Origin of the sequence: Acuticoccus mangrovi (assembly GCF_016411865.1) — a bacterium.
Taxonomy (GTDB): Bacteria; Pseudomonadota; Alphaproteobacteria; order Rhizobiales; family Amorphaceae; genus Acuticoccus; species Acuticoccus mangrovi.
On sequence record NZ_JAEKJA010000010.1, the window covers coordinates 1 to 111742 of the forward strand.

Below are 111742 nucleotides of genomic sequence, written 5' to 3' on the forward strand. Positions count from 1 at the left end.
GCTCTCGAGCCCAAGATCCTGTTGTTCGACGAGCCCACCTCGGCCCTCGATCCGGAGCTCGTCAACGAGGTGCTGAAGGTCATCCGCGCGCTCGCCGACGAAGGCCGCACGATGATCATCGTCACCCACGAGATGCGCTTCGCGCGCGACGTGTGCGACCGGATCCTGTTCCTGGAGAAGGGCCACATCGTCGACAGCGGACCGCCCTCGCACATTTTCGGCACGACCACGAACTCCCGCACGCGCGCCTTCGTCGGCGAGTATCTGAACTCCGCGACCACCTGACCCCGCAGCGTCGTATCGGATCGCCCATGCCCAACCAATATCATTGGAATTTCGACGTCATCTGGGAATATCGCGAGGTCTTCCTGCGCGGCATCGTGATGACGCTGGAGCTCGCCGCCGTCACCATCGTCCTCGGGATGGTGCTCGGCTTTCTGCTCGCACTCCTGCGCGGCTCCCGCATCCGCGCCCTGACCTTGCCGGTGGGCGCCTTCATCGAGCTCGTGCGGGCGGTGCCGCCGCTCGTGCTCATCGTGTGGATGTATTATTGCTTGCCCATCCTCACCGGTCTCGCGCTCAGCGCCTTTCAGACCGCCGTGGTGGCGCTCGCCCTCTATAGCGCGGCCTTCTTCGCCGAGATCTTCCGCGCCGGGCTGCAGTCCATCGAGATCGGCCACATCGAGGCGGCCTATTCCGTGGGCATGACGCGGATGCAGGCGATGCGGCGGATCATCGGGCCGCTGGCGTTTCAGCGGGTGTTCCCGCCGCTCGTCAGCCAGTGCGTCCTCGTGGTGAAGAACACCTCGCTCGCAGGCTACATCGCCGTGGCCGAAACCCTCTACCAGGGGCAGCAGATCTCCATCCAGACCTTCCGTCCCCTCGAGGTTCTCACGGTGGTGGCGCTGCTCTTCATCGTTATCATCGTTCCCTTGACCGTGATCGCTCGCGTGTTCGAGGCGGCTTACCAGCGGAAATATTTCCGATGATGTCTTCCTCCAAAGTCCTCGTCGTCGGGGCCGGGGTGGTGGGGGCGATGACCGCCCTCGCGCTGCAGGAGCGCGGCTATGCGGTCACCCTCGTCGATCGCAACACGCCGGGCAACGGCTGCTCCTTCGGCAATGCCGGCAATGTGAGCCCCGGCGGGGTCGTGCCCTACGCGATGCCCGGCACCTTGCTCGACGTGCCGCGCTGGGTGCTCGACCGCACCGGACCGCTCGCGATCCGCGCCGGCCACCTGCCGCGCCTCACGCCGTGGCTGGTGGGCTGGCTGAAGGCGAGCCAGCCGTCCAACGCCTTCGCCGTGTCACGGGCGATGCACGCGATGCACGCCCACACCTTCGACGACTATCTGCCGCTGCTCGCCGAGATCGGGGAGCCCGATCTCATCAAGCGCACCGGCCAGCTCTACGTGTCGCGCCGTCCCAACGGTGCGCAGGGCGATGCGCTCGTGGCGCGGATGCGCGAGGCGGCCGACGTGCACGTGGAGCCGCTGGCCGGACCGCAGATCCGCGAGGTCGAGCCGGCGGTCTCGCCCAAATTCGTCAGCGGGCTCTATTTGCCCGGCAACGGCAATTGCGCCAACCCGCATCGCCTCGTCACCGTCTTGGCGGAGGCGTTCGCGCGGCGCGGCGGCACGGTGCTGCAGGGTGAGGTCACCGGGTTCGAGATGGGTCCGAGCGGGCCGAGCGCGGCGCGGCTCGCCGACGGGGGGCAGGTGCCGTTCGACCATCTGGTCGCCGCCGCCGGGGCCTGGTCGCGCAAGCTCGTTCAGATGCTCGGCGTCGATGCACCGCTCGAGGCGGAGCGGGGCTACCACGTCACGCTGCCCGATCCGGGCGTCATGCCGAAGCGGCCGGTGACGGATCGCGATCGCGCCTTCGCCACCGCGCCGATGGAGCTCGGCCTGCGCATCGCCGGCACCGCCGAGTTCGCCGAGGTCGATGCCACTCCGGACTGGCGCCGGGCGGAGATCCTCCTGAAGCATGGTGCCGACCTCTATCCGGGGCTGAAGACCGAGGGTCACACCCGCTGGATGGGGCCGCGCCCGTCGATGCCCGACGGCTTGCCCGTGGTCGACCGCTCGCCCCATCACGCCAACGTGGTGTTCGTGTTCGGCAACGGCCATTTCGGACTGACCGCGGCGCCGATGATGGGTCGCCTCGCGGCCGAGCTCGTGTCCGGCACGACGCCGTCGGTCGACATCGCGCCCTATCGGATCACCCGCTTCGGCGGCGGCACGCGGCGGGCCGCCTGACCGACGATGGCGGATGCGATCCATGCGGAGGTGGCCGTCGTCGGCGGTGGCCTGATCGGCTCCGCCGCCGCCTACGGGCTCGCCCGGCGCGGCGTGAAGACGGTGCTTCTCGACGGGGACGATGCCGACATCCGCTCCGCTCGGGCGAATTTTGGCCTCGTCTGGGTGCAGGGCAAGGGCATGGACATGCCCGCCTACCAGCGCCTCACCCGTCTCAGCAGCAACCGTTGGCCGGAGTTCGCCGCCCGTCTTGCCGAGGAGAGCGGCATCGGCTTCGACTATCGCCGTGACGGGGGGCTGACGGTCGCCCTCGGCGAGGCCGAATTCGCCGAACGCTCGGCCTATGTGGAGCGACTGCGCACCCAGTTCGGCACGAACGACTACGACACCGAAATGGTCGAGCGCACCGCGCTGGAGCGCTTGCTGCCGGAGGTGACGCTGGGCCCCGAGGTGGTGGGGGCGAGCTATTGCTGGCGCGACGGCCATCTCAACCCGCTGGCGCTTCTGCGGGCGTTGCAGGTGGCGTTTCTGCGCTTCGGTGGGCGCCTGGAACGGCGGGCCCGCGTCGAGGCGATTTCGCGCGAGGGCGGCACGTTCCTCGCTCGCACGGCGCGGGGGGAGGTGCGCTCGGACCGGCTTCTCGTCGCGGCGGGCTCGAAATCCGCGGCGATCGCGCGAGAGGTCGGCATCGACGTTCCGGTGCGGCCCCAGCGGGGGCAGGTGATGATCACCGAGCGCATGCCGCCGATGCTGCCGCTGCCCATCACCGGGGTGCGACAGACCGGGGAGGGGACCTACCTCGTCGGCGGTACGCAGGAGGAGGTGGGGTTCGACACCTCCACCCGCGTCGCCGACGCGGCGAACATGGCCGACCGGGCGGTGCGCGTTCTGCCGGCCCTCGAGAACGTGAACCTCGTGCGCCATTGGGCGGGACTGCGCGTGATGACCCCCGACAGCTACCCGATCTACGAAGAGTCCCAGACGATGCCCGGTGCGTTCGTGGCGCTGTGCCACTCCGGCGCCACCTTGTGCGCGGCCCACGCCGAGGCGCTGGCCGAGACCATGGCGACCGGTGCAATCGCTCCCGACATCGCCGGCTTCGACCACAGGCGCTTCGATGTTTGAGCCGATCGACGACGGGGCGGCGGGGCACGTCACGGTCACCCTCGACGGGGTGGCGGTGACGGCGGACGCGCGAGAGAGCGTCGCCGCGCTTCTCCTGCGCACGCCGCCGCACCTTGCCCGCCCGCCGATGGCCGGGGGCACCGCCCACGCGCCGTTCTGCCAGATGGGGGCGTGTTTCGAATGTCTGGCGCGGGTGGACGGCATCAGGGTGCGCACCTGTCTCGTTCCGGTGCGGGAGGGGATGGTGATCGAGCGCGGCGGGCCGGAGGCGCAATCATGACGTTCGACGTTGCGATCGTGGGGGCGGGGCCGGCCGGCCTGTCGGCCGCGGTGGTGCTCGCCGAGGCGAAGCTCTCGGTGGTGGTGTTCGACGAGCAGGAAGCGCCCGGTGGCCAGATCTGGCGGGCCATCGAGGCCCGCACGGCGGACGGCTCGGCCGGATCGATGGGGGCCGACTACGCCGCGGGCGCCGATCTCGTGCGGCGCTTCCGGGCGTGCGGTGCCGAATTCCGGGGTGGCTCGGGGGTGTGGCAGATCGAGGAGGGGTTCGATCTCTACGTCTCGCGGGGCGCCCACAGCGAGATCGTCGCGGCGCGGGCGGTGCTCCTCGCCGTGGGCGCGCAGGAGCGGCCGACCCCGTTTCCGGGCTGGACCTTGCCGGGCGTCGTCACGGTGGGAGCGGCGCAGACCCTGTTGAAATCGGCGCGCCAGGTGCCTTCCGGGCCCCTCGTGGTGGCCGGCTCGGGTCCGTTGCCGCTCCTCTATATGAACCAGCTCCTCGCCGCCGGCCGGCCGATCGCGGCCTGGCTCGACACCACGCCGCCGATCTCGGCGGAGGCCATGTCCCGGCTTCCCGCCGCGCTCGGGGGGTGGCGGGACCTCATGAAGGGATTCAGTTGGCTGAGGCGTTTGTCGGGGGCCGGGGTGCGGCGGGTGCGCGGGGTCACGAGCCTTCGCGCCGAGGGCGAAGAGCGGCTTCGGCGCGTCGCCTATACCACCCGCGGCGGGGACACCGGCGTGGTGGAGGCGGGGCAGCTCGCGGTTCATGAAGGGGTGATCCCGGCGGTGCAGATGCCGCTCGGGCTCGGTTGCGACGTGACGTGGCGTGCCGATCAGCGGGCGTTCGTGCCCCGATGCGACGACGGCGGGGCCACCTCGGTGCCCGGCCTTTACGTGGCGGGCGACGGAGGCGGGATCGTCGGAGCTCGGGCGGCGTGCCTGCAAGGTGCCGCGGCGGGACGGGCCATCGCGCATCGTCTGGGCGTTTCCGTGGCCGAGGATCCGGCCGACGCCGGCCGCCTTGCGCGGGCGTTGGCGCCGCGAGCGTTTCTCGACGCCCTCTTTCCGGCGCCACGTTCTGTGCCGCCCGACGAGACCATCGTGTGCCGTTGCGAGGAGGTGACCGTGCGGCAGGTGCGGATCGCCGCCGCGACGGCGGAAGCCGGGCCGAACCAGGTGAAGACCTTCACCCGATGCGGGATGGGCCCCTGCCAGGGGCGGCAATGTGGCTTGACGCTCTCGGCGATCGTCGCCGAGGCGCGGGGAGCCGACGTCGGTGAGGTCGGGCTTTCGACGGTGCGTCCGCCGTTCCGGCCGGTGACGCTCGGCGAGGTGGCGGCGCTGACGCGGCGCGCCTGACACCGCAACCCGCTCGGAGGGCGAACCCGCGCCACCGCCGGCTCGAACCGCCGCGTCGTCGCGGATGACAGGGTTTTGGATTGTTGTTCTTTGTTCCGGCTCGGCGGCCTTCGATGCACGATCGTCGCGACTTCCAGCGCACCCGAGATCAACCAAAACCTAGAAAAACTCAATATAAGATAACGGATTAAGCGGAATCTTGCAGCGCAGCGAATCTGCCTTGAATTGCACAAAGGGTATTATAAAGTGCGATTTATCCGGAAACGGGCCGGCCTCGCCCCCGCCTGACCCAAAGGGAGATCGCCATCTCTACGCCGCCGAGGATTGCCGTCGTAGGCTCGCGCGCCATGCCGGCCGATCATTGTCGGGCCGCTGCGGCCCTCTTGGGTGGCCTGCGGGCCGGTGGCGTTCGGGCGAAGAGTGACCGCATCGCCTCGGAGCTCGACGACAGCCTCGTCAAAGGCTCCCGCGAGTTCGTCACCGCCGACGGCCGTCCGGCGCCCAACGGGGTCCATTGGCTGGAGCGCGTCGAGGGCGATGTGTGGACCGGCGGGGACGACCAGCCGGGCGCCGATATGCTGGTGGTCGAGGTCGCCCCCGGGGCGACGCCGCCCCGCGACGCCCTGGTGATCGAGGCTGCCGACATCCCCATCGCCACGGACGAGCACGGGCGGTCGCGCCTCGCGGGTTCGGTCGCCGGCGTGCCTGATGCGGAGATCGATACGGGCGACAAGAAGACCGGCGGGCGCCGGCTCAGCATCGGCGTGGTCGGCGAAGCCCCGCATCTTCGCTACATCAATCCCATCGTGATCGCGACGCTCGCCGACGCCGTCGACCGGGCGGGCGCCGTTTTGGACCTGCGCATCATTTCCTCGGCCGAGGCCGCCGGTGGGCTGCCTCGAGGGCTCGACGGGCTCGTGTTGCCGGGGGGCTCCGACATGTCCCAGGTCGAGCCTCAAATTCGAGTCGCCCAGGAGGCCTGGGAGCGGGATCTGCCGACCCTCGGGCTGTGCCTCGGGATGCAGGACATGGCGCTCGCCGCCATGCGTCGCGGGGGATGGGCGCAAGCGGTGCTCGAGGAGATCCACGGCCCGGGCGAGCAGCGCGGCTTCGTGCGCATGCGCACCCCGGACGGCGGCTTCCGCCAGCGACGCGGCGACGCGCTCCTGACGCCGGAGGCCGGCACCGGCCTCGCCGCGATCCTCGGTGGTGAGACGCGGGTGCGCATGCATCACAACTACAACCTCGCCCCCGATGCGCGTGAACCCATGGAAGCCGGCGGCTTCCGCGTCGTCGCTGTGCACGAGACGGGGGTCGCCGACGCCGCCGAAGATCCCACCCGGCGCTTCCATGTCGGCTTGCAGGGCCATCCCGAAACGGGGGCCTGCCCCCGCCTTCCGCGTCTGTGGGACGCCTTCATCGCCGCTGCGCTCGATTGAGCGCGGCGCCACGCCCTTCGTCTTCTCCCGCCAGGCCGGCTCGCCGCCGGGCAAGCCCCCAGAAAGGACCTCGATGACCGTCTTCAAGCCCCTCTGTGCCATGGCGCTCGCCACCGCCATCTTCACCCTTCCCGCCGCCGCCGACGAGCTGAGCGACAAGGCGAAGTCCGGTGCCGCGCTCGCCGTCGGAACGGCCAACGAGGCGCCGTTCTCATCGATCGGCCCGGACGGTGCGCTGAAGGGTTCCGACATCGTGCTGCTCAACGCGGTGCTCGACGCGATGGGTGTCAGCGGCACCGAGGGCGTGCTGACCGAGTTCGGCGCGCTGATCCCGGGCCTCAAGGCGAACCGCTTCGACATCATCGCCGCGGGCCTCTACATCAGCCCTGATCGCTGCAAGCAGGTGGCCTTCGCCGAGCCGATCTTCGCCATCGGCAACACCTTCATCGTGCCGGCGGGCAACCCGAAGAACCTCCACTCCTACGCCGACCTCGAGGCCGATCCGTCGCTGAAGGCGGGCCACACCATGGGTTCGCGCCTGCGCGGTGAGGCACTCGAGATGGGCGTGCCGGAAAGCCAGCTGGTGGCGCTGCCGGACGGTCCGGCGCTGATCGCGGCGGTGAAGTCCGGCCGGGTCGACGCCGCGCTCTATCCCGCCCTGTCGGCCCAGACCCTGATCGACGCCTCCAAGGACACCGCCATCGAGCGTGCCGATCCGTTCGAGACGCCGGTGATCAACGGCAAGCCCCGCGTGAGCTATGGGAGCTTCGCTTTCCGTCCCGAGGACAAAGAGTTCCTGACCACCTTCAACGCCGAGCTGAAGAAGATCCTCGCCTCGCCGGAATATCTCGAGATGGTGCGCCCCTTCGGCCTCACCGCAGCGGAGCTTCCCGGCAAGGTCACCACCGCCGAACTCTGCGGCGGCTGATCCGCTCGTCCGCGCCGCTGCGTCGCCGCTCCCCGCAACGGGGGCGGCACCCATCCGGGAGTGCGGCGCGGGCTGAAATCCGGCGGAGGCTCGCGCCTGCGCCGACCCACCGAGACACGATCGACGGGGCCGGATGGACACGATCTGGAATTATCGCTGGTTGCTGCTGCAGGGTCTCGGTGTGACCGTGCAGGTGACGGTTCTTGCCGGACTGTTGGCGCTGGCGCTGGGCATCGCGACGGGGCTCGCCCGGCGCGGACCGCCGCTGATCGCCTGGCCGGTGCACATTTATGTCGAGGTGTTTCGCGGCACCTCGGCGCTGGTTCAGCTCTTCGTCTTGTTCTTCGTCCTGCCGGGGATGGGCTTGCGGCTCGACCCGATGACCTGCGGTGTGGTGGGGCTCGGCCTCTGCTACGGCGCCTATTGCTCCGAGGTGGTGCGCGGCGCGCTGAACAATTTTCCCCGCGCCCAGCGCGAAGCGGCGGTGGCACTGAACCTGACGGGGACACAGACCCTCACCCGCGTGGTCCTGCCGCAAGCGCTTCTGGTGATGCTGCCACAGCTCGGCAACCTGATGGTGGAGTTGTTGAAGGCGAGCTCGCTCGTCTCGCTGATCACCCTCGCCGACCTCACCTTCCAGGCGCGCAGCATCATGCGGCTGACCTTGCACACGGTCGAGGCGATGTCGGTGCTCCTGGTCGCCTATTTCGTGTTGGCGCAGCTCATCAGCTTCGGCGCCCGGGCGCTCGAGGCGCGGCTCGGCGGGGCCTGGCGCGGCCGGACGGAGGAGCGCTGAGCCATGGAGTTCTCGTTCGCCTTCGCCCTCGAGATCCTGCCCAAGCTCCTGCGTGGCGCGGTGGTGACCATCGAGGCGACGCTCGTCGGCTTTCTCCTCGCGATCCTCGTCGGGGCGGGGTTGACGGCGCTGCGCCGCGGAACGCCCCGTCTGGTGTCGGGGGTCACGCGCTGGGTGATGGAGTTCCTGCGCTCCACGCCGCTCCTGGTGAAGGCGTATTTCCTCTATTTCGCGCTGCCCGATTTCGGGCTGACGATGGCCCCCTTCGTCGCCGGTGTCGTGGCGCTGGGGCTCCACCACGGGGCCTTCGCATCGGAAATCATGCGGGCTGGGCTCGACAGCGTGCCGCGCAGCCAGCGCGAGGCCGCCATCGCCCTCAACCTGCCCGAAGGCGCCTGGCGCACCCGTATTCTGATCCCCCAGGCGGCGCGACCGGTGCTGCCGGGGTTCGGCAACCTCTTCATCTCCATGCTCAAGGACACGCCCGTGCTCTATTCCATTTCCCTCGCGGAGATGATGTTCGTGGCCAATGAGATCGGTTCGCTCCAGTTCCGCTACAACGAAGCCTATATCGTCGTCGCACTCATCTACCTGGTGTTCAGCCTGTTGGGCGCCGTCGGTGTGCGCCTGTTGGAGCGTCGCATGACGCTGCCGGGGAGCCGGCCGTGAGCGCAACCGCCACCGACGCGCCCGCGGTCCGCTTCGCCGCCGCCTGCAAGAGCTTCGGCGACACGCGGGTGCTCGATCGGTTCGACCTCGACATCCCCCGCGGTGAGAAGACGGTGATCATCGGGCCCAGCGGGTCGGGCAAGTCGACGTTGCTGCGCATCCTGATGACGCTCGAAGGGATCGAATCCGGCCGGGTGGAGATCTGCGGCGAGACGTTGACCGACCGGTTCGACGGCGTCGAGCGTGCCCCGCGCGGTCGTGGCCGGCTGCGCAAGATCCGCGGCCACGTCGGCATGGTGTTCCAGCAGTTCAATCTTTTTCCGCACATGAGTGCGCTCGAGAACGTCGCCTGCGGGCCGCGCCTCTCGCTGCGTCGTTCGCGGGTCGAGGCGGAGGCGGAGGCCGAAGCGTTGCTGCGCCGGGTCGGGCTCGGCGACAAGCTGGGCTCCTACCCGCTGCAGCTCTCCGGCGGGCAGCAGCAGCGTGTCGCCATCGCCCGCGCCATGGCCCTGCGGCCGGAAGTGATGCTGTTCGACGAGGTGACCTCGGCGCTCGACCCCGAGCTGATCGGCGAGGTGCTCGCGGTGATGCGCGAGCTCGCGTCGGAAACCTCACTGACGATGCTGGTGGTCACCCACCAGATGGGTGTCGCACGGGCGCTCGCCGATCGGGTCTGTTTCCTCGAGAACGGCCGCCTCGTCGAGCAGGGGCCGCCCGAACAGGTGCTGGACGCGCCCGAGAACCCGCGCACCCGCGAATTCCTGCACGCCCTGAACCTCGCCTGAGCTTGTCGGTGCGGGGGCCGAAGCCCCCCGCGTCAGTAGCCGCGGGTGCGGTCGACGAGGGCGGGAATCTCGCCGGTTTCGAAATAGTGGCGCACGTTGCCCGCGGCGATGGCGGCGGCGCTCGCCTTGTGGGTCGGCGCCGAGATGTGGGGCAGCACCGTCACCGAGGGATGGCGCCAGAGCGGATCGTCGGCCGGCAGGGGCTCGACTGCGAAGACGTCGAGCACGGCATGGCCGAGCCGCCCGTCGCTCAGCCGCTCGGCGAGGGCGGCGACGTCCACCACCGGACCACGGCCGAAATTGATGAGCCCGGCGCCCTTGGGCAGCTTGTCCAGCGCTTCGGCGCCGAGAAGGCCGCGGGTCTCGGGCGTCAGGGGCAGAAGGCTGACGGCGATCTCGGCCCGGGACAGGATTTCCGCAAGGCCCTCGGGCCCGTGGAAGGTCTCGACGCCCTCCATCTCCGTCGGGGTGCGGGTCCAGCCCATCACCGGGAAATCCTGGGCGAGGAGGGCGCGGGCGGCGGCACGGCCGAGATGGCCGAGGCCGAGGATGGCGATCGGGCGCTCCTGTGCGAGGCGCATCGGGCGGGGCGACCACTCGACCCGGGCCTGGGCCGCGGCATAGTGGGGCATGTCGCGGTGGAGATAGAGGGTCCAGGCGAGCACCGCCTCGGCCATGCTCAGGGCGAGCTGCGGGTCGACGAGGCGCACCACCTTGAGGCTTTCGGGCAGCTCGGCGACGATCCGCTCCACCCCGGCCCAGAGGCTCTGCACCCATTCGAGGGCCGGCAGCTCGGCGAGTTCCGCCGGCTCCGGGTTGGCGACGACGGCGACGCGGGCGGCGGCCCGCTCGGCCGCGGTCGTCTCGGCGAAGGGGACGATGCGCGCTTCGGGCAAGGCGGTGCGCAGGGCCGCGAGCCACTCCGGCGTGACCTCGCGCGCGACGAAGGGGATGACGGGCACAGTCGCGGTCACGATACGGAACTCCGTTGGATGGGATTGGGGTTCGCCCCGGTGGCGGGACGGTTCGGCGAGGGGGGCGAGACCGTGATGGCCCACCCACCCGGTAGGAGGCTCTCGACGGCTCTGGCGGTGCGGGCGCCGTCGAGGCCATGGCCGTGCCGGGTGCGGGGAAGGGTGGGCATCACGGTCTCTTGTGGTGTGCCGAGCGGGATCAGGCCCGCGGCATCATTTCGAGAACGACGTCGGCGTAGATCCGGGCGGAGGCCTCGAACTCGTCGATGGGCACGAACTCGTCCGGCTTGTGGGCGACGCCGATGGAGCCTGGGCCGATGACGATCCCCTGCGCGCCGAGGGTGCGGAAGTGGACGAGGTCGCAGGCGCCCGAGAAGCCGAGGGGGGCGTCGTCCTCGCCCGCGCCGTGGCGGCGCCCGGCGGCGCGGCCGGCGGCGACGAGAGGGTGATCGGGCAGGGTTTCGGCCGCACCGCCCGTGGTGGGCGCGAAGCGGACGATCTCGGCCTCGACGCCGAGCTCCTCGCGGGCGGCGACGAGCAGGGCTTCGATCTCCGCCGTCGCCGACGCCTCGTCCTCGCCGGGGATCATGCGGCGGTCGAGCATCAGCTCCATCTGGTCGGGCACCATGTTGTCGGCGAGGCCGGCGTTGGCGCGCGTGACGGTCAGGCTGCCGCCGCCCACCAAGGGATGGGGCGGCCGGGCGGCGATCTCCTCGCCGAGCGCCTCGATGCGGGGCAGGAGCCGGGCGGTCTGGAAGATGGCGTTGACGCCGAGTTGGGGCGAGGCGGAATGGGCCGCCGTCCCCTTCACCCGCACGATCGGCCGCAAGCTGCCCTTGTGGGCGATGATGGTGCGGTTCGACGTCGGCTCGCCGATGATGGCGAGGTCGATCTTGGGCGCTTGCTCGGCGAGGCGGCGGGCGCCGGCGCTTCCGACCTCCTCGTCCGCCACGAAGACGCCGAGGAGGGTCCCGCTCCAGGCTTCGCGCTGGGCGGCGAGCAGGCGCAGTGCCTCGAGCATCGCCGCGAGCGGGCCTTTGGCGTCGCAGGCGCCGCGGGCGAAGAGCTTGCCGTCGGCTTCCGCGAGCGTGAGCGGCGGACGGCTCCAGCCTTCACCGACGGGAACCACGTCCATGTGGGTGTTGAAGGCGAAGACCGGCCCGGGCCCGTTCTCGAGCCGCGCCGCCACGTTGACGCGGTCGGGGAGGCCATGGGCCTCGAACCGATCCAGCGTGACGGTGAAGCCGACGGCTTCGAGCTGGGCGGCGATGAATTCGGCGCAGGGCGCTTCGCGCCCCGGCGGGTTCTGGGTGTCGAAGGCCGTGAGGGTGGTGAGGTCCGCGATCATGCGGTCCAGGTTGGGGCGAAGATTGTCGCCAGCGTGCATTTTCTTACGACCTTTATACGATTCTTAGTCAGCCGAGCTGCTTGCAGGCATCGACGATCCCCTGCATCGCGCGGCGCAGGACGTCGGTATCCACGGCATAGGCGAGGCGCAGATAGGGGGAGGTGCCGAAGGCCGCACCCGGGATCAGGCCCACACCCGAAGCATCGAGGATCCAGGCGGCGACGTCGCCGTCGGTTTTGATCACGTCGCTGTCGGGCCGCTTACGACCGATGAGGCCGGAGCAGTCGATGTAGGCGTAGAAGGCGCCCTGGGGCCGGCCACAGGCGAGGCCGGGGGCGCGCTCGATGGCCTCGAGCACGATGTGGCGGCGCTCGTCCAGCGTCGTCAGCCACTCGTCCATGAAGTCCCGCTCTTCGCGCAGCGCCGCCACGGCGGCGGCCTGGCTGATGGAGCTGGCATTGGTGGAGCTCTGGCTCTGCAGCGTCTCCATGGCCTTGATCAGCGGGGCCGGGCCGGCGGCGTAGCCGAGCCGCCAACCGGTCATCGAGAACGCCTTGGACACGCCGTTGATCACCACGCAGCGCGATTTCAGCGCGGGCTCGACCTCAGGCATGGTGGCGAAGGGCAGGCCGTCGTAGCGGATGTGCTCGTAGATGTCGTCGCAGAGCACGAGCACGTCGGGGTAGGGCGCGAGGACGCGGGCGAGGGCGCTCAGCTCCTCGGCGGTCAGGATCGCGCCGGTGGGATTGTTGGGCGAGTTCAGCACCAGCCAGCGGCTCTTCGGGGTGAGGGCGGCGGCGAGCCGCTCGGGCGTCGGCTTCCAGTCCGAGGCGGCGTCGCAGGGCAGGATCACCGGCTCGCCGTCGGCAAGGCGCGCCATGTCGGGATAGCTGACCCAGTGCGGGGCCGGGATGATGACTTCGTCGCCGGGGCTGACCGTCGCCATCAGCGCGTCGAGGATGAGCGGTTTGGCGCCGGGGCCGGCGATGATCTCGTCCAGCGTGTAGTCGAGGCCGTTCTCGTTGTGCAGCTTGTCGCGGATCGCCTCGCGCAGGACCTGAGTGCCGGCGACGGAGGTGTACTTCGTCTCGCCCCTTTCGATCGCATCATGGGCGGCACGGCGAACGTGGACGGGCGTATCGAAGTCGAGCTCCCCTTCGCCGAGATTGATCACCTCGCGCGCCTCGGCGGCGAGACGGCGCAGGCGTTGGGAAATCTCCGCCGTCGGTGAAGGCCGCAGCCGGCTCATCCGCGGTGCGAGGCGGAGCCTGGGGTGGTCGAGCATCGAGCATCCTCTGTTTAGGAATGCACTTAATCGATCAAAATATGCAATGTAAAGCGAAGCCCGTCCCGGACGGGCGGTCTGGGGCGCCTTTGCGAGGGGGCGATCGGGTCGCGGCGTTCCCTCAGCCGCGGGCGGCGGAGGGCGGGGGGCTCGCCGACCAGGGGTCCCCGGCCGTCGGCTGCGGGGTGCGGCTCGCCACCTCGTGCAGGCCGGCGTCGAGCGCCTTCGACAGGTGCCGGCGCAGCAGCGCTTCGGCCTCGTCCATGTCCTGGCTGTAGAGCGCGTCCATCACCGCCATGTGCTCCTTCATCCAGGCCACGGTGCGGGCGGTGTCGCGGTAGCCTTGATATTCGAGCGGGCGGCGCAGTCGGTTCTGCTGCTGGATCGCCTGGGTGAAGAAGGCGTTGCCGGAGAAGCCGACCAGCGTCTCGTGGAAGTTGGCGTCGAGCTCGAAGAGCTCCCAGCCCTGCACCTGCATGTTTTCGCCCTGCTCGAGCAGCCACAGATGGCGCCGCCGCATCCGGTCGAGCGCCAGAAGGTCCACCCGGAAGTCCGCGAGGCGTAGGGCGGCGGGCTCCAGGGTGAGGCGGAAATTGTAGCTGTCGCGCAGTGCGTCGCCGCTGTCGAGGGCGGGCATGAAGGTCCAGCCGTGGCCGCGATTCTTCGACACGACCCCTTCGTCGGCCATGCGCGACAGGGTCTTGATCAGCACCGCCCGGTTCACCCCATAGCGCTCCAGGAGAGCCGATTGGGTGACCGAGGCCGGGATGAGACCCTCCACCCGCTCCCGGATCAGGCGCATGTAGAGATCGTCCTCCTGGGTGGCGGGCACGGCGAGGCGTGTGGTCTTCAGCTCGGCCCAACCCTTGCGCAGCGAGAAGCCGTGATTGGGGCGCGCCTCGACCACGCCCTTCTCGGCGAGCAGCAGCAGGGCGGCGCGCACCGGCGTGCGCGAGACGCCGAATTCGCTCGCGAGCGCGATCTCGGCGAGGCGGTCGCCGGGGTCCATGCGTCGGTCGCGCACGATGTCGAGGATCTGATTGGAGAGCTGGTGACGAACCTTGTCGCCCACGCCGCCGGCGCGCGCCTTGCCCGTTGTCATCCTCCGATCCTTCCCTTCATCCGCCCCGCTCCAACCATCCGCCGACCCGCCGCCGAGGGAACGCACCGTCGCCGATTATGCACTTTTTATTTCTTGTCTAGCGGTGAATGCGCGCCGGCGCGATACGCCGGTCACGCGAAATTCCCTCGCCATGACGCGGGCCAAGGCCGGTCCAAGCGCGGGTTTGCCGTGCCGCAGCAGGTCGCCTTGCATTGCACAAATAAAGACCTAAAGTGCAATCAAGTATCGGCCTCTGCGCCGAAACTGCGACCCGACCCAGCCAGGAGCACCCCTTTCGTGGCCCAGACCGACCTCGCCGACATCATGCGCGCCGTTCCCCAAGGCGCCGAGAGCGCCTTCCCCAAAGCCGAATACGACGCCCGCATCGCCGCTCTGCGCGCGTCCATGGCGGCGCGCGGGATGGATCTCATGATCACCTCGGGCCCGGAGAACATCTTCTATCTCAGCGGCCAGCAGACCCCCGGCTACTATACCTTCCAGGCTCTGTGCGTGCCGATCGAGGGTGATCCGTTCCTGGTCTGCCGTGGTCTCGAGGCGATGAATGCCCGCCTCAACAGCTTCATCGGCGACATCACCGGCTACGCCGACGACGTCTCCCCCGCCGAGGCGCTCGCCGGGGCGCTGAAGGCGCGCGGCTGGATGGGCAAGAAGGTCGGTCTCGACAAGTCGGCCTGGTTCCTCACCGTCAACCTCTACGCCACCCTCGCCGACGCGCTGGGCGACACGCTCGACGCCTCGGGCATGGTGGAGCCGCTGCGCCGGGTGAAGTCGCCGCTCGAGATCGAGCAGCTGAAGGCCGCCGCCGCCGCCAACGACGCCGGCATGAAGGCCGGCCTCGAAGCGACCCGCGCCGGCTCTACCGAGAACGACGTCGCCGCGGCCATCATGCAGGCCTCCATCGCGGCGGGCTCGGAATATGTGGGCATGGCGCCGTTCGTGACCTCGGGCCCGCGCTCAGGCATCCCGCACACCACCTGGCGCCGGCGCAAGCTGATCCCGGGCGACGTCGCCGTGCTCGAGACCTCCGCCTGCTACAACCGTTACCACGCCGCGCTCTTCCGTACCGTCTTCATCGGCGACGTGCCGGCCGACGCGCCGGGCATGTTCGACGTGTGCATGACGGGCCTCGACGCCGCCGTGTCCAAGCTCGCCCCCGGCAACACCTGCGCCGACGTCCACAACGCGGTGCAGAAGGTGATCGACGACGCGGGTCAGACCGAGGGCTACCGCAAGCGCACCGGCTACTCGATGGGCATCTCCTTCGCGCCGGACTGGGGCGAGGGCAACATCCTCAGCCTCTTCCGTGGCATCGACGTGCCGCTCGAGGCCGGCATGGCCTTCCACGTGCCGATCACGCTGCGCTCCTACAACCGTTTCACCGTCGCCGTTTCCGAGACGGTGCTGGTGACGGAGAACGGCGGCGTGCCGCTGTCGACCCTGCCGCGCGATCTCGTGGTCGCCTGATCCGATGCGTCCCAACCGTCCGCCCGAGCCCGATCACGCTCTCGCCGCCCGCCTGTTCGACATCCTCGCGAAAGAGACGGCCGACGTGGCCGGTGTCACCCGTGAGGCCTTCGGGCGGGGCGAGCAGTTCGCCCACGATCTCGTCGCCGAGACCGGCCGCGAGATCGGGTTGGAGGTGTCGACCGACGCCGGCGGCAACCTCTATCTGCGGCTGCCCGGTACGGGCGGGACGGGACGCATGATCCTCGCGGGCTCGCATCTCGACAGCGTGCCCATGGGGGGCAACTTCGACGGGGCGGCGGGGGTGCTCGCACCGCTCGCCGTCGCCGCGGGCTGGAAGAAGGCGGGCTTCGCGCTCGCCGACGACCTCGTGGTGGTGGCCCTGCGCGCCGAGGAGAGCAACTGGTTCCCGGTCTCCTATCCCGGCTCCAAGATGGCGCTCGGCCTCCTGCCGCCCGAAACCCTGGAGCTGAAGCGCTCCGACACCGGACGCACCCTGCGCGACCACATGGCCGAGCTCGGCTTCGATCCCGATGTGATCGCCGCCGGCACGCCCCAGGTGGACAAGAGCCGCATCCGCGCCTTCGTGGAGCTCCACATCGAGCAGGGGCCGACCCTCATCGGCGCGGACCTGCCGGCGGCGGTGGTCACCGGCATCCGCGGCTCGATCCGCTATCGCGAGGCCCGGGTCTTCGGAACCTACGCCCATTCGGGCGCCACCCCGCGGGCGTTCCGCACCGACGCGGTGATCGGCGCGGCCGACCTCGTGATGCGCCTCCAGGCCGACTGGCTGCGCCTCGAGGCGGAGGGGCGTGACCTCACCTTCACCGCCGGACAGTTCTTCACCGATCCCGCCCAGCACGCCTTTTCCAAGATCGCCGGCGAAGTGTTCGTTTCGCTCGATCTGCGTTCCAACGACCCGGCGCTTCTCGAAGAGCTGGGCCCGCTGCTCGAAGAGCGCTTCGCCGAGGTCGAGGCCGCCCACGGGGTGCGGATCGATCCCGGCCCGCGCACCGGCTCGACACCGGCGCTGATGGATCCGGAGCTGCGCGAAGCGTTCGGTTCGGCCATGGAGGATCTCGACCTGCCGCGCTTCGAGATGGCGAGCGGCGCCGGCCACGATGCGGCGACCTTCGCCGGCGCCGGGGTGCCCTCGGTCATGCTCTTCGTGCGCAACGCCAACGGCAGCCACAACCCGGACGAGGCGATGGAGATGGACGACTTCGAGTGCGCCACCCGGCTTCTCGCCGACGGTCTGGCGCGCATCCGATGAGCGGAACGACGCTCGATCTCGACCTCACCGGCCGGGCGGCTCTCGTCACCGCCGGCTCGGACGGGCTCGGGCTCGCCTGCGCGCGGCGCCTTGCCGAGGCGGGGGTGAAGGTGGCGATCTGCGGCCGCGATCCGGCGAAGCTCGAGGCGGCCGAGGCGAGCCTACGCGCCGCCGGTGCCCCCGATGCGCTCGCGCTCTGCGCCGATCTTACCGATGCGGCGGCGGTGGAGGGTCTCGTTCCGGCCGTCACCGAACGTTTCGGCGCCCTCGACATCCTGGTCGTGAACTCCGGCCACATCGCCTATGGCGGACTGCGCACCCTGACCGACGCGCAGTGGCACGAGGCGTTCAACCTCCTTCTGATGAGCGCCGTGCGCCTCTCCCGCGCCGCCATCCCGGCGATGCAGGCCACCGGCGGCGGGGACATGGTGTTCCTGACCTCCGCGACGCTGCAGCAGGCGGCGCCGCACCTGTTGCTCTCCTCGGTGTTCCGGCTGGGGGTCGCGAGCCTTGCGAAGTCGCTCTCCCACGACCTCGCCCCCGACGGCATCCGGGTGAACACCGTCGCGCCCGGCTATTTCGACACCGGCCGCGTGCGCGCGCGCATCGACGAGAAGGTGGCGACGGGCCTTTCCCGCCCCGAGGCCGCACTGGAGGTCGCCGGCGAGGCGCCCATGGGCCGCATCGGCGAGGCGGACGAACTCGCCGAGGTGGTGGCTTTCGTCATCGGCGGTCGGGCGCGCTTCCTCAACGGCGCCAGCATCACCATCGACGGCGCCAAGGGCCGCACGGTCCTTTGAGCGCCACGCCGCCCGTCCCCAAAGGCCTCCGACCATGACCACCGCCCGTCTGCGCCTCCTCGCCGCCGATCTCGACTACCCCGATGACCTCGCCCTTCACACCGCCGCCTCCGGCCGGGTGCCGGCGCTCGCGGCGCGCTATCTGGAGATCCGACGCGAGGACGGGTTCCACGGCGTCGGCGAGGTGCGCGCCAACGTCGCCTATCTCACCGGCCTCGACGAGGCGACCGCCACCGCCGCCATCGGTATCCTGTGCGAGCGGGTCGACTGGAGCGTTCCGGCCGAGGATCTTCTCGCCGCCTTCGACGCGGTCGCCGACGGGGCGCCGGCCACCGCCCGCGCGGTGGTGGAAAGCGCCATTCTCGACGGGCTCGCCCGCATGCGCGGCGTTCCGGTCGCGGCGCTTCTGGGGGGCGATTTCGTGCCGGCGCTCTCCTCCAACCAGTGCCTCTTCTGGGGGCCGCAGGAGCGCTTCGAGACTCTGGCGCGGCGCTATCTCGACGAGGGTTTTCGCGAGATCAAGGTGCGCATCGCCATCGCCGATTTCGATCAGGACCTCGCTCGCCTGCGCCGATTGCGCGAGATTTGCGGGCCGAAGGTGCATGTGGCGGCCGACGCCAACGCGTCCTGGGGGGCGGAGGAGGCGGCGCGCAAGCTCGGCGCCCTCGCCGAGTTCGACCTCGCCTACGTGGAGCAGCCCACGACGAAGGGCGATTGGGTCGCCTTCGATCATGTTCTCGCCCGCGCCCCGATGCCCCTGATGCTCGACGAGAACCTCGCGACGGCGGACGATCTCGAGCGGTTGCTCGATCGCGCGGGACGAGGGTCGGGGCCGATGGGCCATCTGAAGATCGCCAAGATGGGCTCGCCCCGGGCGGTGACCGACGCGGCGCGGCGACTGAAGGCGGCGGGCATCGGCGTGATGATCGGCCAGATGAACGAAGGCGCGATGGCGACGGCCATCACCGCCCATTGCGCCATGGCCGCGCGCCCCGATCACGCCGAGCTCTATGGCTGCTACGGCCTTCTGAACGACCCGGCCGCGGGGCTCGCCTACCGTGACGGGGCCCTGATCGCCCCCGAGGGGCCGGGCCTCGCGCTCACCTTCGACGCCGGGGCCTGCCGCGAGCTCTGGTCGCGCGAGGTTGCCGCTCCGACGGGGTGAGCCGCGAAGCCGACACATCGCTCGGCCCGTTTGCGAGACGCGGGCGGGCGATGCGGTGCGCTGCCCTTCACGATCGAAGATGATCGTTCGGAGGGGCGAAGAAAGTTCATGCTGCAATGCAGCATTTCCCGTCGACAGACGATCATCGAACCCGCCCCCGAGCGGCCTCGGCCCGCCTCGACCCGCCGCCTCCAAGGTGCTGCCTCCGGGTGCCGCAAGCCCTCGCGACAATAGCGGAGCAGTCGCTTGCGCCGCGAGGCTCGGGGATGGCCGATGCCTAAGAATGAGGCGAATTCAGAGGCATCCTGCACCCAGATTCAGCGTTGGCGCTAAATTGTTGTTTTTTGCTCCAAAAAAGCAATCTCTGCCTGGACAAGCCCATTCTCGTCTTCTTTACTGATCGGGCGAGGCGGCGCGCCGCCTTACCCGCAACCCGGGTTTTAGTTCCCGAAACAGAGCGCTCGACGGAGGGCCAGTCCCATGCAAAGCAATCGCGGCAACCGCCTGGTCGCCCTTCTGGTCGGCGCCGCCGCCTCGGCGCTCGTCGCCGGCGCGGCGACCGCGCAGGACGCCTGCACCGAAATGCAGGTGTTCCTGTCGATCTCGCCCGCTCACCGCGACAACGTGATGTCCTACATCGCGCCGAAGCTGAAGGAGGAGATGGGCGTCACGCTCGTCGCCGAAGAGATCGGCTCGGCCAACATGGTGGAGCGCCTGTCGGCCCAGATGCCGAACCCGCGCGTCACCATCGCCCAGTGGGACGTGCCGATCGGCGTGTCGGCTTGCGCCGACGGCATGTGCGCGCCGATCGACCTGTCGAAGGCGCCGAACGCCGGCAAGCTGTTCGACTGGGCCTACACCAAGGACGGTGACGACGTGGTCGTGCTCGCCACCAACGTGCTCGGCGTCGGCCTCCTCTACAACGAGGAAGCGCTGAAGGAGGCGGGTATCGAGCCGCCGACCTCCTGGACCGATCTCGCCGATCCGAGCTTCGCCGGCCGCATCTCGATCACCGCGCCGGCTTCGACCTGGGGGACGGCTCAGCTCGTCAAATGGGCGCAGATGGGCGGCGGCGGCGTCGACAACATCGACCCCGGCTTCGAGTTCGCCGAGTCGCTGATGGACAACATGCACACCGTCCACACCTGGTCGTCGGAGATGTCGAACCTGATGCAGCTCGGCGAGGTCTGGCTGTCGACCACCGGCTCGAACATGGGCGCCGCGCTGCGCGCCAAGGGTCTGCCGGTGCGCTGGGTCCTGCCGGAGGAGGGCAGCCCCGTCGCCGCCGGTGGCCTGAGCTTCGTGAAGGGCGCACCCTGCACCGAAGCTGCCTACCGCTATCTCGACCTCTACTACTCCGACGAGTTCCAGCTGCTGCGCGTGAAGGACGGCGGCCTCGCAAGCCCGTCGCCCACCGCCTGGGACAAGATCCCCGACGAGACCAAGGCCGACATGGACCTGACGTCGAAGGAGTTCGACAAGCTCGAGGCGCTGGACTGGAAGGCGATCAACGCCGTGCGCCCCGAGTGGATCGAGCGCTGGAACCGCGAAATCCGCTGACCGGACCCTGCTGCGCCACCGCGGGACCGGTTCGCCGGTCCCGCGGTTTTTGCCGTGGCGGAGGATTGTTCGGGCAGGCCCTCCGCCGGCGATGCTCCGTGGGAGCGCGCCTCGACCGAGGCCCGCTCCCGCCCGGCGCGATCCCATGCGCCGCTTCTGCGTGCCGGTCCCCCGGCGCCGCCCCATCGCTTCCCGCGCGAGGTTCGCGCCGCGCGACCGACGAAACGGATTCTTTTGCCTATGCCTGATCCCAGCGCCGACCCGGAGCTCATCCTACGTTTGGAAGGCGTCTCCAAGACCTTCCAGAACCAGAGGGTGCTCGACGCGCTCGACCTGGAGATCGCCCGCGGCGAGTTCCTGACCCTGCTGGGTCCCTCGGGCTGCGGGAAGTCGACCACGCTGAACATCGTCGCGGGTCTTTTGAGCCCCGACGGCGGGCGCATGACCTTGCGCGGGCGTGCTGCCGACCGCCTGCCGCCACGCAAGCGCCGCCTCGGTATGGTGTTCCAGTCCTGGGCGCTGTTCCCGCACATGACGGTGTTCGACAACATCGCCTATGGGCTGAAGATGCAGGGCTCGCCCTCCGCCGCCGTGGTGAAGACCAAGGTGGACGAGATGCTCGAGCTCGTGCGTCTGCCGGGGGCGGAGGGCAAGTTCCCCTCGCAGCTCTCGGGCGGCATGCAGCAGCGCGTCGCGCTCGCCCGCGCGCTCGTCACCGGGCCCGACCTCCTGCTCCTCGACGAACCGCTCTCGAACCTCGACGCCGCGCTGCGCAAGGAGATGCAGGTCGAGATCAAGCGCATCCACGAGACGCTGAAGGTCTCGACCCTCCTCGTCACCCACTCCCAGGAGGAGGCGTTGGTGATGTCGGACCGCATCGCGGTGATGCGTGGCGGCAAGATCGAGCGGATCGCACCGCCCGCGGAGATCTACGCCGATCCGCGCAGCTCCTTCGTGTGCACCTTCGTGGGCGACGCCAACGTGATGCTCGGCCGTGTCGAGGCGCTGGACGCGGGCGTTGCGCGCATCGTGCTGCCGACGGGCTTGTCGCTGTCGGCGACGGCGCGGCCGGAATGGACCATCGGCGGGGAGGCGGCCTTCGCGATCCGCCCCGAGTCCTTCGCCGTGCGCCCGGGGCCGGTGGAGGCGGAGCACGTCTGGTCCGCCACGGTCACGGACCGCATCTTCAAGGGTGGCACCGTGACCTACGAACTCGCCGCGGAGGGAGCTCCGCACCTGACGGCCCTCGCCCTGCCGCGGGCCGGCGGCCGGCTCTTCGAACGGGGCGAGAGCGTCGCCCTCGCCTTCGGGCGGCAGGACGTCATTCCGCTCGCCGACGGTGAGATGGCCGGCGCCGCCGTCCGGCCCTTGACGGAGACGGTGTGATGGACGGGACGTCCGGGCTGCGCCGGGTGGCGCCGCTTCTCTTCATCGCTCCGGTGATCGTGCTGATGGCGGCGTTCTTCGCGCTGCCGGTGGCGGATCTGTTGTCGATGAGCTTCCAGGCGAAGCATCCCGAGGCGGGCGCCGGCGGCTTCTCGCTGGTCAACTACGCCAAGATCCTGGGCGACCTGTGGTACTGGCAGATGCTCGGCAACTCGCTGGCGCTCGGGTTCTGCGCGACGCTGACGAGCCTTGCTATCGGCTATGCCGTCGCCTGGCGCCTCACCCATTGTGGCGGCTGGGAGCGCACCCTGATCGCGCTCGCCTGCCTTCTGCCGATCTTCGTCAACGTGATCGTCGGCATCCTCGGCTGGTACATTCTGATGCTGCCGTTCGGGGTGATCCAGCAGGCGCTCGACGCGCTGGGCCTCATCCATGGTCCGTTGCGCTGGCTGCGCAGCTTCTGGGCGCTCGTCGGTGTGCTGACCTACGAGCACGTGCCCTTCGCGGTCTTGATCCTCGCCGCGAGCCTTCAGAACGTGCCGGCGGACAAGATCGCCGCGGCGCGGATCCTCGGTGCTTCGGGACCGCGGATCCTGTGGACGGTGCTTCTGCCGCTGTCGATGCCCGGCATCGTGGCGAGCTCGATCCTCGTGTTCTCGCTGTCGGTCTCCTCCTACCTGGTGCCGATCCTGATCACCGGGCCGCGAGGGCAGTTCATCCCGATCTCGATCTACAGCTACGCCGCGGAGCTGTTGGACTGGAACATGGCCGGCGCGCTCGCCTTCATCCTCCTCGTGGTGGTGGTGGTGCTCACCTACCTCTTCATCGCGCTGTCCAACCGCCTGACTCGCCGCGGCGAATGGAGCATGGTCTGATGATCTTGCGTGTTTTCGTCTACATCGTCGTGGCGCTGATGGTGGCGCCGATCATCGTCACCTTGCCGGTGGCGCTCACCTCGGCCGGCATCATCCGCTTTCCGCCCCAGGGGCTGTCGCTCCAGTGGTTCATCGGGATTTTTCAGGATCAGCTCCTGATGGCCGCGGCCTGGCGCAGCTTCCTCCTCGCGACCCTCGCGGCGGGGGCGGCGGTGGTGATCTCGATCCCCTGCGCCTTCGCCATCGAGCGCAGCCGCATGCCGGGCCGCACCGCCATGGAAACCCTGATCACGAGCCCGCGGACGATCCCCCAGATCGTGCTCGCCCTCGGCCTCCTGATCTGGTTCGAAACGCTCGGCATGGCGGAGACCTTCTTCGGGCTCGTGCTCGCCCACCTCGTCGTGTCGGTGCCGTTCGCCTTCCGCACGGTTCTCGTGTCGGTGTCGGGCCTCGATCGGCGGCTCGAATGGTCGAGTGCGATCCTCGGCGCGGGGCCGCTGCAGACCTTCTTTCGCGTCACCGCGCCCCAGATCAAGACGGGTGTCATCGCCGCCTTCATCTTCACCTTCATCCTCAGCTTCAACAACGTGACGCTGGCGCTGTTCCTCTCGGGGATCGGTGAGCGGACACTGCCCGTCGAAATGTTCCAGCGCATGTATGTGGGGGGGATGACGCCGGTGATCCCGGCCGCCGCCTTCGTGCTCGCGGTGGTCGGGGCGGTGCTCTTCGTGGTGCTCGACCGAACCATCGGGGTTTTCCGCTATCTCGCCGGCGGGGAGTGAGCGCGATGTCTCATTCGGCCGACGTGGCGCCGACCCCTGAGCGGGCCATCGTCTCGGTTGGGGTGTTGACGGCCTCGCTGCCACTCGCCCAGAGCTTCCAGCATGCCTCTTCCGGTCTCATCGACCGGCTCGAGGAGGTGGTGGTCAAGGTGGGTCTCGCCGACGGAACCGTCGGTTGGGGCGAGGTGCGGGGCAACGCGCCCTACGTCACCGGGGAAACCCAGTCGCGCATCGTCGCGGCCCTTTCGGACGTGCACGCGCCCGCGGTCGTCGCCACCCGCCCGACGACGCCCACCGCGCTCAACCGGCTCCTGGCGGGACTCGCCATGGGCAACTCCTCGGCCCGGGCCGCGGTCTCGATCGCGGCCGAAGATGCTTGGGCGCGCCAGGCGGGGCTTCCCCTCCAGGCGATGCTCGGCGCCGGCGACGTCAAGACCGTCCGGGTGCACGGCACCATCCCCTTCTGTGCCCCCGACGAGGCCGCCCGCCGCGCCGAGCGCTATCTCGACATCGGCATTAGGCGGATCAAGCAGCGCGTCGGCCTCTCCTTCGAAGAGGACGTCGCCCGCATGCGTGCGATCGGTGACGTGCTGAAGAACCATCCGGCCGGCCCCGAGGCCGAGATCGCCGCCGACGCCAACCAGGCCTGGAACGCCAAGGAGGCGCTCCGGCGCATCGCGACGTTCGAGAGGCTGGGCCTCGCTTTCCTGGAGCAGCCGGTGCGCGCCGCCGACATTCGCGGCTTGAAGGAGGTGCGCGACGGCGCCGGCATCCCGATCATCGCCGACGAGAGCGTCGGGACTCCCGGGACGCTGATGCAGGTGATCGAGGCGGGAGCCGCCGACGGCTTCCACTTCAAGCTCGTGAAGGCCGGCGGCCCGCGCCAGCTGATGGGCATGGTGGCGATCGCCGAGGCGGCGGGTCTCGGCTACATGATGGGCCAGATGGACGAGGGCCAGCTCGCCACCGCGGCGGCCCTCCACTGCGCCGCCGCCTCCAACCCCTTTTCCTGCGAGCTCTGGGGGTTCCAGCGCGTCGGCTCACAGCCCTTCTCGGGGCTCGAGTTCGTCGATGGGACGATCCGCCTGCCGGACGGCCCCGGTCTCGGCATCACCATCGACGAGGACGGCCTCACCCCCGTCGCCCATTTCGGGACTCCCTTCGCATGACCTTGTCCGCCCCTGCCGCGTCTGCCCCTGCCACGTCCGCCCCTGCCACGTCCGCCCCTGCCGCGTCCGGCGACGTCGAGATCGTCTGGCTCGTCGACCTCGATCCGCCGAGCGAGATCGGCGGCGGCCGCGCCTTCTACCCGGCTCGCCCCGGCGCCCCCGAGCCTGACGAGAAGAAGGTGCTCGGCCGGCTCGACGCCGTCCTGTCGGCGATCCGCGAGGGGGCCGACGGGGCCGCCACCGTCACCCTCCACACGAGCCCGCGCTACCGCGACACCTTCCTGCGCGAGCCCTACCGCTCCGTCTGGGACGATTATCGCGCCGCCGGGGCGGCCCTCGCTCTCCATCCGCACGAGGACCGTGTCGACGGCACCAACCTCTATGACGACGGCGCGCACCTCGCCGAGCTGATTCCGGGCTTCGTCGCCCGGGCGCGGGAGGCGGGCATCACCTTCGAGGCGTTCCGCTCCGGCTTCTTCGCCTTCCACCCGGACCTGCCGCGCCTTCTCGCCGAAGCGGGGGTTGCGCTCGATCTCTCGGCCGGGCCCGGTCAGCACGACGCCTCGCGCAACATCGACTGGCCCGTCGCGAGCGAGGCGGAGGACTATTTCGCCCCCACGCCCTTGCGCGAGATCCCCATCGGCTGGAGCGGGGAGGGGACGGACCTCGCCCGCGACTATCTCTTCAACGAGCGCGCCGGCCCCGACGACCTCCGCCGCACCTGGGACGCCGTGGTGCGCCGGGCGGCGGACGGCACCGGGCCGCGCCGGGTGAACTTCCTCACCCACGCCTATGGCCTCGCCCACCCGGTGTGGCGGCCCCAGGCGCTCGATTTCATCGCCTACGCCGGCGCCAATGGCGGGCGTGTCGTGCGTGTGCAGGACCTCGTCCCGACCGCCGCTTCAACCCAAGGACACCGTCAATGAACGTCGCCGGTCTCGATCTGTCGGCCATCCAGCGCGAGCTCTTCTTCGAAGAGAGCGAATACGACGCGCGCCTTTCGGCCATCCGCGAGGGCATGGCCGCGCGCGGCATCGACACGCTGGTGCTCGCGGGACCGGAGAACATCCTCTACGTCACCGGCTACCAGACCTTCGGCTTCCACAACTACCAGCTCTGCGTGATCCCGGCGAAGGGCAAGCCCTTCCTGGTGCTGCGCTTCATGGAGAGCGTGCTCGCCGCCCGCTACGCCTGGACCGACGAGGTGGTGCCCTGGGACGACACTCAGGATCCGACCGAGGTGACCATCACGGCGTTGCGTGAGCGGGGTCTTGCCGAGGGTGTGATCGGGATCGAGGAAAAGGCCTATTTCCTGCGCGTCACCGACTGGAAGAAGCTCGCTGCAAGCCTGCCGAACCTCATCGACGGCTCGGGCGTTGTCGAGCCGGTGCGGGCCTCCAAATCCCCCCGCGAGCTCGAGTTCATGCGCGAGAGCTGCCGCCTCACCGACCTCGGGATGACCGCCGCCCTCGACGAGATCGCCGTCGGCCGCACCGACAACGACGTCGCCGCCGCCGCCTTCGACGCGATGACCCGCGCGGGTGCCGAATATCTCCAGCGCGACCCGATCGTGTGCACCGGCGCCCGCTCGGGCCTGCCCCACGCCTGCTACATGCGCGAGACGCTGAAGCCCGGCGACGCGGTGCTGATCGAGCTTTCGGGCGTCTATCACCGCTACTACGCTCCGATGATGCGCGGCGCCGTGGTGGGCCCGCCCTCCGATCAGATCCGCCGCATGGCCGACGTGATCATCGAGACCCTCGAGGCGGCGATGGCGAAGATCCGCCCCGGCGCGACGTCGGCCGAGGTGGACGCGGCCGCGCGCGAGGTGATCAACCGCGCCGGCATGTGGGAGAACTACCGCAAGCGCGCCGGCTACTCGGTGGGGCTCGGCATGTCCACCTGGGTGGAGGGCGGCATCGCTTCCCTCAAGGAGGACGACCCCACCGTCCTGAAGCCCGGCATGTGCTTCCACCTGCCGATGGCGCTGCGCGACTACGGCAAGGCGGGCCTCGGCTTTTCCGAGACCATCGTCGTCACCGAGACCGGGTGTGAGCCCCTCGGCACCGTCCCGCGCGAGCTTCGGATCGCCTGATGCCCGCGACGGCGTCGCCCGATATCCTGGAAACGGACGTTCTCGTCGTCGGTGCGGGGCTCGCAGGGCTGCGCGCCGCCATCGCCGCCCGCGAGGCGGGGGCACGGGTCGTGCTGATCTCGAAGGGCAAGATCGGCAAGTCGGGTGCGTCGGCGATGACCACGGCCGGCTACGCGGCGGTGTTGCCGGAGGGCGTCGACGACAGCATCGCTCGCCACGCCGCCGACACCTTTCGCGGTGGCGCCGAGGTGGCCGATCCCGAGATGGTCGAGGTTCTCTGCGCCGGTGCGGCGGAGGAGGTCACGTTTCTGGAGTCCCTCGGCGCCGTCTTCGAAGGCGACCCCGTGCCCGGCGCCGCCAACGATGCCGGTGATCCACAGCGGGTGCCGCACCGGCACCTGTCGCCGTCGGGGGATCACTCGCGCTCCCGTGTGATCGTGCCGCCCAACCACATCGGCACCGATCTCACCCTTCCGCTCGCGGCACGGGTCGGAGCGCTCGGCGTCGAAGGCCGCGAATTCCTGATGGCGACGGCCTTGCTCCAGGATGGCGAAGGCCGGGTGCTCGGCGCCCGCTGTGTGGCCCTGCGCGAAGACGCGCGCCCGGTGGAGATCCGGGCCGGCGCCACCATTCTCGCCGCCGGCGGGGCGGGGCGGCTCTTTCCGCTGACCTCGAACCCCAACGACGTGACCGGCGACGCCTACGCCCTCGCCGCCCGCGCCGGCGCCCGGCTCAGGGACATGGAGTTCATTCAGTTCTACCCCTGGCGCTGCATCGATCCGTTCGACCGGGCGCGCGTCGCGGTGCAACCCTCGACCTTTTCCCTGGGGGGCAAGCTCTACAACGCCGAGGGCGAGCGCTTCATGCTCACCTTCAACCCGGAAGGGGCCGAGGCCGGAACGCGGGACCTCTGCGCCCGCGGCATCTTCCTGGAGATTCAGGCCGGCCGCGGGGTCGCCTGCAAGGGCGGGCAGGGCGTGCGGCTCGACCTTTCCGATCTCGATGCGGAGACCTTTGCCCGCTCCAACCCGAAGATCGCCCGCCACTGTGCCCGGGTCGGCATCGACCATCGCACATATTCCTTCGTGGTGACGCCCGAGGCTCATTTCTGGATGGGTGGCCTCGCGACCGACGCCGTCGGCGCGACGACGCTCGAGGGTCTCTGGGCCGCAGGAGAGGCCGCCGGCGGTATCCACGGCGCCAACCGGTTGAACTCCAACGCGCTCCCCGATGCGCTGGTGTTCGGCGCCCGGGCGGGCGCCGAGGCCGCGGCCTATGCCGCACGCCACCACCCCGGTGCGCCGGCCCCGGCGGTGCCCGCCACCGGCGAGCCCTTCGCCGACGGCGAGCTCGCCGCCCGGCTGCGCGAGCTGCAGACCCTCGCCTGGGACGCTCTCGGCATCGTGCGCCACGGCAACCGCATGGCCCCGGCGCTCGCCCGGGCCGAGGAGATCGCGGCCGACGTCACCGCCCGCCCCGTCGCCCCGACCACGGCCCGCGCTCACCACGAGCTCGGCTTCCTCGCCGAGACGGCGCGCCTGTCGCTCGCGAGCGCCCTCTTCCGGCAGGAGAGCCGGGGGGCTCATTTCCGCGAGGACTTCCCGAAGCCCTCGGCCCAATGGCGTGGCACCGTGATGCTCGATCCCGGCGCGCCCCCGCACTTCATTCCGGCCCAGGGAGGCCTGTCCGATGTCGCCTGACGCCCCCGCCCTTTCCGATCTGCCGCCGCTCGCCGTCAAGGCGGCGGCCGAGGTCTCGGCCCGGGCCGAGGCGCTGATCGCCTTCCTCGGAACGCTGGTCGACCACGACAGCCCCACCGAGGACCGTGCCCTGACCGAATTGGTGGGTGACCTATTGGCCGCGAAGGCCGAGGCGCTGGGCGCCGAGACCTCCCGCGATCCGCAGGACCGCTTCGCCGACAACCGCATCGCCCGCTGGCGCGGCGGGGCGGCGCCCGACACGCCGAAAGTGCTCTTGGTGGGCCATTTCGACACCGTCTATGCCGCCGGCGCGACGGCCCAGCGTCCCTTCACCAATCGCGACGGCATCATCACGGGGCCGGGCTGCTACGACATGAAGGGCGGGCTCGCCATCGGCCTCTTCGCCATCGAAGCCCTGGCCGCCGCAGCCGGCGGCCGTCCGCCGCTCGACATCACCTTCATCTTCAACAGTGACGAGGAGATCGGTTCGCCCGCCTCGCGCGAGGTGATCTTGCGGGAGGCGGCCGATCACGACCTCGCCTTGGTGCTGGAACCCGGCCGTCCCGGCCCGGCGCTGACCATGACGCGCAAGGGCGTCGGCATCTTCGAGCTCGAGGTCGAAGGGCGGGAGGCCCATGCCGGTGCCGAACCGGAGAAGGGGCTCAACGCCATCGTCGAATTGGCCCGCAAGACGCTGGAGATCGCGGCGCTGAACGATCTCGCCGCCGGCACCTCGGTGACACCCGGCGTGGTCGAGGGCGGCACCAAGCCTTACGTCGTGCCGGGCCGGGCCCGTCTCTCGATCGACACCCGCGTCCCCAACGCCGCCGAGCAGGCCCGCGTGGAAGCGGGTCTTGCCGCCGCCGCGGCGGAGGGGTTCGCCCCCGGCGTGACGGCGAAGTTGAGCGGCCGCTTCCACCGTCCGCCGATGGAATGCTCCGACGCGGCGCGGGCGTTCCTGGAGGTCTACCGCCGGACCGCCTCGGCCCTCGGCTACGAGATCGGTGCGGCCGAGAGCGGCGGCGCCTCCGACGGGAACCTCACCGCGGCAGCCGGAGTGCCGACGCTCGACGGCCTCGGCGCCCAAGGCGGTCGCGCCCACAGCGACGAGGAATATGTCGAGACCCCCAGCCTCGAGATGAAGGCGCAGGCCCTCGCGGGGTTCCTGGCGATGCTGGCTTCTCCACCCTCGGCCGTCTGAGCCGAGCCCGTCTTCTCGATCGCTCCCGCTCGCGGCGCCGGGCGCCCCCTGTGCGCATGACCTTGCCGGCGTGATGGCCCGCCGCGTTCGCCCATGGGGCGACGGCGAGGGTTGACGTCCGTCAAACGCGGCGGCCCGGCGCGACGTATGGCTGAAGCCTTCCTTGAGGGCGATCAGATGGCGCACAAGCGGATTCTGTTTCATTCGCCGGCCCGCGAGAAGATCCTGCGCGGGGCGACCCAGCTCGCCGATGCGGTGCGCGTGACGCTCGGCCCACGCTCCAAGTCGGTGCTGATCGAGAGGAAGTGGGGCGCGCCGATCGTCTGCAACGACGGTGTGACGATCGCCAAGGAGGTCGAGCTCAAGGACCCGGAGGAGAATCTCGGCGCGCGCATGCTGCGGCAGGCGGCGGAGAAGGCCGGCGAGATGGTGGGCGACGGCACCAGCACCTCCACCGTCCTCACCCATGCGATCTTCGCTGACGGGGTGTGCAACGTGGTGGCCGGCGCCAGCGCCATCGACATCAAGCGCGGGCTCGACCGTGCCACGCGACGGGCGGTCGAAGCGCTCCAGGTGCTGTCGCGTCCGGTGCGCACGCGCCGCGAGAAGGCGCAAGTCGCCACCATCTCGGCGCACAACGATCCGACGATCGGCGAGCTCGTCGCCGACGCGATGAAGAAGGTGGGGGGACGAGGGCGTCGTCTCGACGGAGGAATCGAAGACCACCGAAACCGTCCTCGAAGTGGTCGAGGGCATGCGGTTCGACCGCGGCTTCCTGTCGCGCTACTTCGTGACCGACCCGGAGCAGATGGAAGCGGTGCTCGAAGACGCCGTGGTGCTGGTGTCGGATCAGAAGATCGGCAATCTCCAGGATCTCCTGCCGCTGCTCGAAGAGGTGGCGAAGCTCGACCGGCCCCTCCTGCTGATCGCGGAGGACGTCGAGGGCGAGGCGCTCGCGACGCTGATCGTCAACCAGCTGCGCAGCGCGCTGCGGTGCTGCGCCGTGAAGGCGCCGGGCTTCGGCGATCGCCGCACGGCGATGCTGCAGGACATCGCCATCCTGACGGGCGGCGAGGTGGTCTCCAAGGAGCTCGGCACCAAGCTCGATCAGGCGCGCGTCGACCAGCTCGGCCGGGCGCAGCGCGCCGTGGTCGACAAGGACACCACCACCATCGTCGGTGGCGGCGGCGACCGCACGCTGATCGACGCGCGCACCGCCGAGATCCGCCGCGAGATCGAGACGTCGACGAGCGACTACGATCGTGAGAAGCTGCAGGAGCGGTTGGCCAAGCTCGCCGGCGGGGTCGCCGTGATCAGGGTCGGAGCGCCTTCCGAATCGGAGATGAAGGCGCGGAAGGAAGCGCTCGACGATGCGATCAGCGCCACCAAGGCGGCGGTCGCCGAGGGCATCGTTCCGGGCGGTGGCCTGGCGCTGCTGCGCTCTGTCGCGGCGCTCGCCGACGAGGAGGACAAGTGCGAGGGCGACGAGCGCACCGGCGTCCAGATCCTGAGGCGGGCGCTCGAGGCACCGACGCGCCAGATCGCCGAGAACTCGGCGAGTGACGGCGGGGTGGTGGTCGCTCGGATGCTGGAGGGCAAGGCGAGCGAAGGCTTCGATGCCGGCCGCAAGGTCTATGTCGACCTGATCGAGGCGGGGATCGTGGATCCGACCAAGGTCGTTCGCATCGCGCTCGAGAACGCCGTCTCGGTTGCCAGCGTCCTGCTGCTCACCGAGGCGACCATGACGGAGATACCGGAGGAGTCGACGCCGCGGGCCACCGAGCCCGAACTACAACTATAGCGCCCCAATGACCGGTTGAAGCGCCGGCATGCGAGAATGGCGCAGGAGACCGCCGATGCCCTACGCGACCAACAACGAGCTGCCGCCGTCGGTGCGGCAACACCTTCCACCCCACGCGCAGGACATCTATCGCGCGGCGTTCAACCACGCCTTCGACGTGCGGCTCCGCGAACCGGGAGGCGAAGAGCGGGCGCACCGCGTCGCCTGGGCCGCCGTTAAGCGCTCCTACGTCAAGAGCGGCGAAGCCTGGGTGCAACGCTGATGAGTGAGGACACACCGCCTCCTGACAACGGATTCTTCGGCGCGCTGCGCACGGCGCAGCTGTCGGCGATGGACGAGTGGCGTGGCGCCCAGGCCCGCGCGCTGGACCTCTTCGGCTTCGGCGCTCGCGAGTGCCGCTACGAGGTGGTCGCATCGGGCCCCGGCTGGCGCCTGCGGCGCTATCCCGGAAAGGGGGGCGGGGCTCCGCTCCTGATGGTCCCGGCGCCGATCAAGCGGCCCTACATCTGGGATCTCGCGCCGAGCGTCAGCGCCGTGCGCTTCTGCCGCGACCGCGGCTTCGGCGTCCACCTCATCGAGTGGCTGCCGCCCGAGAAGGGCGACGGGAGCGCCGGCATCGGGGCCTATGCGCACGCGATCATCGAGGCGGGGGAGACGATCGCCGCGGCGCGTGCGGGGAGGAAGCCGTTCGTCCTCGGCCACTCGCTCGGAGGCACCATCGCGGCCATCGCCGCGAGCCTGCGGCCCGAGCTCGCGCAGGGTCTCGTGCTCCTCGGCGCGCCGCTCAGCTTCGGGCGCGGCTCGAGCCGGTTCCGCGATCTCGTGGTCGCGAACGGGCACGGCACGCCCGAGAACGGCACCGTCGCGGGCACCCAGCTGTCGCAGTCCTGCGCGCTCATCTCGCCCGGCACCTTCGTGTGGTCGCGCTGGGTCGACGGCTTCCTCAGCCTCGGCGACCCGGCCGCGATGGACACCCACGTGCGCATCGAGCGCTGGGCGCTCGACGAGGTGCCGCTGCCGGGCCGCCTGGTGCATCAGATCGTCGAGTGGCTCTACCGCGAGAACCGCTACCAGGAGGGCACGCTCGAGCTCGACGGCCGGACGCTCGGGCCGACGGACCTGCGCGTTCCCGTCCTCGGCGTCGTCAACGATGCCGACGAGATCGGCCCGCGCGCGTCCGTCGAGCCCTTCTTCATCCGGATGGACGGCGTCGACACCAGGATCATCGAGCAGCCGGTGGAGATCGGCGTCGGGCTGCAGCATCTCGGCGTCCTCGCGGGTCGCCGGGCGCACGCCGAGACGTGGCCGAAGATCGCCGACTGGATCGCGGCGCACGCTTGACCCGGCCGGCCGCGCGCGATGGGGCGAGCCTCATCGGGGGCACGGCGGGGCGGCATCGGGCCCCTCCGGCACCGGCGCTGCCGACATCCGCCTCGGTGAGGTGGCGGACGTGGTCCTGAGCGCCGGCATCTTGATGTACCGTCGGCGAGATCGCGGCGTCGAGGTGCTCCTCGTCCACCCCGGCGGACCCTATTGGCGGCGCAAGGACGAGGGCGCCTGGTCGATCCCCAAAGGGCTGCCGGAGACGGGCGAAGAGACCGCGGTCGCGGCACGGCGGGAGTTCGAGGAGGAGATCGGCCAGCCCGCCGCCGGGGCGCTCCATTCGCTCGGCACGGTGCGCCAGGCGGGCGGCAAGGTCGTGGAGGCCTTCGCCGTGGCCGGCGACCTCGCGGTGGACGAGATCGCCGGGGGCGGCACCGTCGCCATCGAGTGGCCGCCGCGGAGCGGTGAGGTCCGCTCCTTCCCGGAGGTCGACCGCGCGGCATGGTTCGCGCTCTCAGAGGCGCGCAACAAGCTCCTCGCCGGCCAACGCCCGTTCCTCGATCGCCTAGAGGCGTACCTCAGAGGCTGAGCGCACCCGGCCGCGCCGATATTTCGGCGCAGGGGCCGGCGGAGCCGGGGCCGAAGCGGCGTCGGAGGATCATCCGATCTTGCGATTGATACTTCGCAAATCGTCCTGCGGCCGTCTGCGCCACCATTCCGGCCAAAGTGGCACATCCCCTCAGGAGGACCCATGCTCTTCGCAGACCGCCGGGAGGCCGGGCGCCGGCTCGCCGCGGCGCTCGCCCCATATGAGGGGACGGACACAGTCGTCCTCGCCTTGCCGCGGGGCGGTGTGCCGGTCGCCTACGAAGTCGCCCGAGCGCTCCACCTGCCGCTCGACATCATGCTGGTGCGCAAGCTCGGTGTTCCGGGCCACGAAGAGTTCGCCATGGGGGCGATCGCCGATGGTTGCGTCCAGGTGCTCAATCAGGACGTCGTCGACAGCCTCAGGATCCCGGCGAGCGCGGTCGAGGCGGTCGCGGTGCGCGAGCGCGCCGAGCTCGCCCGGCGCAACAAGCTCTACCGCGCCGGTGCCACCGCGCCGAACCTCGCCGATAAGACCGCCATTCTGGTGGACGACGGCATGGCGACGGGCGCCGACATGCGGGCCGCCGTCGAGGCGGCGCACGCCCAGCATGCCGCGCGCGTCGTCGCCGCCGCCCCCGTCGCCTCCCACGAGGCGCTCACACTGCTGCGGGCGATCGCCGACGAGGTGGTCACGCTCGCGGTACCCGAACCGTTCATCGGCGTTGGTCTCCACTACGATGAGTTCGGCCAGACCCCCGATGCCGATGTGAAGCGGCTCCTTGAGGACGCTCGCGTTCCGCCAACCTGAGGAGCCCAATCGCACGGAGGACGCCCAAATGCACATGCCGGAACGATTGATCGAAGAGATTCGGAGCGAGGCGATCCCGCTCGCCGGGTCGGACGCCGCCTTCGATCGCATCCTCGCCCTCGCCGCCGACGCGAGATTCGTGCTCATCGGCGAGGCGACCCACGGGACGCGCGAGTTCTACGCGATGCGCGCCGAGCTCACCAAGCGCCTCATCACCGAGCACGGCTTTGCCGCCGTCGCCGCCGAAGCCGACTGGCCAGACGCCTACCGCGTCAACCGCTACGTGCGGGGCGAGCCGACGATCGGTGATGCCGACGATGCTCTGCGCGACTTCGAGCGCTTTCCGAACTGGATGTGGCGCAACAAGGTGGTGCGCGACTTCGCGGACTGGCTGCGTCGGCACAACGACGCGATCGCCGAGCCGAGCCGCAAGGCCGGGTTCTACGGCCTCGACCTCTACAGCCTCGAAGCCTCGATCGCGGCGGTGGTCGCCTACCTCGACAAGGTCGACCCGGTGGCGGCCAAGCTCGCCCGCGCCCACTACGGCTGCTTCGACCATCACCATGCGCGCAACCCGCAGCAGTACGGCTACGCGACGATGCTCGGCGTGTCGCCGAGCTGCGAGCGGGAGGTGCTCGCGGAGCTCGTCGCGCTGCGTCGCAATCGGTTCGAGTACATCACCCGCGACGGCTTCGCGGCCGGCGAGGAGTTCTACTGCGCCGAGCAGAACGCCACCGTGGTGTGGAACGCGGAGCAGTACTATCGCACCATGTTCGAAGGGCGCGTCTCGTCCTGGAACCTGCGCGACAATCACATGGTGAGCACGCTCTACGGCCTCGCCGACCACCTCCACCTGCAACGGGGCGAGGCGCCGAAGATCGTCGTGTGGGCGCACAATTCCCACGTGGGCGATGCGCGGGCCACCGAGATGGGCGAGCGCGGGGAGTGCAATATCGGCTCGCTGATCCGCGAGGCGCATGGGCGCAACGCGGTGCTCGTCGGCTTTTCGACCCACCACGGGAGCGTGCGGGCGGCGAGCGAGTGGGACGGGGCGGGGGAGGTGAAGTCGGTCCGCCCGGCGATCGCGGGAAGCTACGAGCAGCTCTTCCACGCGGTCGGTCTGTCGGACTTTCTGATCGTCCTGCGCGACAACGACACGCTCCACCGGCATCTCGACCTCTCGCGCCTCCAGCGGGCGATCGGGGTTCTCTACCTGCCCGAGACGGAGCGCCAGAGCCACTATTTCTTCGCTCAGCTTCCCGACCAGTTCGACGCCCTCGTCCACATCGACGAGACCAGCGCGCTCGACCCGCTGCCGCGGGCTCCGTCCCGCCAGCCGAACGAGGTCTACGAAACCTATCCGACGGGTCTCTAGCCGGTTCGGGCGGCAATCCGAGGGAGGCGGATGTGGACATGGACAGAAGGAGGGCGGTCGCGATCGAGGCCGGCGGCGTGGTGCTGGAGGGGGTGCTGGAGATGCCGGCGCGGGCGAGCGGCATCGTGGTCTTCGCCCACGGCAGCGGCTCCAGTCGGCACAGCCCGCGCAACCAATTGGTGGCGCAGGTGCTGCGCGAGCACGGCATGGGCACGCTCCTCGTCGACCTGCTGTCGCCGGACGAGGAGGAGATCGACCGCCGGACGCGCGAGCTGCGCTTCGACATCCCGCTGCTCGCCTCCCGCCTCGAGGGGATCGGCACGTGGGTGCGCGCCAACGTTGACGGGGACGGGGCGATCCCGCTCGGCTATTTCGGGGCGAGCACGGGTGCGGCCGCGGCTCTCATTGCGGCGGCTGACCAGGGCGACGCGGTCGCCGCGGTGGTCTCGCGCGGCGGGCGGCCGGACCTTGCAGGCGATGCGCTCGGAAGGGTGACGGCGCCGACCCTGTTGATCGTCGGAGGGGACGACGTCGACGTCCTCGCGCTCAATCGCAAGGCGCTCGAGCGGCTGGCGGGGACGTCCCGCCTGCTCGTCGTCCCCGGCGCCACCCACCTCTTCGAGGAGCCGGGCACGCTCGAGGTCGCCGCCGCCGTCGCGGCCGGCTGGTTCGCCGAGGCGTTCGGCCGGCGCCGCGACGCCGCGTGAGCCGGGCGCCGTCGCCTACTGGGCGGCGGGGGCGAAGGCGCCGGTCTTCGCGTCCTGCGCCGGAGCGGGCTTCAGGGCCTTCTTGTATTCCACCAGTACGGAGGCATCGAGCGTCTCGTGGACGAGAAGCTCGTCGGCGGCGCGGTGGAGGAGCTCGCTGTTGCGGCGCAGGATCTCCAGCGTCCGATGGTAGACGTCGTCGATGATCGACCGCACCGCCTCGTCGAGCCGCTCCGACGTCCGCTCGCTGTAGCCGCGGTCGAAGCTCGGCAGGTTGTCCTCGCCGAGGAAGTTGGGACGCTCGCGGTCGTAGCTGACGTTGCCGAGGTCCTCCACCATGCCGTAGCGCGCGGCCATCGAGCGGGCGATGTCGGTGGCCTTCACCAGATCGTCGGCCGCCCCGGTCGAGAGCTGGCCGAAGATCAGCTCCTCCGCGGCGCGTCCGCCCATGAGGACGGCGATCTTGTTCTCGAGCTCGCCGCGGGTCATCAGGAAGCGGTCCTCGGTCGGCCGCTGGATGGTGTAGCCGAGGGCGCCGATGCCGTGCGGGATGATCGAGACCTTGTGCACCTCGTCGACCCCCGGCAGCGCCATCGCGACCAGCGCGTGCCCCATCTCGTGGTAGGCGACGACCTTGCGCTCGCGCGGATTGAGGATGCGGTTGCGCTTCTCGAGCCCCGCCACGATGCGCTCCACGGCGCGGGTGAAATCCTCCAGGCCGACCGCCGAGGCGCGCCGGCGGGTGGCGAGGAGCGCCGCCTCGTTGACGAGGTTCGCAAGGTCCGCCCCGCTGAAGCCGGTGGTGAGGGCGGCGACCTCGTCCACCTTCACGTCGCCCGCGAGCACGATCTTCTTCAGATGCACGTTGAGGATCTGGATACGGCCGGCGCGGTCGGGCCGGTCGACGAGAATCTGCCGGTCGAAGCGGCCGGCGCGCAGCAGCGCCGGGTCGAGGACTTCCGGCCGGTTGGTGGCGGCGAGGAGGACGACGCCGACGCTCGGGTCGAACCCGTCGAGCTCGGACAGGAGCTGGTTGAGCGTCTGCTCGCGCTCGTCGTGGCTGCCGGTGAGCTGGGAGGCGCCGCGGGCGCGGCCGAGCGCGTCCAGTTCGTCGATGAAGATGATGGCGGGCGCCTTCTCCCGCGCCTGCTCGAAGAGGTCGCGCACCCGCGCCGCGCCGACGCCCACGAACATCTCCACGAACTCCGAACCGGAGATCGAGAAGAACGGCACCGCCGCTTCGCCGGCGACGGCTCGGGCGAGCAGCGTCTTGCCCGTGCCCGGCGGGCCGACGAGGAGGATGCCTTTCGGGATGTGCGCGCCGAGCCGGCCATACTCCTTCGGCGCCTTGAGGAACTCGATGATCTCCTTCAGCTCGTCCTTCGCCTCGTCGACGCCCGCGACGTCGTCGAAAGCGACCTTCGTGTCGGTCTCCATGTAGATCCGTGCGCGGCTCTTGCCGACCGACATCAGTCCGCCCATGCCGCCGTTCGCGGCCATCCGGCGGATGAGCAGGATCCAGATCCCGAAGAAGAGCAGCGTCGGCAGCACCCACGACAGGACCGTCGTCAGCAGCGTGTTCTCGGCCTGGCCGGAGAAGGTGATGCCCGACTTGCGAAGCTGCTCGGCGATCGCGGGATCGACCCGGGTCGTCACGAACGAGGTCTTGCCGTCGCGTGGCGAGACGTAGGTGCCGCGGATCGTCTGCGGGCTGACGACGACGTCCTTGATCGCGCCGCCGCCGAGCTCGGTCTCGAACTCGCTGTAGGGGATCGGCTCGACGGTCCGGTACTGGGTCCACAGATCGCGCAGGAACACGATCCCGAGCATCGCGATGACGATATACCAGAAGTGAATCTGGTTGTGGCGCTGCAGCATGGTGCCGACCTCGTCGCCATTGGAGGGAGAACAAGCCTATCTGGCCCGCGGCGAGCGAGGGGGTCTGGCATTGCGCTAGGCCCCCCTCGCTCGCCGCGGGTGTTGTTGCGACGCGTCGAGGCGGTGGGTGCCGGTCGGACCTACTGCCCCGAAAAGAGCGTCTCGATTTCCGTTATAGGCCAGTTTGTCAGGTCGCGGTCCAGTTCCGCGACGACGCATCCGCGAACCGTCTCCGACAGATGGTGGCGCAGGCGGCCGAGCATGCGCGGCGGGGCGACGACGACGACCCGGGTTTGGATGATCTCGGGGGCGAGGTGATCGAGCATCTCGGCGATCTGCGCCGAGAACGCGTCCTCGGCGTCCTCGTGGAGGTCGCGCGCTTCGAACGCCCCGCGGCGCGACCGCGACCCCTTGTCGAAATGGCCGGGTCGCTCGGTACCTTTCTCGTGCGTCGGCGGATTGTCGAGGTTGAGAACCTGCTGGGTCTTGAGGCTCGGGGATGGTACGTCCCCTTCGTTGACGAGGAGCAGCGCCTTGCTTCCGTCTGCGACGACAACGATGTCGCCGTGGCGCAGGTGGACGTCTATCTTTGTCATGGATGAGTTCCTTGTCCTCCAACGCGCGACGGTGGACCCCGCTGCCATGACGCCGTTTGACGAAAGTCATCTCCGCCCTGCGCCGCCAGGGTCCGGAGCGCCGATTTGACGAAGCGCAAGGGACGACGGCCCCACCTCCTTCAAGGACTGCGCGAGGACCGGCACCGGCGTGCACGCTCTCGCGCCGACGCCCTCGCGCGCCTTTGACAACGGGACGCTTCATGGACGGAAACGACTTCCGCAGACCGTGCCTGTCCGTCCGCCACCACATCCCGGGCCGTACCCGCTTCAACGTGGCGGGCTGGCCGGACGACACGGCGCTCGACCGGGCGGCGGACGTCCTGCCGGCGCACGGGATGAGGCTCGGGTCGGCGAACCCGCGGACGGGGTCGCTCCTCGTCCTGCATCGACGTTCCGATGCGCCCGCCGCGATCAAGGCGCTGCTCGAAGACCTCTTCGGCGAGGAGGGGGCACCCGGCGCGACGGGCTCCGACGGCGTCCGGCAGTTCGGCGGGTGCGAGAGCGTCGTTGCGCTCGGCGTCGGCGCGACGCTGGCCGCCGTCGGCAGCGCCACCGGCGGCCTCAGCGAGGCGGAGGTCGAGCGGCGCCTCGCGCGCACCGGCGCCAATGCGCTGCCCCCGTCGCGCGGTCGCTCGCGCGGCGAGATCCTGACGCAGCAGTTCGCGACGATCCCGGTCGCGCTGCTCGCCGGCTCCGCCGTCCTCTCCCTCCTCACCGGCGGCATCCTCGACGCGGTGGTCACGCTCGGCGTCGTGGTGCTCAACGCCGGCATCGGCTTCTCGTCGGAGAATGCGACGGAAGGACTGATCCGGCGGATGTCGCGCCCGGTGGAGCACGACGCCCTCGTCGTGCGCAATGGGGTCTCCCGTCGCTGTTCGGCGCGCGGCATCGTGCGGGGCGACATCGTTCTTCTCGCGCCCGGTGCCTTCGTGCCGGCCGATGCGCGGGTCATCGAGGCGCGCGACCTCTCGGTGGACGAATCCGCCCTCACCGGGGAGAGCCTGCCCACCGTCAAGTCGCCCGGGGCGCTCGCCGCCGGCGATGTCCCGCTCGCCGAGCGCACCAACATCGTGCATGCCGGTACGGTCGTCACCGGCGGGGACGGGCGGGCGGTCGTCGTCGGGACCGGGCGGAACACCGAGATCGCCCGCATCCGCGAGATGATCGGCGCGGCGAAGCCGCCGAAGCCGCATATCGAGCAGAAGCTCGGCGCGCTGACCACCCAGCTCACGCTCGGCTCCGTCGCCATCTGCGGGCTGGTGCTCGGCGTGGGCCTCCTGCGCCGGGAGCCGACTTCGGGGCTCCTGAAGGCGGTGGTGGCCCTCGCCGTCTCCGCCATTCCCGAAGGCCTGCCGGCGGTGGCGACGTCCGTCCTCGCCCTCGGCGCGCGGTCGATGGAGCGGGAGGGCGCGTTCGTGCGCGCGCTGCCGGCGGTCGAGGCGATCGGCTCCGTCGACACGATCTGCCTCGACAAGACCGGAACGCTCACCGAGAACCGGATGGCCGTCGTCACCGCGTGGACGGCGGGGCGGTCCTGGAGCGGAGAGGGGGGACGCTGGGCCGCGAGCGACGACGCCGAGCTCATGGCGCTCGCCGAGGCGGTCTCGCTCTGCAACGAGGCGAGCCTCACCCACGGAACGGGCTCCTCCACCGAGACGGCGCTCCTGCGCTTCGCCGACGCCGTCGGGGTCGATCATCACAAGATGCGCGACGTCGCCCCGCTGACGGCCTCGCGTAACCGCAACCACCTGCGCCGCTGGATGGCGACCGAGCATCGCCGGGCGGGGGAGGCGGAGGTCGCCGTGAAGGGGGCGCCCGACGAGATTTTGGCGCTCTCGGCCACCGAGTTCACCGCTTCGGGCTCGGGGCGGCTCGACGACGTCCGGCGGCACGAGATCCTCACCCTCAACGACGGAATGGCGCGGCGGGGGCTGCGCGTGCTCGGCGTTGCCCGCCGACGCGGCGTGATGGGGGAGGGCGCGCTCGACGATCTCGAATTCCTCGGCCTCGTCGCGCTCGCCGACCCGATCCGCGCCGAAGCGCGCGAGGCGGTCGACGTCTTCCACCATGCGGGCGTGCGCACGGTGATGATCACCGGGGATCAGCCGGCGACGGCGCTCGCCGTCGCCGAGGCTCTGAACCTCTCGCGCACCGGCGTCCTCAAGGTCGTGGAGGGGTCCGAGATCGTCGGCCTCGACGATGCGGCGCTCGGCGAGCTCGCCCTCGCCACCTCGGTGTTCGCCCGCGTCACGCCGGGGGACAAGCTGCGCATCGTGCGGGCGCTGCAGGGCGCCGGCCGATCCGTCGCGATGATCGGCGACGGGGTCAACGACGGGCCGGCGCTGCGCGCGGCGGCGGTGGGCGTCGCGATGGGGGCCGCGAGCACCGACGTCGCCCGCGAGGTGGCCGACATCGTCGTCACCGACAACCTGACCGGGCTCGCGCGCGCCATCGCCCGCGGCCGCACCGCCGAGGACAACGTGCGCGCGGCGATCCGCTATCTCGTCTCCACCAACCTCTCCGAGCTTCTGGTGATGCTGGTGGAATCGCTGCATGGGCGCGGCGAGATGGAGACGCCGCTGGAGCTCCTGTGGCTGAACCTTGCCACCGACGTGATGCCCTCGCTCGGCCTGGCGCTCGCCGAGCCGCGCGGCGACGTGATGCTGCGGCCGCCGCGCCCGACCTCCGCGGGCCTCTTCGACACCGGCGAGGTCGGCGAGGTCGCCCTCGACGCGGCCGGCCTCGCGACCTCCGCCCTCGCGGCGCACTTCACGATGCTGGCGCGCGCCGGCATCGGGCCGCGCGTGCGCACGGCGACGTTCCTCACCCTCGCCTTGGGGCAGATCGTCCACGGGCTCGTTCTGCGCGATCGGTCGCGCACGGGCGGCGCCGCGGCGCGGCTGTCGGAGCGCCGGCTGGAGGCGATGCTCGCCGCGGCCGCCGGCGTTCTCGCGGTGCCGTTCGTCGTGCCGGGTCTCGGACGGGTGCTCGGGATCGGGCGCCTCACCGGCGGCGAGCTCGCCCTGTCGCTCGGGCTTACGGCGACGGCGTTCGCGGTTGCCGAGGCGCGTCACTCCCGGGCTCGGCCGGAGCGGACGCCGTCTTCATCAACGCAAGCGTCGCCGCCTGCCCGAATATCGTGAGGGCGGGGCCGAAAGCGCGGCCGCGCGCGAGCTGCACGAGGCCGGCCGCGACGAGGCCCGCGAAGGTCGTGCCCGACAGATCGGCCCGGCCGGCGGTGACGCGGGTGATGAAGCGATCCGCCTCGGCGAGCCGCGCCTTGGCGGTGCCGATGGGGTCGACCGGTGCCGCCGGCTCGTCGGGCAGAAGCTCCAGGAGGCCCGCCTCGGAGAGTTCGGCGAGAACGTGCTCGAGCGGCCCGTCGTGGTGGAGGATGAGGCTTCCGGTGCGCGCCCGCACGTCGACGCCGCGCACCGCCGGGATCGCCGCAGCGTCGGCCGCGATCACGTCGAGATCGTCCTTCGCGGGCACGGGGGCGGCCAGCGAGATCCGCGCACGTCCGCCGACGGCGTGACGCAGCCGGCCGCGCGCCGGATCAGGCCGCGGCTGCCGCACCACGCGCCTCGCTCTCGCCCGGCGCATGCGCCGAAGGCTCCTCCGAGGAGTCGGCCGCCGCCTTCTCCTCGCTCATCTCGAACACCACTTCGGCGACGAGATCCTCGACCTCTTCGCCCACCTTCGCCGCGGCGAGGCGTGCGGCGGCGTAGCCGTCGATCCCGGCCCGCAGCGCGGACTTCGCGGCAGGCCGCGTCGCCCGCCATATCGACGGACCGAACAACGTCGCGCCGACGCCCACCGCGACGCCGATCCCGAGGAGCATGCCTCCTCGAACGAGGTTTGACGCCATCTGTCAGTCTCCCACCTGTCGTTTGGGTCGGCTCGGAGCCGCACTCCTCGTTTCGTTTCGACCGGCATCGCACCGTCCGCTCGGCCGACGCATGGCGCGACCGGCGAGGATCGGCAACCCCGCGCGGGTCGTCCCGCCGCCCGCTAGGCCGACGCCATCTGGGCCCGCACCCACGCGACGATCCGGCTCGCCTCCTGCGCGCCCGCGCTCTGCGCGACCACGCGGCCGCGATGGATCAGGAACAGCGCCGGGATCCCCCTCACGCCGAGCTCGGCGGCGATGCGGGGCTCCTCGTCGGAGTTGAGCTTCAGAAGGCGCACGTCCGGCTCGAGCTCCGTCACGGCGCGCTCGAACATCGGCGCCATCGCCCGGCAGGGGCCGCACCACGGCGCCCAGACGTCGACGAGGATCGGAATGTCGTTGTTGCGGCGATGCCGGTCGAACGCGGCAGCGTCGACCGCGGCGGGATGACCGTCGAACAGCGGGCGGTGGCACGCCCCGCAACGTGCCGCGCTCATCGGCCGGTCGACGGGCACGCGGTTGGTCTTGGTGCAATGCGGGCAGACGATCTGTCGGGTCGCTCGTGTGGCAGCGGTCATGGCTCAGGCGATATCCTCGAGCTTGCGGATACCGAGACGGTCGAGGCCGAGCCGCTTCCTCTCGGGGGATCCGACGCGAACGGTCGTCTCACGGGCGACGCCGGCCCAGTCTACACGCCCAGGGTCCCCAGAACAGCGGACATAGTGCGGCATGATCACCGTATCGTGACGATTGTCGCACCAGCGCGGAACTCTCTACCCCCATCGTGAAACGCTTCGCCGCATCGCCTATGAAGGATGATCCGTGGGCCTCCGAGGCGGGTTGACGAACGTCAATCGGGCGAGGGGGCGAGACCGCAATCTCTTGCGGTAAGAAAGGGTGGGAGGCCTCGATGGCTCGAATCAAGACAATTCTCGTGCTGGTCGCTCAGGGGGAGGAGGGGGGCGAACTCCTCTCCGAGGCGGCTGCACTCGCCGTGGCGCGCGAGGCGCACCTCGTGGCGCTGACGGTCGGCCTGGAGCCGACGCCGGCCTATTCCGGCCTCCCCGACATCCCGATGGACGGCTACTTCATGGACCTCGAAACGGTCCGCCAGGAGCTCAAGGACACCGTGGCGTGGATGAACGAGCGCCTCGCTCCCACCGGCGCCTCCTTCGAGGTTCGCGGGATCATCGCAACGGCGGGGGCGGCCGGCGTCGCCGTCGCCCGCCAGGCCCGCTATGCGGACCTCGTGATCCTGCCGCGGGCCGACAGTGACGGAAATTGGCACCAGCTCGTCGACGCGGCACTGTTCGAGAGCGGCCGGCCGGTGATCCTGTGGCCGCGCGGGGCGTCGCTGGACAAGATCGGCGCCCGGGTTCTGATCGCGTGGGATGCGGGCGCGGAGGCGGCGCGCGCCGTCGGCGGCGGCCTCGACATCATCGCGGGAGCGGAGGACGTGCGCGTCGTCACGATCGACCCGCGCGTCGGAGCGGACAGCCATGGCGAGGAGCCCGGCGCCGACCTTGCGACGATGCTCGCCCGCCACGGCCTGCCGGTGACGGTGGACGCCATCCCGCGGGAGAACCGCTCGGTGGCCGAAGCGATCCTCCATCACGCGAAGGGCATGGGTGCCGACGTCATCGTCGCCGGCGCCTACGGCCATTCGCGCCTCGGCGAGATCATCCTCGGCGGTCCGACGCGAGATCTGATGGACGCGACCGACCGACCCCTCCTGATGGCCCACTAGAGAGCGGCGACCGTTCGCCGAGCGCCATGCGCTCGGCGGGGCTCGACGCGGCGGCCGCTCAGGCCGTCGCGCGCAGGTCCGTGGCCTTCTTCTCGCTCTCCGCGGCCGCGACCGCCTTCTTGACCGCAATGAAGCTGTCGGGGGTGACGGAGATGGAATCGATCCCTTCGCCGACCAGGAAGGCGGCGAACTCGGGATGGTCGCTCGGCGCCTGGCCGCACAGGCCGACGACGGCGCCGGCCGCGTGCGCCTCGCGGATCACGGTGGAGATCATCCACTTCACCGCGGCGTCGTTCTCGTCGAAGAGGTCGGAGAGGATGTCGGAGTCGCGGTCGACGCCGAGGGTGAGCTGGGTGAGGTCGTTCGAGCCGATCGAGAAGCCGTCGAAGCGCTCGGCGAACGCCTTGGCGAGAACGACGTTGGAGGGGATCTCCGCCATGACGAAGACCTCGAGTCCGTCCTCGCCGCGGCGCAGGCCGTGCTCGGCCATCACGGCGAGGACCTTGTCGGCCTCGGCGATCGAGCGGCAGAACGGGATCATCACCGCGACGTTGGTGAAGCCGAGCTCGCGCCGCAGCATGGCGATGGCGCGGCATTCGAGCGCGAACGCCTCGCGATAGGCGTCGGCGGCGTAGCGTGAGGCGCCGCGGAAGCCGAGCATCGGGTTCTCCTCCTTCGGCTCGAACTCCGCGCCGCCGACGAGGCCGGCATATTCGTTGGTCTTGAAGTCGCTGAAGCGGATGAGGCAGCGCTTGGGATGCACCACGGCCGCGATCCGGCCGAGCCCGCGCGCCAGACGCTCGACGAAGTAGTCGCCGCGATCCTCGTAGCCTTCCGTCAGCGCCTCGATCTCGGCGCGGGCGGCGGCGTCGTGGATCGCGTCGAAGCGGACGAGCGCCATCGGATGCACCCGGATCTGGTTCGCGATCACGAACTCCATGCGCGCGAGGCCGACCCCGTCGGCCGGCAGACGCCACCAGCGGAAGGCGGCGCCGGGGTTGGCGAGGTTCACCATCACCTTCGTCTCCGTCTCGGGAAGGTCGGACAGGGTGACCGTCTCGGCCGAGAACGTCGCCGTGCCGTCGTAGACTGACCCGATGTCGCCTTCGGCGCACGAGAGGGTCACCGTCTGGCCGGTGTGGAGGTGCTCGGTCGCGTCGCCCGTGCCGACGATCGCCGGCACCCCGAGCTCGCGGCTCACGATGGCCGCATGGGAGGTGCGCCCGCCGTGGTCGGTGATGATCGCTGCCGCCCGCTTCATCACCGGCACCCAGTCGGGGTCCGTCGTCCGGGTGACGAGGATCGCCCCGTCGACGAACTTGTCCTCGTCGGCGACGTCCTCGATCAGGCACACCTCGCCCGCGACCACGGCGTCGCCGATCGCAAGGCCGGTGAGGAGCGTCGCCCCCTTCTCACCGATGTGGTAGCTGCGCAGCGCCGAGGTGTGCTCCTGCGAGCGCACCGTCTCCGGCCGCGCCTGGACGATGTAGAGCCCGCCGTTGCCGCCGTCCTTCGCCCACTCGATGTCCATCGGGCAGCCATAGTGCTCCTCGATGATCACCGCCCAGCGCGCCAGCGTCAGGATGTCGGCGTCGGAGAGGACGAAGCTCTTCTGCTCGCGCTTCGAGGTCGGCACGGTGCGCGTGCGCTCGGCGCCGGTGCCGTAGATCATCTTGATCGTCTTCGCGCCGCGCCGCTTCTCGATGATCGGCGACAGCGCCGGATCGGCGAGGGCGGGCTTGAAGACGACGAACTCGTCCGGGTCGACCGCCCCCTGCACGACGGTCTCGCCGAGCCCCCATGCGGCGTTGATGACGACGACGCGGTCGAACCCCGATTCGGGGTCGATGGTGAACATCACGCCCGAGCCGCCGATGTCGGTGCGCACCATCAGCTGGACGCCGACCGAGAGGGCCACGGCGAGATGGTCGAAGCCCTTCGCGTCCCGGTAGGCGATCGCGCGGTCGGTGAAGAGGGAGGCGAAGCAGCGCTTGACCGCGTCGAGCAGCGCCTCGGGTCCGGCGATGTTGAGGAAGGTCTCCTGCTGGCCGGCGAAGCTCGCGTCGGCGAGGTCTTCGGCCGTCGCGCTGGAGCGGACCGCAACGGACACGTCGGACCGGCCGACCTTCTGGCAGAGGTCGGCGTAGGCCCCGGTGATCGCCTCGGCGAGGTCGGCCGGCCAGGTGGCGTCGGTGATCGCCCGGCGGATCTCGCGCGCCGCCTCGGGCAGCGAGGTGCGCTCGCGTGCGAGATCGTCGAGGTGCTGGCCGATCGGCGCTTCGAGGCCGTTCGCCGCGATGAAGGCGCGGTAGGCCGAGGCCGACGTCGCGAAGCCCGGCGGCACGGCGATTCCCTTGCTGCCGAGCTCGGCGATCATCTCGCCGAGCGAGGCGTTCTTGCCGCCGACCTCGCCGACGTCGCCGCGGCGCGCCTTCTCAAGCCATATGATCGTGTCGGTGCTCATTCCGGCTCCCCTCGTTTCTTGCGGCAGGACAGGTCGCGCCCACGCTCCATCGTTGCTGACGATCTCGGCGACAGCTTGACGACGGTCAATGATTTAGCAGCGGGACGCGCCGCAGACGTCGGGGGTGCGCGGCTATGCCGCCCGTCCGGGGTGTCGCAGCTCGGGCGTCAGGGGCGGTGGGGCCGGTCTCAGTGGACGGGCGGGCGCCGGTTCTCGGTCGTGGTCATCTCGTTCGGGGGATAGCGGGTGCAGCGGGCTTCGCTGCAGGCGCACAGGCGGCCACGGGCCGCGCCGTCGCCGTCCTCCTCGGCGAGCGCGAGAAGGGTCGCCCGTTTGCGGATCGTGACGGTGTCGGTCCGCCGCAGGGCGATGATGCCGAGGACCTTGAGGCGGGTCATTGCGCGGCTGACCGTCTCGATCGTCAGGCCGAGAAGGTCGCCCATCTCGCCGCGGCTCAGCGGAAGTACGAACGTGTCGTCGCTGTCGGCGGCGCGATTCGAAAAGTCGATGAGGCACGCGGCAACGCGGCCGATCGCCGTGCGACTGCCGATCACCATCAAGAGATTGCTCGTGCGCCTCAGCTCCGATGTCAGCGCCCGCATCATCTGTCGGGCGAGGGTGGGATCATTGTCGAGCAGCCGGTCGAGCGTCGCCCGCGACACGGCCCGCGCCGAAGTCGGGCGCACCGCGACCGCGCTCACGCCGTAGGTCACGTTGTAGCCGATGCCGACGAGTTCGCCCTGGAAGCGGATGCCGTGGATCTGTCGACAGCCGTCGCGCGCGGTCCTGTAGATCACGACCGCGCCACTTTCTATAGTGAATATAGCCGATACGGGATCGCCCTCGTGGAAGAGGTGTTCCTGGCTGTCCCACCGCAGCGTCGACGCAGGCACTGGCCACAACGCTTCGGGCAGTGCAGGGCTTGCGACGGACGTTGCGAACATGTTGGCCTCCTGCGAGGGGTAAGGTTTTTGGCGCTATCATGCATTTGAAGCAGGCCCACGTCGCAACGATTTGTCTGATGCGTGGCAACTTTGTTGCGTACATATGTTATTGGTTAAATATGCTCGGTAGGGAGCAAGATTGCTCAGATGACACCGATCCGGATCATGGTTGTCGATGATGACGCGAGGGTTCGCTCACTGATCCGCCGGTCACTGGAGCCGGAGGGCTTCGAGGTGGACGAGGCGGCCGACGAGTCCGAGCTCGAAGCCCGGTTGATCGCGTGCGACTACGACCTCATCACGCTGGACCTCAATCTGCCCGGCACCGACGGGCTGGAGATCACGCGGCGGCTGCGACGACGGACCGACACGCCGATCATCATGGTGACGGGGAAGGGCGACGTGATCGACCGCATCGTCGGCCTGGAGGTCGGCGCCGACGACTATGTCGCCAAGCCCTTCCATGTGCGCGAGCTTCTGGCGCGGGTGCGGACGGTGCTTCGCCGCGTCTCGCTACGCGCGTCGTCGTCCGCGTCCGACAGCCTCGGCGGCGAGGAGGAGATGGGCTATGTGGTTGCCGGCCTCAAGCTCGTCCCCTCCGCCCGGCTGCTTCTCGATGCCGAGGGCGAGCCGATCGCGCTGACGCGCGGCGAGTTCGACATCCTCGCCGCCTTGATCCGCGCCAACGGCCGCGCGCTGTCGCGCGAGGCGCTGATCGACGCGCGCGGCGACGATGCCGACGCCTTCGACAGGGCGATCGACAGCACCATCGCGAGGCTCCGCAAGAAGCTGCCGCCCGGCACCATCAGCACGGTGCGCGAGGTCGGCTACCGGATCGCCTTTCCGGTGCGACTGATCACTATGGCGACCTAGGGAGCGCCGCCTTCCCATCAGGGTTGGATGGCGATCTTCAGGACTCCGTCCCGCTGGTGGGAGAAGAGGTCGTAGGCGCTTTCGATGTCGTCGAGCGCGTAGCGGTGGGTGACGAGCGGGCGCGTGTCGATCCGGCCGGAGGCGATCACCTCCATCAGGCGGCGCATCCGCTCCTTGCCGCCGGGGCAGAGGGTGGTGCGGATCGTGTGGTCGCCGAGCCCGGCACAGAACGGGGCGAGGGGCAGCGTGAGGTCGCCGGAATAGACGCCGAGCGAAGACAGCGTGCCGCCCGGCCGCAGCACGCGGAGCGCCGCCTCGAAGGTCGGCTGCGTGCCGAGCGCCTCGATGGCGACGTCGACGCCGCGCCCGTCGGTGAGGCGCATGATCTCCTCGACCGGATCGACCGCCTTGAAGTCGACGACGTGGTCGGCACCCATCGCGCGGGCGATCTCCATGCGGGCGGGCACGGTGTCGACGCCGATGATGGTGGTGGCGCCCATCAGCCGCGCTCCGGCGGTGGCGCAGAGGCCGATGGGACCCTGGGCGAACACGGCGACGGTGTCGCCGATCTTCACCGCGCCCGACTCCGCGCCGGAGAAGCCGGTGGACATGATGTCCGGGCACATCAGCACCTGCTCGTCCTCCAGCCCGTCGGGAATCGGGGCGAGGTTCGCCATCGCATCGGGGACGAGGACATATTCGGCCTGCGCGCCGTCGATCGTGTTGCCGAAGCGCCAGCCGCCGAGCGGCTTGAAGCCGTGCTTGGTGCCGGCGCCGTCCTGCGAGTGGCAGCCGCAGAGGCAGGCATTGCTGATGCCCGACGGGGTGATCGCACCGGCGATGACGCGCTGGCCCTCCTCGAAGCCTTCCACCGCCGATCCCAGCTTCTCGATGATGCCGACGGGCTCGTGGCCGATGGTGAGACCCTTGGCGACCGGATATTCGCCCTTGAGGATGTGGACGTCGGTGCCGCAGATGGTCGTGGTGGTGATGCGGACGAGGGCGTCCAGCGGGCCGGGGTCCGGCACCTTCTTCTCGTCGAGCACGATGCGGCCGGGCTCCACGAAGATTGCGGCTTTCATCATCTGCGGCATGAACGGCGTCCCTTGCGGCGCGAGAGTGTCGTGATTGCCAGAATACAGAATACAACCTCGCGGGACGCCGCCATTGAGGGAGATCAATCCCCGGCCGACTTAGGCGGGCGCATCGAGCACGGCGCGCACGGTGCGGGCGAGCTCCTCCTTGGAATAGGGCTTGCGCAGCATCCGGTTGGCCGGGGGGCGCGATGTCCCGTCCTGCGAGATGATGTCCGGATCGGCATATCCGCTCGTGAACAGGACCCGCAGCGTCGGCATGTCATGCCGGGCGAGGCGGGCGAGTTCGAAGCCAGACATGCCGTCACGCATGACGATGTCGGTGAAGAGGAGGTCGACGTGCGGCAGACTCTTCAGGCGTTGCAAGGCTTCCGGCCCGCTGCTCGCGTCGAAGGCGCGATAGCCGAGCTCGGTGAGGCGCGCCATTGCGATGCGTCGCACGCGCGAATCGTCCTCCACGACGAGGATCGTCTCGCCCTTGCCCGCATAGGCGGCGATGTCGAACCGCTCCGACGTGGCGCGCCGGCGAACGTCCTCGGCGCATGGCAGGTAGAGCGTCACCGTGGTGCCGCGCCCGAGGATGCTCTCGATCTCGAGGTGACCGTCGGACTGCTTGGCGAAGCCGTAGACCATCGAGAGGCCGAGCCCGGTCCCCGAGCCCTGGCTCTTGGTGGAAAAGAACGGCTCGAAGGCGTGCTCGAGCACCTCTTCGCTCATTCCGGAACCGTTGTCGGCGACCTGGATCGCGGTGTATTGGCCGAGGTGCACTTCCGGATAGTTCTTCGCGTAGCTCGCATCGAGCGCCGTCTCGAAGACCGAGAAGACGAGCCGGCCGTTCCCGCCCATCGCGTCGCGCGCGTTGATCGCGAGGTTGAGGAGCGCGGTCTGAAGCTGGGCGGCGTCGACCACCGCCTTGCCCGGCTCATCGTGGATGTCGACGATGATCTCGATCCGACCGCCGAGCGTACGCCGCAGCATCGATGCGACGGTGCCGACGAGATCGGCGACGTCGACCTCCTTGGGGTCGAGCGGCTGCTTGCGGCCGAAGGCGAGCAGTTGGGACACGAGCTGACCTCCGAGCTGGGCCGCCTCGCGCGCTTCCTTCAACGCCACCGGGTCGGGGCGGTCCGGCCGCGCCTCGATGAGCTCGAGGTTGCCCGAGATCACCAGGAGGAGGTTGTTGAAGTCGTGCGCGATGCCCCCGGTGAGCTGGCCGATGGCCTCCATCTTCTGTGACTGCCGCAGTTCCTCCTCGATCCGCTGTCGCGCCGAGAGGTCCCGGATGAAGCCGATGAAGACGTGGTGGGTCGCGAGCTTCACCTCGCCGACGGAGAGCTCGATCGGGATCCTGCGGCCGCTCTTGGTCTCGCCTTCGACGATGAGGCCGATGCCGATGATGCGGCGCTCGCCCGTGCGCAGATAGCGTTCCAGATGTCCGCCGTGCGCCTCGCTGTCGCCGGTCGGCATCAGCAGGGAGACGTTGCGGCCGATCACCTCGGCGGCGCTATAGCCGAAGAGCTCTTCGGCCGAGCGGCTGAAGGACTGGATGATACCCTCTTGGTTGATGACGATGAGGCCGTCGGGGGCGGTGTCGAGGATCGCCTTGAGGAGGGCGGCTTGGTGGCGGCCGGCGATCGCGGATCGGTCGGCGAGAGAGCGGGCGATCTGGTGCCGGATCGCGAGCGCCGCGGTGCCCCAGAGGACGGCGAGGGCGGCGCCGCGATAGACGAGCGTTTCGATCGGCCCCGCCGGGGTGGCGATGGGCGACATGGCGTAGCCGATCGCCGAGCAGGCGCTGCTGGCGATCGCCAGGATGATCGTCGCTCGCGGAGATGGTAGCCAGAACGCCATCAGCACCGGGACGACGTAGAGGACGGCGGTCGCATACTGTGCGGGCATTGAGAGATCGACGGCGAGTACCAGCGCATTGGCGATCAGCCCGAGCGCGATGATCAGCACCGATCGCGGCAGCGGGTCGGCATAGTCGACGAGTCGCTGCGACCGATCGAAGAGGTGCGTACGTGCGCTGTGATGATCGCTCTGCGCATTGGCCTTGATGTTCTTCATGAGCTGCCACGATCTGCCAAACCGGTGGCGGATAGGGACGATCCACGCCAAGGTTCGCGGCCGAGCGTTGGCCGCATGGCAGGACCCGGGATCAGGGAACCCTCACCGTACGATCGGCGATGGGTCGCGCTTTGCCGGCCCGGCGTGGGACGGGCGGACCGCCGGCGAGGCGGGGAGCGTCGTCCCCGTGCCGAATGGATCAGGCAGAGCCTTCGATGGAGATCTTCTTCGCCTCCGGCTTCGGCGTCTCCGCCGGCTTCGGGACGGTGATGGTGAGGATCCCCTTCGCCATCGTCGCCTTCACGGCGTCCGAATCGACCCCCTCGGGGAGTTCGATCATCCGTGTGAAGGTCCCATAGGCGCGCTCGGAGAGGAAGCAGTTATCGTCCTGCTTCTCCTCCCGCTCGGTCTTCTTCTCGCCCTTGATGGTGAGGACGTTCTCGTTGACCTCGATCTCGACGTCCTTGTCCTCGAGGCCCGGGAGCTCGGCGGTCATCTCGATCCGACCGTCCTTCTCCACGATGTCCATGAGCGGGACCGCGACTTTCGGCCAGTCGAACGAGACGCCGGGCGAGCCCCGATGGAAGTCGGAGAAGACCCGCTCGACCTCGCGCTGCAGGGACACGAATGGATTGGCGTCGGTGGGAGACGCTTCGGCGTGTTTTCTGAGGAATGGCAAGTTCATGGTCTCATGCCCTTCGCGACGGGCGCACCCCTTTGGTGCAGCCGACGAAGAGCATTACGCGAATGGTGCGTGCACCATTTGCGCATCGTCAAACCGCGCGCCGCCGATCGCGACCGAACGCCGCCCCGGCGATCGTCGCGTCTCGGCGGTCGGGGCGGCAGTTGGGGCGGCGGCCGGTGGGGTCAGTCGAGCTCGGCGGTGCGCTCGCGCCATTCCTCGAGCGACATGCGCGGCATCGAGAAGCGCTCGTTCTGGTGGGAGTAGAGGCTCGCGAACAGGCGGCCGAGGGGCTTGTAACGCTCGATGTCGATGTTGAAGGTCTCGCTGTCGACGAGCCCCTCGCGCACGTGGACGCACACCACCTCGCCCAGAACGATGTTGCGGCGAGGCGAGAATTGCAGCGTCTGCACCTCGCGGCACTCGAGCGCGATGGGGCTCTCCACGATACGGCCCGGCTTGATCATGCTCGACGGGGCGACGCTGAGCTTCGCCGCTTCGATCTCGCTCTCCTCGGCGGGCAGGTCCACCGCGCAGATGTTCATCTGTTCGGCGAGCGCGTCGTCCACGAGGTTGACGACGAACTCGCCGTCGCGGGCGATGTTGACGGCCGTGTCCTTGTGCTCGCCGGCGGCGTTCACCTGCAGCCCGAGCGCCACGATCGCCGGATCCTCCGACAACACGTTGAAGAAGGAGTAGGGGGCGGCGTTGTGGTGGCCGGCTTCCGACAGCGTCACGACGAGCGCGATCGGGCGCGGCACGACGGCGCTCGACAGGAGCTTGTAGCGCTGGCGCGGGGTGAGGTCGGCGAGATCGAAGCGGGTCGTCGCGTCGGCGGGGGTATCGATCATCGCGGGGTCAGGCATAAAGGCTCGTGGGGGTGTCGACGAGGATCGCCTTCAGTGTCGCGTCGTCGCCCTCGCACCAGCCGGCGAGAACGTCGAGAAGGTCGGCGTCGTCGGGCATGATCCCGGCGTGATTGGGGTGCGGCCAGTCGGTGCCCCAGACGAGGCGGGTCGGCGCGGCGGCGATGATCTTCGCGGCCATCGGCGTCACGTCGGGATAGTCCGGCGCGGCGTTGGAGATACGATAGGCACCGGAGATCTTGGCGTAGGCCTCGCCCGCCGCCAGCATGTCGCACAACAGCGAGAAGCCGGGATCGTCGGCGCCGCGCGCGGCCTGAGTGCGGCCGAAATGGTCGATCACGAAGGGGACCGGGAGCGCCGCGAGATCGGCCCTCAGCTCACCGAGGAGCGCCGAATCGACCCAGAGCTGAGCGTGCCAGCCCATCTCCTTCACCCGCTCGGCGAGCGGCATGAGGTTCTCGTAGCCGACGCCGCCGCTGAAGTGGGCGCCCCCCGTCTTCTGCATCAGGTTGATGCGGAAGCCGCGCACCCCGACCTCGTGCATCTGTCGCAGCGCGGCGTCGGAGATCGAGGCGTCGATCACGGCGATGCCGCGCAGCCATCCGGCGGCAATGTCCGAACCATTCGCCTCCTGCAACGCTTCGAGGAGAAGACGATTGTCCGTACCGTAGACGGTGGAGGTGACGAACACGCCCTTGGCGAGACCGAGCCGGTCGAGGAGGGCGCGGTAGTCGGCGAGGGTCGCCTCGGGAGCCATGTGCGTCGCCGTGGCGGCCGGCAGATAGCGATCGAGCGCGCCGAACAGGTGGCAGTGAGAATCCCAGCCCCCCGTCGGAATCGTGGCGCGTGGACGCTTGGAGCTCGTGAGGGGCGGGGCGCAGAGCGGCTTGCCGTGAACGAGGGTGGGGGAGGACGCCGAGGCGGCGCTGGAGGGGTCCATGTGTGGGGCGACCCTGATTTTTGATTGAAGTTATCTGGTTCGAATGTATACAGTCGCATCCTGTGGCGCGCAAGATCGCCGCGCGCCACCAGAACACGCCGCCTAGACCAAGTGGAGGAAACCATGGCGCTCACGACCAAAGCCCTCAAACGGCTGACGACAGCGGTCGGTATCGTTCTCGTCTCGACCGCACCGTTCGCCGCTTCGGCGCAGGAGCGGATCACCATCGGCACCGGCTCCACCGGTGGCGTCTACTACCCGCTCGGTGGTGGCATGGCCGAGATTTTTTCTAAGAACATCGACGGAGTGTCGGCCTCGGCCGAGGTGACGGGCGCGTCGATCGAGAACTCCCGCCGCGTCGGCTCGGGCGAGATGACGCTCGGCATCGGCAACGCCAACACCGTCTATTTCGCCAAGAACGGCGAGAAGCCCTTCCGTAAGGCCTGGCCGCTCGAAGCCGTGGCCGCGCTCTATCCGAGCACGATCCAGATCATCGTGCGCGCCGACTCCGGGATCGACAGCGTCGCCGACCTCGAAGGCAAGCGCGTCGCGGTGGGCCCTCCGGGCGGCTCCACCCGCGTCATGGCCGACGCCGTCTTCGACGGGGCGGGGATCGACGTGCAGCGCGAGTATCTCGACTTCACCGAGGCGACCGAGGCGCTGAAGGACCGCAATCTCGACGCGTCCGTGGTGCTCGCCGGCTTCCCGACGCCGACCGTGATCGACCTCGCCACCACCGCCGACATCAAGGTGCTGTCGCTCGACGAAAAGAACATCGAGCAGACCCACGAGAAGTATCCCTACTACATCGAGGGCGTCATCCCCGCTGGTACCTATGACGGCCAGGATACCGACGTTCACACGATGAACATCTGGAACATTCTCTTCGTCAACGAAGCGACCGACGACGAGCTCGTCTACAAGATGACGAAGGCCATCTTCGATCACATCGACGAGCTGCGGGCGATCCACCCGGCGGCCAACCAGATCACGCCGGAGACGGCGGTCGATACGCCGATCGACCTCGCGCCGGGCGCCGAGCGCTACTATGGCGAGATCGGCGCGCTGCACTGACGCGCTCGATCGCGACGTACCGAGCGGCGGGCCGTTGCCCCGCCGCTCCCGTTCTTTCTGTCACAAAGTGTCAATGAAGTGATGAACGACAGCACCTCGCCTGCTGCGGGGGAGGCCGGCAGCGGCCACCCGCCCATCGAAGATCCCGATTCCGTTTCGGAAAAGCAGATGGGTGGGCGCGGGCCCCTCATCCTGCGCATCATTGTGGGTGTCGGGGTGGTCGCGTTCGCGTTGTTCCACCTCTACACCGCCTACTACGGCCCCTACACCGCGCTGCAGCAGCGCGTCGTCCACGTCTCCGGAATCTGCGCGATCCTGTTCATCGCGGCCGCCGGGGCGAGCGGACTGTGGCGCCGCGCCAGCCTGATTGTCCTCGCCGTTCTGGTGGCGTTGCCGGCCCTCTATATCTGCCTCAACTACCAGGAGATCATCGAGACGGCGGGCATCGTCACCGAGCGTCAGATGTGGCTCGGCGTGATCCTGATCGCCGCGATCTTGGTGGCGACACGCCTCGTCATCGGCTGGCCGCTCGTCATCATCGCCCTCGTCGCGCTCGCCTATGCGGCGTTCGGCAACTACCTCCCGCCCCCGATCGGTCACTCCGGCTACTCGGTGGAGCGCATCGTCTCGCACCTCTTCCTGACGACGGAAGGCGTGCTCGGCACCCCGGTCGGCGCCTCGGCGACCTATATCGCGATCTTCGTGCTCTTCGGGGCGCTGCTCCAGACGACGGGGATGGGCGACATCTTCATCGGCTTCGGCCACGCCCTCACCGGGCGGAAGGCCGGCGGCCCGGCCTACGTGGCGGTGATCTCGTCGGCGCTCTTCGGCTCCATCAATGGCAGCGCCGTCGCCAACGTGGCGAGCACCGGCACCTTCACCATCCCGCTGATGATCCGCACCGGCTACAAGCCGCAGACCGCGGCGGCGATCGAGGCGGCGGCCTCCTCCGGCGGGCAGATCATGCCGCCGATCATGGGGGCGGCCGCCTTCCTCATGGTCTCGTTCACGGGCATTCCCTATGTCGAGATCATCGGCCACGCGCTGTTTCCGGCGCTGCTTTATTTCGGGGCGGTGTTCGCGGCGGTTCAGCTCCACGCGGCGAAGAACCACGTGCGCCCGATCTCCGCGGAAGACGTGCCGGACTTCAAGCACCTCCTGATCACCCGCGGCTACATGCTCCTGCCGGTGCCGATCCTGCTCTACTTCCTGCTCGACGGCTACACGCCCTATCGGGCGGGCTTCTATGCGATCGTCGCCGCGCTCTTCCTGTCGATGTTCTCCAAGGAGTCGCGGCCGACGCCCAAGCGCCTCCTCGCCACCTGCCGCGCCACCGTCATGGGGCTCCTGCCGGTGGCGACGGCGTGCGCCTGCGCCGGCATCGTCATCGGCATGCTCACGCTGACGGGGCTCGGGTTGAAGCTCTCCGGCCTCATCGTCGATGCCAGCGGTGGCTCGCTCTTCATCGCGCTGTGCCTGACGGCGGTGACCTCGATCGTCCTCGGCATGGGCCTGCCGACGGTCGGCGTCTACCTGCTCCTCGCCGTGCTCGTCGCGCCGGCGCTGACGCAGATGGGCGTGCCCCTCATCGCCGCGCACCTCTTCATCTTCTACTACGGGCTCGTCTCGGCGATCACGCCGCCGGTGGCGCTCGCCGCCTACGCCGCGGCGGCGATCGCCAAGTCTCGACCATTGGAGACGTCGGTGGAGGCCTTCCTGATGGGCCTCGCCAAGGTCATCGTGCCGTTCATCTTCGTCTACGGCCCGCAGATCCTGTTGATCGGCGAGCCGGTGGACATCGTGATCGCGATCGTCTCCAGCTTCGTCGGCGTCTACGCGCTGTCGATCGCGACGACGGGGTGGTGGCGCGGGCCGCTCTCCATCTGGCGCCGCGTGATCGTCTGCGCCGGCTCGGTGGCGATGATGATGCCCGGTGTCCTGACCGACCTCATCGCGATCCCGGTGATCGTCCTGCCGCTCGTCCTCCTGCGCGAGGCGGTGCGCGAGCCGGCCTGATCTCAGACACCGCCAGCGCCCGAGCCTCTCGCGAGCTCCTCCGCATCGAGGCTCCGGCGCAGGTCCCCGCCGGCGGTGTCGCTGGTGCCCGATCTCCGGCCCTAGACCGGGGCGGAGATCGGGCACCACGATGCCGCCTCAGGCGGCGACGAAGCCCGAGGATTGCTGCGACCACAGCCGGGCATAGAGGCCGCCGGAGGCGAGAAGGCTCTGGTGGTTGCCTTCCTCCACGATCCTCCCGTTCTCCATGATCACGAGGCGGTCCATCGCGGCGATGGTCGACAGGCGGTGGGCGATGGCGATCACCGTCTTGCCGGCCATCAGGTTGAAGAGCTGCTCCTGGATCGCCGCCTCGACTTCCGAATCGAGCGCCGAGGTCGCCTCGTCTAGGACGAGGATCGGCGCGTCCTTCAGGAGGACGCGGGCGATCGCGATGCGCTGGCGCTGGCCGCCGGAGAGCTTCACGCCGCGCTCGCCGACGTGGGCCTCGTAGCCGCGCCGTCCGCGCCCATCGACGAGACCCTCGATGAAGCTATGCGCCTGCGCCCGCTCGGCGGCGGCGGCGACCTCCGCCAACGTCGCCTCCGGGCGGCCGTAGCGGATGTTGTCGAGCACCGAGCGGTGGAGCAGGGAGGTGTCCTGCGTCACGAGGCCGATCCTCTCGCGCAGGCTCTCCTGGCGGACGGTGGCGATGTCCGTGCCGTCGATCAGGATGCGCCCGCTTTCCACGTCGTGGAGGCGCAGGAGCAGCTGGACGAGGGTCGACTTGCCGGCGCCGGAGCGGCCGACGAGGCCCACCCGCTCGCCGGGGGCGATGGCGAGCGACAGGTCGTCGATCACCGCGCCGCCCTCGTCCTTCGCCCGGCCGTAGTGGAACGACACGCGCTCGAAGGAGATCGCCCCGCGCGGCACGGCGAGGGCCAGCGCGCGCGGCGCGTCGACCACCTCGCGCGGCACCGCGATGGTGTCGATCCCGTCCCGGACGATGCCGATATTTTCGGCGATGCTCGTGGTGATGAACATGATCCAGAACGACATCTGATTGATGCGCAGCGCCAGGGTGAGGCTCGTCGCGACGGTGCCCACCGTCACCTCGCCGACGCTCCAGAGCGAGATGGCGAGCCAGCCGAGGCCGAGCACCATCAGCATGTTCCAGACGCCGATGAGGAGATCGAGCTGGGAGATCGCGCGCATCAGCGGCCACGTCTCGTGCTGCTGCCGCTCGATGCCGTCGCGCGCGAAGGTGTCTTCGCGCGCGGCGTGGCCGAACAGCTTCACCGTGAGGATGTTGGAGTAGCTGTCGACGACGCGGCCCATCAGACTCGAATAGCTCTCCGAGGTGCGCGCCGAGCTCTCCTTGATGCGCGGGACGAACAGGACGAGCAGCGTCAGATAGCCGGCGAGCCAGACGAGCAGCGGCACGGTGAGGCGCAGATCGGAATCGGCGAGGACGACGAGCGTCGTGCCGACGAAGATCAGGGCTTGCCAGATGGCCTCGATCAGCTCGCGCACCGAGCGGCGCACGGCGAGCGCCGTCTGCATCACCTTGTTGGCGATGCGGCCGGCGAAGTCGCTCTGAAAGTAGCCGACGCTCTGGCGCAGCACGTAGCGGTGCGTCTGCCAGCGGATGAGGTTGGTGAAGTTCGGCACCAGCGCCTGGTTGAGGATGCCGATCTCGACGAACGCGAGCAGCGGATCGACGACGAGAAGCAGCACCGCGATGGTGGCGATGAGCAATGCGTTGTCGGCGAAGAAGGTCGCCGGCGTCTCCGCCGCGCCGATCCGGTCGACGACGACGCCGACGAACACGAACGTCATCGCGTTGATCACGGCGAGCAGGCCGGTGGCGACGAGCGCGATCGCGATCGGACGGCGGGCCTGCCCGACATAGTGCGCATAGAACGCGAGAAGTCCCGTCGGCGGCTGGTCGAGCCGCGCCGAGGCGAAGGGGTCGATGATTTTTTCGAAGCGCCGAAACACGGCTTCACTCCACGATGGCCATAGCATGTCTTGAAAGACGCCGGCGCCGTGGAGAGAAGCCTCTGGCCGCGAGGGCCTAGAGGGTCAGATCCATCCGGTCACCGACGATGGCGTCCCACGGACGCATCAGTCGGGTGAAGTTCATGAAACGACCTTTCATGGAGTTGGAGGTTGGTCGGCGCGCCAGTCCATACCAGACACGGCGGCCTCGGTCGACCATGTTTTGCAGGTCGAGCAGGCCGCGGCCGACGGCGACGTCGTGCCACCGGCCGCGGCGCGTGAGCCGAGCGGAAAGAGTGCGCCTACGGGCGGTCTCAGTACTTTGAAACTATATTGATTAATCGATGAATTAATACATGGTTCGCACTCTATTGTCCGGACTTCATGACAAAGCAGTGCGAAAACTGACTGCGGCGGGCGAGTTGCTTATTCTCGATGCAATCGTCGCCGAGAGTTTGCGCTTGTTCATTGGCGCGGGACGCCGTTAGCATTGGGATGGTCAGGCTAACCATAGGACCATTGAGGCGGACCGGGACGGCCATGCGGGCGTCACGGTGCCGAGCCTTGGTCGAGACCGCTGAAAAACGGACGAACCAAAGGGAAAGAGCCCATGTCGAACCGCCATCTGCCCAAGCCGCGCAGCCAGCGCGCGCTCGCGACGGCCACCACAGGCCTCGTCGCGCTCAGCCTCGCGGTCGGGTCCGCCGCCGCCCAGGACACAGTGAAGATCGGTGCCCCCCTCGCGCTCACGGGTGGGCTCGCCGACGAGGGCAAGAAGCAAGCCCTCGTCTACGACATGTGGGAGAAGAAGGTGAACGATGCCGGCGGCATCGAAATCGGTGGCAAGATGTATCCGGTGGAGATCATCGAATACGACTACCAGACCGACGGCCCCCGGGCCGGTCAGCTCGCCGAGCGCCTCATCACCGAGGACGAGGTCAACGTGCTGATGGCCCCGTTCGGCTCCGGCCACACCAAGATCGCCGCCACCGTGGGCCAGCGCTACCGCATCCCCACGCTCGCCTGCGTCGCCTCCTCCGAGTCGGTCTACTCGCAGGGCAACCCCTACCTCTTCGGTACCCTCTCGCCCAACGCCAACATGACGGCGGCGATGGTCGAGTACCTCAAGGAGAACGTCGACGGCCTGTCGAAGGTCGCCGTCTACGGCCGTGACGACGTGTTTCCGAAGTCGATGGCGGCGGCCACCGCCGCGGCCGCCGAGGCGGGCGGCCTCGAGGTCGTCTACAACGAGCTCTATCCCGTCGGCACCATGGATCACGCCGCGGCGATCTCCTCCATCGTCGCCGCCGAGCCCGATTGGGTCTACGCCACCGGTTACACCCAGGACCTCATCCTGATCCGCCGCCAGCTCGCCGACCTCGGCGTCAAGGCGCCGGTGATCACCATGGTGACGGGCCCGGCCTACGTGGAGTTCACCGAGGGTCTCGGCGAGCTCGCCAACGGGGTGACCAGCCAGACCTGGTGGCACCACTCCGTCGCCTACGAGGGGGAGGGCGCCTGGAAGACCACCAAGGCGTTCTACGACGACTTCCTCGCAGCCTCGGGCGGCGAGGATCCGGACTACGTGCACGGCTCCTGCGCCGGCGCGCTGGTGGTGCTCGAGGACGCGCTGAAGCGGGCCGGCTCGCTCGACGGGGAGGCGATCCGCCAGGCGCTCGCCGACACCGACATCACCACGTTCTACGGTCCGATCAACTTCGGTGAGAATGGCATGAACCAGGCGCGCGAGCTGCCCATCATCCAGGTGCAGGACGAGGCGATCGAGGTGCTCTACCCCGCGTCCATCGCGACCGCGGAGCTGGAGCTTCTGTCCGAATAGGGGACGCGCGACCCGGCGCCCGTCGGGTCGCCTCGCCCAGAGCGATGCAGCGCTCCGGCTCGCCCGGAGCGCTGCCCCATTGCCGAACCCTTCCGGCCTCGCCCGGCAAACATGAAGGACCCCGCGTGGACTTTGCCCAGATCCTGGCGAACGGCGTGGTGCTCGGCGCGCTCTACGCGTGCCTTGCCGTCGGCTTCTCCCTCGTGTGGGGCGTGCTCAACGTCATCAACATGCTGCACGGCTCGTTCATCATCCTCGGCGGCTATCTGACCTACTTCGCCTGGCAGATGTTCGGCATCCATCCGCTGATCATGCTGCCGATCGTCGCCGCCTTCCTGTTCGTCGTCGGCTATGCGCTGCAGGCGATCTTCATCAACAAGGTGGTCACGGCCCCGGTGCTCGTCACGCTGACGCTCACCTTCGGCCTCGACATGATCCTCTACAACCTGATGACGGTCTATTTCTCGGCGACGCCGCGGCAGGTGACGCTGGGGCTCGGTTCGATCCAGCTCTTCGGCGTCTACCTGCCGGTGGTGCGCCTCCTCGGCATGGCGCTGGCGCTCCTCCTCACCGGGCTGCTCTACGTCACCTTGCGCGGCTCGCGCATCGGGCGCGCCATCGTGGCGGTGCGCATGGACCGGTCGGCGGCGGCGCTGATGGGCATCCGCGTCAACCGCATCTACGCCATCACCTTCGGCATCGGCGCGCTGATGGCGGGGGCCGCCGGCGCGCTCTTCGCCATGGTGTTCCCGATCACCACCAACCTCTCCGGCGTCTTCCTCGGCAAGGCGTTCGTCGTGTGCGTCATCGGCGGGCTCGGCTCGGTGCCGGGGGCGCTGGTGGGGGGCCTCGCGCTCGGCATCATCGAGAGCTTCTCCGGCGTCCTCCTCGGGCCGCAGCACGCACTCACCGTGGGCTTCCTCGTCATGCTGCTCCTCCTCATCGTGCGGCCCACCGGCCTCGTCGGCGTGAAGGGGTACGAGTGATGCGCGCCGCCAAGGTCCTGCTCTTCGTCGCCTGGATCGCCGTCCTCGCCGCGACGCCCTTCTTCGCCGACAACAACATCGTGCGCACGGCGATCATGCTCGCCATGTACTCGGTGCTCGCCTACTCGTGGAACTTCATCGGCGGCTTCACCGGCTACCCGTCCTTCGCCACCGCCGCCTTCTTCGGCCTCGGCTGCTACGCGGGGGCGATCGTCGAGCACGCGGGGGTGCCGATGGCGCTCGCCTGGATCGCGGCCACGGTCTTCGTCGCGCTGTTCGCCGCGGTGCTCGGCGCCATCGTGCTGCGCCTGCGCGGCCACTACTTCGCCATCGGCTCCATCGCCATCGTCGAAGTGTGCCGGCTCGTCGTCTCGTCGTGGTCGAGCCTCACCGGCGGCGGCAACGGGCTCAACGTGCCGCTCCTCATGTGGCACCCCAACACGGTGGCGATGTTCTTCCTCTACGTGATGCTCGGCCTGCTCGCGATCGTCTTCGCCATCACGGTGTTCGTCGACAACCACCGGCTCGGCTTCGGCCTCAAGTGCATCCGCCAGAACGAGGATGCGGCCGACATGGTGGGGGTCAACACCACGCGCTACAAGGTGATCGCCTTCGTCCTCTCCGCCTTCCTGTGCGGCACGGCGGGGGCGGTCTACGCCTCGTGGGTGGGCTACATCGACCCGACGGATTCCTTCCAAATCCTCCTCACGGTGAAGGTGCCGGTGATGACCCTTCTGGGCGGGGCGGGAACGGTGCTGGGTCCGGCCATCGGCACCGCCGCCTTCGTGGTGCTGGAGGAGTTTTTCTGGGCGAACTTCCTGTCCTGGAACCGGGCGATCCTCGGCCTCATCATCGTGTTCCTGATCTTCTTCCTGCCGGGGGGGCTCCTCAACACCTCCTTCCGCCGCGTGGTGCGCCGCCTCAGGGGCCGGGAGAGCGCGGGGGCGTCGGCATGAGCGACTATCTGCGCCTCGAGAACGTCTCCAAGACGTTCGGCGGCATCCGCGCCGTCAACGACGTCAGCTTTGCTTTGAAGCAGGGCGAGATCGTCGGCCTCATCGGCCCCAACGGGGCGGGCAAGACCACCCTCGTCAACGTCATCACCGGCGTGCACCCGGCCTCCTTGGGGCGGGTGATCTTCCAGGGCGAGGAGGTGACGCGGCAAAAGCCCTTCCAGGCCGCCCGCCGCGGTCTCGCCCGCACCTTCCAGATCGTCCAGCCCTTCCCGGAAATGACCGTTCTCGACAACGTCGCCGCCGGCGCCCTCTTCGGCGGCTCGCCGGAAGGGCTCGCCGAGGCGCGCGAGCACGCCCACAGGCACCTCGCTTTCGTGGGTCTCGACCCGATCGCCGACCAGCCCGCCGCCTCCCTCACTCTGCCCAACCGCAAGCGGCTCGAATTGGCGAAGTCGCTCGCCATGAACCCCAAGGTGCTGATGCTCGACGAGGTCAACGCCGGCCTCAACACCGGCGAGATCGACACCGCGCTCGACCTCATCCGCCGCATCTCCGAGCGCGGCATCACCATCCTCCTCATCGAGCATCTGATGAAGGTCGTGATGAGCGTCTCCCAGCGCCTTCTGGTGCTCCACCACGGAGCGCTGATCGCCGAGGGTGAGCCGCAGAAGGTGGTGAACGACCAGCACGTGGTGGAAGCCTATCTCGGCGAGAAATTCGCCAAGCGGTTGAAGGAGATGGGCCATGCCTGAGCTGTTGAGGATCGCCGGCCTCACCGCCGGCTATGGCGACGTCCAGGTGCTCTGGGGCATCGACCTCGACGTGCGGGAAGGGGAGATCGTCGCGATCGTCGGCTCCAACGGCGCCGGCAAGACGACGCTCCTGCGCACGATCTCCGGTCTCGTCGGCGCGCGCGCCGGCTCCATCCTCTTCGAAGGCCGCGAGATCTCGAAGGCCGGCCCCGACGAGGTCCTCGCCGCGGGCATCGCCCACGTCCCCGAGGGACGGCGCCTCTTCAAGGGATTGTCGGTCAAGGATAATCTCCTCCTCGGCGCCTATCTGCGGCGCGACAAGGCCGAGATCCAGAACGATCTCGACTACGTGTTCGACCTCTTCCCCCGCCTCAAGGAGCGCCACAGCCAGGACGCCACCACCATGTCGGGCGGCGAGCAGCAGATGTGCGCCATCGCGCGGGGCATCATGTCCCGTCCGCGCCTCCTGATGATCGACGAGCTGTCGCTCGGCCTCGCGCCGGCGCTCATCGAGCGCCTGTCGGAGGGCCTCAAGGCGATCAACGGCAACGGCCTCACGATCCTGCTCGTGGAGCAGGACGTGATGACCGCCTTCGAGCTTGCGAGCCGCGCCTTCGTGGTGGAGACCGGCCGCATCGCCAAGGCCGGCGAGACGGTGGTCCTCGCCGACGACCCCGCCATCCGGCAAGCCTATCTCGGCGTTTAATTGAATGGGAAACAGCGGAAACCATTGCCTTAACCGGAAAATTGAATCTACTAATGGAACCACTCGACGACCTCGTCCTCATCACGAGGCGTGCGGGCTCTCGGAATAAGGAGAAGCGTGTGGTCAATCCGTTCGACCTGCCGAACGATGTTGTCGACGAGGCGGTGTACCGGCGCGCGGTGGACCATCTGAGGACCCACGGCGTCGTGCTGCCCCGCTTCGCTGAGCTCGTCTCCCCCGTCGCGGTGGACCCGTCCGTCGATCCGGACGCGGCGGATCCGAGAAATCTCTTCCGCGTGCACTGGTACAACGATCCGGCGACGGTCGCCGGCCGCATGGTGCCGGCGCACGTGGAGCTGCCCAAGGCGCTGACCGGCGTCGACGCCCGCATCCTCGTGATGCTCGGCGAGAACTTCCCGATCATCCACGCCCACAAGGTGCTCGCGGCCTACGCCTGCCTCGCGCCGCGCCTCGCCTCCGGCGCCTTCGATCCGGCGCACCAGCGCGCCGTGTGGCCCTCCACCGGCAACTACTGCCGCGGCGGCGTCGCGATCTCTCGCATCCTCGGCTGCCGCGGCATCGCGGTGCTGCCCGAGGGGATGAGCGCGGAACGCTTCCGGTGGCTCGAAGAGTGGGTCACCGACCCCGCCGACATCATCCGCACCTACGGCTCGGAATCGAACGTCAAGGAGATCTACGACGCGTGCGCGGAGCTGGAGCGCCAGCCCGACACGATGATCTTCAACCAGTTCTCCGAGTTCCCCAACTATCTCGGTCACTACGAGGTGACGGGTCAGGCCGCCGGTGCCCTCTTCGAGGCGTATCGCGAGGAGAACGCCGACCTCAAGCTCGCGGCCTTCGTGGCGGCGACGGGCTCGGCCGGGACGCTCGCCGCCGGCGACCGCCTCAAGGAGGACTACGACGCCAAGATCGCCGTGATGGAGCCGATCGAGTGCCCGACGCTGCTCTACAACGGCTTCGGCGAGCACAACATCCAGGGCATCGGCGACAAGCACGTGCCGCTGATCCACAACGTCACCAACACCGACATCGCCGTGGGTGTGTCGGACGAGGGGACGGACGACCTCTATCTGCTGTTCAACTCCGGCGCCGGCCGCCAATATCTCGCCGAGCGGCGCAAGGTGGACCAGGCGACCATCAAGGGGATCGCCGGTTTCGGCCTTTCCGGCATCGGCAACATGCTCGCCGCCATCAAGGTCGCGAAGCGCCTGAAGCTCGGCCCGGACGACGTGATCGTGACCGTCGCCACCGACTCCGCCGCCCTCTACGAGAGCGAGCGTGACGACCGCCTCAAGACGCGCTTCGGCGGCTCGTTCGACATGGTGGACGCCGGCGAGGCATTCGGCCGCCACATCCTCGGCGGCGATTCCGACCATCTCGTCGAAATGATGACGCGCGATCGCGATCGGATGTTCAATCTCGGCTACTACACGTGGGTGGAGCAGCAGGGGATCTCGGTGGAGGACTTCGAGCGCCGCCGCCCGCAGTCCTTCTGGAGGGGGCTGCGCGAGAAGCTTCCCGGCTTCGACGCGCTCATCGACAAGATCAACCACGACACCGGCCTCAAGCGGGCCGCCTGACGACGAGGAAGGAGAGAGCGTGGCCGTCACGCCCTACGAGACCATTCGCGAACGCACCCGCGCGCGCGACCGCTCGCTCACCGAAAAGGTCATGTCGTTCGAGGAGGCGGCGGCCTTGGTGAAGGACGGCGATCACGTCGCGCTCGGGGGCTGCACCCTGTCGCGCACGCCGATCGCCGCGATCTGGGCGCTGATCCGGGCTGGCCGCAAGGACCTCGTCCTGTCGCGCTCCATCACCTCCAACGAAGGCGATCTCGCCTACGTCTCGGGCCTTTCCTCGCACATCATGACGTCGTGGTTCGCGCAGGGGATCGTCTGGGGTCTCTCCAAGGTGATGCGCGCCTACACCGAATCGGGCCGCGCCGAGTTCGAGGAATGGAGCCACATGGCGATGGGCCTGCGCTACCGCGCCGGCGCCATGGGCGTGCCCTTCATGCCGGCCCGCTCGATGATGGGCTCGAACGTGCTCGACCGCGTCGCCGGCACCAAGGAGATGGACTGCCCCTTCACCGGCGAGCGTCTCCTCCTGTTGCCAGCGCTCAATCCGGACGTCGCCCTCATCCACGTGCAGCGCTGCGACGCCTACGGCAACGCGCAGATCGATGGTCTCCAGTTCATGGACATCGACATCGCGATGGCGGCGAACCGGGTGATCATCACCACCGAGCGGATCGTCTCCAACGACCAGATCCGCCGCGCGCCCGATCAGACCAAGATCCCCTTCTTCACCGTCGACGCGGTGGTGGAGGCACCCTACGGCAGCGCTCCGCACGAGTGCTACGGCGTCTACGAGCCGTTCTTCAACGAGCTCGACGCCTACGCCAAGATCACCGCCACCGAGGGTGAGGAGGGGGTGAGGAAATATCTCGACCGCTGTTTCTACGAGCCCGAGGACTGGGCCGGCTACCTGTCGCATATCGGGGTGGCCGACATTCTTGACGCCGCCAAGCGCGGCAGGAGGGTTTATGACGACTGACCTCGCGACCCCGCCCGCCGACACCAAGCCCTACACGAAGTCGCAGCTCCTCACGATTTCCGCCTCCCGCGTGCTGGAGGACGGGCAGATCGTGTTCGCCGGCATCGGCATCACGCTGCTCGCGGCGACGCTCGCCCAGCGCACCCATGCGCCCGGCCTCACCATCCTCTTCGAGGGCGGCGTCATCGGCCCCTTCATCCAGCCCGGCGAGCTGCCGCCCTCGACCAACGAGCAGCGCTGCACCCGGCGCGCCAACATGCTGGTGCCGATCACCGACGTGCTCCTTCTCCTGCAGCGCGGCTATGTCGACATCGGCTTCATGGGCGGCGCCCAGATCGACCGCTACGGCAACCTCAACTCCTCCTATATCGGCGATCCCGACATGCCGAAGACGCGGCTGCCGGGCACCGGCGGCGGCAACGACATCGCGAGCCTCGCCGAGATCATCGTCGCCACCAAGCACGAGAAGCGCCGCTTCGTGGAGAAGGTCGACTTCGTCACGAGCCCCGGCTTCATCGACGGCGGCGACAGCCGCGCCCGCTGCGGCCTGCCCTATGGCGGGGTGAAGAAGGTGGTGACCGACCTCGCCCTCCTCGGCTTCGATCCCGACACCAAGCTGATGCGCATCGACGCGCTGCAGCCGGGCGTGACGGCGGAGGAGGTGCAGGACAACACCGGCTTCGATCTCGTCATTCCCGACGATGTGCCGATCGCCGAGGCGCCGACCGCCACCGAGCTCGCGATCCTCGAGAACCTCGATCCCGAGCGCCTTTACACGCACTGAACCGAGCCGGCCGGGCGGCGAGCCCACCGGCGCCACCACTGTCGACAGGAAGGACGACCAAGCCATGGTCGAGAACACCCGCTTCGGCGTTGCCATGCGCAACTTCACCCGCGCGCCCGAGGAGCCCAACGCGCAGGAGATCATCGACTACGGCGTTCACATGGAGGAGCTGGGGTTCGATTCGGTGTGGGTGTGGGATCACATCCTGCTCGGCACGGATCCCTACTTCCCGATCCTCGATTCGCTGTCACTGATCACCGCGGTGGCGGCGCGCACCAAGAAGATCAAGGTCGGCACCGGCATTCTGGTGATGCCGCTGCGCAACCCGGTGCTGCTCGCCAAGCAGCTCTCCTCCATCGACCAGATCTCGGGCGGCCGCCTGATGCTCGGCACCGCCGCCGGCTGGTACAAGCGCGAGTTCGACGCCGTCGGCGTGCCCTTCCACCGCCGCGGCAAGATCATGGACCGCAACCTCGACATCCTCACCGAGCTGTGGACCAAGGACCAGGTGACGGGCGAGTGGGACGAGCATGTGCTGCGCCGGGCGGTGATGTATCCCAAGCCCGTGCAGAAGCCGCGGCCGCCGCTCCTCATCGGCGGCTACGTCGAGCCCGTCCTGAAGCGCGCCGGCACCCGTGGCGACGGCTGGCTCACCTACTTCTACCAGCCGGAGGCCTTCACCCGCTCCTGGACCAAGATCCGCAACTATGCAGAGGAGGCCGGCCGCGACCCCGACAGCCTCACGAGCCTCAACCAGCTCGCGATCTATGTCGGCCCGCGCGACAAGGTCGCCGAGCCGATGAACGAGTGGCTGAACTCCGACTGGGACATCTCCTCCGGCTCCGAATCCACCTACGACAGCGCCATCATGGGCACGCCCGAAGAGTGTGCCGAGCAGCTGCGCGCCCACCTCGACACCGGTCTCAAGAAGATCATCTTCGTGCCCTACCGCTACGAGCGCGAGCAGGTGGAGGTGATCGCCAAGGAGGTCATTCCGCTCGCGCTGAAGGGCTGAGCCCGGCGCCACGAGGGTTGCCCGAGGGCCGCGTGAGGCTATGGTCGCGCGGCCCTTTCGCATTCTGAGGAGGCCCGATGCCGATCACCCTCGACGACGTTCTCGCCCTCGGCGAGGCTTGGTGCGACACGTTGCGCAACGGCGGCACCGTCGCCGAGCGGGAGCGCTTCTTTGTCCATCATCCGGCGCGCATCTACGTGCAGGAGACGGGCGCCTCGATGACGCTCGAGGAGCACCACGCCTACCACACCCAGTTCGCGCGCCAGGTGCTGCGGCTTGGCGACTTCGTGGTCGCGCCGCTGTCGGATGCGCCGGAGCGGGCGCGCGCCATCGGCTCGCTCTACTGGGAGGCGCACGTCGCCGACGACCGGACGCCGCCGCTGCGCTGCATCGTGGGGGAGGACTGGATCGTGGAGCGCACGCCGGAGGGGCTGAAGTTCGTGCTGTGGCTCAACACCATGCACCACTTCCTGCCCGACAGCGGCGTCGAACGGCTCGACCTCGCGTCGAACTGAGCGCTCGCGCCGATCCCGTGGCCGAGCGCCGGCCCCGGCTCAGGCGCCGGCGCGGCGGCGGGCGCTCCCGACGCGCGCGAGCTTCGCCGCCGCCGTGTTGACGACATCGGAGAGGGGCGGTGCCTGGAAGGCGCGGCGCTGCTGGACCGCGGGCGCATCGCCGTAGAGGGTGGTGCGCTGGCGTGCGGTGCGGCCGAGGCGCCGGATCGCCGCCTCCATCCGCTCCGGCGGCATCTCTTGGCCGTGCTCGGTGCCGGCGGCGCGGCTGATCGATTCGTTCATCAGCGTGCCGCCGAGATCGTTGGCGCCGGCCTCGAGCGCGGCGGCGATGCCGGCCTCGCCCATCTTCACCCAGCTCACCTGAATGTTCGCGATCACCGGATTGAGCGCGAGGCGCGACACCGCATGGATCAAGACCGCCTCGCGCAGGCTCGGCCCCTGCCGCGCGCCGGCGCCCTTCAGATAGATCGGCGCTTCCATGTGGACGAACGGCAGCGGCACGAACTCGGTGAAGCCGCCGGTGCGGTCCTGCAGCGCACGCACCCGCATCAGATGGCGCGCGACGTGATGGTAGGCCTCGACGTGGCCGAACATGATCGTCGCCGTGGTCCTCAGCCCCAGCCGATGGGCCGTGCCGACGACGTCGAGCCACTCGTCGGTGGAGACCTTGGTGGCGCAGAGGCGCCGGCGGACCTCGTCGTCGAGGATCTCGGCGGCGGTGCCGGGGAGGGTGCCGAGGCCGGCGGCCTTCAGCTCCGACAGGAACTCCGCCACCGAAAGGCCGAGGGTGCGCGCACCCTGCGTCACCTCCAGCGGCGAGAAGGCGTGGACATGCATCTCGGGCACGGCGCGCTTCACGGTGCGGACGATCTCGAGATAGGTCTCGCCCGTATAGTCGGGGTGGATGCCCCCTTGCATGCACACCTCGGTGGCGCCGCGCTCGTGAGCCTCCACCACGCGCCGCTCGATCTCCTCCAAGGTGAGGTCGTAGGGCCTGCCGCGCAGGTGCTCGGCGGCCTTGCCCTTGGAGAAGGCGCAGAACTGGCAGCCGTAGCCGCACACGTTGGTGTAGTTGATGTTGCGCGTGACGACGTAGCTCACGGTGTCGCCGTTCCGCTCGCGGCGCACTGCGTCGGCGGCGGCTCCGACGGCGTCGGCATGTCCGCCGCGGGCGCAGAGGAGGGCGACGATGGCGCTTTCCTCGAGCGGCCGGCCGGCGACGCCGGCGTCGATGGCGGCCGCCAAGGCGCTGCCGAGGGCGGGGGCGGCGAAGCCCTGGGGGGTGATCGTCACCACGCTCTCGGAGCGGCCGACGCGCCAGGCACCCTCGTGGGCAAGGCCCGCCCCGTCGGAGCGTGAGAGCACGACGCGCCGCACGTCGGGATCGATCCAGGTCTCGGCGTCGGCGACGTAGGCCGGGTAGGCGGTGAGGCGGGGCGTGAGGATCTTGCCGGCTGCCGCGGTTTCGGCGGCGAGACGGGCGAGCGCCGGCCAGGGCGCCTCGGGGTTCACGTGGTCGGGGGTGACGGGGGAGACGCCGCCCCAGTCGTTGATGCCGGCCTCGACGAGGGGGAGAAGGTCGCCGTCGCGCAGGTTGGGCGGCGCCTGGATCGACATCGCGGGCCCGAACACGAAGCGCGCCATGGCGATCGTCCAGAGATGATCCTCGAGCGCCGGCTCCGGCGCGTTCGCCATCTTGGTGCCGGCCTTCGCCCGGAAATTCTGGACGATGATCTCCTGAATGTGGCCGTGTTCCTCGTGCAGGTCGCGCAGCTTGAGGAAGGCGTCGATGCGCTCCTGCCGCGTCTCGCCGAGGCCGATCAGGATGCCGGATGTGAACGGCACCTTCGCCCGGCCGGCGGCGGCGATCGTCGCAAGGCGCACCGCGGGCGCCTTGTCGGGCGAGCCGAAGTGGGGCATGCCGCGCTGCATCAGCCGGTCGGTGGTCGCCTCCACCATGATGCCTTGCGAGGCCGACACGCGGCGCAGCGCGGCGATCTCGTCCTCGCTCATCACGCCGGCGTTGATGTGCGGCAGGAGGCCGGTTTCGGCGAGCACCGCCGCGGCCATCTCGGCGAGATAGGCGACGGTGGTCTCGTGTCCGAGCGCCGCCAGCGCCTCGCGTGCCGCCCGGTAGCGCATCTCCGGCTTGTCGCCGAGGGTGAAGAGGGCCTCGTCGCACCCCGCCGCGGCGCCGGCGCGAGCAATCTCCAGCACCTCCTCGCGCGACAGGAAAATCGGCTCTCCCGGCCGCGGCGGGTGGGCGAAGGTGCAGTAGTGGCAGACGTTGCGGCAGAGCTTCGTCAGCGGGATGAACACCTTGCGCGAGACGGTGACGACCGGGCCGAAGCCGTTGTCGCGCAGGCGCGCCGCCCCGGCCATCAGCGCGGCGAGCGGCGCCTCGCCGAGGGTCGCGAGCGCGGCCGCGTCGAGCCGCTCGCCGGCCGCGACACGGCGGGCGAAGGAAGCGACGTCGTGCATCAGAAGATCTCCTCGTCGATCAGGGTGCGCGCCGCCCGGAAGGCGGAGAGATCGGCCGGGCGGTCGAGGTCGCGCGCAAAGGAGGCAAGCGGGCAGGGGACGGCCCCCGGGATGGCAAGATGGCGGGCGAAGCTCTCCTCGCCGAACTGGAAGGCGGGGGGGCGCGCCGCCCGCACCACGAGGGCGTTGGTGCCGGTGCGGGCGAGGTCCGGCACCACGACGGGGCTGCCGGTGCGCCGGGCGAGCGCCAGCGCCTCGGCCGCCTCGGCGGCGTCGAGGTCGGGGAGATCGGCGGGCACCACCATCGCCCAGCGGGCGCCGGCGGCGGCGAGCGCGGCGACGCCTTCGCGCACCGCCTCGTTGAGCCCGCCCGGCGGCGTCTCCCATTGGGTGGTCGCCCCGGCGGTAGCGGCGATCGCGTGCACCTCCGGGTCGGGCGAGATCACCCGCACCCCCGCAAGCTCCGGCATCGCCAGAAGCTCGGCGAGGACGTGGCGCAGCATGTGGCGCTGGAGGCTCGCCCGATCGCGCGGCGAGAGCGCCGGGGCGAGGCGGCTCTTCGCCGCCGCGAGGCGCTTCACCGGCACCAGCGCATGGGCAGGGGCCGGAGCGGCGGACATGCGGCGGCTCATGCGCGGCCCGCGAGGCGATCCGCCGCGGCAAGGCAGGCGCGCGCGAGGGCGATCCGGTCTTCGAGCGTCACCATCATGGTCTTGGCGACCGCCATGCGCGGGTCGGTCGCCTCGGCGGCGTCCCTTTCGTCGAGGAGCAGAAGATCGACGAGGTCGCCGTAGTGAGCGAGGATCGTCGCGCTGGTGCGGGCGTGGCCGAGCTCGTCCATCATCTTGGCGAGCGGCCCCTTCACCGCATCGCCGCCGACGAGCGGCGACACCGCGATGGTGGGCGCCTTCGCCGTCGCCAGCGCGTAGCGTAGCCCCGGGATCGCCAGCATCGGATCGATGGAGAGGTAGGGGTTGGACGGGCAGAGGATGATCGCGGCGAGGTCCGGCGCGTTGAGCGCGGCCTTTACCTCGGGCGTCGGCTCGGCCTCGTCGGCGGCGTGATAGCGTAGCGTCCGCACCACCGGCGCGCAGCGCAGCCCCACGAAGTAGCGCTGGAAGGGGAGGACCCCCTCGTCGGTCTCGACGACGGTCGGCACGTGGGCGTCGGTCGCCGGCAGGATCGCCGGGGCGATGCCGAGGGCACGGGCGAAGGCGGCGGTGATCTCGGTGGGTCGGGCGCCGGCGGCGAGCCGGGCGGTGCGCACCGCATGCATCGCGAGGTCGGTGTCGCCGAGGTTGAACCAGGTCTCGCCGCCGAGCTCGCCGACCGCCTCCATGAAGCGCCACGTCTCCTCGTTGCGCCCCCAGCCGGTGGCGGGATTGACGCGGCCGGAGAGGGTGTAGAGCACGGTGTCGACGTCGGGCGAGACGGCGAGGCCGAAATGGCGGAAGTCGTCGCCTACGTTGACGATGATGGAGAGCTTCTTCGCGGGCACCACGTGGCTGAGGCCGAGTGCCAGCTTCGCCCCACCGATCCCGCCGCAGAGGGCGACGACCGAGCCGCGGCCGCTCAACGGAAGAGGTCCTGGCCGGCCGGGCGCAGGCCGTCGCGCGCGCCTTGATGGGTGGGCGTCCAGTCGAGGCCGCGCACCACGACGGCGGGGCGGCCCTCGGCGCCTTCGCCCATCACCAGCACCCCGGCGGCGGCGACCGAGTCGGCGAACGCCACCTCCGTCACCTCGAGGCGCCGGCCGTCGCGGTCGGCCTCGCCGCGGCGATCGAGGAGCATCGCGGGTCCGGCGACGCCGATCGCGACGCCCGTCGTGCCCATCCGCCACGGCCGGCCGAAGGAATCGGACACGATCACGCCGATCTCGCTGCCCGTCGCGGCGGCGATGCCCTCGCGCAGCGCCGCGGCGCTCGCGTCCGGATCCTCCGGCAGGAGCAGGATCATGTCGGCGTCGCCGCCGATATTGGACCGGTCGATGCCGGCATTCGCCATGATGTGTCCCAAGCGGTGCTCCACCACCATCAGCCCCGGCCGCGTGCGCAGCGTGCCGACGCTCTCCGAAAGGATCGCCTCCACGAGGCGCGCATCCTTCTGCGTCACCTCGGCAAGGCGCGCAGCGTCCGCCGAGGGGGCGAGGGCGGAGAGCGGCAGCAGCCGGCCTTCCGCCTTCGACACGATCTTCTGGGCGACGACCAGAATGTCGCCATCCTGGAATGCGACGGCTTCGCGGTCGGCGGCGTCGAGGATCTCGGCGACGAGATCCGTCCCGCTGGTGATCGTGGGCAGAGTGTTGAGCCCGATGAGGCTGACAGATGTCATGCGCGCTCGCTGGTCGGACCGACTGCCCGGCACGTCGCCGCGCGGCGCGGATCCCTGAAGCATTCTAACGACGGTTCAGGGATCGCGCCGGCGGCCTGCGGGGTCAAGGGGCTAGGCCCTCACGCCTCGCCGAGGCCGGTGATGCGAATGCCCGCACCCTCGGCCACCTTGTAGCGCTTGTTGATGGCGATCAGCACCGAGGTGAGCGCTTCTGCCGCCGCCGAGTTGTCGAGCACGCCGCCGTGCAGGCCGCGCAGGCCGATGGCGTTGGCGAGGTCGACCACGAGCTGGCGCGCGTCGACATCGTCGCCGAACACCAGGACGTCGCACGCGACGGGGCCTTCCTCGCCAAGCTTCTTGGCGGAGACGTTGTGGAAGCCGGTGACGAGGCGCACGCCCTCGCCGAGCGCCTTCGCCGCGCGCTGGGCGGCCGAGCCTTCCGGCGGAAGCTGCACCCGCGCCACCTTGGGGGGGACCAGCGGCACCGTGGTGTCGACCACCACCTTGCCGCCGACCATCGGGGCGATCGCGGCGAGGGTGTCGGCCTGGCTCGCGAACGGCACGGTGACGACGACCATCTCCCCGGCGGCGGCCGCGGCGGCGTTCTCCAGGCCGACGACGTCGGCGTCCGGCACCGTCTCGCGCAGCGCGGCGGCGGCGGCCTCGGCCTTCTGCGCGGTGCGCGAGCCGATCACCACGGGGCAGCCGGCCCGGGCGGCGCGGATCGCGAGCCCGCCGCCGAGCGCCCCGGTGCCGCCGACGATCGCCAGCGGCTTCGGAAACTCGCTCACGCCGCTTCCTTCGCGGCCATCACTTCGGGCAGCGTCACGATCTCGATGCCGGCTTCCACCATCGCGTCGCGGGCGGCGCGGGCGACGGTGATGGCGGTCGGCTCGTCGCCGTGGATGCAGAGCGAATCGAACGGCGTCGGCATCTTGGTGCCGTCGATCGCGACGATCTCCTGATCCATCACCATGCGCACGGCGCGCTCGGCGGCCACCTTCGGATCGCGGATCATCGAGTCCGGGTTCTTGCGCGAGGCGAGGTTGCCGTCGGCGGTATACTGGCGGTCGATGAAGGCCTCGCGAGCGAGCGGCACGTCGAGCTTCAGCGCGGCCTTCTCCATCTCCGAGTTGGAGAGGGCGAGGTAGTAGATCGACGGGTCCACCGTCTTGATCGCGCGGGCGATGGCGAGCGCATATTCGGGGTCGTCGGCGGCCATGTTGTTGAGCGCGCCGTGCGGCTTCAGGTGGGTGATCTCGATGCCGGCATATTTGGCCATGCCCTTCAGCGCGCCGATCTGGTAGGCGACCATGTATTCGAGGTCGCGCGGGCTCATGTCGATGCGCCGGCGGCCGAAGCCCCACAGGTCGTTGAAGCCGGGATGCACGCCCACCGACACGCCGAGCTCCTTGGCTTGCATGCACACATCGTGCATCACGGTGGCGTCGCCGGCGTGGAAGCCGCAGGCGAGGTTGACGCTCTTGACGATGGTCAGGATCGCCGCGTCGTCGCCGATCTGGTAGTGGCCGTAGCCTTCGCCCATGTCGGCGTTGATGTTGATGCGCGTGACCACGTCCGCTCTCCTCTCGGCTGATGTCTGGTTTTTGAGCTAAGCGACTAGAAAATTTGCAATTTTTAGTCGTGTGTTTCTATGATTAATACCATACTCTATCCCACGCCGAAATCAAGTTCGGACAGACCTGCGGACCGGCGGCGCGGGGACATGGAAGGATTGCGATGGCAGCCGACACGGTGGCGGACAAGGCCCGTTTTCTCTCCGCCGGCGACGGCGGCGTCGTGGTGGAGTTCGGCGACACCGTCGACCGTACGATTTCCGCCCGCGTGATGAAGACGGCGGAGATGATCCGCGACGCCGCGCTCGACGGTGTCACCGAGCTCGTCCCCACATTTCGCTCCCTGTTCGTCCACTATGATCCCACGATCACCTCGGCGTCCACGATAACCGACATCATCGCCGCGATGCCGCTCGACGACGTGGAGGCGTCGGCGATGCGCCATGTGTGGCGCATCCCGGTGCTCTACGGCGGCGAGGGCGGGCCGGATCTCGCCGACGTCGCCGCCACCGCGGGGATGAGCGAGGCGGATGCCGTCGCCCTCCATGCCGGCAGCGTCTACAACGTCTACATGCTCGGCTTCCTGCCGGGCTTCGGCTACCTCGGCGACACGCCGGAGCCGTTGCGGCTGCCGCGCCTGGAGACGCCGCGGGTGCGGGTGCCGGCGGGCTCGGTGGCGCTCACCGGGCAGATGACCGCGGTCTATCCCCTCGAATCGCCCGGCGGCTGGCGCCTCCTCGGCAAGACGCCGGTGCGCTTCTTCGACATTGCGGCCGAGCGGCCGGCGCTGCTCGCCCCCGGCGACGGGGTCCGCTTCGTGCCCGTCGACGACGCGGCCTACGACGACATCGCCGCCCTCTGCCGCGAGGGCCGCTACGAGGTGGAGCGGGAGGACGCGGCGTGACCACCATCGAGGTTGTCGAGCCGGGGCTGCAGACCACGGTGCAGGATCGCGGTCGCTTCGGCTATCAGGCGCTGGGGGTGCCGGTCTCCGGGGTGCTCGATTTCGAGGCGATGCGCCTTGCGAACGCCCTCGTCGGCAACGGCGGCGACGCGGCGGTCCTCGAGATGCGCATGGTCGGCCCCTCGCTGAAGGCGGCGGAGGGGACCGTGCGGATGGCGCTCGCCGGCAGCGAGGCGAAGCTGACGATCACCCTCGCCGACGGGGCGACGCGCACGGTCCCCGCCCACCAGGCCTTCGACCTTCCGGCGGACGCGGTGGTGAAGATCGGCCCGCTCAAGGGATCGGTCACCGCCTGCCTCGCCGTGTCGGGCGGGGTCGACGTGCCGCCGCTCTTCGGCTCGCGCGCGACCTACCTGCGCGGCCCCTTCGGCGGGCACGAAGGGCGGGCGCTGCGTGCCGGGGACCGCTTGGCGATCGGGGAGGGCGCGCCGGCCGGCCCGCCGCTCGCGGTCGAGCCGATCCCCGCGCCCGCCGGCGATACGGTGCTTCGCGTCGTCCTCGGCCCGCAGGCCGACTGGTTCACCGACAAGGGCATCGCCACCTTCCTGGAGGAACCCTACGTCATCGACGGCGCCACCGATCGGATGGGCATGCGGCTCAACGGCCCGGAGATCGAGCACGTCGGCGGCTACAATCTCGTCTCCGACGGCATCGCGACGGGGGCGATCCAGGTGCCCGGCTCGCGGTTGCCGATCCTGCTCCTCGCCGACCATCAGACCACCGGCGGCTACCCCAAGATCGCCAACGTGATCTCGGCGGACCTGCCGCTCGCCGGGCGGCTCGGCCCCGGAGGAGTCGTGCGTTTTGAGGCCGTGTCGGTGGCCGACGCGGAGGTGATCCGACGCGACGCGGAAGCCGCCCTCGCTCGGCGGATCGGCGCGATGGCCCCGGCGCAAACCGCGGCCGAGCCCTCGCTCGCCGCGCTCAGCGGTGAAAACTTGATCTCCGGCGTTGTCGACGCCACTAACGTGGGTCATCCGTCGTGAAACGGACGCCCATCAGAGGTCAGACCATCACCGTCCCCGATTACAACCGCAGCCCGCTTCCCCGATATCTGCAGGTGGCGGCCGCCATTCGGCGGCGCATCGAGGAGGGGCATTGGGGTGCCAACGAGAAGATCGCCACCCTCGCCGCATTGGAGGACGAGTTCGCGGTGGCGCGCGTCACGGTCCGCCAGGCGGTGGAGCTCCTCGAGAACGAGGGGCTGCTGAAGCGCATCCAGGGCAAGGGCACCTTCGTGTCCGGCAACGTGGAGGACAAGCGCTGGCTGCGCCTCGACCTGCGCTGGCAGTCGCTCGCCAAGACGATCGGCGCCAACACGCCCCATTTCCTCAAGGTCGTGTCGGACGCCGAACCCCCCTCCTTGGGGGAGGACGAAGGACGGCCGGCCGAGGAGTATCGCTATCTTGAGAGCGTGCAGTCGCGGCGCGGTGTGCCGTTCTCCTTCGCCTGCGTGCACGTCGCCGAGCATGTGGTGGCGATGGCGCCCGACCGCTTCGCCAAGGAGCCGTCGATCTCGGTGGTCGCCACCCTCGAGGGGCTCGACGTGAAGTCGGCGCGGCAGTCCTTCGTCGTCGCGGCGGCGGACACGCGCACCGCCGATCTCCTCAAGATCGGCATCGGCTTTCCCACCGCCGACGGCCACCTCGTGGTGACCGACAGTGCCGACCGCGTGATCTACTACGGCAACATCATCTACCGCGGCGACTGCGTGCGGCTCGACATCGACCTCTTCGGGTAGGGCGGAGCGCGCTCAGGCGAGGGCGCGGCCGAGGGCGGCGATCTCGTCGGCGGCGTCGGGGCCGGAAAAGGTGAGGGCGAGCTCGGTGACGCCCGCCGCCCGATAGTCCGCGGCCCGGGCGAGGCAGTCGTCCACCGTGCCGGCGAGGGCGAAGGCATGGGCGAAGCGGCCGTCGAGCGCCCGGTCGGCCGGCTCGTCGGCGAGGCGGCGGGCCGCGTCGGCGAAGGTCTCGTCGTCGATGCCGGCGCCCTCGGTGAGCGCCGCCTTCGCCGCCGGCACTTTGGCGGCGAGCGCCCAGTAGCGCGGCACCATCGCTCCCACCGCACCGAGTGCCCGCTTCACCGCCGCGTCTCCGTCGGCACCGACGGCGGCAGGCATATATTGGACGATCGCTGCGGGCGGGCGGCTTCCCCGGGCCGCGGCCACCGTCGCGGCGAGGCCGCCGGCGAAGGCGACGGTGCACATGTTGGAGACGATCAGCCCGTCCGCCGCCTCGCCGGCGAACTTCACCGTCAATCGGCCGCGGCCGGCGAGATAGATCGGCAGGTCCGCCCGCGCCGGGCACTCGAGCGCGACGCCGCGGGCGCTGAAGTGATCACCCGCATGGTCCACCGTCTCGCCGGCGAGAAGGCCGCGCACGATGGCGAGCGCGTCGCGCAGGGCGGGCAGCGGCTTGTCGGGGTCGATCGCGAGCCGCCGCGTCGCCGCCGCGATGCCGGACCCGAGTCCGAGGCCGACGCGTCCGCCCGCCAACTCGTCGAGCGCGGCGATCTCCATCGCCATCATGGTGGGATGGCGGCTGTAGGGGTTGAACACGCCGGCGTTGATCGCGATGCGCGAGGTCGCCGCCGCGCAGGCCGCCGCCGCCGGCAGGATGCCGCGGGCGAAGGCGTTCTCGGCGAACCAGACGCTCGCGAAGCCCGCCGCCTCGGCGGCGCAGGCGAGCCTCACGCACTCGGCCGGGCTCATGCCTCCATCGAGGCGGATGCTGATCTTCGGCAGGGCGCTCACGGTCGGGCCTCGGCGTTGGTGGGATCGTCGGCGTTGGTGGTATCGGATGCGGCCCGCCGCCCGGCCTCGATGAGGTGCCACAGGCGCGGCGGCGTGAGGGGCAGGGTGTTGGGCTCGACGGCGAAGTCGGCGAGCGCCGCGGCGACGGCATTGGCGATCACCCCGCCCACCGGGATGAGCCCGCCCTCGCCGGCGCCCTTTGCTCCGATGGGGTTGTTGGGGCAGGGCCGCAACCCGAGCGAGATGGCGCGCACCGGCGGAACCTCGGTCGCGGTGGGCATCAGATAGTCGGCGAATGAGCCGGTGAGGAGCTGGCCCTCCTCGTCGTAGCGGATCTCTTCCAAGAAGGTGCTGCCGAGACCCTGGACCAGCGCGCCGACCACTTGACCGTGGAGCGTCAGCGGGTTGATGACGCGGCCGACGTCGTCGACCGTCACGTAGTCGAGCACAGCGACGTCGCCGGTGCGCGGGTCGACGGAGACGTGCGCGGCATGGGCGCCGTAGCTGTAGGTCAGCTTCTTGTTGAAGAATTGCCGCTCCACGACGAGCCCGGCGAAGGCGTCGAGCGGCAGCCGGGCGTCGCCCACGGCGACCATGCCGTCCTCGATGCGCACCTTGCCGGCGGCTTCATGGTGCGGCGCGGCCTCGCCGATCGCCTGGAGCAGCGCTTCGGCGGCGAGGAGGATCGCCGAGCCGCCCATCACCGTGGAGCGTGAGTGGAAGGAGCCGCCGCCCTGGCTCACGAGGTTGGTGGAGCCGTGCACGAGGCGGATGCGGTCCATCGGGAGCGAGAGCGCGTCGGCCGCGATCTGGGTGAGGATCGTGACGAGCCCCTGGCCGAGCGAGGTGGAGCCCACCGCCACCTCCACCATGCCGTCGGCCGTGATGGTCATGCGCGCCGTCTCGCCGCGACCGCCCGCGCCGCCCTCCACGAAGGCCCCGACGGCAATGCCGTGGTGCCGCCCGTCGACCAGGCGGCCGTCGAGACGGGACTTCGCCGCCCAGTCGAAGGTCTCGAGGCAGCGCGCCATCACCTCGCCGTAGGCGCCGTTGTCGAGCTCGGTTTGCCAGCTGGCGTCGAGGCCGTCCATGTGGGCGAGGGGATAGGGCAGCCGCTCTTCGGGAATGAGGTTCATCATGCGGAACTCGGCGCGGTCGACGCCGAGATCGCGGGCCGCCATGTCGAAGAGACGCTCGCAGAAGAAGCTCGCCTCGTAGCGCCCCGGCCCGCGATAGGTGCCCGTCGGCGTCTTGTTGGTGACGTGCACGGCGACGTCGATCGCGATGTGCGGCACGAGGTAGGGCCCGGTCACGAACTGGGCGACGTTGCGCGGGGTGGTGAGGCCGTTGGTGCGCACGTAGGCGCCGAGGTCGACGTCGACGGTGCCGCGGATGCCGATGACGCGGCCGTCGCGCTCGCAGGCGATCTCCATCTCGGCGGTCATCTCGCGGGCGTGGTTCATGGCCGAGAAGTGCTCCCGGCGGTCCTCCAGCCAACGCACGCGCGCCCCGAGGCGGCGGGCGGCGAAGGGGATGAGGAAGTCTTCCGGGTAGAACTCGCCGCGGGCGCCGAAGCCGCCGCCCACGTCCACCTCGATCAGCGTCACGTCGCCGGCGCCGAGGCCGAGCATCGTGGCGAGCGTATCGCGGTTGAAGAAGGGCACTTTGGTCGCGCCGTGGACGGTGAGGTGCCCGCTCTCGCCGTCCCACTCGGCGAGGAGGCCGCGCGTTTCCATGGGCGAGGCGGTGTGGCGTTGCACAGCGAAGCGGGCGCGGCGGGTGTAGGGGGCGGCGGCGAAGGCGGCGTCGGCCCCGCCCGCCCGGGCGCGGAAGGTGGTGACGCGGTTGGTGGGGGCCGCGAACACCAGCGTCTCGTCGCGCGCCGAGATGGCGGTGTCGGCGACGACCGGCAGCGGGTCGATGTCGACGACGACGGCTTCGGCGGCGTCCTCCGCGACGGCGGCCTCGCGCGCCACGACGATCGCCACCGGCTCGCCGACATAGCGCACGCGATCGGCGGCGATGACCGGCTGGCGGTAGGCCTCGCCCTCCGGCACGCCGTGCTGGCGGATCGGGATCAGCGGCACCTCGCCGATGTCGGCCGCGGTGAAGAGGGCGACGACGCCGTCCATCGCCCGCGCCGCGTCGGCGTCGACGGCGAGGATGCGGCCATGGGCGAGCGGGCTGCGCACGATGACGGCGTGGAGGAGGTCGTGGCGGGCAAGGTCCGCGACGAAGCGGGCGCCGCCGGTCAGAAGGCGCGCGTCCTCGATCCGCGGCATCGGGCTCCCCACGAAGGCGTTGGAGCGGCTCACTCCACGCCCTCGCGACGGTAGGCGCCGCGCGCCGCCATCACGGCGGCGATGATGGGAAGGTAGCCGGTGCAGCGGCAGAGATTGCCGGAGAGGACGTCGCGGATGCGTGCCTCGTCCGCCTCGGGCTCCTCGGTGAGGAGCGCGTGCATCGTGGTGAGGATCCCCGGCGTGCAGAAGCCGCATTGCAGGGCGTGGTGCTCGTGGAAGGCCTGCTGCAACGCGCCGAGGCCGCCGTCGCGGGGGGCGAGCCCCTCCACCGTCACGACGTCGGCGCCGTCGGCCTGGACGGCCAGCATCAGGCAGGCGCGGACGGCGAGGCCGTCGACGATCACGGTGCAGGCGCCGCAGACCCCGTGCTCACAGCCGAGGTGGGTGCCGGTGAGGCGGGCGCCGTCGCGCAGCGCGTCGGCGAGGGTGGTGCGGTCGGCGACGTCGAGTGCGGTGGCGACGCCGTTGAGCGCGAAGCGGACGGTGCGGCTCATGCGGCGCGCTCGGCGGGGGGATTCTCCAGCGCGCAGGCGAGCGCACGGCCGAGGAGCGTCGCGAGGAGCGCGCGGCGGTAGGCGGCGTCGGCGCTCGGGTCGCCGTCCGGGGTGACGCTGGCGACGCAGGCCGCTTCCGCCGCCGCGACGGCGGACGCGTCGGCGACGGCGCCTTCGAGCGCGGCTTCCACGGCGTCGAGGCGCAGCGGCACGTCGGCGATGCCGAAGGCGGCGATGCGCGCGCCTTCGATCCGCGGCGCTGCGCGGTCGCGCGCCATGGTGACGTCGAGCGGGAGGGTGACGTCGAGCGAGAGGGCGATGCCGGCGAGGGCGAAGTCGCCGCGCCGGCGCGCGAACTCCTCGAAGCCGTGCCGCCGCGTCGCCGGGGCGGGCGGCAGATGGAGGGCGGTGACGATCTCGCCCGGTTCGAGCGCCGTCGTCATCGCGCCGAGGAAGAAGTCTTGCGCACCGATGCGGCGGGGGCCGGCGGGGCCGGCGACCTCGATGGTGGCGTCGAGGGTGAGGGCGACCGCCGGCAGCTCGGCGGCGGGGTCCGCGTGGGCGAGGCTGCCCCCGACGGTGCCGCGATTGCGGATCTGATAGTGGGCGATGTGGGGGAGGGCGGCGGCGAGGAGTGGCTGGGCGGCGGCGAGCGCGTGGGAGCGCTCCAGCGCGCGCCACGTCACCCGCGACCCGACGTGCGTTCCCTCCGCGTCGATCGCGATGCGGTCGAGCCCCGGCACGCGCCTCAGGTCCACGAGCACGCTCGGCGCGGCGAGGCGGAAGGCGAGCATCGGCATCAAGCTCTGGCCGCCGCTCAGGATCTGGGCCTCGTCGTCGGCCGCGAGGAGGGCGATGGCCTCGTCGAGGCTTTCCGGGCATCGGTAGGCGACCGGCGGCAGCTTCAAGTGCGGGGGCTCCCGATGGCGAAACGCGCCCGCCCGCTCGGACGGGACGGAACATCGTTCCAATATATAGAACATTGTTCCAAAATATGATGGCATCGGCAGTGATGCCTGTCAATCGACCGCCGCCCCGACGGGCGGAAGGCCGGCCGGCGGTTGACAGGCCATCTGCGCTCACTCACAGTAGTTGAAACAGTGTTCCATATAAAGGAACGCTTTTGAGGAATCCCGATGCCAAGCGACGCCTGTCTCGCCAATCTTCCCCGGCTCAACGACCTTGCGAAGCGTGAAGGCTTCGACGCCGTAATCGCCACATCACCGGAAAACGTCACCTATCTCAGCGGTTTCTGGGCGATGTCCCAGTGGGTCCGGCGCGGCCCGCAGGCATATTGTCTCTACCCCCTCAACGGCGAAGAGCCGGCGCTGATCGCGAACTCCAGCATCCTCGACCTCGTGGCCGATCAGAAGCCCTGGGTGAGCGACGTCCGCCGCTACGGCTACTTCCAGATCGACGTCGACGCGAGCGCGACGCTCGAGCCGGACGACGCCACCCAGAGCGAGCTCTTCGCCACCGACGCCTATGCGGGTTCGGTCGAGGCGCTGGTCGCCGCGATGAAGGAGAAGGGCGTTGCCAAGGGGCGCATCGCCCTCGACGAGACGGGCATCACCCCCCAGTGCATGGACGAGCTCCTCGCGGCGTTGCCGGAGGCGACCTTCGTGCGCTCCTTCGGCCTCTTCCAGCGCGTGCGGGCGGTGAAGACGCCGGTCGAGATCGACATCCTGCGCGATGTGGCGGCGATCACCCAGCGGGCGATCGAAGCGTCTCTCGCCGTCGCCCGCGAGGGGGTGAGCGAGCGCGAGATGCTGCGCGCCTTCAACGGCTCGCTGGTCGCCGACGACGCGCTCCCGGTGACGGGGTGCATCGGCTTCGGCCCGCGCAGCGCCATGATCAACGCCCAGCCTTCCGACCGGCAGCTGAGGCCCGGCGATCTCATCCGCTTCGACGTCGGCGCCCGCTACAAGCACTACCGCTCGGACATGGCCCGCGGCGCCGTTCTCGGTGAACCGGACAAGCGCACCGCCGCCGCCTATGCCGCGGTGGAGAAGGGCATCGAGCGCAGCTACGAGATCATCAAGCCCGGCCTCAAGGTCGCCGACCTCTTCACCGAGGTGGTGGAGACGGTGCGGCGCGAGGGGATCCCCGGCTTCCGCCGCAGTCACGTCGGCCATGGCATCGGCATCGACGGCTACGATCCGCCGACGATTTCCGAGGCCGCACCGGAAGTGCTCGAGGAGAACATGGTGCTCTGCCTCGAGACCCCCTACTACGAGCTCGGTTTCGGCGGCTTCCAGGTGGAAGACATGCTGCGCGTCACGCGCGACGGCGTGGAATCCTTCATGACGCTGCCGACTGCGCTGCGCGTGGTCTAACTCTTTGGGAGCGAGCGGCTTCTTCCCGTCCGATGGGTCAAGAGAGGACGGGAGCCGCTCTCGGCGCTGCGCAAGGACGCTTTCATGAAATACTCCGTCTGCCTGTCGACCGGCTATGAAGGGCTCGCCTTTCCGGTCAATTTCTGCGCGCCGCAGGATCTCGTGCGCCACGCGCAGGTGGCCGAGCGGCTCGGCTTCGATTCGGTGTGGGGCAACGACCACATCACCCCGCCGCGCTACGTGCGCGAGCACTTCGACGCCTCGCCCAACTTCTACGACGTGCTCATCGCGCTTGCGATGATCGCGCAGGCGACGACCACGCTGCGCGTCGGGACGGCGCTTCTCGTCGTGCCGAACCGCGAGCCGGTCTATCTCGCCAAGCAGGCCTTCACCCTCGATCAGATGTCGGGCGGCCGCTTCATGATGGCCGTGGGCCTCGGCGCCTATCGCGAGGAGTTTGAGGCGTTCGTCGGCCATCGCTACGAGAAGCCCCACCGCGGCAAGATGATGGCCGAGGGGCTCGAGATCTTCCGCCGCCTCGCCACCGAGAAGGTCTCCTCCTTCGACGGCGAGTATTATTCGTACACCGACATCGAGATGTTCCCCAAGCCGAAGCAGGACCCGTTCCCGCTGTTCATCGGCGGGCACAACATGAAGGCGGTGGAGCGGGCGGCCGAGATCGGCCAGGGCTGGCTGCCCGGCTGGCGGCCGTTTCACGAGATCGCCGAGCGCATCGAGGCGCTGCACGCGGCGGCCGAGAAGATCGGGCGCGACCCGAAGTCCATCGAGGTGGCGCCGCAATTCTCCCTCCTCATCGGCAAGACCCAGGAGGAGGCCGAGGCGACCTACATGAAGAGCGGCCTCGTGGCGCACCGCGTCTCGCTCGCCCACACCGGGCGCGATCCGGCCTATCAGGTCTCCGGCAACCTCGTCGGCTCGCCCGAAACGATCATCGCCAAAATCCACGAGCTGAAGGCGATGGGCGTCGACCACTGCGCCGCCATGGCCCTCGCGGTGAACAGCCAGGAAGAATATCTGGAGCAGCTGCACTGGTTCTCCGAGGAGATCATGCCCCACTGCGCCTGACGCCGCCGCCTCGAGCCGCATCCACGAAAGGCCCGCCTCGGCGGGCCTTTCTTGTTGCGTCGGCGCGTTTCGGTGCGTGGGGGTGGCGCCGCGCCCCGCCTCAGCGCGAGGCGATGCGGCGGCGCATGCCGCCGACGGCACGGGCGATGGTGGGGTAGAGCAGCACGCCGAGGATCATCACGAGCAGCGCGGCGGCGACCGGGCGCTCCAGGAACACCACCGGGTCGGTGCCGTAGACGATGAGGGCCTGCTTGAAGTTTACCTCCACCATCGGGGCGAGCACGTAGCCGATGATCAGCGGGGCGAGCGGGAAGCCGAGCACCCGCAGGCCCCAGCCGAGGAAGCCCGCGGCGGCCATGATGACGAGGTCGAAGGCGGAGTTGTTGCCGGCGAAGGTGCCGACCGAGGCGAGCACCACCACGCCGGCGAGGAGCAGCGGCTCCGGTAGCCGCAGCACGCGGGTGAAGAGCCGCGCGCCGAAGCCGCCGGCGACGAGGATGCCGATGTTGGCGATGAACAGCGAGAAGAGGATGAGGAGCACCTGGTCCATGTGCTCGGTGTAGAGCCGCGGTCCGGGCGTCACCCCCTGTAGTACGAGGGCGGCGAGGATCATCGCCGTGATCGGGTCGCCGGGAATGCCGAGCGACAGGGAAGGGACCAGCGCCCCGCCCGTCACCGCGTTGTTGGCCGCCTCGGAGGCGAGGATGCCCTCGGGGTTGCCCTTGCCGAAGCTGTCGGGGTCCTTGGAGGAGCGCTTCGCCTCCGAGTAGCTGATGAAGGAGGCTGCCGTCGGCCCGGCCCCCGGCAGGATGCCGAGCACGATGCCGATGAGCGAGGACTTCGCCACCGTGCGCCAGGCCGAGCGCCAGAAGTGGAGCCCCGGCACGCGGAAGCCGATGCGCGCCAGCGTGCCCTCGGCCGGGCCGCGGCCATATTCGGCGACGCGCATCATCACCTCGGAGATGGCGAAGAGGCCCATGAGGAGGGGCACGAGGGGAATGCCGGCGGCGAGCGGGAAGTAGCCGAAGGTGAGGCGCATGTCGCCGGACGCGGGGTCCTGGCCGATCGAGGCGAGCGCCATGCCGACGAGCCCGGCGGCGACCGCCTTCACCAGGATCGCCCGCTCGATGATGGCGACGCAGCAGAGGGCGAAGACGCCGACGAGGAACATCTCGAGCGGCCCGAAGCGCAGGGCGAAGCGGGCGAGGAAGGGCGCCAGAAAGGCGAGGATCACGATGGAGAACATGCCCCCCATCGCCGAGCCGATCGTGGTGATGCCGATGGCGAGGTCGCCGTCGCCGCGCCGCGCCATCGGGTAGCCGTCGAAGCAGGTGGCGGCCGAGGCGGGCGTGCCCGGCACGTTGAGGAGGATCGCCGCCACCGACCCGCCATAGATCGAGGTGCAGTAGAGGCCCATCAACAGGGCGACGCTCGGCCCGAGCGACATGTTGAGGGTGAAGGGCAGCGCGAGGGCGATGGCGATGCTCGGCCCGAGCCCCGGCAGGACGCCGATGATGGTGCCCACCACCACGCCGGCGAGGAGTGCGACGAGCGTCGTGGGGTCGACGAGAAGGGTGACGGCGGCGAGGGCGTCGTTCAGCAAGATGGCCTCCTAGAGCGGCAGCGGGACGTTCATCAGGCGGATGAACACGAGCCACACGAGCGCCAGGATCGCGATGGTGAAGGCGGCGATGGCCACGATGTTGCGATAGCCGAGGAGGACGGGCAGGAGCACGGAAAGGGCCGTGGTGGCGATCAGGAAGCCCACGCGGGGCAGGGCGATCGCATAGATCGCGGCGAGCGCGCCGATGCCGACGGCCTTGAGGAGGCCGGCGGTGGCGAACGGCGTGTCGCTGTTGCGGGCGGCGCCGGCGGCGATGAGGAGCCCGCAGAGGATGGCCCCCGCCAGCACGACCACCGGAAAGATGGTCTTCGACTGGGCCGCACGCAGCCAGTCGCCGGGGGAGAGGAGTCCCCCGGCGGCGGCGAACAGGAGGCACGCGGCGGAGAGACCGAGGCCGGTCGCGACCCGGCGGATCCGCGGCGACGCCTCGCCGCTCATTGGATGAGGCCGGCCTTTTCGAGGAGGGCCTTGGAGGTGGCGCTTTCTTCCTTGGCGAGCGGCTCGAACTCGGCGCCGTCCATGTAGGCGGGCACCATGCCGAGCTCGTTCATGCGGCTCTGGAAGGCCTCCGAGCTCTGCGCATCGGCGCAACCCTTGCGCAGCGTCGCCAGCACGTCTTCCGGCATTCCCTTCGGCCCCACGAGCACGCCCCACAGCGAATAATAGACCGGGAAGCCCTCTTCGGCGAAGGTCGGAACGTCGGGGAAGATCGGCGAGCGCTCGCGGCTCATCACGCCGATCGGCTTCAGCGTGTCCTCGTTCTTCTTGATGACGCTCGAGGAGGTGAGGGTGCCGGTGATGACGTCGGCGAGGATGTTGCGCAGGTTGTCGGCGTCGCTGCTGTTGGCGACGTGGACGCCCTCGACGCCGGCGAGATCGGAGAACTGCAGCATGGCGAGGTGCTGGACCGAGCCGTTGCCCGAGGAGCCGTAGCGCAGCCGCTCGCTGCCGGCATAGTCGGCGAGAGCCTTCGGCGACGCGATGTCCGAATCGACCTTCACCGCGAAGAACATCGGGTTCTCGAACACGCGGCAGACATAGTCGAAGCTGTCGACCGTGTAGGGCACGTCGCTGACGAAGGGCTTCAGCATCAGCGGGGTGGAGGCGGTCACGCCGAGGGTGTAGCCGTCGGTGTCGGCGGCGGCCATCTCGGCGGTGCCGATGGCGCCACCCGCGCCGGCGCGGTTCACCACGCTGACGGTTTCGCCGAGGGCCTCGGAGAGGGCGTCGGCGAGAGTGCGGCTCGCGATGTCGGTCTGCCCGCCGGGCGAGAAGGGCACGATCACCGAAATCGGCTTGTCGGGGTAGGATTGCGCCTCGGCGTCACCGCCGAAGCCGACCAGCACCGCGGCGAGGGCGCCGAGGGCGAGGCAGGGCATGGACCTGTTCATGGGAGATCTCCATCTGGTTCGGTTCGGCCGGGGCGGGAGGGCTCCGGCGGCTCTCATGCGGCACCCGTGGCGCGCCGCCGCGGCTTCTCGCGCGTGCACACCTCAAGAGCGGTTCGGGCATAGACGGCGGCGCTGCGGGCGAGATCGTCGACGCTCATCGCCTGCTGGCGGAAGCTGCGCGGCGGGCCGTAAGTGATCGCCGGGATGCCCATCTCGTTGAAGATGAGAACGTCGCGCCACATGCTGGAGAACACCGGCTCGGCGAGCTCGAGCGCGCCGCCGATGGTCGCCTCGTGGCCCCTGCGCAGGCCGTCGAGCAGCACCTCGTTGTCGCCCGCGCCATAGGAGCGGCGGTAGAGAAAGAGCTCCACCTCGCCTTCGAGGCCGGTCTCGGCGAGGAGATCGCGCAGCTCGCGGCGGATCTCGAGCGGGTCCGACACCGGCGTCAGGCGGCAGTCGAGATAGAGGGCGCAGAGCTCGGAGGTGCGGGTGACGTGATAGGGGTTGCCGGCCCGGATCGCCCCGATCACCGCCTTCGGCACGATGGTGCCGTCCTTCGTGGTGTGGGTGTGGCGCTTCTCGTAGTCGTTGGCCCAGGCCTGGAGGCGGGGAATGAGGAGCGAGGCCCGCACGATGGCGTTGGGATGGTCGGGCCCGACCTCGGCCATCGGCGTGAACGGGGTATAGAACTGCGGCGCGCCGAACACCGTGATCTTGAAGAAGGCCTTGCCGGCCTCGATGCCCGAATAGCGGAAGTCGGTGCCCTCGGCGACGAGCGCGAAGTCGGCCACCCCGCCGTGCTGGACGAGGTAGCGCGCGCCGACCTCCTTGCTGAGATAGCGGGGCGAGGCGAACTCGTCGACGGCCTCGTAGCCGATCTCGCCCGGCACCGCCGACAGGAGAAGGTCGCCGCGCAGCGCGATGCCGGCCGCCTTGATCGCCTTCGCCGCAATCATGAAGGCGGCCATCGGCCCCTTGTCGTTGACGATGCCCTCGCCGAACAGCGTGCCGTCCTTCACCCAGGCGCCGTGATTGATGCCGACGCCGGGGTCGCGGATGCTCCACACGTCCGCCTTGCTGCGGCCGGTATCCATGTGGCTGTTGAAGATGAGGCTGTAGCCGTCGCCGGCGCCCGGCAGCGTGCCGAGCACGTTGAAGCGGTCCGGGAACATGCTGATCTTGCGCGGCGCGAAGCCTTCGCGCGCCATCCAGTCGTGGATGAAGGCGCCGACCTCGGCCTCCTCGCCCGCCGGGCTTTCGATGTTGCAGAGCGCCAGGGCGAGCTCCACGAGCTCGTCGGTGTCGAGCGGGACTCGCGTGCCTTGGAATTCGAAGTGGTGGGTCACGGCGTCTCGATCTGGCGAAGAGCAGCGGGCGAGCGCGACCGGCGGGCGCGACGCGCAGCGGCACCGCACCCCGTGGCTGTCGTGGTTTCGCCCATGGTCCTACCCATGCCGGCCGTGCTCCGAAGTGCCGCCGGCCATGCGTATGGCCGGTCATTTGTTCCAATAATAAGAACAGCGTTCTAATAAATGCTCACATGGGGTCGAAACCGAGTCAATTCGCCAGCAGGCACTTTTTTTGGGCAGACCGTGATGTGTGCAGGGGCGGACGGCGCCCGCCGACCGCCCGACGGGTGGCGAACGGCTGCGCGTTCGGTGGGCGCTGTCGTTGCCCGCGGCAGTGGGGCGCAGGCTCAGCCGGCGGGGTGGCCGAAGGCGCGGGGCGTCGGGGCGCCGAGCTTGCGGGAGGCGCGCTGGGCCGCGTCGTGCACGCGCATGCCGATCCGGGCGCGGGCATCCGCGGCGAGGTCGACGGCCGGCACCGCGCCGCTCAGAACGGCCACCACGCCGCCCGTCGCGTCCCGCACCACCGCGCCCGCGGAGAAGAAGCCCTGACGGTTCTCCTCGTCGCTGTAGGAGTAGCCGAGCTTGCGATACTCGGCGAGGTCGGCGAGGAGCTGCGGCAGCTCGATGCGGGTCGACTGGGTGATCCGGGGCAGGGGATCGGAGCCGAGGAGGCTGATCACCGCCTCGTCGCTCATCTCGGCGAGGAGCGCCTTGCCCATGGCGGTGGAGTGGAGGTGGGTCTGGTGGCCCGGGCGGTGGTTGATCGCGACGGGTCCCTCGCTCTGGACCGTCGCGAGATAGACGACGCTGCGGTCGCGCATCACGCCCAGGAAGCCGGTGATGTGCTCGTCGGCGAGGGCGTAGAGCTCGGGCATCACCGCGGAGACGAGGCTCGTCTGGCCGACGAAGGCGTTGCCCACCTGAAACGCGCGGTAGCCGATGGCGTAGCGCAGCGTGGCGTCGGCCTGCTCCAGATAGCCGGCGCGGGTGAGCGTCTTGATGAGGCGCTGCACGTTGCTCGGCGGCAGACCGAGGCGGCGGGCGATCTCGCGCACGCCCAACGGCTCGGGACTGTCGGCGAGAAGGTCGAGGATCGACAGCGCTCGTGCTACGGACTGGTTCTCGCCGCTTGCTGGTGGGTTGCTCAATCTCGTACCTCGTGAGGCTCGTGGCCGGCCGGCCCGCGCAGCGGTCGATGATAAGGCGCATCCCGATGCGCAAGCGTGTTGACGCGCCCGTCCCACCCGCTCAGACTATATGTGGAACAATGTTCCATTAAGTGGAACAACTGCCGCTGTCAAATCCGGTGGCGGCCGGCAAGGAGACGGGCATGGCAACGGTGGTGGGCTTCGACTGTCTGCGCTGCGGGGCGCGCTACGGGCTCGACGCCTACGCGCAGGACTGCCCGCGCTGTCATGCCGAGGCGCCGAGCAATCTCGTGGTCGCCTATGCCGAGGATCCCGCCGCCGCCTTGCGCCGCCCGACAGGGAACGGCGGCGGTCTCTGGCGCTACGGCGACGTGTTGCCCGTGGCGCCGGCCGATGCGGTGAGCCTTGCGGAAGGGTCGACGCCGCTCGTGGCGCTGGAGCGGATCGCCGCCGCGACGGGCGTCGCAACCCTCCTCGGCAAGGACGAGACGCGCAACCCCACCGGCTCCTTCAAGGACCGTCTCGCCGCGATCGCCGTCGCCTATGCGCGCTCGATCGGGGCGCCGGCCATCGTGTCGAGCTCCACCGGGAATGCCGGCGCCGCCGTCGCCGCCTATGCGGCGCGGGCGGGGCTGCCGGCGATCGTCTTCACCGCCGAGGGCGCCGTCGGTCCGCTCCTCACCCAGATGAAGGCCTACGGGGCGAAGGTGGTGGCGGTCCCGACGAAGGCGGGGCGCTGGCCGTTGATGCGCTATGGCGTGGAGCGGTTCGGCTTCTTTCCCACCTCGCCCTTCTTCGCGCCGGTGGTCGGCAGCAACCCGGTCGGCATCGAGGGCTATAAGACGCTCGCCTACGAGGTGGTGGAGCAGCTCGACTGGCAGGTTCCGGACGTATGCGTTCTGCCGGTCTGCTACGGCGATGCCCTCATCGGCATGTGGCGCGGCTTTCTGGACCTCAAGGCGGCTGGCTGGATCGACCGCCTGCCGCGGATGATGGCGGCGGAGATCTACGGCTCGCTCGGCGCTGCCCTCGCCTCCGGAAGCGACGCGCTGCCCGACATGCCGCAGACCCACGCGACCGTCGCAAAGTCCACCACTGCGACGCAGAGCACCTACCAGGCGCTCCACGCCCTGCGGGCTTCGGGCGGGACGGCGGTGTCGGTGGGCAACGACGACATCATGGATTGGCAGGCCCGCCTTGCGAGCGCCGAGGGGCTCTACGTGGAGCCGGCCGCCGCGGGCTCCATCGCCGCCGTCGCCGCGTTGCGCCGCGCGGGGGCGATTGGGGACGGCGAGCGGGTCGTCGCCCTCCTCACCGCCGGCGGGCTCAAGGATCCAGACGCGACGGCGGCCCGTCAGGGCGAGGTGATCCCTGTGCCGCTGGAGCCCGAGGCGGCCTTCGCGAAGCTCGCCGAGGCGGGGGTTCTTCCCTGAGGCGGGAAGCCCCGCCGGCTCATCGCGGCCCGAAGCCGGCGGCGGGCGGCGGCTCCGGCGTCGGCCAGATCTGCCGCAGATAGGCCTGAAGGCCGCGCTCCTGCCGCCACTGGCGCGGGTAGCCGAGCGACACCTCCTCGAACCGCGTGCCGTCGCGCCAGTCGGTGCGGCGCAGGTGGATGTGGCCGCTGACGGCGACCTTGACGTTGAAGCGCCGGTGCCAGTCCTCCGTCAGCACCGTGCCGCACCAGGGCGAGAAGCGCGGCGCGCGCGGAATGCGCACGAGATCATGCCGCAGCGGATAGTGGTTGACGATGATGGTCGGTGCGCCCTCGAGCCCGGCGAGGCGGTCCGCGGCGGTGGCGCAGCGCGCGTGGCACCACGCGATCCGCGAGGCGTAGGGGGTGGGGGCGAGCATGAACTCGTCGCCGCACATGGCGCGCTCCTCGCGCGCCCACTCCACCACGCGGGCGAGCGGAAGGTGCGGCGGCCGGAAGGTGTAGTCGTAGAGCAGGAAGAGGGGGGCGATCACCACCTCGCCGCCCGGGCCCGGCCAGACGGGAAAGGGGTCCTCCGGCGTCACGACCCCGTGCTCGCGAGCGAGGTCCACCAGCGCCTCGTACTTGCGCGGCCCGCGCCAGGCCATCCCCGGCACCGTCCACAGGTCGTGGTTGCCGGGTGTCCAGATCACCTTGGCGAAGCGGCGGGTGAGCGCGGTGAAGGCCGCGGCGACCCGGCTCGGCTGCTCGGCGATGTCGCCGGCCACGATGAGCCAGTCGTCGGGAAAGTCCGGCAGGGCGGCGAGCGCATCGCGGTTCACCGGGCTCGCGAGATGCAGGTCGCTGATCGCAAGCAGCCTCACCCGCGACGCTCCGGCACAGGAACAATGACGGACCGCCGCGGATTGAGATGGTCGAGACACCCGTCCTGCGTCACTATGGTGTCGGATCGTTCGCCGCGCGTCGCGGTGGGAGGACGCGCTATGGAGCCCGAATCCGTCTTCCGCGTGCTGGTCGCCCAGCTTCGCGCCGTGGCGCCCCAGCTCGCCCATCGGGAGATCTCTCGCGTCGACACCTTCGCCGAGCTCGGCGTCGGCCCGTTCGAGCGGGAGGCGGCGGTCAGCCTCGCGATGGAAGAGCTCTGCATCGGCGCCTCGTCGCAGGATTTCGCCCGCGCCGCGACCGTCGGCGAGCTCGTCGATCTCCTCGGGGCCGAGGCGACGGACTGAGCGGCGGCGACGTCTATACCCCGACCTCGCGCGCCCGCTCGCGGGCCTGCTCCACCCGGTGCTGGTTGCGCACGGCCCATTCGCCGAGGGCCTCCAGCGGCCCGAGAAGGTCCACCCCGAGATCGGTCAGCGTGTAGTCGACGCGGGGCGGGATGGTCGGCGTCACGGTGCGCGTCACGAAGCCGTCGCGCTCCAGCTCGCGCAGCGTCGAGGTCAGCATCTTCTGGCTGATGGTGCCGATGTCGCGCTTCAATTCGGAAAAGCGCATCGGGCCGGTGGCGAGCCGCGTCACTACGATCATCGACCATTTCGCGCCGATCCGGGCGAGAAGCTCGCGAACGTGTCGACAGTCGGGGCTCGATGTGTGCTTGATGGGTTTCACGGACGTGACCGAGGTTGCTTTCATGTGCGTACTTGCCGTGGGCGTCCTGTCGGTTAGGTGTAGGTCCTCCCGTCGGTTTCCAACTGATACCAGAGTCTCCTATGAAAACCATCGCCGTCCTCGTGGGGAGCCTGCGCTCGGGCTCCTTCAACCTCAAGCTGGCCAAGGCTCTCGAAAAGCTCGCCGAGGGTCGCCTCAAATTCGTCTATCCCGATCTCGGCAGCGTGCCCCACTATAACGACGATCTGTGGTCGGACCTGCCGGCGAGCGTGACCGCGCTCAAGAGCGCGATCGACGAGAGCGACGCCGTGCTCTTCGTCACGCCCGAGTATAACCGCACCTATTCGCCGCTCCTTGCGAACGCCATCGCCTGGGCGTCGCGGCCGTACGGCAAGTCGAGCTTCATGCACAAGCCCGGCGCGGTGGTGGGCACGTCGCCCGGCGCCATCGGCACGGCGGCCGGTCAGGTGGACCTGCGCGGTCTCCTGCCGGTCCTCGGCGTGATCCCGATGGGGCAGCCGGAAGTCTACCTGCAGATGAAGCCCGACCTCATCGACGACGCCTCCAATGTCACGGTGCCCGACACCGAGGCCTTCCTGAAGCGTTGGGTCGACGCGTTCGTGGCGTTCGTCGACCGCGTCGCGCTCTGAAGTGAGGCGAGGGGGCCCTACGGCGGTCGCCGTGGAGCCCCCTCGCTTTGCCATATACGACCTCCGCCGGAACCACTAGGAAGTGCAATGGAGGACACGCCAACGCGCCACCCGAAGCGCGGGCAGAAGAAGGATCCGGCGATGAATACCTACGACTTCACGGGCCGCGTCGCGGTCGTCACGGGCGGCGCCCAAGGGATTGGCGGGGCGGTTGCGACCAAGCTCGCCGCGAACGGCGCCCGCGTCGCCCTGTGGGACGTCGATCGCTCGCTCGCGGAGGACCACGCCGCCGAGATCGGCAACGCTGCCGCCTTCGACGTCGACATCGCCGACTGGGCGTCGGTGGAGGCGGCATATGCTGCCACGCTGGAGGTGTTCGACGAGGTGGACATCGTCGTGAACTCCGCCGGCATCGCCGGGATGAACGCCACCGTGGCCGACTATCCGGTGGACGAGTTCGCCAGGATCTGCGCGATCAACCTCAACGGCACCTTCCACGTGAACAAGGTGGTGGTGCCCGCGATGCGCGCCCGCAACTACGGCCGTATCGTCAACATCGCCTCGATCGCGGGCAAGGAAGGCAACCCCAACGCCTGCGCCTACTCGGCCTCGAAGGCCGCGGTGATCGGCTTCACCAAGTCGCTCGGCAAGGAGCTCGCCGACGTGAACGTGGCGGTGAACTGCGTCACGCCCGCCGCCGCCCGCACCCGCATCTTCGACCAGATGAGCGAGGAGCACATCGGCTACATGCTGTCGAAGATCCCCCGCGGGCGTTTCCTGGAACTCGACGAGGCCGCCAACATGATCGCCTGGCTCGTGAGCGAGGAGAACACCTTCACCACCGGCGCGGTGTTCGACCTGTCCGGCGGCCGCGCGACATACTGACCCGCCCTCAGCGTCGGATGCTGATCTCGGTATTCTCGGCGCCCACCGTCAGCACGAGATCGAAGAACTTCTCCGCGTCCGCCGGGTGCAGGCGGATGCAGCCGTGCGAGGCGGGTGCGCCGAGGCTGCCGATCTCGTAGCTGCCGTGGATGGCATAGCCGCCATCGTAGAACACGGCGTTGGGCATCGGCGCGCCGTCGTACTCCTTGGAGAAATACTCCCGATACATCCGCATCGGCCGGAAGGTGCCGGTGGGAGTGCGGTAGCCGGCCCGACCCGTCGACACCTTCCACTCCGCCAGCGGCTCGCCCTTGTAGATGATGGTGAGCCGCTGCGTCGAAAGATCGACGTCGGCGACGAGCGTCTTCGCGGACGCATGGCCGATGCCGGCGACGAGGAGGGTGACGGCGAACAGGAGACGGATCATGGCATGACCTCGATGCATGTCGGGCAGGGGATCGGCGTATCGCCGCACCGTGAGTAGATTGGAGACGCTCAAAAAATCACTAAAATCGGCGAAACGCGGCGCCGTGCCGCGCTGCCCCGCTCCTCCATCTTTTGGGGGCAAGCAAGGGCCGCAGGGTCAGACAGGCGGAGACGATCATGGTGCTGATGATAGTGGGGCTCGCGGTGTTTCTCGGAGCCCACCTCGTGCCGCGCGCGACGGGCCTGCGCGGGTCGCTCGTCGCAGCGCTCGGCGAATATGGCTACAAGGGGCTCTTCTCCGTCGTCTCCCTCGTCGGCATCGTGATGGTCTCGATGGGCTACGGCGACTGGCGCTTCCAGGGCTCGCCGCTTCTTTATCGGCTGCCGACCGGCGTCACCCATCTGGCGCTTCTTCTGATGCTGTTCGCCTCGATCTCCCTGGTCGCCGCCTATACCCCGTCCCATATGCGCAAGGCGTTGAAGCACCCGATGCTCGTCGCCGTGAAGCTCTGGGCGTTCGCCCACCTTCTGGCGAACGGCGACGTCGCCTCGGTGGTGCTCTTCGGGGCGTTCCTCGCCTGGGCGGTGGTGGATCGGATCATCCTGAAACGCCGGGAGCGGGCGGGGGTGATCGTGCGTCGCCCCTTCACTGCGCGGTGGAGCGGCGACGCGGTCGCCATCGTCGTCGGGGTTATCGTTTACGTGTTGTTTGTTTGGAAGCTGCATCTGTGGCTAATAGGGGTTTCGCCGCTCCCCATGGGGGCGGTGTCGTGAGTGAACCCCGACCGGGATAGACATGTCGGATATCTTTCAGGAAGTCGAAGAAGACCTCAGGCGCGAGCGACTGCGCAAGCTTTGGGATCGATTCGGCATCTACATCATTCTCGTGGCGGTGCTGATCGTCGCGATCACCGCCGGCTATCGCGGCTACGAGGCCTGGCGCACGGGTCGCGAGCGGGCTGCGGGCGATGCCTATCTCGAGGTCGTCAAGGCGGTCGACGAGACCGGGACGAGCTCGGCCGTCACGAGCCTCATCGAGTATGCCGACGACGCGCCGGCGGGCTTCCAGATGCTGGCGCGCTTCCGGGCCGCGGCGGCCCTCTCGGCGCAGGACGACGATGCCGGCGCCGCGGACATCCTGCGCGGCCTCGCGGCCGACAGCGACGTCGCCCCGCTCTACCGCGACCTCGCCTCGCTGCGCCTCGCCCAGATCCTCATCGACGAGGGGGACGCGGCCGGCGCGCGCAAGGCGATCGGCGGCCTCTCGGAGGATTCCGGCAGCCCCTACTATCTCGCGGCGCAAGAGCTGATGGGCCTTGCCGCCTACACCGAGGACGATCTCGAGGCAGCCCGGCAGCACTTCGCCACCCTGCGCGATGCTGCGGGCGCACCGCAGCCCATGGTGCAGCGCGCCCGGCTGATGCTCGCTCTCATCACCCAGACCGCCCCCGACCCGGCCGATGCCGACGGGGAGGCGGCGGAGACGGCGCAGGAGACGAACTGATGCGTGTTGTCCCCTTCGTCCTCGCGGCGGCGCTTACGGGGTGCGGGTCGATCAGCGATCTCAATCCGTTCGGCGCCAAGGACGAGCATCTCGTCGGCGAGCGCACCACCGTCTTCTCCACCAACACGGAGATGCCGGAGGACGCGACGCCCAAGCCCGCGTCGGTCGGTCCGGCGCGTGCCAACAACGACTGGCCGCAGCCCGGCGGCAACGCGCAGAACGACCCCGGCCATCTCGCCTATAGCGGCGGCGCCGTGCGGGCGTGGCGGGCCTCCGTGGGCGGCTCCGGCTCCGGCGGCCTGTCCGTGGCGCGCGGCACGCCGCGGATCTCGGCGCGGCCCGTCGTCTCGGGCGACCGCGTCTTCGTCTATGCGCCCAACGGCACCGTCACGGCGCTGTCGCTCGGTTCGGGCACGCGCATCTGGTCCACCTCGCTGCGTCCCGATGGCGAGCGCGACGCGGCGGCCGGCGGCGGCGTGACCGTCGACGGCAACCGCGTGTTCGTCGCCACGGGCTATGGCGAGATGGCGGCGCTCGACGCCCAGAACGGCCAGGAGATCTGGCGCCGCGGTCTCGATACGCCCGCCCGCGGCGCGCCGACGGCCGGCGCCGGCAAGGTGTTCGTGGTGTCGCAGAAGAACAAGGTGTTCGCGATCGACCAGGCGGACGGGACGGAGGCCTTCACCTACGACGGCATTCCGGAGCAGGCGGGCCTGCTCGCGACCTCGTCGCCGGCGATCTCCGGCTCGACCGTGGTCATTCCCTATTCGTCCGGCGAGGTGATGGCGTTCTCCACCGACACGGGCGAGCCGAAGTGGCAGAGCTTCGTGACGCGCTCGATGAGAACCCTCGCCGTGTCCGGCCTCACCGACGTGTCGGGCAGCCCGGTGATCGACGGCGGCACGGTCTATGCCACCGGCGTCTCCGGCCGCACCATCGCCGTGAACCTGTCCGACGGATCGATGAAGTGGGAGCGCAATATCGGCTCCGCCCACACGCCCATCGTCTCGGGTGACGCGCTCTTCCTGGTCGATCTCGCCGACCGCATGGTGGCGCTCAACAAGTCGAGCGGCGAGACGCTGTGGATGACGGAGCTGCCCAAGCCCAAGAAGAAGAAGGACCGCGCCTACGCCGGTCCGCTCCTCGCCGGGGGCTCGCTCTACGCGATCTCCAACGACGGTCGCCTCGCCCAGCTCAACCCGAAGGACGGGCAGGTGGTCGCCGATCGCACGATTGGGTCGGCGGCCTACTCGGCGCCCATCCTCGCCTCCGGCCAGATGATCATCGTCTCGGACGCGGGCGAGATCACCGCCCTGCGGTAGGCCATGAAGGTCGCGATCGCGGGGCGGGCCAACGTCGGCAAGTCCACCCTGTTCAACCGCCTGGTGGGCAAGCGCCTCGCCATCGTCGACGATACCCCGGGCGTCACGCGGGATCGGCGCGAGGCGCCGGCGCGGCTGCAGGACCTCACCTTCGATCTCGTCGACACCGCCGGCTTCGAAGGAGCCGACGACGGCACCCTCGAAGCGCGCATGTGGAGCCAGATGGCCCGTGCGCTCGACGAGGCGGACGTCTACCTCTTCGTGGTCGACGCGCGCGCCGGGGTGACACCGCTCGACGAGACGCTCGCCGCCGACGTGCGCCGGCGTGGCAAGCCGGTGGTGCTCGTCGCCAACAAGGCCGAGGGCCGGCTGGGCGATCTTGCGAGCATGGAGGCCTACTCCCTCGGCCTCGGCGATCCGGTGGCGATCTCGGCCGAGCACGGCGAGGGCACCTCCGATCTGCGCGACGCGCTGGCGGAGGCGTTCGAGCGCGTCCCCCCCGTGGCGGAGGAGGACGAGAGCCCGGCGATCGACCTCGCCCGCCCGATCCAGGTCGCTTTCGTGGGCCGCCCCAACGTCGGCAAGTCCACCCTCGTCAACCGCATCGTCGGCGAGGACCGGATGCTCACCGGGCCGGAGGCGGGCCTCACGCGCGATTCGATCGCCGTCGAGTTCACGATCGACGAGCAGCGCTTCAAGCTCGTCGACACGGCGGGGCTGCGTCGGCGCGCCAAGGTCACCGACACGCTGGAGCGCCTGTCGACGGGCGACACCATCCGCGCCCTGAAATATGCCGAGGTGGTGGTGGTGGTGCTCGACGCCACCCAGCCCTTCGAGAAGCAGGATCTGCAGATCATCGACCTCATCGTGCGCGAGGGGCGGGCGGTGGTCATCGCGCTCAACAAGTGGGACCTCGTGGAGGAGCCCGACCCGACCATCAGGGCGGCGCGCGAGGCGGCAACGCGGCTGGTGCCCCAGGCGGCGGGGGTGCGCGTCGTCCCGGTCTCGGCGAAATCGGGACGCAACGTCGACAAGCTGATGGCCACCGTGACCGAGGCGGTGACGCGGTGGTCGGCACGCATCTCCACCGGCCGCCTCAACCGCTGGCTCGAGGGAGCGGTGGCGCGCCACCCGCCCCCCGCCGTCGGCGGCCGGCGCATCAAGATCCGCTACGTGACGCAGGCGAAGACGCGGCCACCCACCTTCGTCGCCTTCTGCTCACGGCCGGAGGCGCTGCCACCCGCCTATCAGCGCTACCTGATCAACTCGATCCGGGAGAAGTTCGACCTCCCGGGCGTGCCGATCCGTCTGAACCTCAGAAAGCCGGACAACCCCTACGCGGACTGAGCGCGCAAGGCTGCCTTGCGCCGCGGGCGCTTGGGACGAAGGCAGGGGCGGGCATAAGATCGTTGCTCCGACACCTTCGGAAAGGATCGGCCGATGCATCTCTATGGAATGCTGGACTCGCCCTATGTGCGGCGTGTCGCCGTGGCGCTGAACCTTCTCGGTATCAGCTACGAGCACACCAAGCTCTCGGTCTTCAGCACCTTCGACGAGTTTCGCGCGGTGAACCCGGTGGTCAAGGCGCCCACTCTCGTCACCGACGATGGCGTGACGCTGATGGATTCCACCCTGATCCTGGAGCACGTCGAGGAGATCGGCCGGCGGGACGGGGCCACGTTGCGGGCCGCTTCGCCCGCCGATCGCACGCGGGCGCTGCGGATCACCGGTCTTGCCCTCGCGGCGGCGGAGAAGGCGGTGCAGATCGTCTACGAGCACAATCTGCGGCCGGCCGCGAAGCTCCATCAGCCCTGGGTCGACCGGGTGACGGGTCAACTCCATGCCGCGCTCGCCGGGCTGGAGGAGATCGTCGGCGCGGGGGACCGCTGGCTCGTCGACGAGCGACCGCTCGAGGTCGACGCCACCGTCGCGGTGGTGTGGGACTTCATCCGCATGATGATCCCCGACGTGGTCGCCGCCGACGCCTACCCGGGCCTCGCCCACTTCTCCACGCGGGCGGAGGCGCTGCCGGCCTTCGCCGCTGCGCCGTCCCACTGAGGCGCAGCCCATCCGGGCGCGCGGATCAGATGAAGTCGCGGTCGCGGAAGGAGTAGGTGGCGCCGCTTCTTTCCATGCCCGGGGCGCAGAGGGCGGCGATGGAGGGGGCGACGTCGGCCGGGGTGGGCAGCGTGTCCGGGTCCTCGCCCGGCACGGCGGCGGCGCGCATCGCCGTGCGCACCGCGCCGGGGCTGAAGAGGTTGGCGCGGACCGCGGTGGTGGCGGTTTCGTTGGCGTAGGTCTTCACCAGCGCGTCGAGGGCGGCCTTCGAGACCGAGTAGGGCCCCCAGAACGGCCGCAGCTTGGCCACCGCCCCGGAGGTCACGAACACGCAGCGGCCGGCGTCGGAGCGGCGCAGCAGCGGATCGAGGGTGCGGATGAGCCGCCAGTTGGCGGTCACGTTCACGTCGAGGGTTTCCTGCCAGGTGGGCGCCTTGACGTGGGCGAGCGGCGAGATCTGGCCGAGCACGCCGGCGTTGCCCACGACGATGTCCACCTTGCCCCAGCGATCGTTGATCGAGCCGCCGAGGCGGTCGACGCCCTGACCGTCGGTCATGTCGAGCGGAACCAGCGTGCCGGCGGTGCCGACGGCGCGCAGGGCGTCGTCGAGCTCCTCGAGCGCCTCCACCTTGCGGCCCACGGCGATCACGTGCACGCCGTGCCGGGCGAGCTCCGTCGCGACCGCCCAGCCGATGCCGCGCGTCGCCCCCGTCACCACCGCGAGCCGGCCGGCGAGCGGGGTGAGGTCGATCGTCGATAGCGGGTCGGTCACTCGGCGTTTTCCAGAAAGGACAGCTGCGGGTGCGGCGTGCGCGCCGCCCGGTCGGTGAGGGGGGTGGGGTACTCGCCGGTGAAGCAGGCGTCGCAATATTGCGGCACCGCCGGGTCGCGCCGCATCTCGCCGGCGGCCCGGTAGAGGCCGTCGATGGAAAGGAAGGCGAGGCTGTCCACCTTGATGTAGCGGGCGAGCTCGGCGACGCTCATGCGCGAGGCGATCAGCTTCGACTTCTCCGGCGTGTCGACGCCGTAGAAGCACGAATCGGTGGTCGGCGGGCTCGCGATGCGCATGTGCACCTCGGTGGCGCCGGCGTCGCGCACCATCTCCACGATCTTGAGCGACGTTGTGCCCCGCACGATGGAGTCGTCGACGAGCACCACGCGCTTGCCCGCGAGCACCTCGCGGTTGGCGTTGTGCTTCAGCTTCACCCCCATGTGGCGGATCTGGTCCGACGGCTCGATGAAGGTGCGCCCCACATAGTGGTTGCGGATGATGCCGAGATCGAACGGCAGCGCCGAGGCCTCGGCATAGCCGATGGCGGCGGGGGTGCCCGAATCGGGCACCGGCACGACGACGTCGGCCGGCGCGGGCGACTCGCGGGCGAGCTCGGCGCCGATGCGCTTGCGCACGCCATAGACGTTGCGTCCGCCCACCGAGGAGTCGGGGCGGGCGAAGTAGACGTACTCGAACACGCAGAAGCGGTCGTGGCTCTCGGGGAAGGGCCGCATCGATTCGAGGCCCTGCTCGGTGATCACCACCATCTCGCCCGGCTCCACGTCGCGCACGTAGCGCGCGCCGATGATGTCGAGGGCGCAGGTCTCCGAGGCGAGCACGTAGGCCCCCTCGAAGTCGCCGATGATGAGCGGGCGGATGCCGAGCGCGTCGCGGCAGCCGATCATCATCGACGGCGTCAGCGCGACGAGGGCGAAGGCGCCTTCGAGCTGGCGGATCGCGTCGATGAAACGTTCGATGAAGGAGTTCTTGGTGGACGTCGCGGTGAGGTGGATGATGACCTCGGTGTCGGACGTCGACTGGAAGATGGAGCCGCGCTCGCGCAGCGTTCCGCGCAGCATGCCGGCGTTGGTGATGTTGCCGTTGTGCGCAACGGCAAAGCCGCCCATCGCGGTTTCGGCGAAGAGCGGCTGAACGTTGTGGAGGGCGGGTTCGCCGGTGGTGGAGTAGCGCGTATGGCCGATCGCGCTGTCGCCTTTCAATCGGTCGATGACGCCCTGGCTCGTGAAGTTGTCGCCGACGAGACCCATGTGGCGCTCGACACGGAAGGCGCCACGCGCGCACGTCGCGATGCCCGCGGCCTCCTGGCCGCGGTGCTGGAGAGCGTGCAGGCCGAGCGCGGTGAGCGCGCTGGCTCCGCTGTTGCGGAAGACGCCGAAGACGCCGCACTCGTCATGAAAGCGGTCGCCTTCCCTGATGTCGATGATGCGCCGTGAGGCCAACTTAGTTGTTGCTCCCTGACGTGGTTCCCGTGGTGGGCGCGGGGGTGGTGGAGGATCCGTTGCCGCTGGTCGCGTCGATCAGCTGGTCGATCTGGCTCTGCTGACCGGGGGTGGTGGTCGTCGGAGCGGGGGCCGTCTGCGTCGGCGTGCTGGTGGTGGGGGCGCTCGCCGGGTTGTCGCTGCCGCCCTCGAAGGCGCCGCGGATCGCCGATTCCGGATCGTCCGGGATCACCGCGAGGAGGCGGTCGCCGAGCTCGGAGAGCTGCGGGTAGCTCGCCGCCTGCGTCACCCACGACGGGCGGTTGGGCTCGTCCACCAGCCAGTTGAAGAAGATCACCGCGACCACCACGAGGAGCACGCCGCGGGCGGCGCCGAACACGAAGCCGAGGAGACGGTCGAGCGCGCCGATGGGGCTATCCATCACGTAGTCGGAGATCTTCATGGTGATGAGGCTGACGACGATCAGCGACACCAGGAAGATGCCGGCGGCCGAAAGACCGATCGCGACGGTCTGGTTGTCCACATATTGGCTGACGTAGGGCAGCAGCTCCCCATAGAAGAGATAGGCGAGCACCGCGGCAGCGACCCATGCGGCGATCGACAGGATTTCGCGTACGAAACCGCGGAACATGGCGAGGATCGCCGAGATAAACACCACGGCAATGACCACGCCGTCGAGGATCGCGATATTCATCAATCGTCTCCAGAGAAGGCGCCCCGCCGATCGTCGGCAAGGCCGTCCGGTGCGATCCGGTGAACCAAATCGCCGAGCAATGCAACCTCGCTCGTGGCGCAGCCGTCGGCGTCGGCCCCCGCGAGCGGTGGAACGATGGCGCCGCGAAAGCCGAGCTTCGAGGCCTCCTTCAGCCGCCCGTTGGCGTGCGGAACGGCCCGCACGCGGCCCGACAGGCTGATCTCGCCGAAATAGACCACATCGGCCGGCAGGGCCACGCCCGCCCGCGATGAAATCAGCGCCGCGGCCACCGCGAGGTCGGCCGCGGGCTCGGCGATCCGCAGCCCGCCCGCCACTGCGAGGTAGATATCGTGGGTGGAAAGGGCAAGGCCGCAGCGCGCTTCGAGGACGGCGAGCACCATCGACAGGCGCGAGCCGTCCCAGCCGATCACCGCGCGGCGGGGCGTGCCGAGGCGCGAGGGGGCGACGAGCGCCTGGATTTCCACAAGCAGCGGTCGCGTGCCCTCCATGCCGGCGAACACGGCGGCGCCGGGGGAGGAGATGTCGCGCTCGCCGAGGAAGAGCTCGGACGGGTTCTGCACCTCGGAGAGGCCGCCGCCGGTCATTTCGAAGACGCCCACCTCGTCGGTCGGGCCGAAGCGGTTCTTGGAGCCGCGCAGCAGGCGGAAGGCGTGGCTCGGGTCGCCTTCGAAGGTGAGAACGGCGTCCACCATGTGCTCCACCACCCGCGGCCCCGCGATTTGCCCGTCCTTCGTCACATGGCCCACGAGGATGACGGCGGCACCCGACAGTTTCGCATAGCGGATCAGCGCCTGCGCCGAGGCGCGCACCTGCGTCACCGTGCCCGGGGAGGCCTCGGCGATGGAGGTGTGGAGCGTCTGGATGGAATCGATGACGACGAGCGCCGGCGGCGGACCACCTTGGAGCGTCTCGATGATGGTCTCGACGCTGGTCTCTGCGGCAAGGCCCACCGAGGAGCGGTCGGCGCCGAGCCGGCGGGCGCGAAGCTGGACCTGTGCCGTCGCCTCCTCGCCGGTGACGTAGACCACCCGTGCGCCGCGGTTGGCGAGGGCGGCGGCGGTCTGGAGGAGCAGCGTCGACTTGCCGATGCCGGGGTCGCCGCCGATGAGGATCGCCGATCCCGGCACCAGTCCACCGCCCGTCACCCGGTCGAACTCGCTGATGCCGGTGACGATGCGCGGGGCCTCGGGAATCGGCTCGTCGAGCGAGGTGAGCGCCAGCCGGCGGCCCTTGGTGCGGGACGTCTTGCCGGTCGCCGCCGTCATGATGTCCTCGGTGGCGGCCTCCTCGGTGATGGTGTTCCACTCGCCGCAGGCTTCGCAGCGGCCCGCCCAGCGCGTGGTGACGGCACCGCAGGCCTGGCAGACGAAGCGGCTCGCCCGGCGCGCCATCAGAGCGGCCCCGTCACCCGCGTCGCCCGCCGCGAGAGGCCGGTGAGAAGCTCGTAGCCGATGGTGCCGGCCCGCGCCGCCACCTCGTCGACGCCGACGGTGGGGCCGAAGATCTCCACGAAGTCGCCGCGGGCACAGGCGATCCCCGTCACGTCGATGGCGAGAAGGTCCATCGAGACGCGGCCGAGGAGGTGCGTGCGACGGCCGGCGACGGCGACGGGGGCGCCGGCGGCGGTGTCGGAGCTGCCGGCGGCGCGCGGATAGCCGTCGGCATAGCCGAGTGAGGCGATGGCGATGCGGGTCGGCCGGGTGAGGGTCACCGCGCCGCCGTAGCCCACCGTCTCGCCGGCGGCGGCCTCGCGCACCTGCACCACCCGCGCCTCGAGCTTCACGGTGGGCTCCAGCGGCACGCTGGTGGGTGCGGAGGCGGCGCCGTAGAGGGCGATGCCGGGGCGCACGAGATCGTAGTGGCTCGTCGGCCGGGTGAGGAGGGCGGCGGAGTTGGCGAACGAGGCGGCGACGTCCGACATCATCGCGCGGGCGGCGGCGAAATTCGCCTCCTGGATGACATTGAGAGGATGGTCGGGCGTGTCGGCGGCGGCGAAGTGGCTGGCAAGGAGCGCCGGGCGTCGTGTCACCGTGCCGAGCTCGGCGAGGGTGACGCCGAGCCGGTTCATGCCGGTGTCGACGTTGAGGGCGAAGGCGCCCTGGGGCCATTCCGAGAGCGCCTCCAGCGAGGAGATCAGCGGCCGCAGCCCCGCCTCGCGCGCCTCCCGCACCGCGTCGAACACGCCGTTCAGCACGTAGATGACGACGCCCGGTAGCAGGCGGCGCAGCCGCATCGCCTCGGTGGGAAGGGCGACGAAGAAGGTGCGGCAGCCGGCCGCGGCGAGCGGCACCGCGACGCGCTCGATGCCGAGCCCGTAGGCATCGGCCTTCACCACCGCCGCGCATTCGGCGCCGGTGAGGGCGGCGAGGCGGCGCCAGTTGCGCACCACCGCCTCCGGATCGATGGTGAGCCGCACGCCCTCCCAGTTCTCCTCGCCGGCGGGATGGGCATTGAGGACGAGGAAGGCGTCGGCCGCGGCCGAACGCAGGCCGTCGGCGTCGGCCGGGGGAGCGCTCTCCTCCAACCCGTGTGCGGCGGCGGGCTCCGGTTTGGGCGGTGCGGCGTCGATCTCGCGGGAGAGGGAGGCGAGGGCGGCGGCGAGCTTCGGGCTCGGGTCGCGATGCAGGCCGGAGAGGGCGGCGACGATGCCGTCGCGGAAGCCCGGGGAGGAGATGCGACCTCCGAGAAAGCGGGCGAGAAGGTCGGTGATCAGGGCGCGGTCGGCTGGGTGCATCGCCTATCCTAGTCCCGGTGAGGGGGGCGGGAAAATGGGGCATCGTCGCCGGATGGTGCCGCTCGGCGGGCCCATCCGATCCGTGGCGAGCCCACTTTATCCGCAGCGGGCCCATTCTATCCGCGGCGGGGCGGGGGAGCCGGCAGGGCGATCGCGCCTCAGGCGGTGATCGCCTCCAGCCGACGGATCATGTCGAGAACATAGGTCACCTGATCGTCGGTGAGGCGGTTTTCCACCGTTTGCAGCTCGGCGCGGGCCGCCTCGGCCTCGCCGTCGCGGATCGGCGGCAGGCGCTTCGTCTCCGGCGTCGGATCGAGTCGGCCGCGCGGCACCACCACCTCCAGATTCGCCCGGTCGACGAGACCGCCGACCCTGAGGCGCTCCAACTCGGCGGCGAGGAGCTTCGCCTCGCCCCTGAGCGTCACGGTGGCGTGGACGTAGCCGATGTCCACCGTGGATAGATCGCGTTCGGCCATCAGAAGTCTCCTTCGGATCTCGCCGACGCCGGGCGCCGGGCTCAGAACGGATCGGACGCCGACTGGTCGTCGATGACGAGGTTTGAGAAGCGCGTCACTTCGGCCTCGAACTGCAGCTTCACCGTACCCGTCGGCCCGTGGCGCTGCTTGCCGATGATCACCTCCGCTACGCCGTGGACGGCCTCCATCTTGGCCTCCCACTCGAAGAATTCCTGCGTGCCTTCGGCGGGCTTGCGACTCTGCAGATAGTACTCCTCGCGGAACACGAACATCACCACGTCCGCGTCCTGCTCGATGGAGCCCGATTCGCGCAGGTCCGCAAGCTGCGGCCGCTTGTCGTCGCGCGCTTCCACCTGACGGGAAAGCTGGGAGAGGGCGATGATCGGCACCTCGAGCTCCTTGGCGAGCGCCTTGAGGCCGGTGGTGATCTCGGTGATCTCGTTGACGCGGCTCGCGTTGGTCTTGCCGGAGCCCGACAGGAGCTGGAGATAGTCGACGATCAGGAGGTCGAGCCCCTTCTGGCGCTTCAGTCGGCGGGCGCGGGCGGCGAGCTGGCCGACGGTGATGCCGCCGGTCTGATCGATGTAGAAGGGCAGCGTCTGCATCGCCTTCGCCGCCTCCACGAGGTCGTGGAACTGGCTCTCGTCGATGGAGCCGCGGCGGATGTGGGAGGAGGAGATGCCCGACTGCTCGGCGAGGATACGGGTGGCGAGCTGCTCGTAGGACATTTCGAGCGAGAAGAAGCCCACCACGCCGCCGTCGGCCGACTTGCCGGCTAGCCCTTCGGGGCTCGGCTTGAAGTTGCGGGCGACGGCGAAGCCGATGTTGGTGACGAGCGAGGTTTTTCCCATCGCCGGCCGGCCGGCGAGGATGATGAGGTCGGAGCGCTGCAGCCCGCCCATCAGCCGGTCGAGGTCGGAGAGCCCGGTGGCGATGCCGGAGAGGCCGCCCGCCCGGTCGTAGGCCGCCGCCGCCATGTCGACCGCGGCGGTGAGGGCGTCGCCGAAGCCGACGAAGCCCTGGTCGAAGCGGCCGGTCTCGGCGAGCTCGTAGAGGCGCTTTTCCACGCCCTCGATTTGCGTGCGCGGCGTCGTCTCGGGCGGCGCGTCGTAGGCCTCGTTGACCATGTCCTCGCCGATGGTGATGAGCGAGCGGCGCAGGGCGAGGTCGAAGAGGGTGCGGCCGTAATCCTCGGCGTTGATGATGGTGGTGGCGTTGGCGGCGAGGCGGCCGAGATATTCCACCACCGCGAGGTCGGCGATGGTCTCGTCGGCGCCGAAGAAGGTCTTCACCGTGAGCGGCGTCGCCACCTTGCCGGCGCGGATCAGCTTGGAGGTGATGTCGTACACCTTGCGGTGCGGCTCGACGAAGAAGTGCTCGATCTTCAGGAAGTCGCTGACGCGGTAGAACGCCTCGTTGTTGACGAGGATCGCGCCCAGCAGCTGTTGCTCGATCTCGGTGTTCTGCGGCGCGGTGCGCGCCATTTCGAGGTGAGTGTGGTCGAGCGGTTTGTTCATGGAGCCTCGCCTTTCCTTGGCGACCGTCATAGCGCGGCGAGGGCGGGCAGTCCGCCGGTGGGACACCTTCTCAACCGCTATCCACGATCTCAGCACCGCCGAGAAGAAGGACGCATCGAGCGTTGACAGCGCCTTAATTCGCGCGTCGCCCGAGCGTGAGGAAGCCGCCGCCGGCGCGCACCACGACGCCGCTCGCCAGGGCGAGCGGCGGGTTGCGATCCGAGGGGGCGGTGCGGCTAGTCCGCGCGGCGGGCGAGCACCAGATCGCCCGCCACCGGCACGCCCTCCTCGTGGCGCACCACGATGGGCTCGATGGCCGCCACGGTGAAGCCGGCGCCCTCGAGCAGGCGTCGGACATAGTGCGTGCCGTGGGCGAAGCGCTGGGTCGTCGTCACGCGCCAGCCGTCGGGCAGATCGTCGGCCCGCTCGGTCGAGGTGACGAGGAGGCCGCCCGGTGCGAGCGCCTCCCGTGCCGTCGCGATGAAGGCGTCGAGCCCGCCGAGATAGGGCCACACGTCGGTGGCGAGGATGATGTCGAACGGCGTCTCGTCCCAGCCGGAGAGGAAGGCGACCGCCTCGCCGACATAGAGGTCGGTGTAGACGTCGCGCTCGTCGGCCATCGCGAGCATCCCCTCGGCAAGGTCCACGCCGACGAGGGTGTTGGCGAGCCCGGCGAAGGCGACGCCCGCGAGGCCGGTGCCGCACCCGAGATCGAGGATGTGGCTGTCCGCCTTGGCGTGGCCTTCGCAGAGGCGGCGGGCGAGGGTGGGCACATGGTAGCCGAGGCGCTCCACGAGCACCTCGTCGAACGTCTCGGCGTTCTGGTCGAAGAGGGTGGCGACATAGGCGGCGGGCGCCGCCTCGGGCGCGGCGAGGCCGTAGGCGGCGAGCCGCATCTCGACCCCGCAATGGTCGGCGGGGTCGAGGGAGAGGCATTCCTTGAAGAGCCGCTCGGCGGTGGCGAGATCGCCGGCGTCCTCCGCCTTGCGGGCGGCGTCGTAGAGCTCGCCGAGGGCGTCCGCGTCGAACGCGGGCGCCTTGTTCATCCGTGGCCGGCGATCAGCGCCGGTCCCGTCGAGCGGCCACTGTCGCGGGCGGCCAGGGCGCGCTCGGTGGAGGCCATGTAGTCGCGCGTGAGGGGGACGGTCTCGAGGCGTTTGGCGAGCTGGATCTGGAACACCATCATGTCGCCGGCGCGGAAGGAGGCCTCGGAGCCGGCGAGATAGAAGTCCCACATGCGGAAGAAGCGCTCGTCCTTCTCCTTCACCACCTCGTCGTGATGGGCGTGGAAGCGCGCGTTCCAGTTCTTCAGCGTCTCGGCGTAGTGCAAGCGCAGGATCTCCACATCGGTGACGTAGAGGCCGGCCCGCTCGATCGCCGGCAGAACCTCCGACAGGGCCGGGATATAGCCGCCCGGGAAGATGTATTTGGCGATGAAGGGGTTGGTGGATCCCGGACCGTCGAAGCGGCCGATGGAGTGGAGGAGCATCACTCCGTCGTCCTCGAGCAGGCGGTGGGCGGCCTGGAAGTAGTCGTCGAAGTAGCCGACGCCGACGTGCTCGAACATGCCCACCGAGACGATGCGGTCGAACGTCTCGGGCACCGCGCGATAGTCCTGCACGCGGAAGTCGAGCCCGGTGCGGCCCTTGGCCCGCTCGCGCGCCCGCGCCACCTGGTTGTCGGCGAGGGTGATGCCCGTCACCTCGGCGCCGGTGAACTCGTTGAGATAGAGCGCCATGCCGCCCCAGCCGCAGCCGATGTCGAGCACGCGGTGACCCGGCTCGAGCAGCATCTTCGCCGCGATGTGGCGCTTCTTGGCGAGCTGCGCCTCCTCGAGCGAGGCGTCTGCGCTCGGAAAGTAGGCGCAGGAATACTGCCAGTCCTCGTCGAGGAACAGCGTATAGATCTCGTTGCCGACGTCGTAGTGGTGGGTGGCGTTCTTGCGGGCGGCGCGCGCCGTGTTGCGCTGCGCGACGCGGCGCAGTGCGAGGCGCATGAGGCGGCGCAAGCGCGAGGGAGGCGCCGAGCCCTTCAGGTTGGCCATGAAGAGGGTCAGGAGGGCCGTGAGGGAGCCGCTCTTGATGCTCCACTCGCCGTCCATGTAGGCTTCGCCGAGCGTCAGTTCTGGATCGCGCAGCAGGCGCCGCTCCACGCTGCTGTCGTGCAACACGATGTGCTGCAGCTCACCGGTCCCGTCGCCGAACACATGATCGCGCCCATTCGCGTCCGTCACGGTCAACGAGCCGTGCCACACGATGCGCTTCAACAATTGCGATAGTAGGGAGTTCATTCTCGATATTCGTCTTGCCGCAGCCTAGAAGAAGTCTGAGACGCCGGGGCGTCATGTCAAGACCTCCGTGCCATAGGCTGGGGGCAAGAACGTGGCTTGGCACCTAAGGGTGTCGGTCAGGCCACGCTTGGGTATCGCTCCGGCGCACGTGGCGCCGAAGCGACAGGGAGGGGTCAGGCCTGCTCTTCCTCGCCGGCCTCGGCGGTGGCCTCCTCGTCGGAAGCCTCGTCGTAGAACTCCTCCTCGTCTTCGTCCTCGTCGTCGAGGTCCGGGGCGAGCACGTCCTCGCCGGCGGCCTGGCGCTCGGCCTCGTCGTTGGAGCGGGCGACGTTGATCATCACCGGCACGATCAC

104 protein-coding genes and 1 pseudogene (1 of these 105 cut by a window edge) are annotated in these 111742 nt (G+C 69.7%); 60 read left to right on the forward strand and 45 right to left on the reverse strand.

The features are described from left to right. The 11 genes from JCR33_RS12685 to JCR33_RS12735 all read left to right on the forward strand — a co-directional run. The coding region (locus tag JCR33_RS12685) for an AAA family ATPase (protein WP_198882461.1) at positions 1 to 285 on the forward strand (285 nt) is incomplete at its 5' end. A 26-nt stretch (positions 286 to 311) separates the two neighbouring features. Then, positions 312 to 989 (forward strand): amino acid ABC transporter permease, encoded by a 678-nt coding sequence (locus JCR33_RS12690; protein WP_198882462.1) that lies wholly within the window; start codon positions 312 to 314, stop codon positions 987 to 989. Continuing rightward, complete coding sequence (locus JCR33_RS12695) at positions 986 to 2257, forward strand: NAD(P)/FAD-dependent oxidoreductase (RefSeq protein ID WP_198882463.1); 1272 nt, start codon at positions 986 to 988, stop codon at positions 2255 to 2257. The genes JCR33_RS12690 and JCR33_RS12695 overlap by 4 nt, the downstream gene beginning before the upstream one ends. 6 nt (positions 2258 to 2263) lie before the next feature. Further along, positions 2264 to 3382, forward strand: coding sequence for an NAD(P)/FAD-dependent oxidoreductase (locus tag JCR33_RS12700; RefSeq protein ID WP_198882464.1), 1119 nt, complete (start codon positions 2264 to 2266; stop codon positions 3380 to 3382). Continuing rightward, positions 3375 to 3662 carry a (2Fe-2S)-binding protein gene (locus JCR33_RS12705; protein ID WP_198882465.1) on the forward strand — a complete coding sequence of 96 codons (288 nt, stop codon included), beginning with the start codon at positions 3375 to 3377 and terminating at the stop codon, positions 3660 to 3662. Before JCR33_RS12700 ends, JCR33_RS12705 begins: the two co-directional genes overlap by 8 nt. After that, complete coding sequence (locus tag JCR33_RS12710; RefSeq protein ID WP_198882466.1) at positions 3659 to 5020, forward strand: NAD(P)/FAD-dependent oxidoreductase; 1362 nt, start codon at positions 3659 to 3661, stop codon at positions 5018 to 5020. The genes JCR33_RS12705 and JCR33_RS12710 overlap by 4 nt, the downstream gene beginning before the upstream one ends. A 347-nt stretch (positions 5021 to 5367) precedes the next feature. After that, positions 5368 to 6459, forward strand: coding sequence for a glutamine amidotransferase-related protein (locus tag JCR33_RS12715; protein WP_198882467.1), 1092 nt, complete (start codon positions 5368 to 5370; stop codon positions 6457 to 6459). A gap of 73 nt (positions 6460 to 6532) precedes the next feature. Then, complete coding sequence (ehuB, locus tag JCR33_RS12720) at positions 6533 to 7387, forward strand: ectoine/hydroxyectoine ABC transporter substrate-binding protein EhuB (RefSeq protein WP_198882468.1); 855 nt, start codon at positions 6533 to 6535, stop codon at positions 7385 to 7387. A gap of 133 nt (positions 7388 to 7520) precedes the next feature. After that, complete coding sequence (gene ehuC, locus JCR33_RS12725) at positions 7521 to 8183, forward strand: ectoine/hydroxyectoine ABC transporter permease subunit EhuC (RefSeq protein ID WP_198882469.1); 663 nt, start codon at positions 7521 to 7523, stop codon at positions 8181 to 8183. A 3-nt stretch (positions 8184 to 8186) separates the two neighbouring features. Then, positions 8187 to 8852 carry an ectoine/hydroxyectoine ABC transporter permease subunit EhuD gene (gene ehuD, locus JCR33_RS12730; RefSeq protein ID WP_198882470.1) on the forward strand — a complete coding sequence of 222 codons (666 nt, stop codon included), beginning with the start codon at positions 8187 to 8189 and terminating at the stop codon, positions 8850 to 8852. After that, complete coding sequence (locus JCR33_RS12735; protein WP_198882471.1) at positions 8849 to 9637, forward strand: amino acid ABC transporter ATP-binding protein; 789 nt, start codon at positions 8849 to 8851, stop codon at positions 9635 to 9637. The genes ehuD and JCR33_RS12735 overlap by 4 nt, the downstream gene beginning before the upstream one ends. 32 nt (positions 9638 to 9669) lie before the next feature. On the opposite strand, the gene JCR33_RS12740 is transcribed toward JCR33_RS12735, so the two are convergent. From JCR33_RS12740 to JCR33_RS12755, 4 genes are all read right to left on the reverse strand, one after another. Further along, on the reverse strand, positions 9670 to 10611 hold the full coding sequence (locus tag JCR33_RS12740; protein WP_198882472.1) for a 2-hydroxyacid dehydrogenase: 942 nt from the start codon (positions 10609 to 10611) through the stop codon (positions 9670 to 9672). 199 nt (positions 10612 to 10810) lie between these two features. Next, positions 10811 to 11959: a M20 family metallopeptidase gene (locus JCR33_RS12745; protein ID WP_232372555.1), complete on the reverse strand. Its 1149-nt coding sequence runs from the start codon at positions 11957 to 11959 to the stop codon at positions 10811 to 10813. A gap of 67 nt (positions 11960 to 12026) precedes the next feature. Then, positions 12027 to 13244, reverse strand: coding sequence for a pyridoxal phosphate-dependent aminotransferase (locus tag JCR33_RS12750; protein WP_198882474.1), 1218 nt, complete (start codon positions 13242 to 13244; stop codon positions 12027 to 12029). 121 nt (positions 13245 to 13365) lie between these two features. Continuing rightward, on the reverse strand, positions 13366 to 14346 hold the full coding sequence (locus JCR33_RS12755; protein WP_198882475.1) for a GntR family transcriptional regulator: 981 nt from the start codon (positions 14344 to 14346) through the stop codon (positions 13366 to 13368). Between the two features lie 297 nt (positions 14347 to 14643). Here JCR33_RS12755 and JCR33_RS12760 point away from each other — a divergent pair, with 297 nt between their 5' ends. The 20 genes and pseudogenes from JCR33_RS12760 to JCR33_RS12855 all read left to right on the forward strand — a co-directional run bounded on the left by JCR33_RS12760 (position 14644) and on the right by JCR33_RS12855 (position 36439). Continuing rightward, on the forward strand, positions 14644 to 15831 hold the full coding sequence (locus tag JCR33_RS12760; protein ID WP_332461180.1) for a M24 family metallopeptidase: 1188 nt from the start codon (positions 14644 to 14646) through the stop codon (positions 15829 to 15831). A gap of 4 nt (positions 15832 to 15835) precedes the next feature. Further along, a complete protein-coding gene (locus tag JCR33_RS12765) occupies positions 15836 to 17104 on the forward strand; it encodes a Zn-dependent hydrolase (protein WP_198882476.1) in 1269 nt (422 codons plus the stop codon). Next, complete coding sequence (locus JCR33_RS12770; protein WP_198882477.1) at positions 17101 to 17904, forward strand: SDR family oxidoreductase; 804 nt, start codon at positions 17101 to 17103, stop codon at positions 17902 to 17904. Before JCR33_RS12765 ends, JCR33_RS12770 begins: the two co-directional genes overlap by 4 nt. A 34-nt stretch (positions 17905 to 17938) precedes the next feature. Further along, positions 17939 to 19069 (forward strand): mandelate racemase/muconate lactonizing enzyme family protein, encoded by a 1131-nt coding sequence (locus JCR33_RS12775; protein ID WP_198882478.1) that lies wholly within the window; start codon positions 17939 to 17941, stop codon positions 19067 to 19069. 480 nt (positions 19070 to 19549) lie between these two features. Further along, the gene (locus JCR33_RS12780; RefSeq protein ID WP_198882479.1) at positions 19550 to 20629 is read left to right on the forward strand and encodes an ABC transporter substrate-binding protein; all 1080 of its coding nucleotides are present in this window, start codon (positions 19550 to 19552) and stop codon (positions 20627 to 20629) included. Positions 20630 to 20869: 240 nt separating this feature from the next. Beyond that, entirely contained in the window at positions 20870 to 22015 is a 1146-nt protein-coding gene (locus JCR33_RS12785) for an ABC transporter ATP-binding protein (RefSeq protein ID WP_198882480.1), read from the forward strand. Then, entirely contained in the window at positions 22015 to 22890 is an 876-nt protein-coding gene (locus tag JCR33_RS12790; RefSeq protein WP_198882481.1) for an ABC transporter permease, read from the forward strand. The genes JCR33_RS12785 and JCR33_RS12790 overlap by 1 nt, the downstream gene beginning before the upstream one ends. After that, entirely contained in the window at positions 22890 to 23672 is a 783-nt protein-coding gene (locus JCR33_RS12795) for an ABC transporter permease (RefSeq protein ID WP_198882482.1), read from the forward strand. The genes JCR33_RS12790 and JCR33_RS12795 overlap by 1 nt, the downstream gene beginning before the upstream one ends. A 5-nt stretch (positions 23673 to 23677) precedes the next feature. Next, positions 23678 to 24841 (forward strand): mandelate racemase/muconate lactonizing enzyme family protein, encoded by a 1164-nt coding sequence (locus tag JCR33_RS12800; protein ID WP_198882483.1) that lies wholly within the window; start codon positions 23678 to 23680, stop codon positions 24839 to 24841. Then, the gene (locus JCR33_RS12805; RefSeq protein WP_198882484.1) at positions 24838 to 25767 is read left to right on the forward strand and encodes a hypothetical protein; all 930 of its coding nucleotides are present in this window, start codon (positions 24838 to 24840) and stop codon (positions 25765 to 25767) included. The genes JCR33_RS12800 and JCR33_RS12805 overlap by 4 nt, the downstream gene beginning before the upstream one ends. Next, on the forward strand, positions 25764 to 26936 hold the full coding sequence (locus JCR33_RS12810) for a M24 family metallopeptidase (protein ID WP_198882485.1): 1173 nt from the start codon (positions 25764 to 25766) through the stop codon (positions 26934 to 26936). Before JCR33_RS12805 ends, JCR33_RS12810 begins: the two co-directional genes overlap by 4 nt. Then, entirely contained in the window at positions 26936 to 28636 is a 1701-nt protein-coding gene (locus tag JCR33_RS12815; RefSeq protein ID WP_198882486.1) for an FAD-binding protein, read from the forward strand. The genes JCR33_RS12810 and JCR33_RS12815 overlap by 1 nt, the downstream gene beginning before the upstream one ends. After that, entirely contained in the window at positions 28626 to 29837 is a 1212-nt protein-coding gene (locus JCR33_RS12820; RefSeq protein WP_198882487.1) for a M20 family metallopeptidase, read from the forward strand. The genes JCR33_RS12815 and JCR33_RS12820 overlap by 11 nt, the downstream gene beginning before the upstream one ends. 177 nt (positions 29838 to 30014) lie before the next feature. Further along, positions 30015 to 31638, forward strand: a pseudogene (groL, locus tag JCR33_RS12825) (chaperonin GroEL). Positions 31639 to 31693: 55 nt separating this feature from the next. After that, positions 31694 to 31900 (forward strand): ChaB family protein, encoded by a 207-nt coding sequence (locus tag JCR33_RS12830; protein WP_198882488.1) that lies wholly within the window; start codon positions 31694 to 31696, stop codon positions 31898 to 31900. After that, a complete protein-coding gene (locus JCR33_RS12835) occupies positions 31900 to 32979 on the forward strand; it encodes an alpha/beta fold hydrolase (protein WP_198882489.1) in 1080 nt (359 codons plus the stop codon). Before JCR33_RS12830 ends, JCR33_RS12835 begins: the two co-directional genes overlap by 1 nt. A 109-nt stretch (positions 32980 to 33088) precedes the next feature. Beyond that, the gene (locus JCR33_RS12840; protein ID WP_332461181.1) at positions 33089 to 33550 is read left to right on the forward strand and encodes an NUDIX domain-containing protein; all 462 of its coding nucleotides are present in this window, start codon (positions 33089 to 33091) and stop codon (positions 33548 to 33550) included. 162 nt (positions 33551 to 33712) lie between these two features. Beyond that, complete coding sequence (locus JCR33_RS25005) at positions 33713 to 34357, forward strand: phosphoribosyltransferase (protein ID WP_198882491.1); 645 nt, start codon at positions 33713 to 33715, stop codon at positions 34355 to 34357. A 34-nt stretch (positions 34358 to 34391) separates the two neighbouring features. Next, positions 34392 to 35732 (forward strand): erythromycin esterase family protein, encoded by a 1341-nt coding sequence (locus JCR33_RS12850; protein ID WP_198882492.1) that lies wholly within the window; start codon positions 34392 to 34394, stop codon positions 35730 to 35732. 38 nt (positions 35733 to 35770) lie between these two features. Then, positions 35771 to 36439 carry a dienelactone hydrolase family protein gene (locus tag JCR33_RS12855; RefSeq protein WP_198882493.1) on the forward strand — a complete coding sequence of 223 codons (669 nt, stop codon included), beginning with the start codon at positions 35771 to 35773 and terminating at the stop codon, positions 36437 to 36439. Positions 36440 to 36454: 15 nt separating this feature from the next. Here the strand turns inward: JCR33_RS12855 and ftsH are convergent, their stop codons facing one another. Beyond that, positions 36455 to 38314 carry an ATP-dependent zinc metalloprotease FtsH gene (ftsH, locus tag JCR33_RS12860; protein ID WP_198882678.1) on the reverse strand — a complete coding sequence of 620 codons (1860 nt, stop codon included), beginning with the start codon at positions 38312 to 38314 and terminating at the stop codon, positions 36455 to 36457. Positions 38315 to 38457: 143 nt separating this feature from the next. After that, entirely contained in the window at positions 38458 to 38913 is a 456-nt protein-coding gene (locus JCR33_RS12865) for a baeRF12 domain-containing protein (protein ID WP_198882494.1), read from the reverse strand. A 221-nt stretch (positions 38914 to 39134) separates the two neighbouring features. On the opposite strand from JCR33_RS12865, the gene JCR33_RS12870 reads away from it, so the two are divergent. Further along, positions 39135 to 42077, forward strand: coding sequence for a cation-translocating P-type ATPase (locus tag JCR33_RS12870; RefSeq protein ID WP_198882495.1), 2943 nt, complete (start codon positions 39135 to 39137; stop codon positions 42075 to 42077). On the opposite strand, the gene JCR33_RS12875 is transcribed toward JCR33_RS12870, so the two are convergent. The 3 genes from JCR33_RS12875 to JCR33_RS12885 all read right to left on the reverse strand — a co-directional run bounded on the left by JCR33_RS12875 (position 41971) and on the right by JCR33_RS12885 (position 43401). After that, positions 41971 to 42510 carry a hypothetical protein gene (locus tag JCR33_RS12875; protein WP_198882496.1) on the reverse strand — a complete coding sequence of 180 codons (540 nt, stop codon included), beginning with the start codon at positions 42508 to 42510 and terminating at the stop codon, positions 41971 to 41973. The genes JCR33_RS12870 and JCR33_RS12875 overlap by 107 nt on opposite strands. Continuing rightward, positions 42491 to 42775 (reverse strand): DUF5132 domain-containing protein, encoded by a 285-nt coding sequence (locus JCR33_RS12880; RefSeq protein WP_198882497.1) that lies wholly within the window; start codon positions 42773 to 42775, stop codon positions 42491 to 42493. The genes JCR33_RS12875 and JCR33_RS12880 overlap by 20 nt, the downstream gene beginning before the upstream one ends. Before the next feature lie 170 nt (positions 42776 to 42945). Continuing rightward, the gene (locus JCR33_RS12885; protein WP_198882498.1) at positions 42946 to 43401 is read right to left on the reverse strand and encodes a thioredoxin domain-containing protein; all 456 of its coding nucleotides are present in this window, start codon (positions 43399 to 43401) and stop codon (positions 42946 to 42948) included. Positions 43402 to 43733: 332 nt separating this feature from the next. Here JCR33_RS12885 and JCR33_RS12890 point away from each other — a divergent pair, with 332 nt between their 5' ends. Continuing rightward, positions 43734 to 44570 carry a universal stress protein gene (locus JCR33_RS12890; RefSeq protein WP_198882499.1) on the forward strand — a complete coding sequence of 279 codons (837 nt, stop codon included), beginning with the start codon at positions 43734 to 43736 and terminating at the stop codon, positions 44568 to 44570. A gap of 58 nt (positions 44571 to 44628) precedes the next feature. On the opposite strand, the gene ppsA is transcribed toward JCR33_RS12890, so the two are convergent. Further along, positions 44629 to 47034 (reverse strand): phosphoenolpyruvate synthase, encoded by a 2406-nt coding sequence (gene ppsA, locus JCR33_RS12895; protein WP_198882500.1) that lies wholly within the window; start codon positions 47032 to 47034, stop codon positions 44629 to 44631. A gap of 188 nt (positions 47035 to 47222) precedes the next feature. Next, positions 47223 to 47978, reverse strand: a complete 756-nt coding sequence (locus JCR33_RS12900; protein WP_198882501.1) for a Crp/Fnr family transcriptional regulator — start codon at positions 47976 to 47978, stop codon at positions 47223 to 47225. A gap of 165 nt (positions 47979 to 48143) precedes the next feature. On the opposite strand from JCR33_RS12900, the gene JCR33_RS12905 reads away from it, so the two are divergent. Next, positions 48144 to 48851: a response regulator gene (locus tag JCR33_RS12905; RefSeq protein WP_198882502.1), complete on the forward strand. Its 708-nt coding sequence runs from the start codon at positions 48144 to 48146 to the stop codon at positions 48849 to 48851. A 17-nt stretch (positions 48852 to 48868) separates the two neighbouring features. Here JCR33_RS12905 and JCR33_RS12910 read toward each other — a convergent pair whose 3' ends face one another. The 5 genes from JCR33_RS12910 to JCR33_RS12930 form a co-directional block, all read right to left on the reverse strand. Then, entirely contained in the window at positions 48869 to 49945 is a 1077-nt protein-coding gene (locus JCR33_RS12910; protein WP_198882503.1) for an NAD(P)-dependent alcohol dehydrogenase, read from the reverse strand. Between the two features lie 99 nt (positions 49946 to 50044). After that, positions 50045 to 52012: a PAS domain-containing sensor histidine kinase gene (locus tag JCR33_RS12915; protein ID WP_198882504.1), complete on the reverse strand. Its 1968-nt coding sequence runs from the start codon at positions 52010 to 52012 to the stop codon at positions 50045 to 50047. Between the two features lie 199 nt (positions 52013 to 52211). Next, on the reverse strand, positions 52212 to 52697 hold the full coding sequence (locus JCR33_RS12920; protein ID WP_198882505.1) for an Hsp20/alpha crystallin family protein: 486 nt from the start codon (positions 52695 to 52697) through the stop codon (positions 52212 to 52214). A 182-nt stretch (positions 52698 to 52879) separates the two neighbouring features. Then, on the reverse strand, positions 52880 to 53560 hold the full coding sequence (locus tag JCR33_RS12925; protein ID WP_198882506.1) for a flavin reductase family protein: 681 nt from the start codon (positions 53558 to 53560) through the stop codon (positions 52880 to 52882). Beyond that, on the reverse strand, positions 53553 to 54500 hold the full coding sequence (locus JCR33_RS12930; RefSeq protein WP_198882507.1) for an amidohydrolase family protein: 948 nt from the start codon (positions 54498 to 54500) through the stop codon (positions 53553 to 53555). Before JCR33_RS12930 ends, JCR33_RS12925 begins: the two co-directional genes overlap by 8 nt. A 123-nt stretch (positions 54501 to 54623) precedes the next feature. Here JCR33_RS12930 and JCR33_RS12935 point away from each other — a divergent pair, with 123 nt between their 5' ends. Together JCR33_RS12935 and JCR33_RS12940 are read left to right on the forward strand one after the other, a co-directional pair. Then, entirely contained in the window at positions 54624 to 55574 is a 951-nt protein-coding gene (locus tag JCR33_RS12935) for a TAXI family TRAP transporter solute-binding subunit (protein WP_198882508.1), read from the forward strand. A gap of 81 nt (positions 55575 to 55655) precedes the next feature. Continuing rightward, positions 55656 to 57590 carry a TRAP transporter permease gene (locus JCR33_RS12940; RefSeq protein WP_198882509.1) on the forward strand — a complete coding sequence of 645 codons (1935 nt, stop codon included), beginning with the start codon at positions 55656 to 55658 and terminating at the stop codon, positions 57588 to 57590. A 138-nt stretch (positions 57591 to 57728) separates the two neighbouring features. On the opposite strand, the gene JCR33_RS12945 is transcribed toward JCR33_RS12940, so the two are convergent. After that, positions 57729 to 59570, reverse strand: a complete 1842-nt coding sequence (locus JCR33_RS12945) for an ABC transporter ATP-binding protein (protein WP_198882510.1) — start codon at positions 59568 to 59570, stop codon at positions 57729 to 57731. A gap of 610 nt (positions 59571 to 60180) precedes the next feature. Here JCR33_RS12945 and JCR33_RS12950 point away from each other — a divergent pair. From JCR33_RS12950 to JCR33_RS12995, 10 genes are all read left to right on the forward strand, one after another. Further along, entirely contained in the window at positions 60181 to 61410 is a 1230-nt protein-coding gene (locus tag JCR33_RS12950) for an amino acid ABC transporter substrate-binding protein (protein ID WP_198882511.1), read from the forward strand. A gap of 125 nt (positions 61411 to 61535) precedes the next feature. Then, positions 61536 to 62396: a branched-chain amino acid ABC transporter permease gene (locus JCR33_RS12955; RefSeq protein ID WP_198882512.1), complete on the forward strand. Its 861-nt coding sequence runs from the start codon at positions 61536 to 61538 to the stop codon at positions 62394 to 62396. Continuing rightward, a complete protein-coding gene (locus tag JCR33_RS12960) occupies positions 62396 to 63352 on the forward strand; it encodes a branched-chain amino acid ABC transporter permease (protein ID WP_211110267.1) in 957 nt (318 codons plus the stop codon). Before JCR33_RS12955 ends, JCR33_RS12960 begins: the two co-directional genes overlap by 1 nt. Next, positions 63349 to 64104, forward strand: coding sequence for an ABC transporter ATP-binding protein (locus JCR33_RS12965; protein ID WP_198882679.1), 756 nt, complete (start codon positions 63349 to 63351; stop codon positions 64102 to 64104). The genes JCR33_RS12960 and JCR33_RS12965 overlap by 4 nt, the downstream gene beginning before the upstream one ends. Next, positions 64097 to 64810 (forward strand): ABC transporter ATP-binding protein, encoded by a 714-nt coding sequence (locus JCR33_RS12970; protein ID WP_198882514.1) that lies wholly within the window; start codon positions 64097 to 64099, stop codon positions 64808 to 64810. Before JCR33_RS12965 ends, JCR33_RS12970 begins: the two co-directional genes overlap by 8 nt. 119 nt (positions 64811 to 64929) lie before the next feature. After that, positions 64930 to 66411 (forward strand): pyridoxal-phosphate dependent enzyme, encoded by a 1482-nt coding sequence (locus JCR33_RS12975; protein WP_332461182.1) that lies wholly within the window; start codon positions 64930 to 64932, stop codon positions 66409 to 66411. Positions 66412 to 66430: 19 nt separating this feature from the next. Next, positions 66431 to 67387, forward strand: coding sequence for a CoA transferase subunit A (locus tag JCR33_RS12980; protein ID WP_408628758.1), 957 nt, complete (start codon positions 66431 to 66433; stop codon positions 67385 to 67387). Further along, the gene (locus JCR33_RS12985; RefSeq protein WP_198882516.1) at positions 67377 to 68171 is read left to right on the forward strand and encodes a CoA-transferase subunit beta; all 795 of its coding nucleotides are present in this window, start codon (positions 67377 to 67379) and stop codon (positions 68169 to 68171) included. Before JCR33_RS12980 ends, JCR33_RS12985 begins: the two co-directional genes overlap by 11 nt. Positions 68172 to 68235: 64 nt before the next feature. Beyond that, the gene (locus tag JCR33_RS12990) at positions 68236 to 69186 is read left to right on the forward strand and encodes an LLM class flavin-dependent oxidoreductase (RefSeq protein ID WP_211110268.1); all 951 of its coding nucleotides are present in this window, start codon (positions 68236 to 68238) and stop codon (positions 69184 to 69186) included. A gap of 77 nt (positions 69187 to 69263) precedes the next feature. Beyond that, positions 69264 to 69701 carry a hypothetical protein gene (locus JCR33_RS12995; RefSeq protein WP_198882517.1) on the forward strand — a complete coding sequence of 146 codons (438 nt, stop codon included), beginning with the start codon at positions 69264 to 69266 and terminating at the stop codon, positions 69699 to 69701. Positions 69702 to 69740: 39 nt separating this feature from the next. Here JCR33_RS12995 and cofH read toward each other — a convergent pair whose 3' ends face one another. The 6 genes from cofH to JCR33_RS13025 all read right to left on the reverse strand — a co-directional run bounded on the left by cofH (position 69741) and on the right by JCR33_RS13025 (position 76089). Beyond that, entirely contained in the window at positions 69741 to 72182 is a 2442-nt protein-coding gene (gene cofH / locus JCR33_RS13000; protein ID WP_198882518.1) for a 5-amino-6-(D-ribitylamino)uracil--L-tyrosine 4-hydroxyphenyl transferase CofH, read from the reverse strand. Then, complete coding sequence (gene cofC / locus JCR33_RS13005) at positions 72182 to 72802, reverse strand: 2-phospho-L-lactate guanylyltransferase (protein ID WP_198882519.1); 621 nt, start codon at positions 72800 to 72802, stop codon at positions 72182 to 72184. The genes cofH and cofC overlap by 1 nt, the downstream gene beginning before the upstream one ends. An 8-nt stretch (positions 72803 to 72810) precedes the next feature. Further along, complete coding sequence (cofD, locus tag JCR33_RS13010) at positions 72811 to 73758, reverse strand: 2-phospho-L-lactate transferase (RefSeq protein ID WP_198882520.1); 948 nt, start codon at positions 73756 to 73758, stop codon at positions 72811 to 72813. Then, positions 73755 to 74513: a coenzyme F420-0:L-glutamate ligase gene (cofE, locus tag JCR33_RS13015; protein ID WP_198882521.1), complete on the reverse strand. Its 759-nt coding sequence runs from the start codon at positions 74511 to 74513 to the stop codon at positions 73755 to 73757. The genes cofD and cofE overlap by 4 nt, the downstream gene beginning before the upstream one ends. Positions 74514 to 74632: 119 nt before the next feature. Next, a complete protein-coding gene (gene npdG / locus JCR33_RS13020; RefSeq protein ID WP_198882522.1) occupies positions 74633 to 75304 on the reverse strand; it encodes an NADPH-dependent F420 reductase in 672 nt (223 codons plus the stop codon). Continuing rightward, positions 75301 to 76089, reverse strand: a complete 789-nt coding sequence (locus JCR33_RS13025) for a LamB/YcsF family protein (protein WP_198882523.1) — start codon at positions 76087 to 76089, stop codon at positions 75301 to 75303. Before JCR33_RS13025 ends, npdG begins: the two co-directional genes overlap by 4 nt. Before the next feature lie 164 nt (positions 76090 to 76253). On the opposite strand from JCR33_RS13025, the gene pxpB reads away from it, so the two are divergent. Genes pxpB through JCR33_RS13040 form a run of 3 tightly spaced genes read left to right on the forward strand, consistent with a single transcriptional unit; the run spans position 76254 to position 78795 of the window. Next, positions 76254 to 76994 carry a 5-oxoprolinase subunit PxpB gene (gene pxpB / locus JCR33_RS13030; RefSeq protein ID WP_198882524.1) on the forward strand — a complete coding sequence of 247 codons (741 nt, stop codon included), beginning with the start codon at positions 76254 to 76256 and terminating at the stop codon, positions 76992 to 76994. After that, positions 76991 to 78040, forward strand: a complete 1050-nt coding sequence (locus tag JCR33_RS13035) for a 5-oxoprolinase subunit C family protein (RefSeq protein ID WP_198882525.1) — start codon at positions 76991 to 76993, stop codon at positions 78038 to 78040. Before pxpB ends, JCR33_RS13035 begins: the two co-directional genes overlap by 4 nt. Beyond that, a complete protein-coding gene (locus JCR33_RS13040) occupies positions 78037 to 78795 on the forward strand; it encodes a GntR family transcriptional regulator (RefSeq protein WP_198882526.1) in 759 nt (252 codons plus the stop codon). Before JCR33_RS13035 ends, JCR33_RS13040 begins: the two co-directional genes overlap by 4 nt. Before the next feature lie 12 nt (positions 78796 to 78807). Here the strand turns inward: JCR33_RS13040 and JCR33_RS13045 are convergent, their stop codons facing one another. From JCR33_RS13045 to JCR33_RS13060, 4 genes are read right to left on the reverse strand one after another with little or no spacing between them, the layout of a single operon-like run. Beyond that, positions 78808 to 79806 carry an LLM class flavin-dependent oxidoreductase gene (locus JCR33_RS13045; protein WP_198882527.1) on the reverse strand — a complete coding sequence of 333 codons (999 nt, stop codon included), beginning with the start codon at positions 79804 to 79806 and terminating at the stop codon, positions 78808 to 78810. After that, positions 79803 to 82121 (reverse strand): xanthine dehydrogenase family protein molybdopterin-binding subunit, encoded by a 2319-nt coding sequence (locus JCR33_RS13050; protein WP_198882528.1) that lies wholly within the window; start codon positions 82119 to 82121, stop codon positions 79803 to 79805. The genes JCR33_RS13045 and JCR33_RS13050 overlap by 4 nt, the downstream gene beginning before the upstream one ends. After that, entirely contained in the window at positions 82118 to 82603 is a 486-nt protein-coding gene (locus JCR33_RS13055; protein WP_198882529.1) for a (2Fe-2S)-binding protein, read from the reverse strand. The genes JCR33_RS13050 and JCR33_RS13055 overlap by 4 nt, the downstream gene beginning before the upstream one ends. Continuing rightward, positions 82600 to 83511, reverse strand: coding sequence for an FAD binding domain-containing protein (locus JCR33_RS13060; protein WP_198882530.1), 912 nt, complete (start codon positions 83509 to 83511; stop codon positions 82600 to 82602). The genes JCR33_RS13055 and JCR33_RS13060 overlap by 4 nt, the downstream gene beginning before the upstream one ends. A 228-nt stretch (positions 83512 to 83739) precedes the next feature. On the opposite strand from JCR33_RS13060, the gene JCR33_RS13065 reads away from it, so the two are divergent. Both JCR33_RS13065 and JCR33_RS13070 read left to right on the forward strand, forming a co-directional pair. Next, on the forward strand, positions 83740 to 84939 hold the full coding sequence (locus JCR33_RS13065; protein WP_198882531.1) for a M24 family metallopeptidase: 1200 nt from the start codon (positions 83740 to 83742) through the stop codon (positions 84937 to 84939). An 84-nt stretch (positions 84940 to 85023) separates the two neighbouring features. Then, the gene (locus JCR33_RS13070; RefSeq protein WP_198882532.1) at positions 85024 to 86025 is read left to right on the forward strand and encodes an LLM class flavin-dependent oxidoreductase; all 1002 of its coding nucleotides are present in this window, start codon (positions 85024 to 85026) and stop codon (positions 86023 to 86025) included. Between the two features lie 100 nt (positions 86026 to 86125). On the opposite strand, the gene JCR33_RS13075 is transcribed toward JCR33_RS13070, so the two are convergent. From JCR33_RS13075 to JCR33_RS13095, 5 genes are all read right to left on the reverse strand, one after another. Further along, a complete protein-coding gene (locus JCR33_RS13075; RefSeq protein ID WP_198882533.1) occupies positions 86126 to 87628 on the reverse strand; it encodes a tripartite tricarboxylate transporter permease in 1503 nt (500 codons plus the stop codon). 9 nt (positions 87629 to 87637) lie between these two features. Continuing rightward, positions 87638 to 88087, reverse strand: a complete 450-nt coding sequence (locus JCR33_RS13080) for a tripartite tricarboxylate transporter TctB family protein (protein WP_198882534.1) — start codon at positions 88085 to 88087, stop codon at positions 87638 to 87640. Next, positions 88084 to 89040: a Bug family tripartite tricarboxylate transporter substrate binding protein gene (locus JCR33_RS13085; RefSeq protein ID WP_198882535.1), complete on the reverse strand. Its 957-nt coding sequence runs from the start codon at positions 89038 to 89040 to the stop codon at positions 88084 to 88086. Before JCR33_RS13085 ends, JCR33_RS13080 begins: the two co-directional genes overlap by 4 nt. A 53-nt stretch (positions 89041 to 89093) precedes the next feature. Beyond that, positions 89094 to 90386: a M20/M25/M40 family metallo-hydrolase gene (locus tag JCR33_RS13090; protein ID WP_198882536.1), complete on the reverse strand. Its 1293-nt coding sequence runs from the start codon at positions 90384 to 90386 to the stop codon at positions 89094 to 89096. A 350-nt stretch (positions 90387 to 90736) separates the two neighbouring features. After that, positions 90737 to 91537, reverse strand: coding sequence for an IclR family transcriptional regulator (locus tag JCR33_RS13095; RefSeq protein WP_198882537.1), 801 nt, complete (start codon positions 91535 to 91537; stop codon positions 90737 to 90739). A 182-nt stretch (positions 91538 to 91719) separates the two neighbouring features. Here JCR33_RS13095 and JCR33_RS13100 point away from each other — a divergent pair, with 182 nt between their 5' ends. Continuing rightward, positions 91720 to 92970 (forward strand): pyridoxal-phosphate dependent enzyme, encoded by a 1251-nt coding sequence (locus JCR33_RS13100; protein WP_198882538.1) that lies wholly within the window; start codon positions 91720 to 91722, stop codon positions 92968 to 92970. Between the two features lie 19 nt (positions 92971 to 92989). On the opposite strand, the gene JCR33_RS13105 is transcribed toward JCR33_RS13100, so the two are convergent. After that, positions 92990 to 93832, reverse strand: a complete 843-nt coding sequence (locus JCR33_RS13105; protein WP_198882539.1) for a metallophosphoesterase family protein — start codon at positions 93830 to 93832, stop codon at positions 92990 to 92992. A 120-nt stretch (positions 93833 to 93952) separates the two neighbouring features. On the opposite strand from JCR33_RS13105, the gene JCR33_RS13110 reads away from it, so the two are divergent. Then, positions 93953 to 94198 carry an acyl carrier protein gene (locus tag JCR33_RS13110; protein WP_198882540.1) on the forward strand — a complete coding sequence of 82 codons (246 nt, stop codon included), beginning with the start codon at positions 93953 to 93955 and terminating at the stop codon, positions 94196 to 94198. 13 nt (positions 94199 to 94211) lie between these two features. Here JCR33_RS13110 and JCR33_RS13115 read toward each other — a convergent pair whose 3' ends face one another. Further along, the gene (locus tag JCR33_RS13115) at positions 94212 to 94604 is read right to left on the reverse strand and encodes a winged helix-turn-helix transcriptional regulator (RefSeq protein WP_198882541.1); all 393 of its coding nucleotides are present in this window, start codon (positions 94602 to 94604) and stop codon (positions 94212 to 94214) included. A gap of 77 nt (positions 94605 to 94681) precedes the next feature. Between JCR33_RS13115 and JCR33_RS13120 the strand changes: the two genes are divergently transcribed. Together JCR33_RS13120 and JCR33_RS13125 are read left to right on the forward strand one after the other, a co-directional pair. Next, positions 94682 to 95230, forward strand: a complete 549-nt coding sequence (locus JCR33_RS13120; RefSeq protein ID WP_198882542.1) for an NADPH-dependent FMN reductase — start codon at positions 94682 to 94684, stop codon at positions 95228 to 95230. 141 nt (positions 95231 to 95371) lie between these two features. Continuing rightward, entirely contained in the window at positions 95372 to 96115 is a 744-nt protein-coding gene (locus JCR33_RS13125) for an SDR family NAD(P)-dependent oxidoreductase (protein WP_198882682.1), read from the forward strand. Between the two features lie 7 nt (positions 96116 to 96122). Here the strand turns inward: JCR33_RS13125 and JCR33_RS13130 are convergent, their stop codons facing one another. Next, entirely contained in the window at positions 96123 to 96542 is a 420-nt protein-coding gene (locus tag JCR33_RS13130; protein ID WP_198882543.1) for a L,D-transpeptidase, read from the reverse strand. A 176-nt stretch (positions 96543 to 96718) separates the two neighbouring features. Between JCR33_RS13130 and JCR33_RS13135 the strand changes: the two genes are divergently transcribed. The 5 genes from JCR33_RS13135 to JCR33_RS13155 all read left to right on the forward strand — a co-directional run bounded on the left by JCR33_RS13135 (position 96719) and on the right by JCR33_RS13155 (position 101425). Next, on the forward strand, positions 96719 to 97315 hold the full coding sequence (locus JCR33_RS13135; protein ID WP_198882544.1) for an NnrU family protein: 597 nt from the start codon (positions 96719 to 96721) through the stop codon (positions 97313 to 97315). Positions 97316 to 97337: 22 nt separating this feature from the next. After that, complete coding sequence (locus tag JCR33_RS13140) at positions 97338 to 98045, forward strand: tetratricopeptide repeat protein (protein WP_198882545.1); 708 nt, start codon at positions 97338 to 97340, stop codon at positions 98043 to 98045. Continuing rightward, positions 98045 to 99367, forward strand: a complete 1323-nt coding sequence (locus JCR33_RS13145; RefSeq protein WP_198882546.1) for an outer membrane protein assembly factor BamB family protein — start codon at positions 98045 to 98047, stop codon at positions 99365 to 99367. The genes JCR33_RS13140 and JCR33_RS13145 overlap by 1 nt, the downstream gene beginning before the upstream one ends. A gap of 3 nt (positions 99368 to 99370) precedes the next feature. Next, positions 99371 to 100714, forward strand: coding sequence for a ribosome biogenesis GTPase Der (gene der, locus JCR33_RS13150; RefSeq protein ID WP_198882547.1), 1344 nt, complete (start codon positions 99371 to 99373; stop codon positions 100712 to 100714). A gap of 93 nt (positions 100715 to 100807) precedes the next feature. Then, positions 100808 to 101425, forward strand: coding sequence for a glutathione S-transferase family protein (locus tag JCR33_RS13155; protein ID WP_198882548.1), 618 nt, complete (start codon positions 100808 to 100810; stop codon positions 101423 to 101425). A 25-nt stretch (positions 101426 to 101450) separates the two neighbouring features. On the opposite strand, the gene JCR33_RS13160 is transcribed toward JCR33_RS13155, so the two are convergent. The 10 genes from JCR33_RS13160 to rplI form a co-directional block, all read right to left on the reverse strand. After that, positions 101451 to 102197: an SDR family NAD(P)-dependent oxidoreductase gene (locus JCR33_RS13160; RefSeq protein ID WP_332461183.1), complete on the reverse strand. Its 747-nt coding sequence runs from the start codon at positions 102195 to 102197 to the stop codon at positions 101451 to 101453. After that, positions 102194 to 103657, reverse strand: coding sequence for an amidophosphoribosyltransferase (purF, locus tag JCR33_RS13165; RefSeq protein ID WP_211110271.1), 1464 nt, complete (start codon positions 103655 to 103657; stop codon positions 102194 to 102196). The genes JCR33_RS13160 and purF overlap by 4 nt, the downstream gene beginning before the upstream one ends. Before the next feature lies 1 nt (position 103658). Further along, on the reverse strand, positions 103659 to 104351 hold the full coding sequence (locus JCR33_RS13170) for a CvpA family protein (RefSeq protein WP_198882549.1): 693 nt from the start codon (positions 104349 to 104351) through the stop codon (positions 103659 to 103661). Beyond that, complete coding sequence (gene radA / locus JCR33_RS13175; protein ID WP_198882550.1) at positions 104351 to 105763, reverse strand: DNA repair protein RadA; 1413 nt, start codon at positions 105761 to 105763, stop codon at positions 104351 to 104353. Before radA ends, JCR33_RS13170 begins: the two co-directional genes overlap by 1 nt. Continuing rightward, positions 105763 to 107106 carry an alanine racemase gene (alr, locus tag JCR33_RS13180; RefSeq protein ID WP_198882551.1) on the reverse strand — a complete coding sequence of 448 codons (1344 nt, stop codon included), beginning with the start codon at positions 107104 to 107106 and terminating at the stop codon, positions 105763 to 105765. Before alr ends, radA begins: the two co-directional genes overlap by 1 nt. A 158-nt stretch (positions 107107 to 107264) precedes the next feature. Next, positions 107265 to 107582 (reverse strand): hypothetical protein, encoded by a 318-nt coding sequence (locus JCR33_RS13185; RefSeq protein ID WP_198882552.1) that lies wholly within the window; start codon positions 107580 to 107582, stop codon positions 107265 to 107267. Between the two features lie 41 nt (positions 107583 to 107623). Then, a complete protein-coding gene (locus JCR33_RS13190; protein ID WP_198882553.1) occupies positions 107624 to 109099 on the reverse strand; it encodes a replicative DNA helicase in 1476 nt (491 codons plus the stop codon). A 236-nt stretch (positions 109100 to 109335) separates the two neighbouring features. Continuing rightward, on the reverse strand, positions 109336 to 110145 hold the full coding sequence (locus tag JCR33_RS13195; protein ID WP_198882554.1) for a class I SAM-dependent DNA methyltransferase: 810 nt from the start codon (positions 110143 to 110145) through the stop codon (positions 109336 to 109338). After that, positions 110142 to 111389, reverse strand: coding sequence for an SAM-dependent methyltransferase (locus JCR33_RS13200; protein WP_198882555.1), 1248 nt, complete (start codon positions 111387 to 111389; stop codon positions 110142 to 110144). The genes JCR33_RS13195 and JCR33_RS13200 overlap by 4 nt, the downstream gene beginning before the upstream one ends. Before the next feature lie 173 nt (positions 111390 to 111562). Beyond that, positions 111563 to 111742, reverse strand: partial view of a 50S ribosomal protein L9 gene (rplI, locus tag JCR33_RS13205; RefSeq protein ID WP_198882556.1) — the 3' end only. Its footprint extends 405 nt past the window's final position; the window shows 180 of its 585 coding nt (coding positions 406-585); its start codon lies beyond the right edge, outside the window — the gene reads right to left on this strand; its stop codon occupies positions 111563 to 111565.

What these genes read in the sequence shown, in the direction of transcription:
- JCR33_RS13140 (WP_198882545.1), top strand. Translation starts at nt 97,338, where the DNA reads ATGTCGGATATCTTTCAGGAAGTCGAAGAAGACCTCAGGCGCGAGCGA.
- JCR33_RS12950 (WP_198882511.1), top strand. Translation starts at nt 60,181, where the DNA reads ATGTCGAACCGCCATCTGCCCAAGCCGCGCAGCCAGCGCGCGCTCGCG.
- JCR33_RS13170 (WP_198882549.1), bottom strand. Translation starts at nt 104,351, where the DNA reads ATGAATATCGCGATCCTCGACGGCGTGGTCATTGCCGTGGTGTTTATC.
- JCR33_RS12920 (WP_198882505.1), bottom strand. Translation starts at nt 52,697, where the DNA reads ATGAACTTGCCATTCCTCAGAAAACACGCCGAAGCGTCTCCCACCGAC.
- JCR33_RS13125 (WP_198882682.1), top strand. Translation starts at nt 95,372, where the DNA reads ATGAATACCTACGACTTCACGGGCCGCGTCGCGGTCGTCACGGGCGGC.
- radA (WP_198882550.1), bottom strand. Translation starts at nt 105,763, where the DNA reads ATGGCGCGCCGGGCGAGCCGCTTCGTCTGCCAGGCCTGCGGTGCCGTC.
- ehuD (WP_198882470.1), top strand. Translation starts at nt 8,187, where the DNA reads ATGGAGTTCTCGTTCGCCTTCGCCCTCGAGATCCTGCCCAAGCTCCTG.
- JCR33_RS12695 (WP_198882463.1), top strand. Translation starts at nt 986, where the DNA reads ATGATGTCTTCCTCCAAAGTCCTCGTCGTCGGGGCCGGGGTGGTGGGG.
- alr (WP_198882551.1), bottom strand. Translation starts at nt 107,106, where the DNA reads ATGCACCCAGCCGACCGCGCCCTGATCACCGACCTTCTCGCCCGCTTT.
- JCR33_RS12820 (WP_198882487.1), top strand. Translation starts at nt 28,626, where the DNA reads ATGTCGCCTGACGCCCCCGCCCTTTCCGATCTGCCGCCGCTCGCCGTC.
- JCR33_RS12765 (WP_198882476.1), top strand. Translation starts at nt 15,836, where the DNA reads ATGCGTCCCAACCGTCCGCCCGAGCCCGATCACGCTCTCGCCGCCCGC.
- JCR33_RS12715 (WP_198882467.1), top strand. Translation starts at nt 5,368, where the DNA reads ATGCCGGCCGATCATTGTCGGGCCGCTGCGGCCCTCTTGGGTGGCCTG.
- JCR33_RS12965 (WP_198882679.1), top strand. Translation starts at nt 63,349, where the DNA reads ATGAGCGACTATCTGCGCCTCGAGAACGTCTCCAAGACGTTCGGCGGC.
- JCR33_RS12915 (WP_198882504.1), bottom strand. Translation starts at nt 52,012, where the DNA reads ATGAAGAACATCAAGGCCAATGCGCAGAGCGATCATCACAGCGCACGT.
- JCR33_RS12830 (WP_198882488.1), top strand. Translation starts at nt 31,694, where the DNA reads ATGCCCTACGCGACCAACAACGAGCTGCCGCCGTCGGTGCGGCAACAC.
- JCR33_RS13145 (WP_198882546.1), top strand. Translation starts at nt 98,045, where the DNA reads ATGCGTGTTGTCCCCTTCGTCCTCGCGGCGGCGCTTACGGGGTGCGGG.
- JCR33_RS12985 (WP_198882516.1), top strand. Translation starts at nt 67,377, where the DNA reads ATGACGACTGACCTCGCGACCCCGCCCGCCGACACCAAGCCCTACACG.
- JCR33_RS13120 (WP_198882542.1), top strand. Translation starts at nt 94,682, where the DNA reads ATGAAAACCATCGCCGTCCTCGTGGGGAGCCTGCGCTCGGGCTCCTTC.
- JCR33_RS12770 (WP_198882477.1), top strand. Translation starts at nt 17,101, where the DNA reads ATGAGCGGAACGACGCTCGATCTCGACCTCACCGGCCGGGCGGCTCTC.
- JCR33_RS12745 (WP_232372555.1), bottom strand. Translation starts at nt 11,959, where the DNA reads ATGATCGCGGACCTCACCACCCTCACGGCCTTCGACACCCAGAACCCG.
- JCR33_RS13185 (WP_198882552.1), bottom strand. Translation starts at nt 107,582, where the DNA reads ATGGCCGAACGCGATCTATCCACGGTGGACATCGGCTACGTCCACGCC.
- JCR33_RS12780 (WP_198882479.1), top strand. Translation starts at nt 19,550, where the DNA reads ATGCAAAGCAATCGCGGCAACCGCCTGGTCGCCCTTCTGGTCGGCGCC.
- JCR33_RS12885 (WP_198882498.1), bottom strand. Translation starts at nt 43,401, where the DNA reads ATGACCGCTGCCACACGAGCGACCCGACAGATCGTCTGCCCGCATTGC.
- JCR33_RS12960 (WP_211110267.1), top strand. Translation starts at nt 62,396, where the DNA reads ATGCGCGCCGCCAAGGTCCTGCTCTTCGTCGCCTGGATCGCCGTCCTC.
- JCR33_RS25005 (WP_198882491.1), top strand. Translation starts at nt 33,713, where the DNA reads ATGCTCTTCGCAGACCGCCGGGAGGCCGGGCGCCGGCTCGCCGCGGCG.
- JCR33_RS12815 (WP_198882486.1), top strand. Translation starts at nt 26,936, where the DNA reads ATGCCCGCGACGGCGTCGCCCGATATCCTGGAAACGGACGTTCTCGTC.
- JCR33_RS12870 (WP_198882495.1), top strand. Translation starts at nt 39,135, where the DNA reads ATGGACGGAAACGACTTCCGCAGACCGTGCCTGTCCGTCCGCCACCAC.
- JCR33_RS13195 (WP_198882554.1), bottom strand. Translation starts at nt 110,145, where the DNA reads ATGAACAAGGCGCCCGCGTTCGACGCGGACGCCCTCGGCGAGCTCTAC.
- JCR33_RS12940 (WP_198882509.1), top strand. Translation starts at nt 55,656, where the DNA reads ATGAACGACAGCACCTCGCCTGCTGCGGGGGAGGCCGGCAGCGGCCAC.
- JCR33_RS12810 (WP_198882485.1), top strand. Translation starts at nt 25,764, where the DNA reads ATGAACGTCGCCGGTCTCGATCTGTCGGCCATCCAGCGCGAGCTCTTC.
- JCR33_RS13115 (WP_198882541.1), bottom strand. Translation starts at nt 94,604, where the DNA reads ATGAAAGCAACCTCGGTCACGTCCGTGAAACCCATCAAGCACACATCG.
- JCR33_RS13190 (WP_198882553.1), bottom strand. Translation starts at nt 109,099, where the DNA reads ATGAACAAACCGCTCGACCACACTCACCTCGAAATGGCGCGCACCGCG.
- JCR33_RS12800 (WP_198882483.1), top strand. Translation starts at nt 23,678, where the DNA reads ATGTCTCATTCGGCCGACGTGGCGCCGACCCCTGAGCGGGCCATCGTC.
- JCR33_RS12850 (WP_198882492.1), top strand. Translation starts at nt 34,392, where the DNA reads ATGCCGGAACGATTGATCGAAGAGATTCGGAGCGAGGCGATCCCGCTC.
- JCR33_RS12925 (WP_198882506.1), bottom strand. Translation starts at nt 53,560, where the DNA reads ATGCCTGACCCCGCGATGATCGATACCCCCGCCGACGCGACGACCCGC.
- JCR33_RS12750 (WP_198882474.1), bottom strand. Translation starts at nt 13,244, where the DNA reads ATGCTCGACCACCCCAGGCTCCGCCTCGCACCGCGGATGAGCCGGCTG.
- JCR33_RS12700 (WP_198882464.1), top strand. Translation starts at nt 2,264, where the DNA reads ATGGCGGATGCGATCCATGCGGAGGTGGCCGTCGTCGGCGGTGGCCTG.
- JCR33_RS12790 (WP_198882481.1), top strand. Translation starts at nt 22,015, where the DNA reads ATGGACGGGACGTCCGGGCTGCGCCGGGTGGCGCCGCTTCTCTTCATC.
- JCR33_RS12775 (WP_198882478.1), top strand. Translation starts at nt 17,939, where the DNA reads ATGACCACCGCCCGTCTGCGCCTCCTCGCCGCCGATCTCGACTACCCC.
- JCR33_RS12990 (WP_211110268.1), top strand. Translation starts at nt 68,236, where the DNA reads ATGGTCGAGAACACCCGCTTCGGCGTTGCCATGCGCAACTTCACCCGC.
- cofC (WP_198882519.1), bottom strand. Translation starts at nt 72,802, where the DNA reads ATGTCCGCCGCTCCGGCCCCTGCCCATGCGCTGGTGCCGGTGAAGCGC.
- JCR33_RS13065 (WP_198882531.1), top strand. Translation starts at nt 83,740, where the DNA reads ATGCCAAGCGACGCCTGTCTCGCCAATCTTCCCCGGCTCAACGACCTT.
- JCR33_RS12785 (WP_198882480.1), top strand. Translation starts at nt 20,870, where the DNA reads ATGCCTGATCCCAGCGCCGACCCGGAGCTCATCCTACGTTTGGAAGGC.
- JCR33_RS12995 (WP_198882517.1), top strand. Translation starts at nt 69,264, where the DNA reads ATGCCGATCACCCTCGACGACGTTCTCGCCCTCGGCGAGGCTTGGTGC.
- ppsA (WP_198882500.1), bottom strand. Translation starts at nt 47,034, where the DNA reads ATGAGCACCGACACGATCATATGGCTTGAGAAGGCGCGCCGCGGCGAC.
- JCR33_RS12905 (WP_198882502.1), top strand. Translation starts at nt 48,144, where the DNA reads ATGGTTGTCGATGATGACGCGAGGGTTCGCTCACTGATCCGCCGGTCA.
- JCR33_RS12795 (WP_198882482.1), top strand. Translation starts at nt 22,890, where the DNA reads ATGATCTTGCGTGTTTTCGTCTACATCGTCGTGGCGCTGATGGTGGCG.
- der (WP_198882547.1), top strand. Translation starts at nt 99,371, where the DNA reads ATGAAGGTCGCGATCGCGGGGCGGGCCAACGTCGGCAAGTCCACCCTG.
- JCR33_RS13200 (WP_198882555.1), bottom strand. Translation starts at nt 111,389, where the DNA reads ATGAACTCCCTACTATCGCAATTGTTGAAGCGCATCGTGTGGCACGGC.
- JCR33_RS12900 (WP_198882501.1), bottom strand. Translation starts at nt 47,978, where the DNA reads ATGTTCGCAACGTCCGTCGCAAGCCCTGCACTGCCCGAAGCGTTGTGG.
- JCR33_RS13080 (WP_198882534.1), bottom strand. Translation starts at nt 88,087, where the DNA reads ATGAGCGGCGAGGCGTCGCCGCGGATCCGCCGGGTCGCGACCGGCCTC.
- JCR33_RS12835 (WP_198882489.1), top strand. Translation starts at nt 31,900, where the DNA reads ATGAGTGAGGACACACCGCCTCCTGACAACGGATTCTTCGGCGCGCTG.
- JCR33_RS13110 (WP_198882540.1), top strand. Translation starts at nt 93,953, where the DNA reads ATGGAGCCCGAATCCGTCTTCCGCGTGCTGGTCGCCCAGCTTCGCGCC.
- JCR33_RS12880 (WP_198882497.1), bottom strand. Translation starts at nt 42,775, where the DNA reads ATGCTCCTCGGGATCGGCGTCGCGGTGGGCGTCGGCGCGACGTTGTTC.
- JCR33_RS12805 (WP_198882484.1), top strand. Translation starts at nt 24,838, where the DNA reads ATGACCTTGTCCGCCCCTGCCGCGTCTGCCCCTGCCACGTCCGCCCCT.
- JCR33_RS13155 (WP_198882548.1), top strand. Translation starts at nt 100,808, where the DNA reads ATGCATCTCTATGGAATGCTGGACTCGCCCTATGTGCGGCGTGTCGCC.
- JCR33_RS12855 (WP_198882493.1), top strand. Translation starts at nt 35,771, where the DNA reads ATGGACAGAAGGAGGGCGGTCGCGATCGAGGCCGGCGGCGTGGTGCTG.
- JCR33_RS12710 (WP_198882466.1), top strand. Translation starts at nt 3,659, where the DNA reads ATGACGTTCGACGTTGCGATCGTGGGGGCGGGGCCGGCCGGCCTGTCG.
- JCR33_RS13085 (WP_198882535.1), bottom strand. Translation starts at nt 89,040, where the DNA reads ATGAACAGGTCCATGCCCTGCCTCGCCCTCGGCGCCCTCGCCGCGGTG.
- JCR33_RS13100 (WP_198882538.1), top strand. Translation starts at nt 91,720, where the DNA reads ATGGCAACGGTGGTGGGCTTCGACTGTCTGCGCTGCGGGGCGCGCTAC.
- JCR33_RS12935 (WP_198882508.1), top strand. Translation starts at nt 54,624, where the DNA reads ATGGCGCTCACGACCAAAGCCCTCAAACGGCTGACGACAGCGGTCGGT.
- JCR33_RS12865 (WP_198882494.1), bottom strand. Translation starts at nt 38,913, where the DNA reads ATGACAAAGATAGACGTCCACCTGCGCCACGGCGACATCGTTGTCGTC.
- JCR33_RS12705 (WP_198882465.1), top strand. Translation starts at nt 3,375, where the DNA reads ATGTTTGAGCCGATCGACGACGGGGCGGCGGGGCACGTCACGGTCACC.
- JCR33_RS12910 (WP_198882503.1), bottom strand. Translation starts at nt 49,945, where the DNA reads ATGCCGCAGATGATGAAAGCCGCAATCTTCGTGGAGCCCGGCCGCATC.
- JCR33_RS13055 (WP_198882529.1), bottom strand. Translation starts at nt 82,603, where the DNA reads ATGAGCCGCACCGTCCGCTTCGCGCTCAACGGCGTCGCCACCGCACTC.
- pxpB (WP_198882524.1), top strand. Translation starts at nt 76,254, where the DNA reads ATGGCAGCCGACACGGTGGCGGACAAGGCCCGTTTTCTCTCCGCCGGC.
- cofE (WP_198882521.1), bottom strand. Translation starts at nt 74,513, where the DNA reads ATGACATCTGTCAGCCTCATCGGGCTCAACACTCTGCCCACGATCACC.
- JCR33_RS12690 (WP_198882462.1), top strand. Translation starts at nt 312, where the DNA reads ATGCCCAACCAATATCATTGGAATTTCGACGTCATCTGGGAATATCGC.
- JCR33_RS13130 (WP_198882543.1), bottom strand. Translation starts at nt 96,542, where the DNA reads ATGATCCGTCTCCTGTTCGCCGTCACCCTCCTCGTCGCCGGCATCGGC.
- JCR33_RS13135 (WP_198882544.1), top strand. Translation starts at nt 96,719, where the DNA reads ATGGTGCTGATGATAGTGGGGCTCGCGGTGTTTCTCGGAGCCCACCTC.
- JCR33_RS12930 (WP_198882507.1), bottom strand. Translation starts at nt 54,500, where the DNA reads ATGGACCCCTCCAGCGCCGCCTCGGCGTCCTCCCCCACCCTCGTTCAC.
- JCR33_RS12755 (WP_198882475.1), bottom strand. Translation starts at nt 14,346, where the DNA reads ATGACAACGGGCAAGGCGCGCGCCGGCGGCGTGGGCGACAAGGTTCGT.
- cofH (WP_198882518.1), bottom strand. Translation starts at nt 72,182, where the DNA reads ATGCACGACGTCGCTTCCTTCGCCCGCCGTGTCGCGGCCGGCGAGCGG.
- JCR33_RS12970 (WP_198882514.1), top strand. Translation starts at nt 64,097, where the DNA reads ATGCCTGAGCTGTTGAGGATCGCCGGCCTCACCGCCGGCTATGGCGAC.
- JCR33_RS12890 (WP_198882499.1), top strand. Translation starts at nt 43,734, where the DNA reads ATGGCTCGAATCAAGACAATTCTCGTGCTGGTCGCTCAGGGGGAGGAG.
- ehuB (WP_198882468.1), top strand. Translation starts at nt 6,533, where the DNA reads ATGACCGTCTTCAAGCCCCTCTGTGCCATGGCGCTCGCCACCGCCATC.
- ehuC (WP_198882469.1), top strand. Translation starts at nt 7,521, where the DNA reads ATGGACACGATCTGGAATTATCGCTGGTTGCTGCTGCAGGGTCTCGGT.
- JCR33_RS13070 (WP_198882532.1), top strand. Translation starts at nt 85,024, where the DNA reads ATGAAATACTCCGTCTGCCTGTCGACCGGCTATGAAGGGCTCGCCTTT.